The following is a 115,343-nucleotide window of genomic DNA, read 5'->3' as shown; positions in this document are numbered from 1 at the left end:
GGCCGATGCCGAGCCGGGCACACTGGGCCAGGTGCTGTCTGAGGCACTGGCTGCCCGCCAAACGCAGTTGCAAGCACTCAAGCAAGGCTGGGTCGAGCGGGCCGACGACTTGCTGGGCTGGATCGAGGCGCAACTGGAACACCACAAGTCCAGCTGGGAAGGCCGCAAGCTCACCAATAAAAAATGCGCCGAGTGGCTGGGCGTGCTCAAGGCCTGGTCGCAAGGCCCGGCCGATGCACAGGCCTTGCAAGCCGACATGAAAGCCGGCTGGGACCGCTTCACGCCCGAAGGGCTGCTCGCTTGCCGCAAGCCCGGCGAAGCACCCTTGGAATGGCCGCCCGAAAGCCAGGCCTATGCCGATTTGCAAGCTGCCTTGCTGGCCTTGCCCGACCCGGCGCAGGCCGCCCGTCTGCACGCTCGCCAGCATGTGCAGCAGCGCATGGCCGAGCTCAAACGCCGCAGCGGCTTGTTTGGTTTTGCCGACATGCTGCAGCGCCTGGATGTGGCGCTGGCCGACCCGCAAGCGGGCGAGCGCCTGGCCCAGCGCCTGCGCGAGCAGTTTCCGGTGGCCCTGATCGACGAGTTTCAGGACACCTCGCCGCTGCAGTTCCGCATCTTCGACCGCATCTACCACACGGCAGACAACCGGCAAGACATTGCGCTGCTCTTGATCGGGGACCCCAAGCAGTCGATTTATGGCTTTCGCGGCGCCGACATCCAGAGCTATCTGGCCGCACGCCGCGCCACGGCGGGCCGCCACCATGTGCTGGGCACCAATTTCCGGTCCACTGTGGCGGTGGTCGATGTGGTCAACCGCTGGTTCAACATCCCGCAAGACGCCTTCGGTTACCGCCATGGCGATGAAGACCCCTTGCCCTTCCAGAGCGTGGACGCCAAGGGCCGCGCCGAAGTGCTGACCGGCAGCACCGGTCCCATCCCGGCCATGACGGTGGTGCACGACGACACACTGCGCAGCCAGCGCGATGCGCGTGCGCATTTGTCGGCCTTGTGCGCCGAGCAGATCGTGGCCTGGCTCAGTGACCCGCAGGCATGCTTTGCCGATCCGCAAAAAGGCGACACCGCGCTCAAGCCCAAAGACATTGCGGTGCTGGTGCGCACCGGTGTGGAAGCCGCCGCCGTGCGCGATGCGCTGCGTTGGCGCGGCGTGGCTTCGGTGTATTTGTCGGACCGCGACTCGGTGTTTGCCAGCGACGAAGCGCAAGACCTTTGCCTGTGGCTGCGCGGCGTGGCCGAGCCGCAAGACATGCGCCGCGTGCGCGCTGCCTTGGGCACGCGCACTGTGGGTTTGTCTTTGGTCGAGCTGCATGACTTGGCCACCCAAGACGAGCTGCTGGACCAGCGTGCCGAGCAGATGCGCGAGCTGCGCCAGACCTGGCAAAACCAGGGCGTGCTGGCCATGCTGCGCCAGTCGCTGCATGCCTTGCAGCTGGCCGGGCGCTGGCGCGGGCAGGCCGATGGTGAACGCCGCCTGACCAATGTCTTGCACCTGGCCGAACTGCTGCAAACCGCCAGCCACCAGCTGGATGGCGAACAGGCCCTGATCCGCTGGCTGAGCCAGCAGATTGACGAAGCGCTGGACGGCAGCGCGGGCGAGAACGAAGAACAGACCGTGCGCCTGGAAAGCGATGAAGACCTGGTCAAGGTCATCACCATCCACAAGAGCAAGGGCCTGGAATACCCGGTGGTGTGCCTGCCCTTTGCGCACAGCCACCGCGTGGTCACGGCCGACAAGGCCGCCGTGCTGCAAGTCAGTGACGCGCAGGGCGAGCGCCGCTGGACGCTGGCGTTTGACAAGCAGGACGCGAAAGGCGCGGACCTGGACCGGCTGCGCGAAGACCTGCGCCTGTGGTACGTGGCCTTGACCCGTGCGCGGCACGCCCTGTGGGTGGGTTGGAGCGCGGTCAAGCGCGGCAACGGCAAGGCCTGTGTCAACCACGACAGTGCCCCCGGCCATTTGCTGGGAGCTGGTCAGCCATGGGATTCAGCGCAATGGCTACCCAAACTGCAGGTGCTGAAGACCAACGCCCTGGGCGCGGCTTTGTCGGTGCAGTTGACGCTGGCCCCAAGCGATGTGCCCTTGACCCGCTGGCAGCGGCCTGCACAGCAGTCGGCCTTGCAAGAGGCGTTGCACAGCACCGCCCGCATCGACAAGAGCTGGACGATTGCCAGCTTTTCGCGCTTGGCGCGTGACCTGTCTTCGCAACCCGTGTTGCAGGCGGCTTTGCACATGGCCACGCCGCGCCCGGCCGATGACGAACCGCCAGAGGAGGGCGGGGCGCAGGCGCTGGCAGCTTTGAGTGTCAGTCTGGCAGGCACCCCGGCGGCGGCGCCCTCCGAGTCCTTGTCTGTGTCGCCCTGGCACAGCTTTGCCCGAGGCCCCAGCGCGGGCAACTTTTTGCACGACCAGCTGGAGTGGCTGGCCGCAGACGGTTTTGCCCTGCAGCCGGGCACCCCTTTGGCCCAGCGCCTGGCCAAACGCTGCGAACGGGCGGGCTACACGGCGCAAGCTGGCGATGTGGTGCAGTGGCTGTCCCGCGTGGTGGCCCAGCCTTTGCGCGGGCCGGACGCGCCGCTCAATGCGCTTGGGACTTTGCTGCCCGAGATGGAGTTCTGGCTGCCCGCACAGCGCCTGCACGCCCAGGAAGTGGACGCCCTGTGCCGCGAACACCTGCTGCCCGGCGTGAGCCGTCCCAAACTGCCCGATGCCCAACTGCACGGCATGCTCATGGGCTTTGCCGATCTGGTGTTCGAGCACCAGGGCCGCTATTGGGTGCTGGACTACAAGTCCAACCACCTGGGGCCAGATGACGCGGCCTACAGTGCGCCAGCCTTGGACAAGGCCATGGCCCACCACCGCTACGAGGTGCAAGCCGCGCTCTACATGCTGGCCTTGCACCGTCTGCTGCGCGCGCGTTTGGGCTCGGCCTACGACCCGGCGCAGCAACTGGGCGGCGCGGTCTATCTGTTCCTGCGCGGCATCGACGGCCCCGCTGCAGGCTGCTGCACCTTGCCCGCCCCGGTCGCCCTGATGGACGGCCTGGACGCGATGCTGGGGTCAGGCCCATCGCCCGACAACGCATCCCAAATGATTGAGGTGCCGTGATGGTTGATTTTGTTTTGCAGCAGTGTGATGCGCTTGCAGCTTTGTTCTGTAGGAGCTTGCCCTGCAAGCGATGGCCTGCGGACCACCAGGGTTCTTTCGCCAGCAGGGCTGGCTCCTACAAAGATCAGACGGCGGCTGATCACACGCAATCCACTGATGCAGGGGTTTTCTGCAGGAGCTTGCCCTGCAAGCGATGGCCTGTGGATCGCCTGGGTTCTATCGCCAGCAGGGCTGGCTCCTACAAAGATCAGACGGCGGTTGATCACCCGCAATCCACGCACGCAGGGTTTTTCTGTAATCAGGCTGCGGCTGATCACCCGCAATCCACGGACACAGGGCTTTTCTGTAGGAGCTTGCCCTGCAAGCGATGGCCAGCGGACCGCCTGGGTTCTATCGCCAGCAGGGCTGGCGCCTACAAAGATCAGACGGCGGTTGATCACCCGCAATCCACGCACGCAGGGTTTTTCTGTAGGAGCTTGCCCTGCAAGCGATGGCCTGCGGACCGCTTGGGTTCTTTCGCCAGCAGGGCTGGCGCCTACAAAGACAGGGTCGCGACTTTAATGGGTCTGAAGAATGGTTCACAGGAGGCGGGCGCATGAGCTTGCGACAAAACCTGCTCAATCCGGCGCAGCAGGCGCACCAAGCGCATACCTCGGCGCAAAAAGCCGCCCAGATGGATTGGCTCAATGACCTGCCCGCAGGCGGCTTGAGCGCCGCGCAAACCCTGAACTGGCTGCATGGCTGGTCCGAGATGGGTTGGCTGCGCCGCTTGGACAGCGCCCTGGCCGCGCAACTGCTGCGGCTGCAGCCCGACGCGCCGCCCGCGCTGCTGGTGGCCGCTGCCGTGCTGGCCCAGATGGAAGGCCGGGGCCACACCTGCTTGTCGGTCAATGACTTGCTCACGCCTCCCGTGACCTTGCTGGCCTGGCCCGCTGATGCGGTGCATGGCCCGCAAGGCTTGCTGGCACTGTGGGCACATTTGCCTGCAGACCGGGCAGGCTGGCTGGCCGCCTTGCGTGCGGCACTCGCTTGCCTGCGCGATGCCAGCGCCCCCGATGCTGGCCAGCCCTTGGTGCTGGGCGGCGCTGCTGATGCGCCCTTGCTGTATTTGCGGCGCTATCGCGCTTACGAAGAGCGAGTGGGCAAAACCCTCTTGCAACGGGCCCAAAGTGCGGTGGACGTGCCTACGGCCCAGGCCCGCGAATGGCTGGACCGGTTTTTTGTGAATGTGCCCAGCACGGGGGCCTCGCCTGAGGAAGCCACCGACTGGCAAAAACTCGCCTGCGCCGTGGCCCTGCGGGCGCGGCTGTCGGTCATCACCGGTGGCCCTGGCACGGGCAAAACCTACACCGCCGCACGTTTGCTGGCACTGCTTTTGGCGCTGCATGAAGGCGTCAGCCCCTTGCGCGTGGCCCTGGCCGCGCCCACGGGCAAGGCCGCTGCGCGGCTCAAACAATCGATTGACGGCTCGCTCCAGGCGCTCAAGGCGCAGGCCAACGAGCAGGACAACGAGCAGGCCGGTGCCACGCTCGATCTGGACACCCTGATCCAGCGCATCGGCGCGGCCCGCACCCTGCATTCACTGTTGGGGGCGCGTCCCGATACGCGCCAATTCCAGTACCACGCTGCCCATCTGCTCGACGTGGACGTGCTGATCGTGGACGAAGCCTCCATGGTGCATCTGGAAATGATGGACGCCTTGCTGCAAGCGCTGCCGCCCACGGCCCGTCTGGTGCTGCTGGGCGACAAAGACCAGCTGGCCTCGGTCGAAGCCGGTGCGGTGCTGGGCGATGTCTGCCGCGACGCTGCCCAAGGCGGTTACACCGACGACACCTTGCGCTTTGCACAAGAAGTGGCCGGGCAAACGCTGGCCGCGTGCTTTCACGCATCGGCCGCCCCAGCGCTGCCCGCCTTGGCCCAGCAAACCGTGATGCTGCGCAAAAGCCGCCGCTTTGACGGCCCCATTGGCCAGTTGGCCCTGGCGGTCAACGCAGGCGATGCGGCCCAAGTACAGCAAGCCTTTGCGCTGCCCGGCAAGGCCTTGACCGCCTGGCAGCCGGAAAGCCCCCAAGCGGTGTGTGATCTGGCCACCGGGCAGGGCGCTCGGGCGATCGGCGGCGCTTCGTATGCCGACTACCTGACATGCGTCAACACCCCACCAATGGCAGGCGATTTGGCCGCGCACGAGGCCTGGGTCAAACAAGTGCTCAAAAGCTTTGACCGCTTTCGCATTCTGTGCGCGGTGCATCAGGGCGAGTGGGGCACTGCCGCACTCAACGCCGCGGTGCAAAAAGCCTTGGCCGATGCAGGCTGGCTGCAGCCCCAGGGCGAATGGTTCACCGGCCGCCCGGTCATGGTCACGCGCAACGACACGCAACTGGGCGTCTTCAACGGCGATGTGGGCGTGGTCTTGCCCAACCTGCACAAAGTGCCCAAAGCCTGGTTTCTCGACGGCGAGCAACTGCGCTCGGTCAGCGTGGCGCGTCTGGCCCACGCCGAAACGGCCTTTGTCATGACGGTGCACAAAAGTCAGGGCTCGGAGTTTGAACACACCGCCCTGGTCCTGCCGCCCGGCGCTGCCGAACTCCTGTCGCGCGAACTGGTCTACACCGGCATCACCCGCGCCCGAGAAAAATTCACCCTCATCGAAGCCCAGGAGGGTCTGCTCCACGCCGCCATCGCCCGCCCCAGCGTGCGCGTCAGCGGTTTGCGGCAGTGGTGGGGCGGGGCAGAGCGGTAGTTTGCGTGCCATCCACCGCCGGGTTCTCGCAGGTCGGCGGTCGAAGACCCCGACATTGACCCTTGAGCCAGGCCTCCCGATGTGATGTCGGCCGAGGTGCATGAGCTTGAGCCAGCAACGTCGGACTCTTCGAGTACAGACCTACGGGGGATTGGTTTTTGTAGGTCGGCGGTCGAAGACCCCGACATTGAACCTTGAGCCAGCCCGCCCGATGTGATGTCGGCCGAGGTGATTGGGCGTGCAACGTCGGACTCTTCGAGTGCCGACCTACGGGGGATTGGTTTTTGTAGGTCGGTGGTCGAAGACCCCGACATTGACCCTTGAGCCAGGCCTCCCGATGTGATGTCGGCCGAGGTGCTTGAGCTTGAGCCAGCAACGTCGGACTCTTCGAGTACAGACCTACGGGGGATTGGTTTTTGTAGGTCGGCGGTCGAAGACCCCGACATGTCTGTTGACCTCAGCGATCCACCCCACAGACCGTGTCAGTTCGCATACCCCTCACAAGCGCCCGCATTGGGCTTACCCCGGCATTCGCGCAGCAGGCGCTTGTCGCGCTCGGCTTTGTTTTCGCCATAGCCCTTGTCTTGCTTGGGCTTGGGGGCGCGGGATTTTTTGGTTTTTTTGGGGGCAGAAGAAGGTTCGGTGGCGGTGGCGGTGAAGTTGTCGCTGCTGATGGCTGCGTGGCTGGTGCTGCCCACCATCCAGGCGATCAAGCCGACCAGAATCAGGTGCTTTGTCATGCGGGTCTCCCTGTGTGTGATTTTTTGTCAACCATCATATGCATGCCTTGAACTTGTGCAAGCACGCGACAGGCCAAACTCCAGGCTTGCCTTTAGGATGCCAACATGAACACCCCCTCCACACCTTTTCTCCCACCTTTCATGCGCCAGACCGTGCTCGATCTGGAAGAGTCCCGCATCCGCGAAGTGGCCAATGCGGGCATGGGCCGCGCCGATGTGCTGGCCTTCTGGTTTGGCGAGTCCGACGAAGTCACGCCCGATGTGGTGCGTCAGGCTGCCATTGACTCCATGCAGCGCGGCGAAACTTTTTATTCCCACAACCTGGGCCTGCCCGAGCTGCGCCAAGCCGTGGCCGACTACATGACGGCCCTGCATGGCCCGATAGGTGTAGACCGGCTGGCCATCACCTCGGGTGGCGTCAACGCCCTGATGCTGGCCGCGCAGGCCCTGATCGACGCAGGCGACGAGGTGGTCGCGGTCACGCCCGTCTGGCCCAACCTTACGGCGCAGGCGCTGGTCATGGGGGCGAATTTGAAGTGCGTGTCATTGCGCCCCGTGGCTGGCCAGTGGCAGCTCGACATGGCCGCGCTCAAGGCCGCCATCACGCCCGCCACGCGAATGCTGATCGTCAATTCGCCCAACAACCCCACGGGCTGGACCTTGAGCCGCGCCGAGCAGGCCGAAATCCTGGCGCACTGCCGCAGCACCGGCACCTGGGTGCTGGCCGACGAGGTGTATGAGCGCCTGTATTTCGAAGCCGATACCCCCAACGGCTGCGCCCCCTCATTTCTGGATGTGGCCGAGCCCGACGACCGCCTGGTCGTGGTGCACAGCTTTTCAAAGAGCTTTTTGATGACCGGCTGGCGCCTGGGCTGGCTGGTCATGCCGCCCGCCATGACGCCACACATGGGCAAGCTGATCGAGTTCAACACCTCTTGCGCCTCGGTCTTCACCCAACGGGCAGGCGTGGCCGCTTTGCAAAACACCGCCGACATTACGCCCCGCGTGGTGGCGCACCTTAAAGCCTGTCGCGACACACTGGTGCCGCTCTTGCAAGCCGTGCCCGGCGTGCAAGTGGCCGCGGCCAAAGGCGGTATGTACGCGTTTTTCCGGCTTGAAGGGCATCCCGACTCGGTGGCGACTGCCAAACGCCTGGTGGCCGAAGCCGGTCTGGGCCTGGCACCCGGCGAAGCCTTTGCCCCCGAGGCGGCAGGCTGGTTGCGCTGGTGCTTTGCGTCTCAGGATCTGGTGCGGCTGGGGGAGGGCGTGAAACGGCTGCGGACTTGGTTGGCCACTAGCGCATCGCATGGTGCCTAAGCGCTGATGCTGCGGCCCTCACGCTGGCCCCGTCCAGTCGCGCTTCAATGGGTGATCGCGACCTTCAGGCGGCAGTCGGGTTCATTCAGTATTTGTCAATCGGGCGAGGCATTGATGTTGCCGATGCGCTCAAGCTTCATCTTGGCTCTGGTGTGCCGCACGCGATGCGCACTCACCGTGTGCTCTGAATGCCTTGACAATGCCTCAAACGCACGGCTGATGTGCGCATCCCACATCCGGTTGATTCGATCCTGCCTGGCAAGAGCACAGGCAAACAAAACACTTGGCCGTCTGGATGAACGTGTAGGCCCGATGGATGCCCCATCTCAGTGCGCTGATCGCGCAGTGACTGTCGCCTTCAAGCTGGCCCCAGGACAAGCCATTCACGCTTGGTTTTTGAACCCTCAGACGCCGTGAGCAGGGCACAGCGAAAGAGCAGAAGGTGCGCCCACTTGAACTCTGCGATGTGGCACCTTCGCATGCGGGTGAATGGCATCACTGAAAACACCCATCGCCAAAACTCGGTGGGTTCAACCTATTGATTCGGCCCTGTGAAGGTTTTACTGCTCAAAGATGTTGCAGGTCGGCGGTCGAAGACCCCGACGTGGGGCGTGTCCCGAAACTCGTCACGTCGGACTCTGCGAGTGCCGACCTACGGGGTCCATTTGTAGGTCGGCGGTCGAAGACCCCGACATGGGCCTGTGCCGAGGCCCGTCACGTCGGACTCTGCGAGTGCCGACCTACGGGGTCCATTTGTAGGTCGGCGGTCGAAGACCCCGACGTGGGCCTGTGCCGAGGCCCGTCACGTCGGACTCTGCGAGTACCGATCTACGAGATGACATTTCTCAGACTTTTCAAACTTCAATGTGCCGTATCCACGGGTTCAACCCGATCGCGCTGTCGGATTGTGAAACTGGCGTCATCATGGTCTCAAGACCAGTCAGTTGTTGGGACCAACGATAATCCTGGCATGTCATCCCACAAAGTGCTCTTCGGCTTCCATGCCGTGGGCGTTCGCCTCAAGATCGCCCCCCAATCCGTTGTAGAAATCCATTACGAGGTCACGCGCCGCGACGCCCGCATGCGGCAGTTCATCGACAAGGCCCGTGACTCGGGCATGCGCATGATCGAGTCGGACAACGAGCGCCTGGCCAAGCTGGCCGGTGGCCATGGACACCAAGGTGTGGTGGCCGTGGTCGCCCCCTTGCCGCAAAACAACTCTCTCGATGACCTGCTTGACACCGTGCAAGGCCCACCTTTGCTTTTGGTGCTGGACGGCGTGACCGATCCGCACAACCTGGGCGCTTGCCTGCGCGTGGCCGATGGCGCGGGCGCGCACGCGGTCATCGCCCCCAAGGACCACGCGGCAGGCATCAACGCCACCGTGGCCAAGGTAGCCAGCGGTGCGGCCGAAACCATGCCGTATTTCATGGTGACCAACCTGGCGCGTACCTTGGGCGAGCTCAAGGAGCGCAGCATCTGGGTGATCGGCACCAGTGGTGACGCGCCACGCAGCATTTACCAAGCCGACCTCAAAGTGCCCACCGCCTTGGTGCTGGGCGCCGAGGGCGACGGCATGCGCCAATTGACGCGCAAGAACTGTGACGAGCTGGTGAGCATTCCCATGCGCGGCGCGGTCGAGAGTCTCAACGTCTCGGTGGCCAGCGGCGTGTGTCTGTATGAAGCTTTGCGCCAGCGCAGTTGACGGTATCCTTATGGATTCGGCCCGATGAAGTCTGAACCGTGTGTTGCCAGTTGGGAGGATTTTGTGGGAGCTTGCAGCCAAGCGAAAAGCCTGTGGTCCACAAGCGACTGATCGCCAGCAGGGCTAGCTCCCACAAGGTGCAAGATTGAAGTCACCCTGCAGACTTCAACGGGCCGGATCAATAGGTCGGTGGCTTCAGCCCCGACATCACCCTTACAGCCATTTCACACAAGGAATTTTCCATGCTCCAAAACATCAAACACACAGCCCTGATCACCGCGGTCACCAGCGCCTGCTTGCTGGCTGCCTGCACGCAAGAGCAGCAAAACAAGATCAGCCGTGACATCCAGAACTGGACCGGTACCAACGGCGTGATGGAAGTCTATGCCGGTGACAAGGTCGTGCGCCGTTTCCTGAAAGTGGACAAGGTCAGCACGGCATTGGGCACCGATGACAAGCAGCCACGCGCCTACCGTTTTGGTTATGGCGTGCTGGATGAAAACCTCAACATGCAGGTGGACCCGGGCGAGAAGAAGGTCTATTTCGAGGTCAGCGACTATTCGAATACGGTATTTTTCGAAAGCCCGCGCTGATCTAGCATTGGCTATGAGTTTTTTTTCGAATCAGCTGTCTCACTATTTTCTTCAGTCAATCCTGTTGGCCTTGGTATTGGGCTCCTTGGTTGGCATCGAGCGTCAGTGGAATCGTCGATTGGTGGACCTCAAGACCAACGCACTGGTGGCCATGGGCGCAGCCCTGTTCATGCTGCTGTCGAAAACACCCCAAGGTTTTGTCGAGCCGATTCAAATGGCCGCACAAATTGTGGTGGGCGTGGGCTTTCTTGCGGGCGGGATCATGTTTCGAGATTCGAGGCAAGCCCAAGGCTTGAACACTGCCGCCACTTTATGGTGTTCAGCCGCCGTGGGGGCCATGTGTGGCATGAATCGCTGGTTCGATGCAAGTGTTGCGTCCATCGCCATTGTGTTGGCCAACAGCTTGTTAGGAAGGGTGGCGCAATACCTCAACAAGCAAATGGGTATCGCCGATAACCTGACCGACAGTGTGCAGTTTCAATGGGTTTGTTCGGCGAGTGATGCGCTGGTGGTGCACGAAAAAATGACAGAGATGTCGCGCAACAGCCTATGGGAAATGCAGGAGGTCAGACTGGAACGGCATGGGGTAGACAACACCTTGTTGTCCATCACTGCCCTGTTTGAACAAGGAGAGTCTGACAAAGGGGCACTGTCGATTCAACAAGCTACAGCCGGTTGGCCTGCGTTCAATTTTTCCTGGCGCAAACTTTAAGTCTGTTCAAAGAGGCCCAAAGGCCCATCAAACCCAGCCCATGCCCCCCAGCAGGGCGCCCAGGCCAATCAGCCACAGCATGTGAATCTGTGTGCGCCAAATCACCAAAGTGGTCAGCCCCGTCAGTGCATACAGCGGCCAGTCACGCGCAGGCTGGTTGTGACTCAGGGTCAAGAGCCAGGCCGTGGACAGCAGCAGTGCAATCACGATGGGCGCCATCCCCGACTTGAAGGCCCGAATGCCGATGTTGTCACGGTGCTGGTGCGCCCAGCGTGTGGCCGTGTAGGTCAGCACCGATGACGGCAGCATGATGCCCAGCATGGGCACCATCACCCCCAGGCAAGCCAGGCCCAAACGCATCCAGCTGTCGCCCAAGCCTGCACCGGCATTCATGCCCACGTTGAAACCCATCAAAGCCACAAACAAGATGTTGGGCCCCGGCGCGGCCTGGGCCAGCGCAATGGACGAGGTGAACTGCGAATCGCTGAGCCATTGCGTTTCATCCACCAGATAGCGGTGCATGTCGGGTGCCGTGGTGATGGCGCCACCCACCGCCAGCAAAGACAGCGAGGCAAAGTGGTTGAACAAACTCAGCCAGTCACTGGCCGTCAAGGCAAGCACCGGGTTCATGGCTGCGCTCCCGACGATGCGGCTTGTTTAGCCAACTGCCAATAAGCCCAGCTGCAAGCCAGCAGGCCCGTGCCCAGCAGCACAAAGGCAAGAGGCCAGCGCATCACGCCCACCCCCACAAAACTGGCCGCTGCCAGGCCCACACACACCGGCATGCCCATGGGGTTGCTTTTGAGCGCGCCGATCAGTTTGAGGCCAACCGCAGCGATCAGCCCGGCAGACACGGCCCCCATGCCGCGCAAAGCGCCTTGAGCCCAGGCCGCATCCGAGACGCCGCCAAAGGCGATGGCCAGCACAAGCACCACCACCAAGGGCGCGGCCAGCATGCCCGCCAAGCCCGCCAATGCGCCGGGCAAGCCAAAGTAACGTCCACCAATCATCAGCGACAGGTTCACCACATTCGGGCCGGGCATGATCTGGGCCACGGCCCAGTCTTCGACGAATTGCTCGCGCGTCATCCAGCGTTTTTTCTCGACCAATTCACGCTGCACCACGGCCAGCACCCCGCCAAAACCCTGCAGAGCCAGGATGGTGAAAGACACAAACAAGTCGGTTTTCGAGCGGGGATGGTTCAGCGGCGGGTGATCAGGCATGGGGCGATTATCCCTGTGCGGCTTCATCGTCCAGCCACACCAGTTGTCCCCGACCGCTTTCGCTCAGGCGGTGCATCAAGGCCGCTGCGTCAGACGCGGGCAGGGCAAAACGCAAAGTGACCACACTGCCATGCGTGACGTCCTGCAACTGCGCCTGGGCCAGCTCCACCTCGCGGCGCACCAGCCCTTCCAGCGCATAAGGCACGCTACAGGCCAGCTCGGTTTTCTTGATCAAGGGGATCTTCTCGGCCGTCAGCAGCGCCTGCGCCACCGCATCGGTGTAGGCCCGCACCAGCCCGCCCGCGCCCAACTTGACGCCACCAAAGTAACGTACCACCGAGGCCATCACGCCCTGCAAGTCCTGGTGCCGCAGCACGTCCAGCATGGGGCGCCCGGCAGTGCCGCCGGGCTCGCCATCGTCGTTGGCGGCTGACTGGCCACCGGCCAGCAGCGCCCAGCACACATGCGCCGCATCGGGGTGCTCGGACTTGAGCTGCGCCACACGAGATTGCGCCTCTTCACGGCTGGCCACAGGCTCCACGCAGGCGATGAAACGGCTTTTCTTGATGATCAGTTCGTGGTGGGCGGGGGTGGCGAGGGAGAAGGGCATGGGCGATCAGCGGGGCAGGGCGGGGTTTGGAAATGCGTACCGGGCTCAGAAGGCTTGGTATTTCAACACGAGGTCAACACGAGGGGATTTTTTCGTGGCCAAACATGAGTCATGATGTGTATAAACGAGCGTTATTTAATTCATCATCGCCAATGAAAAATCTTGAACCCAGGGACGAGTGGGTAGACGTCTTGCGTGGCTTGGTCGCGCTGCTGGTGGTGGTTCACCACACCGCCTTGATGTATGGCGCCATAGGTTCGTGGTTTTGGCATGAGAAAAGTCCAGACAACTCGTTTTCTTCGCTGCTGCTGACCGCCTTTTGCACGTTCAATCAGTCGTGGTTCATGGGTTTGTTCTTTTTGCTGGCGGGGGCTTATGTGCCACGCGCTCTGGCCCGCAAGGGGACAAGTCGTTACCTGATGGACCGGCTGGTGCGCTTGGGCCTGCCGCTGCTGGTGTTTGGTTGTTTGCTGGGGCCATTGACCATCGCTTTGGCTTTCACGAGCAAAGGCTTTTCATTCCAAGACACGCTGATGGCCCTGTGGCGTCAGGCGCGATTTGAATCCGGCCCGCTGTGGTTTGTGGCTGCTTTGTGGGTGATGACCTGCATGATTACGCCGTTTGTGCCCTGGCTGCAACGTGTGCGCCCGTTTCCCTCCATGGCCATGATGTGGGTCGCAGCCTTGTTGGTCGGTGCCTCGGCCTTTCTGATTCGCTTGGTTTGGCCCGTTGGACAAACCTGGTGGATCGGCTGGCAACTGGGCTACTTCCCAGGTTATGTTTTGCTGTTTATTGCGGGCGTTGCCGGCGCACAGTCGCGTTGGTGGTTTGACGTGCCGGCCTCATCGGCCAGCACTTGGCGACGGGTCATGCGTTGGGTGGTTTGGCTGTTTCCGTTGGTGGCCATCGCTGGCAGTCTCATCCCTTGGATGGCTGGGCCAGCTGTGGGTGGTTGGAATGTTCAGGCGTTAATCTACGCATTTTGGGAGCCCTTGGTGGCATGGGGTGTCCTGTTGGGACTGCTGCGATGGGCCCAGCATCGTTTTACCAGCCCGTCAGGATCCTACAAGGCGATTGGTCGAAGTGCTATGACTGTTTATCTCATTCATCCACCCATCGTGGTGGGCTTGGGTCTGGCTTTACAAGGATGGCATTGGCCTGAGCTGCTCAAATTTGTTGTGAGTGCAGGCATGAGCGTGTTGATTTGTCTGGCCAGCGCACAACTATTGCTGCGAACATCGGTGTGGAGGCGGTGGTTTTAACGGTGATGCGCCGAAGTGATGGTCGCACCATCCTTGATCACAATACCCACCAACCCCATGAGTCCACCCCCAAACCCCTACACTAGCGGGTTATCCCGAGTGCCCAGCCCATGAACGCCTTTGTCGACGTCTCTTTCTTCCCGCGTGATGCCAAACCCCTGACCAGTTACCGCAAGTTCTGGGCGCAGCGCTTTGGCACGGCCCCGTTTTTGCCGATGAGCCGCGAAGAAATGACCCAACTGGGCTGGGACAGCTGCGACATCATCATCGTCACGGGCGACGCCTATGTGGACCACCCCAGCTTTGGCATGTCGGTCATTGGCCGCATGCTGGAAAACCAGGGTTTTCGGGTCGGCATCATCGCCCAGCCCGACTGGACCAGCGCCGAGCCCTTCAAGGCCCTGGGCAAACCCAACCTGTTTTGGGGCGTGACCAGCGGCAACATGGATTCCATGATCAACCGCTACACGGCGGACCGCAAAATCCGCACCGACGACGCCTACACCCCGGGCGACGTGGGCGGCAAACGGCCCGACCGCGCGGCCATCGTCTACAGCCAGCGCTGCCGCGAAGCCTTCCCGGAAGTGCCCATCGTGCTCGGTGGCATTGAAGGCAGCCTGCGCCGCATCGCGCATTACGACTACTGGAGCGACAAAGTGCGCCGCTCGGTGGTGGTGGACAGCAAGTGCGACTTGCTGCTGTATGGCAACGCCGAGCGGGCGATTGTCGAGATCGCCCACCGCCTGGCCGCCCGTGAGCCGGTGCAGCAGATCACCGACGTGCGCGGCACCGCTTTTATGCGCCGTGAAACCCCTGAAGGCTGGTTCGAGATCGACTCCACCAGCGTAGACACGCCCGGGCACGTTGAGGCCCACATCAACCCGTATTTGATGATTTCGGACCAAGCGCGGGAGCAGGGCGCGACCTGTGCGCGTGAAGAAGAGGCCAAGGAAGTGGCCGAAGGCCACAATGCCAAAAACATCGAGACTGATTTGTCTGCCGCCGTGGCCCAGGCCCGCACCGTGCAAGCGGCCATCCAGCCGCTGACTTTTGTGCCCAACCCGGCCCTGCGCGGCAAAGGCACCCACAAAGTCCCGCCCCGTGACAAAAGCGTGATCCGCCTGCCCAGCTACGAGCAAGTCAAGCAAGACGCCGTGCTCTATGCCCACGCCAACCGCGTGCTGCACCTGGAAACCAACCCCGGCAACGCCCGCTGCCTGGTGCAAGCGCACGGGGAGGGTGCCACCGCCCGCGACGTTTGGATCACACCGCCGCCCATCCCACTGACCACCACAGAGATGGACCATGTGTTTGACCTGCCGTATGCCCGCAGCCCACACCCGCGCTATGCCGACGAAAACGGCAGCCACGACCACGCGACCAAAATCCCCGCCTGGGAAATGATCCGCTTCAGCGTGAACATCATGCGCGGCTGCTTTGGCGGCTGCACCTTTTGCTCCATCACCGAGCACGAAGGCCGCATCATCCAAAGCCGCTCCGAAGAATCGGTCATCCGAGAGGTGGAGGACATCCGCGACAAGGTCAAAGGCTTCACCGGTGTCATCTCCGACCTAGGCGGCCCCACCGCCAACATGTACCGCCTGGGCTGCCGCAGCCCCGAGATCGAATCGGCCTGCCGCAAACCCAGCTGCGTGTTCCCCGGCATCTGCCAGAACCTGACCACCGACCACGGCCCGTTGATCAACATGTACCGCCGGGCGCGTAACCTCAAGGGCATCAAGAAAATTTTGATCGGCTCTGGTCTGCGTTATGACCTTGCCGTGCAGTCGCCCGAGTATGTGAAAGAACTGGTGCAGCACCATGTGGGCGGCTACCTGAAAATCGCGCCCGAGCACACCGAGGGCGGCCCGCTGTCCAAGATGATGAAGCCGGGCATCGGCACCTACGACCGGTTCAAGTCAATGTTCGACAAGTACAGCGAAGAAGTGGGCAAAAAGCAGTTCCTCATCCCGTACTTCATTGCCGCCCACCCGGGCACCAGCGACGAAGACATGATGAACTTGGCCGTCTGGCTCAAAAAGAACGGTTTCAGGGCCGACCAGGTGCAAACCTTCTACCCCAGCCCCATGGCCACAGCCACAGCCATGTACCACTCCACCCGCAATCCGCTGCGCAAAATCACCCGCGACAGCGAAAAAGTGGACGTGGTCAAAGGCGACAAACGCCGCCGCCTGCACAAAGCGTTTTTGCGCTACCACGACTCGAATAACTGGCCGCTGCTGCGCGAAGCACTCAAGGCCATGGGCCGGGCGGACTTGATTGGCAATGGCAAGCACCATTTGATCCCGAACTGGCAGCCGCTGGCCGAAGAGGGCTACCAAAGCGCCCGCCGCAAAAACAGCACGGGTGCGGGGGCCAAGTCGTCGGTGTCTTTGTCGACGGCGGCCAAGCGGTTGGGGCAGCCGAAGAAGGGGCAGTTGCTGACGCAGCATACGGGGTTGCCGCCACGCAAAAAAGGCTGACTTTCAAGTTCCGTTGATTGGGCACTGATTATTCTGGGGTCTCAGGCGGTTATTTATTTGCCTCTTTTTTAGGCGCTCCTCGCCAGCCCAGTCTCCATGCGCCTTGGCGCAGTTGTCCTAGGGCTTATCCACAGGCTTGGACACGGTGGGTGTGGATGCTTCTTTTCACCGTCTCCGCCATGGTTTTTTGAGCGATGCATGGCAGTTTTAGCTTTTTTAGGGCAGAAAATGCGCCAAAAGGAGAGCCTCATGTCCGCATCGTCTTCTTCGTCCTCATCTTCGTTCTCATCCGTCAAGTTGTCTTCTGGTTTGGTCAATCAGGCCCGTGATGCGGCCTCAAGCATGCGCCGTTCGGTGGTCGGGCAGATCGAGTAATGTGCGAATTTGGGCTGGATCGCCAGGCATCGGGCTTGACGGTCTCTGAGGCGCGCGAGGCCATCGCGCTCTACGATGTCCGCCAGGCCGCCCCAGTGGCTGCCGATCCGCTGCACGCTCTGGACGCGGACTTTCTGGCCGCCGAAAGTTCGGGCCGTCTGGCGCAGGCCGTGCGCCAGACCGTGCAGAGCAACCGCCGTCAGGTGATGAAGGCCGCCTGAGTGTTGCCGCGTGAGTGTCGCTGCCTGACTGTTGCCGCCAGAGCGATTGCCATTGTTGAAACCCGTTTTCATTTTGCTCGCTGGCCCAAATGGTGCTGGCAAATCCACTTTGTACCGCACAGCGCTTGCTTCGGGCTTGTTGCCGTCCGATACTGAATTTGTGAATGCGGACCTGCACGAAGCCCATGCCCTGCAGCACATCACCGATCCCGAACTGCGTTCTGCCCAAGGCTGGGCTTGGGCCGAGAAGGTTCAGCTTGCCAAGCCGCCTACACCGTTGTTCGCGTAGCCATGGCTTGACGTAATGGGGCGAGGATGGCGCGGGCGCTGTGGTGGCCTCAAATGGCGTCTTGTGCATCCGGCGGCTGCCTTGGCACAGCGGCCAATGCGGCCTTGAACTTGTCCACGCTGGCCCGTTCAGCACGTTCTTTGAGGTAGGTTTCTGTGGCCAAAGCCGAGACTTTTTCTGCCACGGCGCTGGCGATGAACTGGTTCATGGACACATGGTCCTGGCTGGCCATGGTTTTGGCCATGCTGTGCAGCGAGTCGGGCAGGCGAATGCTGATGGTGCTCATGATGATTTCTCCAGAATTTCTAGCAGTTGTCGGGGGCTCATGACTTGAACATGGAGGCTCGCAGCTTTTTTGAAGTCAGCCACGTTCCAAGTCACGATGCTGGCTTGGGCCTTGACGGCCAGCTCCAAGATAAAGTCGTCGTTGGGGTCTTTGAGTAAGGGTCGCCAGAGGTAAAAAATCCGGTGGTGTTCACTTTGGGCGCATATGTAGTCGATGACATCGTCAATTTGGGCGTGGCTCAATGCCAGTTGCCCGCGCTTCAGGACATCTTCGTATTCTGCAATCAGTGGCGCTGACACCTGCGGCAAAAATCGCGCTTGCCCCACCATGCTCAAGAGCCGATAAGACACACCCATCTGTGAACGCAATGCGCTGTAAAGCACATTCGTGTCGATGACGATGCGGGGGTTTAAAGTCATATTGGTATTATGAGAGATACCAAAAACCAGGTCAATCAGGGTCCACTTTGTCTGTATTGAATGAGTGTGACCGGACGCTTGCAGGCTATCCAAGCTGATCTGCTCAAGTGTCTGACGCCGTGCTTGCCCCCATTTGTGCCATCACACACCGCGCCCCCAAATCTTCATGGCGCACAGTGCCGTCACCGAGGTTAATCAGCAAAATCAGGAGGCTGCTTCGATCACGCGCATTTCAATGTGCAGTCCGGCAGCGGTGGCCATGTTCACCAGCGCATCTAGGCCGAACAAGTTGATCTTGCCGCGCATCAGATCTGAGACACGTGGCTGAGTCACGCCGAACAGCTTGGCGGCCTGTGCTTGGCTCATTTCTGTGCGGGTCAAGTGGTTCTTCAGCGCCGTCATCAGAATGGAGCGCAGCTTCATGTTTTCCGCTTCTTCCGGGGTGTCCTCAATGGCATCCCAGACGCTGGCAAATCTTTGCTTGGTCATTGGCCTAGCTCCTTTAATAAGTCTCGATAACGCTTTGCAGCCAAGTCCAGATCAGCCTTGCTGGTCTTGGCAGTCTTCTTTTGGAAGCAGTGAAGCACATAGACGGCATCGGCGAACTTGGCAATGTAGATGATCCGGAATGCACCGGCAGCATCCCGAATTCGAATTTCCTTGACGCCTTGACCCACGGTGTTCATGGGCTTCCAGTCGTCCGGCGCTTGTCCGCTTTGCACCTGATCGATTTGATGGCCTGCCTCGCGCCTTGCCGTGAGGGGAAAGGAACGAAGATCATCAAGGGAACTGCCTCGAAATTCGACAGGCTTTGGATCAGACATCCATGAAATATATAAAATTTTATATAGATTGACAAGTAAGTTGTTGTTAGCGGTTTAGGGATGGTGACTAAGGCGTTTGAATCTTCCTAACTTGGAAGTCCGTGACGGTCCTGCCCATTTTTTGAGCGCATGACGCCAGCCCAGTCCCCATGCGCCTTGGCGCGGTTGTTCTAGGGTTTATCCACAGCCTTGGGCACTGGGTGTGTGGATGGTTCTTTTCACGGTCTCCGCCATGGTTTTTTGAGCGATGCATGTCCATTTTGGCTTTTTATGGCGCAAAATGCGCCCAAAAGGAGAGCCTCATGTCCGCATCGTCGTCTTCGTCCTCATCTTCGTTCTCATCCGTCAAGTTGTCTTCAGGTTTGGTTAGTCAGGCCCGTGACGCGGCCTCAAGCATGCGCCGTTCGGTGGCCGGGCAGATCGAGTATTGGGCAACTTTGGGCCGCATTGCCGAGGCATCTGGCTTGACGGTCTCTGAGGCGCGCGAGGCCATCGCGCTCTACGATGTCCGCCAGGCCGCCCCTGCGGATGCCGACCCGCTGGACGCTGTTGAAACGGATTTTCTGGCTGCAGAAAGTAACGGCCGCCTGGCCCAAGCCGTGCGGCAGACTGTTCTGAGCAACCGCCGTCAGGTGATGAAGGCCGCTTGAGCGATTGCCACGTTTGAAGCCCGTTTTCTATTTGCTGGCCGGCCCCAACGGGGCTGGCAAATCCACGCTGTACCGCTCTGCCGTCGCTTCGGGCTTGCTCCCTGCCGATGCGCCGTTCGTGAATGCAGACATTCATGAAGCCGCTTGCCTTCAACACATCACCGATCCAGAGGAGCGTTCGGCCCAAGCCCGGACATGGGCCGATGCGCGTCGCACAGCTTGTCTGGCACAGGGCCAGTCGTTTGTCAGTGAGACGGTGTTTTCGCACCCGTCCAAACTGGCCTTGATGCAAGAAGCCAGAGCCGCAGGCTTTGCGGTGGTGTTGCTGGTGGTGTGCGTCAATGACCCACGCCAGCTCTTGGGCAGGGTAGCGCAACGCGTGTCCGAAGGTGGGCACGATGTGCCGTCCGAGCGCATTTTGGCGCGGTATCCACGGACTTTGCAGCATTTGCAGGACGCCATCCCCTTGGCCGATCTGGCCTTGATGTACGACACCTCAGGGGTGGGGCGCAACGGTATTTCAGGCCCCAAACTAGTGGCTCGGTGGCGTCAAGGCGTCTGGCATTGGCAAGTGGCCCGGCCACCGGCTTGGGCCAAAAAGGTTCAGCCTTTAGTCACACATGAACCGACTCATGCATAAATCGACTCACGTGTAGCCTGTTCCGTTTGTACTGATACCGAGCCCATGCGTGGTTCGCTGAAAAACACCACTCCCCTCACACCATCTGCACCTGCGCCGTGAAGGCGTAGCCCAGTTTGTGCACGGTTTCCATGGGCAGATCGAAGCCCAGCACGTCGCGGGCTTTGTTGCGCAGGCGGCGAACCAGAATTTCCATGCGCCGGAAATCGTAGCTGTCCGGGTCGTGGCCCAGGCAGGTGACCAGCTCATTGCGCGAGACGGCCTGGCCGGGCGTTTGCGCCAGTCGGCTGAGCAGCACGCTTTCGGAATGGGTCAACTTGATCGCCAGGCCCTGGGGCGACTCCAGCGTCCATTGCAATTTGCGCAAAGTCCACAGCGCTTGTGAATTGGCCCGGATGCGGCGCACCAGGTTTTGCACCAGCGAAGACAACTCTTCAAGCTGGATGGGTTTGACCAGATAAACATCGGCGCCTGCCCGAATGCCTTCGATGCGTTGATCGCTGTCACCACGGGCCGTGGTGATGATGACGCCCTTGTCCTGCATGAGTGGGCGTTGTTTGAGCCATTCCAGCCCATCGCCATCGGGCAAACCCAGGTCGAGCACCAAAATTTCATAGGGATGGGTTCTCATCCATTCTTGCGCAGCACGAAGGCTGCTCACGCCATCCGCAATATTGCCTTCCATATTGAGGTAGGTGACCATGGCTTCTTGCAGGTCGGCTTCATCCTCCAGGACCAAAACCCGGGGTGGGGCGGCGCTCGGTGTTGTCATGTCTGTGCAGCGGTTTTGGGTTGACTGGGCAGCCAGATGCAAAAGCAGCTGCCCACCCCGATGTTACTCACCAAGTCCAGCTGCCCCTGATGCATGTCGACGATGCGACGGACAAAAGCCAGGCCCAGGCCCATGCCCCGGACACGGCCTTCGGGGGCAATGCGGAAATAGTCTTCAAAGATCGATGTCTGGTGTTCAGCCGCAATGCCGCAGCCGTGGTCCGTGACGGCAATCCCGATCATCGAGGCTTGGGAGCGCACGTCGATGTGGATTTGCGAGCCCTGCTTTGAATAGTTGCAGGCGTTGTCGATCAGGTTGATCAGCGCAATCTCCAGCAAGTTGTCGTCGCCCCAGATTTCGCCCGGGTCCGTGGCCATGTGCAATGTCAGCTGATGGTTGGCATGGTAGGACATCTGCGAATCGATCAATTCGCGCAACCAGGCTGCCAGTGGAATGGGCTGCAGCCTGAAGTCCTGCAAGGACTTGTTCAAACGGTCGCTGCGCAGCCATTTTTCAAACATGGACAGCAGCCTTTGCGTAGCGCTGGCGATCACGTCCAGCCGCTTGGTCACATTGAGCGTGCCCAAGTCGGCTTCTTTGCGCATGAGACTGATCTGGCTCTCCACAATGCCTAAGGGATTGCGGAACTCATGCGAGATCAGGGCGCCAAAGCGCACATATTGCGTCAGTGTCTGTTTTTCATTGTTCAGCGACTGCTCCAGCTCGCGGGTGCGTTGCTGCACCGCTATTTCCAGCCGTTCTTCGGACAGGCGCAAGCTCTCCAGCATGCGCTGATGGCTGGACAGGGCCATGGCTTGTGCGTTTTCGCGCTCCTGTCGCTCGGTGTGGATCAAGTCAGCCAAGGACAGCGCCAGCAGCAGCATTTCGGCGGCCGAAGATATTTGCAGACTGTAGGACGTGTAGCCGTTGGTGGGCAGCCAGCCAAAACCCCTGAGCACGGCCACAAAGGCCCCGATCCACAAAACCCCCCACGCCAGCAAGAAGAACCGGGCTGCCTTGTAGCCGTGGCGCCAGGCTCGCCAAGCCATGGTCAACACTGTCAGGCCTGCCGGGATGCACACCAGCGAAAAGATCACAACCACGGATTGCCGGTCCAGATCCAGCCACAGGGAAGCCAAAAGCCAGGCCGCAATGCCAAAGAACACAGCGGCGGCCCATTCGTTGAAGCGGGCCATCTTCGAGGTCTCGCGCCGCATCTGCAAAAAACGGTTGCTGAACAAGAGCCCAAAGCCGGTGGCCAGGCTCAAAAAGAAGCTTTGGGCAATCGGCTCGAACGCGTTCCATTCGCGCCACACAAACAGATGGCCCAGACCGTTACCCGCCAGCATGCCCATGCCGATATGGCTGACAAAGAGCGAATAAAACAAAAACCGGGCATCCCTGAGCGACACCGCCAAAAAGAGGTTGTAGATCAGCAGCGCGATGAGCCCGCCAAAATAAAGCGCTTGCAAGATGAACTGCTTTTGGCTCTGGTTGCCAAACGCATCGGGTTGCCAGACCTGCAAGGGAATGGTGGTGCTGTGACTGGTCCTCACGCGCAGCACAAAAGTCTGCTCTTCGGTGCTCAGGTCCAGCGGCATCAAATGAAAGCGGTGAAAGTAGGGCGCATTGCTCGCAGGCCGTGTGGTGCCCAAATGCAGCACCGCTTGGCCCGGCGCATAAAAGTCGATTTCATCGAGCAGTAAAAAAGGAATTTCCAAGAGCCACCGCGCAGGAGCTTGGGCAGCGCGCTTGAGTTTGATTTTCAGCCAATAAGCCGAGTTGGAATATCCGAAATTCATGTCACCTCGCTCCACGAGCCAAGGCTGAAATCGCGAGGCTATATCTGCCCGGTCAAGGTCTGAATATTGAATCTGCCCGGACGGGTCTTCCATGAACTGAACGCTGTCCATCGGCTTGATCTGTGTGGTGCCCAAGTCCAGGGTTGCCGCAGCACTGCTGTTGATGCTGCCAAACAACGCCAAGCCCAAAAATATCAAATTCGGAATCAAATTTTTCATTTGGACCACTTTTTTATTGAATACTTTGGCATAAATTATATTTCAAAATGTCAAAAATGTCGGATTTGAGAGTTTTTTTGTCGAAATCGCAACGTAGACGCTGTTCGCACCACTTCGTACCATCTTCAACAGGCAGCAGGTCAAGGGGCCTTGCCGGGGCTTGTTTCATGACCCATCACTTGAAAACGCAGCGAAATGCGAATCCAGGAATTGGGGGGTACGGGCTTTGATTATTCACCCCAAGTCGTCGGTCGGGGTGAATTGGGGGGCTGATCGGTGTGAATGCCACGCTGCTCAGGCCAGTGATTCAAATTGACTATTTTTAAAAGGACTCCATCATGTTTGAGCAAGTTGTTCCCGTGAATAAAGAGCGCCATGCCGGTAAAAAAGTCCGGATGAGCAATGATTTTGGCTTCGCCTCGAAGTTCCATGTCGCCTACGTCACCCTGCATGAATTTGCACGGGCTGCATCCATCTACCCGGTGGTGTTCCTGGAAGACCAGGCCAGCGACGAATTCCGTCCCGTTGTGCTGATGGGCCTGGACGCCGGTGAGAACCTGTTTGTCAACGCCCAAGGCGAGTGGTCGGCCTCTTACATTCCGGCCATCATCCGCCGCTACCCCTTTGCGCTGACCAAGGCGCCCGAAGCTGATCGCTTCATTGTTTGTGTGGACGAAGCCAGTGAACTGCTCAGCGACACCGACGGTGCCGCCATGTTCGACGAACAAGGCAACCCCACGCAGGTCATTGAAAACGTCAAGCGTTACCTGGGTGAATTGCAGCAAATGGATCAGATGACCCATGAGTTCAGCAAGTTCCTGGTGCAAAACAACCTCTTGACCCCCCTGAACATGCGCGTCAATGCCGCTGACCAAGTGCGCAACATCACGGGTTGCTACGTGATCAACGAAGAGCGCCTGAACAACTTCAGCGACGCCAAGTTCCTGGAAGTGCGCCAAAACGGCTACCTGCCCGCGATCTTTGCGCACCTGATTTCGCTGTCGCAGATCGAGCGCCTGGCCGGCATGAAAAAGCCCGATGCCGACGCTGCCGCGCCAGCGCCCTCGACCGAAACTTTGCAGTAAACCCGATGCACCCCACTCAGGCACACCCGGTGTGCCCGGGTGGGGCTTGCACGACAGCGCCAGCGTCTTTTGAAGCCGCTGGCTTTTGCAATCGTACTTGCGTGATTGGCATGAAACACACCTCCACAACCTCAAGCGCCAAGATCTGCGTGACCCTGACCGCTGCTGTGTGCGCACTGGCCTGCCAAAGCTTTGCGCAGTCGGCCCAAGCGACGCCGCAAAAGGATGCTCAGGCACCAGCCGCTTTGGCTGCACAAAAGCAGTCGCTTAGCCTCAAGGAGTTGGTGGAAAAACTGCGGGCATCAAACAAGACCATCCGATCCAAGCAGGCCGAAGGGCAAATCGCGGCCACCGGCATTGACCGAGCCGCCTCAGCGTTTCAGCCGCTGGCCAACATATCGGCCACCCACGGCAAAAGCATCACCAAGAACACCTTTGAAGAATCTATGATTCGTCAAGGCACTGGCCTGTATGACCGCAAGGGCAATGACTACTCGGTGGGCGTGTCGCAATTGCTGGCTTCCACCGGTGCCAAGCTGGAAGTCAAAAGCACGCTCTCCAGATTCCTGACCAATATTCCCGACTACAACCGACCTGAAGGCGCTTACGACAACCGCAGCAACCTGGGCTTTTCCATCACCCAGCCGTTGGTACGCGATGCCGGGCCTACCGTCACCAACGCCCGCCTGCAAGTGGCCAAACTGGACGCCACAGCCGCCGACCACGCCACCCGCGACACCGAAACCAGCGTCGTGGCTGAGGCCATCATGGCCTATCACGAGATGGTGTTTGCCCAGCACCGCGTGCAAGCCGCGCAGGAAAAAATCCGCAACGGCCAGCGTTTGCTGGTGGAAGCCCAGGCCATCAACCGCAAGGGCCGTTTGCCCGACTCGGATGTTTGGGAAGTTGAAAACGCCCTGAACCGCTTCATGGCCGGTTTGAGCGAAGCCCAGCAAGTCGAACGCGAAAAAATCAACCGCGTGCGCACCATGCTGCTGAGCGTGGCCGCAGACAGCCCCCAAGGTCTGCTGGCGGTGGACGCCTTGCCTGCGGTGACCGACAAAACCCTGAACGCCGACGAAAGCCTGCGCACCGCCATGTCGCGACGCGACGATTACCTGATGCGCAAAGTGCAGGCCGAGCGCGAAGGCGTGCAGTTGGCCTACACCCAAAACCAGACCCTGCCGCGTGTCGATCTGGTGGCCTCCTACGGCATGAATGGCCTGGAATACGCCGCCAGCCGGGCCTACAGCTGGTCCCGCATGTCGGACTACCCGACTTGGTCGGTCGGTTTGCAGGCCTCATTTCCTCTGGGGATCAACCTGCAGGCGCAATCCGACTTGAAGGCGGCCTTGATTCGCCGAGAAGACGCCTTGCTCGGCCTGAAGTCGGTTGAGGTGCAAATTTCCAATGACATCGACACCACCTTGTCGATGCGCAGCACGGCGGTGGAACGCTGGGATCTGTGGAAGCAAGTTCATGCCCGTGAAAAGCAGCAACTGGAGCTCGAACGCCGCAAATTCACGGCCGGGCGCAGTGACACGCGTGAAGTGCTGCTGCGCGAAGAGCGTGTGATCAATGCCCTGTTGACCGTGTACGAGCAACAAATGGCGGTGGCCCGTGCCGAAGTGCTGCTGGACGCCGCACAGGGCACCTTGCTGGACAGTTTTGCTGATCCGAAAAAGTGATTTGAAAGTGTGTATGTGCTTGTTTTCAGGTCTGAGCCGAGTCGGATACCAAGTGCGCAGCGCAATGTGGCGGGCCTGTCTGCGCGGCGGTGTGTTGGCCGCAGGGGCTGTGCTGGCCCTGTCCAGCGTGGCTCAGGTGAGCGCCCCGGGCGTGACCCAGGCACTGAAGGAAACCAAACTCAGCCTCACGGTAGCGGGCCGCATTGACGGCGTGCTGGTCAAAGAAGGGCAGCCTGTGCAAAAAGGGCAGATCCTGCTGTACCTGGACAGGACCGCCGAAGAGCTGGAAGTGCAGCGCAGACGCCTGCTTTTGCAGGATGTGGCGCGCCTGAACGAATTGCGTGAAAAAGAAAAAGTGCTGAGCGAACAGGTCAGCTCGCTCAAATCCTTGCTGGCTTCGGGCGGCGTCTCGCGCAAGCAGGCCGAAGACGAAGAATTGGCCTTGGGGGCCGTTTCGTCTGAACGCAAGGCCCTGGAAAGCAGCAAACAGCGCGAACAAGTCGAGCTGAACCTGGCCATCGAGGCCTATGAACGCAGGCATTTGCGTGCCCCCATCACCGGCATCGTGACCAAGCTGGTGCCCCGCGCGGGCGAGAGCATTGGCGCGCATGAACCCATGGTGCATGTGGTCAACGTCAGCCGGGTGCGGTTTCTGGGCAATGTGCAGTCCCAATTGAGCGCAGCCTTGAAAGTGGGCAACAAAGTCACCATCAAGCTGGGCCTGGACGCAAGCGCCCAAAGCCGTGAAGCGCGCATTGTCTTTGTCTCGCCCGTCACCGATCCCGCCAGTGGTCTGGTGGAAGTGATCGCCGAGTTTGACAACAAAGATGGTTCCGTGCGCCCCGGCATCACCGGCCGCATGGTGTTTTGAGTCGGCTGCCCATGAGCCATGATGCCGTGTTGACCCGCTCCAACGCCGCCACCCAGGCCAGTGCCCGGCTGGCTGCGCTGGCGCATTTTGACGGCCCTCTGGAGGCCTTTTGGCCCTTGTACCTGCAGGCCGTGGCGCAAGCCTTGACGGCCCGGCGCGTGCTGCTCTTGACCTCGGCCGTGGGCCGTCCCTGGCAGGCCCGTGCCCAGTGGCCGGCCCAAGGCGCAGACGCACCGGGTGACGCCGACTGGACCTTGCTCCTGGTGGAACAGGTCAAGGACGGCCTGCCCCATGCCCAATGCAACGAGGCCGATGAACTGGCGCTCGTCATGATGGCACCGTCCGATCCGGGCACCCCGGTGTTTGCCGTGGTGGCGCTCGACGTGGACACCCGCGAGTGGGAAGAAGACGGCCTGTGCGCCTGGGCGGCACTGGCTGCGCCCATTCCCGCATTGTTTGGCGTGCAAAGCCAGTCGCGTGCGCAGGCGCTGGCGGCTCAAAAGGCTTTGCAGACCGCAGCCGCCCCGGCACCCGGTTCGGCCGTTACGGCAGATTCAGTGGCCCCTGCACACAGCGAGGCCGATGTGCAAACCCGCGCAGAGCGCCTGCACGACATCTTGCGCCTGAGCATTGCGCTCAGTCAGGAGTCGCGCTTCATGCCGCTGGCCATGGCCTTGTGCAATGAACTGGCCCTGCGTTTTGACTGCACCCGCGTGTCGCTGGGCTGGGTGGATGGCCATTACGTGCGCTTGGTGGCAGTGAGCCATGTTGAAAATTTCGATGCCAAGTCCTCCGCTTCGCGTGCGCTGGAAGCGGCCATGGAAGAAGCACTCGAGCAAGACCGGGTGCTGCTGTACCCCGCGCCCAAAGACGTGGGGCAGGTCCTGCGCGCGCACCAGGCCTATGCCGACGCGCTGGCTGTGCCTTACCTGAGCACCGTGCCTTTGACCCGGGGTGAAACCGTGGACGCGGTGCTTTGCCTGGAGGGCCAAAGCGCATCGCTCAGCGAATCGCAGCTGTGGGAGCTGCGCTTGATGGGCGAGTCGGTTTCACGCTGGTTGGTCACACTGCATGCACAAGACCGCTGGTTTGGTGCGCGCTGGTGGCATGCGCTGGCCCAGCAAGCCCGCACATTTTTGCAACCCAAGCACAGCGCCCTCAAGCTCGCAGGCGTGACGGCGGTGGTGCTGCTGTGTGTGCTGTTCATGCTGCCCTGGGCTTACCGGGTCGATGCCAGCCTGGCCATTCGCAGCCAGGATTTGCTCTTCATGCCTGCGCCGTTTGACGGCTATTTGCGCAAGGTGCACGTCAACGTCGGCGATCAGGTGGCCTCGGGCGACATCTTGGTCGAGCTGGACACCCGCGACCTGAGCCTGGAGGCCGCCATGGCAGAAGCCGAGCTGGCGCGCCACGCCCGTGAATCGGAAAAAGCCATGGCCGCCCAGCAGCTGGCCGACATGCAGATTGCCGCGGCCCGCCAGCAGCAGTCGGCGGCGCGACTGGACATGATCCGTTACCAGCTGGGCAACGCGCAGGTGCGTGCGCCCTATGCCGGGGTGGTCATCGAAGGCGACCTCAAAAAGAACCTGGGCGCGCCGGTGCGCAAGGGCGATTTGCTGCTCAAACTGGCCCAGACCACACAAAGCTACGTCGAGCTGGAAATCGACCAGATTCACATCCACGAGGTGCGGGTCGGCAGCCAAGGCGAATTTGCCCTGGTTGGACGGCCGCAAGAGCGCTACGGCATCACGCTCACGCGCATTGACCCGGCTGCCACCCACCGCGATGGCCGCACCTTTTATCTGGCGCGCGCCCAGGTGGCGGGCGGGCTCAAGCCCGACTGGCGTCCCGGCATGGGCGGCACCGCCAAGTTGGAGGCCGGTGACCGCAGCCTGATCTGGGTGCTGACGCACCGCACGGTGCGCTTCTTGCGGGAGTTCTTCTGGTTATGAGTCTTGAAGAGGCCAGTGGCAAGACCTTCAGCGACGCCTGGCACCGGGTCTCGGGGGTGCGCGCGCACCTGCGCACCAGCGTGGCTTCCCATCGGCAAACTTTTGGGGGTCAGCCCTGGGTGGTGTTGCGCGACAAATTCAGCAACGAATGGTTTCGCGTCTCGCCCGATGCCTTTGCCTTTTTGTGCCGCCTGACCGATGGCCGCACCGTGGACGAAGCCTGGAACGACTGCCTGGCGCACGACGCGCACCGTGCGCTCACCCAGGAAGAAGTCGTGCAGCTGTTGGGGCAGCTCAATTTGTCGAACCTCTTGCAATACGACCGGGGCGATTCGCAGGCGAGTTTGTTTGAGCGCTTTTCCAAGCGCAAAAAACGCGAGATGTGGGCACTGATGATGGGATTCCTGTCCATCAAGCTGCCCCTGTTTGACCCGGACCGCCTGCTGGCCAGAGCCATGCCCGCGATCCGCGTGGTCTACAGCCGTTGGGGCTTTGTGGTGTATGCCGCCTTGCTGTTCATGGGTGCCAAGGCCGTGATGGAAGAGTCCGACCACCTGTTTGACCAATCGGCCGGTCTGCTGGCACCTTCGAATCTGGGGCTGCTGTATGTGGGCTTTTTATTGTCTAAGGTGCTGCATGAAATCAGCCATGCGGCGGTGTGCAAGCTGTTTGGCGGCGAGGTCCACAAGATCGGCGTGATGCTGCTGTTTTTTGCGCCCATTCCCTATGTGGACGCAACCGCCGCCTGGGGTTTTCGCAGCCGCAGGCAAAGGGTGCTGGTCGGAGCTTCGGGCGTGGTGGCCGAGTTGGCCCTGGCCGCCTGCGCCGCCATGCTGTGGGCCCACACGGCGCCCGGCACGCTCAATGCGCTGGCCTACGACATCATGTTTGTGGCCAGCGTTTCGTCTGTGTTCTTCAACCTGAACCCCTTGCTGCGCTTTGACGGCTACCACATCCTGGTCGATCTGGTGGACATGCCCAATCTGTACCAACGCTCGCGCGAGCAAATGCGCTACCTGGCCGAGCGCTACATCCTGCGCTTGACCAACGCCCAAGCGGCGGCGCGCACGAGCCGCGAGGCCATTTTTTTGCCGCTGTACGGCGTGGCCAGCATCGTGTACTGGCTGCTGCTCATGTCCACGATCATTTTTTTCATCGCGGGTGAGTACCTGGATCTGGGCGTTCTTCTGGCGGTGGTGCTGTTCTTCACCGCGGCGGTGATGCCCTTGTACAAATTCATCAAGTATTTGCACAGCAACCCGCAGCTGGGTTACCAGCGGGGCCAGGCGGTGGCGATTTCGGCCGGGCTGTCGGTGCTGGTGCTGGGCACTTTGGGGGCGGTGCCCGTGCCTGACCAGATCCGCGTGACGGGCGTGGTCGAAGCGGTCCAGTCGCGCCAGCTGCACACCGAAACCGAAGGCTTCATGACCGAACTGCTGGCCCGGCCGGGTGCCGTGGTGCAAGCGGGGCAGCCCCTGGTGCGCCTGCACCACCCCGAGCTGGCCTTTGACATTCGGGGTGCCCAAATGCAGCGCGACCAGATCCTGTCGCAGGAAATCCAGGCCATCTCCAGGCACTCGACCGATTTGAGCGCGATCGAGCGTCAATTGCACGCGGTGGAGCAAACCCTGGCCGATTTGCATTACCGGCAAGCGGCGCAGCTGATCCGTGCGCCGATCACCGGCATCTGGAGCGCCAGTGAGCTGGACGCCAGCCACGGCCAATGGATGGCCCGGGGCGCGGCCGTGGGCACCATCGTCAACGAAGACCGCTGGCGTTTTGTGGCGGTCTTGCCGCAAGTGGCCAGCCATGTCTTCGATGACCGCATTGCCCGCACCGAGGTGCGCCTGCGCGGGCAAGAGGGCATCAACATCCCGGTGGCCGCCACCTCGGTCATGCCCTTTGAACAAGGCCAGCTGCCCTCCAAGGCGCTGGGCATGGCCGGTGGGGGCGATTTGGCCGTGTCCCCTTCGGACCCCCATGGTTTGACAGCGGCAGAGCCGTTTTTCCGCATCGAGTCGAGCTTCAAGGTTGATGCCGCAGGCCGTGACGCGCCCGTCTTCGTCCATGGCCGCATTGGCACCATGCGCATCACGCTGTCCAAGCGCCCCTTGCTGGTGCAGTGGGAGCGCAAGCTGCGTCAGTTCTTCCAGAGGAAGTTCCGCGTATGAACATGGCGGCACTGCCTGGCACTTTGTTGCCCCAGTCTGCAGCCCCTTGGGCTGACCGCGCCCCGGTGCTGGCGCGGGCCAGTTCGCTCGCGCCCATGGAGAAGCTGCCCGAAGGACTGGATGCCTTTTTTCATGGCCTGCAAGGGCATTGGCTGCGCTGGCGCAGTGCCCAACTGCCCCTGGCACAACAGGCCCAGGCCGCGCTCAAGGCGTGTAACGCGCTCGACGGTGTGTCGCCGCAAGACCTGCACGCTCGCGTGCAGCAGGCAGGCGTTTGCATGCGCCTGGACCCGCAGCAGGCCAAAGGCCAGCTGATTGAGGTGCTGGCCACGCTTGGCCAGGTGGCTTGGCGTGAGTTGGGCCTGAAGCCCTATGCCGTGCAGTTCATGGGGGCCTTGGCCATACACCGGGGTTTGCTCGCCGAGATGGCCACCGGCGAGGGCAAAACACTCACGGTGGGCATGGCCGGTGTGCTGGCGGGTTTGAGCGGGCGTGCCTGCCATGTGATCACGGCCAACGATTACCTGGCCCAACGCGACGCCGAAAAACTCACGCCCCTCTACCGGGGCTGCGGCCTGACGGTGGCCTCTGTCTTTGGTGAATTGGACGCCCAGGACCGGCCCGCCCGCTATGGGGCCGATGTGGTGTACCTGACCGCCAAAGAGTTGCTGGCCGATCACCTCAAGGACCAACTGGGGCCGGGCACACCAGAGCAGCTGAGCCAGCAGGCCTTTGCGCACTGGTTGCATCCCGAGCGGCCTGCCGCTGCGGACGGCCGTTTTTTGGTGCGCGGCTTGCACACGGCCATCGTGGATGAGGCCGACAGCATCCTGATCGACGAAGCCGTCACGCCGCTGATTTTGTCGGCACCGCGCGCCAGCAGCGGTTTGTCCGAGGCGGTCTTGCTGGTGTCTGCTTTGGCCGACACGCTGCAAGAGGGCCCGGATTACAGCATCACGCTCCAAAGCCAGAGCATCACCCTTTTGCCGTCTGCCCGTGAACGCCTGGCCAGTCAGGCCGAGCCATTGGCCGATCTGTGGCGTCCAGCGCCCCGGCGTGAAGAGCTCTTGCGGCAGGCCCTGATGGTGCGCCACTTCCACAAGCCCGGTCAGCACTATGTGGTGCAAGACGGCGAGGTGGTTTTGCTCGACGAGTTCACAGGCCGCATGACGCCCGGGCGCACCCTCACGGCCGGTCTGCACCAGGCCATCGAGGCGCGTGAAGGCCTTGCCATCACCGCCCCCAACGAGTCGCTGGCGCAGATGAGTTTTCAGGCTTTTTTCCGCTGCTTTCGCAAACTGTCGGGCAGCACAGGCACCGCCTGGGAAGCGGCCAGCGAGTTGTGGCGTGTCTACGGCTTACAGGTGGTGCGCATCCCCACGCACCGCCCGCGCCAGACGATTGACCGCGCGCCTGTGCTGGTCGAGCAGTCTGCCCACAAGTGGGCCGCTGTGGTGCAGGAAGTGCTGGCCGAACGTGCCAAGGGCAGGCCGGTGCTGGTCGGGGTGCGCAGCATCACCAGCAGCCAGCTTTTGGCCGAGCATTTGCAAGCGGCCCAGTGTCCCGTCAGCGTGCTCAATGCCCTGGCCCACGCCCAGGAAGCGGACATCGTGGCCCAGGCCGGAGCGCCGGGCCGGGTCACGATTGCCACCAACATGGCCGGTCGCGGCACCGACATTGGCCTGGGCGAGGGCGTGGCAGAGGCGGGTGGCCTGCATGTCATCGTGGCCGAAAGCAACGACTCGGCGCGCATTGACCGGCAGTTGGCGGGCCGCTGCGGCCGCCAGGGCGACCCGGGCAGCGTGTCGGTGTATCTGTGCCTGGCCGACGAATTGGTGCAGCGCCTGATGTCCCAAGGCCTGCGGCGCTTGGTGCTGATGGTGTCCAGCCGCCAGGGGGCAGGGCACCAGGCGTCGGCCCGCCCGTCCCTCGGCAGCCGGGTGGCGGCCTGGGCATTTCGCCGCGTTCAAAAGCGCGCCGAGCGCCAAGCCTTTTTGCGCCGTTGGTCCGTGCTGCGCTCTGACGACTGGATGGCCTCGGCCTTGCCTTTTGGCGGTCGCCGCAAAGGAGGCCCGGCATGAGCCCCTACATGGCCTGGCCTTGGACAGCGAAATCACCCCATGCCCGCCGCTATGGCTCGGCCCTGAACTGCATGCTGCAAGAAAGCCAAGGGCTGTCGTCTTCTGGCTGGGAAGTGTCGTGCCGCATCAGCCCCTCGGGCGCACGGGCTGACCGCCTGCTGCTGGGCTTTGCGGTGCAGGGCGCGGCCCGCTCCCGCATTGCCGGGCTGTCCAGCAGCATCGGCATGCCCGGGGCCATGGCGCAGTCGTTTGACGCCTATGCCCCCGAGGCCCGGCAAATCCTTTTGGCGGCCGACATGGGGCCGCACGGCGTGGAGCGCCGCGCTTATCTGGAGTTTTCTGCGCACCAGCGCCCCCCGGCGCAAGGCATCGTGATGCGCGGCTACAAGTGGCGTGTAGGCACCGATGCCCGCAGCGCTGACGATGTCTCCACCCGCATCTCCGATTACCTTCGCATCAAGATCCAGCCCAGCGACTTGTTGTCGTTTTTGCAGACCCTGCCCGGCGTGCCCGAGGTGGCACACCCGGCCTATGCGGTGGCCGACTTTGCCGTGCGCGAGGCTTTGGCGCAGCGCCCGGACTGGAACGGTTTTGAATATTGGGCCGTGACCGAGCAAGCCTCTGACAGAGGGTCTTGCTGCGTGCGCTTGCACGACAGCGGCTTGCACATGGGCGATCTGTGGCCCGTGGTTGCTTCACTTTTAGGCACCTGGTCACTCGACCGGACGGCCCACGAATTGTTGTTTTCAAAAATGGGTCATCGGCCCCTGGGATGGATCGCAGCGGGCGTGGACGCCCGGGGCGAACCTTTCGTGACTTTTTATTGTGATGCCGGACGCGATGACGCCCGTCAAGCGCTTGCAGCAGGAGGCTTCTATGAGTCGTGACAAAACCAAAAAAATAACCAAGCCCCCATTCGCCCTGAAGAAAAACAGGGTCCAGCTCGAAAAGCTCGAAGAGAGGGTGCTGCTGTCGGCTGAGCCGCTGCTGCAACTGAACAAGACCGTCACGCCCGTCACGGCCGACAACGTGGTGCTGGACCTGCGTGCTGGCACTGCCGTAGACAGCCAGCGCGACACCCTGATGTCTGCCGATGCCCTGTCTGCCCAGATCATCGATTTGAGCAAAGACATTGACCAGAATGCCGCTTTGCTGACCTGGGAGGCCGATGGCCTGATGAAATTGGGGCAGGGCGTGAATGGCCTGATGCTGGACCTGGGCGCGGGCAGCGACACCGTGCGCGTGAGCAACCTGGAAGATGGCCGCATCAAGGTCGCCAGCGACAGCCTGTATGACCTGGTGTTCGCCAAGCCGGTGAATTTCTTCGGCATTCGGGGTGGCTCGGGTGTGGACCGGGTGATTTTTGACAACACCCACCTTGGCGGTGCCGCCTTGAGCGTGGATGCCGAAAGCATCGTGGTGTCCGAAGGCAAAACCGTGACTGCCGGGCGCGACGTGGTGTTCCTGGCCATGGCCAGCATCACCCAAACGCCCAGCACCTCGACCGACGCCAGCGTCACCAGCTTGGTGGATGTGCAAGGCGCGCTGGTGACCAAGGGCTTGGTCACCTTGTCTGCACGTTCAGCGGTGGACATGAAAAGCGTGCTGAGCGGCAGCACGGCCAATTTGTCCTTGAGCGCCACGGCCAATGCGGATGCGCGCGTGGGCAAAGAGGGCTCGGTCAGCGCCGCTGGCTTGCAGGTGATCGCTACCACCGACATGCGTCTGGTGGCCGAACTCTCGGGCGTGAGCAGTGGTTTGTTGGCCTTGAGCGCCACACAAAGCAGCCATGCCGCCTTGCTGGGCAATGCCCAGGTGGTCATCGCTGCCCGCAGCGGCGACAGCGCACCCCAGGTGCTGGTCGAAGCCAGTGGCCTGACGCAGCTGCGGGGCGTGGTGGGCATGTCCGGCAACTCGGCCGAGGACACGATAGATCCCACCCGGGTGAATGGCACGATCAAGCTGGACCGTTCGGTGCTCGCCGATGTGGGCGATGGCACGGGCTCTGTGGTGGTGCGTGCGGCCGACGGCCAAGCTGCGCCCAGCTTGAGCGTGAGCGCCTATACCGGTGACCGCGCCAGTGGCGGGGTGTATGGCCAGATGGTGGCCTCACCCTATGGCGCACAGGCCAACACGATCAAGAACCGGGTGGGCGTGTTGGTGAACACCCCCAACTCGGACCCCAACAAGAAAAATGAGATCAATCTGGACCTGTCCCGCCTTGACCTGATGGCCATGGACCGGTCCACCTACACCAGCATTGGGCGCACGGCGCTCAACACCGGTGACACCGCCACCAGCAGCTTGCTCAAATCCGCCAATGTGAAGACCTCAGGCGCTGTGACGGCGGTCGCGCTGGATGCGGCCACTTTCAGCGCCACAGGCGGTGGCTACAAAGTTGACTTCACGGGGGATGGCACTCTGGGGGTGTCGCAGGCCGGTAACCTCGTGGTCGCCCAGGTCAGCAGCCAGATCGACAGCTCGAATGTCGATGCCTCCAACGTGTGGGCCTATGCCAAAGGCGCGCAAATCCTGAACGCCAAGATCAGCGCCAGTGAACTCGGTCCGATTTCATCGGGGCAGATCAATGAATGGGTGGACGTCAAAGCCCAGCGCGCCTGGAACCAGTTCAATGGCGGGGTGCAACTCGATATCAACGCCTCGACCTTGACGCTGTCGGGCGGTTTGGCTGCAGGCGCTTCTGCGCAGGCCAAGATCAAGGCCATCGCGCCTGCCGGGGCCATGCAGGCCAGCGTCTGGACGGGCCTGGACAAACAAGAGTCCTCGTACGCCCGCAACGTGGTCGGCTGGAGCGAGGAAAGCGGCAACACCCTGTCGCTGTCCAAACTAGGTGGTGGCGAGTCCGGGGTCGGCTCCGCGTATCTGGTGCAGGCCAATTTGCGCGACAGCAACGTCACGGCCAAGGATGCCGTCTCGCTGGAGGCCCAATCCAATCTGCAACTTGATGCCCTGACCGGCGCCCTGTTGGCCGGTACTGGCTCCGAAGCCGCAGCGGCCTTGCTGCTCAAAGTGGGGGCCACCGGTCTGGTGGCGGCCAATCGGCTGCGCTCTGACACCACAGCCCGCATCAGTGACTCCAAAAATGACAAGAAGCTGCAAGCCGGTGGTGCGGTGACTGTGACGGCCAGCGACGCTGGCACGGTCAATGCCTCGGTGGGCAGCTTGAGCTATGCCCAAACGAGCGCCAGTGGCAGTCTGGTGCTCAACGACCTCACGCGCACCTTGTTGGCCAAAATCGACACCACCTCGGTGGATGTGGGTTCGCTCCAACTGCAGGCGCTGGACACCGCCACCATCACAGCCAAGAGTGCAGGCACTTTGGAGGCCGATGGCGAGCAGGTTTTCACCGTTGACTCGGCTTTGGCCCATGAGGGCTCGGTCACCACCAACTGGCTCACGGGTTCGGTGCAAGCCCTTGTGGACAGGGTTCAGCTCAAGGCCGCAAGTGATGTGTCGCTCAAGGCCAGCAGCCAGGCCAAGTTCACGGCCGACAACCAGCTCAACTACCGCGATGCCGACGGCATTGCGCTGGCCTACAACCGCATCGGCAAAGCCAGCAGCGGTGTGCTCAAAGGTTCCCTGGATGATCTGCTCAAGGCCGAACAACCCACGAGTGAGGCCTACAAGGTCTCGGCCCTGCTGCAAGACGGCACCATCGAGGTGGGCGGGGCATTGGCTTTGCTGGGCGATTTGTCCATCACGGCCAGTGCCACGAGTGGCCTGACGAAATCCGAGCTGAGCGCGATCCTGGCACAAAACGCCAGCCAGGCGCAGGCTGAGGCCCGCATCAACATGACGGACAGCAGCACCCAGCACTACGTGGGCGGGCTGCTGAGTGTGGATGCCAAAGACGCCTCCAAATTCACCAGCTCCAGCGTGCTGGCCATCCTGGGGAACGTGAGCACAGGCGATATGGGCGCGCGCAATGAGGTGCGTCACCGTGCTGACGCCAAACTCAATCAGGTCAGCATCTCGACCGGTGCGGGCGTGCGTGTGCAGGCCGAGAGTTCGCAAGCCATTGATGCCACCCTCAAAGGCAAAATCGTCGGCTCATTCGGGGCGGGTGGCGATGTCATGGCCCTCAACACCATCCTGGGTGGCACCACGGCCCTGGTGCAAGGTGGACGCATCGACACGGCCGGTGATGTCAGCATCAAGGCCAGCAACCAAAGCAGCATCCAGGCCAACAACCAGGCCTCGGTCAGTGGTGGCGGCTCCAAGACCATGGTGCTGGCCTTCAACGTCATGGGCTGGGACGGCATGGCCTTCAACAAGCCCTCACGCGGCGATTACTCCTCGCCCGATCTGGGCACCGAAAAGTCGCTCGAAACGCTGGCCGGGATCATCAACGCCCCCGTCATGGCCGCCGGTCATCTCACGGTCAAGGCCACCATGCAGGCCGCCCAATTGGCGCGGGTTGCCGCTGACAACGATGCGGGTTTCTTTGGCGGTGGCGGTTATGTGACGGCCACGCACCGCATCAGCACCCGCACCGACGCCTGGATCGGCACAGCCGCGCAGGCCACACCGGTGGACGGGCGCACCCAGGTGCTCGATCTGCGGGTGGGGGGCAACCTCACGGTGCAGGCCGATGACCGCTCCAAGATTGACGCCTCGGTGGACCTGGCCAGCACCGGCGGGCTGGCCGCCGTGGGCGGCACCGTGGTGCGCAACTTCCTGTCGCAAAACGTGAACGCCACACTCGATGACCTGGACCTGTCCACGGGCGGCAACGTCACTGTCGATGCGGCCAATGAGGCCATCGTGCGCTCGATCCTGTCAGGGTCTGCGTCCACCGCCGGCGACACCTGGCCCGGGCTGGGCGGCATTGCGGTCAACAGCCTGATTGCCACCAACGTGATCTTGGGCAAACTCAATGCCACCATCACCGACAGCGATTTGGTCAGTCAGGGCAATCTGTCCGTGCTGGCCAACAACCGCTCGGCGATTGAATCCGACAACACGGCCAGCGCCAGCGGCAGCCTGGCTTCGGTCGGCGTTTTGTCGGCCTACAACAGCATGGGCTGGAAAACGCCCAAACTGTCCGACCTCACCGTGAGCAAACTGCTGAACAACGAAGGCACGCAAGACCCGCTCAATGCCCTGGCCCGTATCCGCAACACCGCGCTGACGGTGGCCGGTGATGCCACACTGGACGCGGCCCTGGCGGCCACGCTCAAAGCCCACATTGACAACTCATCCTCGGGCACCATGACCTCCGCGTCGGTGGGGCTGGTGATGAGCTCCAACCTGGTGGCCAGCTCGGCGCAGGCCGACATGCTCGACGCCCGCTCTGCGGTGTCCGGCGTGCCGGGCAAGGCCAGTGTGGGCGGCGCCCTGAGCATCCATGCCAGCAATGCCCCGAATGTGCAGGCAGAAAGTCTGCTCAAGTCGGGCAGCGGTGACCGCAGCAGCGGCGCCAACAACTCGATCAGCGCTGACTACGGCAGTGGGGACGGCACCCAAAGCATCAAGTTTGGCAGCAAAGTGCGCGTGGCCGAGAACTACCGCGAAGGCGGCGAGGGTGGGGCGGTCTACCGTTACATGGGTGGCGACACCGTGTCCCTGGATTTGGGTGCGCAAGACTACAGCGACGAGGGCTACTGGCTCCAGGAAGACCCCTCGGCGATGACCGAAGGTGTGGCCGGTTCTTTGCTGGGCTTGGGCAAGGATGCCTTGCAGGTGGTGGACCTTTACACGCGTGCGACTTCTGACGAATCGTGGACGGACATCAAGACCAAGAGCGTGGGCTCCATGGGCAAGGCTGAGGTGCAGACCCTGACCGTGACCCCGGCCGCCACACCCGGCGGTTCATTCAGTTTGGCTGTGGGCGACGTGGAAACCGGTCCGATCCAGCTGCTCAGCCTGGGCAAGCCCCAGGCCGAAGTGCAGACCCTGACCCTGGTCAATGCCGCCGATGCCGCAGAGTCCACGCTGGAAATTTCTTTGGCGGGCCAAGATGCCCAAACCTTGATGCTCGACGACACGGCGCTGGGCAACGCCATTCAATTGCAAGCCCTGCTGGAAACTTGGCTGGGCGTGGGCAACGTGCAGGTCACGGTGCAAGACAAGCAAGTGGCCGGTTGGGGTTTTGACATCACCCTGGCAGGCACCCTGGTGGGGCAAAACATCGGCCAAATCCAGGCCAAAGTCCTCACCTCGACCGGTGCCAAACATCTGGCCGTGCAAACGGCCACGCTGCGCCAGGGCATGGCCGCGCCCACAAGGGCCGATCAGGCTTTGCTGATTCAAGCCGCATTGCGCCAGGCCTTGGCCGAAAACGCTTTGACGGTCACCGCAGGCAGTGGCACCGACCAAACCTATACCGTCAGCTATGCCCTCGAGGGCGACCGTGCGCAGCTGCGCGCCATCCATCTGTCCAAGGGCCTGAAGATCGTCAGCGATACGACACAAGCTGGACAAGCCGCGGTGGGCAACATCTATGACGTGGCCTTGAAGGACCAGCAGTCGGACCAGAAGTTTGACCTGCAGTTCAGCTACAAGGGCAAAACCTACACGGCCAAAGGCATCGTGGCAGAGGCCTCGTCAGCACAGCTGCGCGACGCGATTTTGGGTGCCCAGGACGCAGACCTCAAAGCCTTCCGTGCGACTGGTTTGTCGGTGCTCGTGCAGCAAGTGCCCGCCGCGGGAGGCGGCACGCTGTGGAAAGTCACCTTTGGCCGGGATGCACAAGACCTGACGTCCTCCGATCTGAAGTTGCGCCGCAACTACCCGTCCTTCATGGGGGACATTGCCAACATGGTCTCCAATGTGTCGCTGTTTGGCGGGGCTTCATTCGGGGGCCTGGTTTCGCGCAACGTCGTCGATGGCCAGGCCGTGGCCCTGCTTCGCAAAGTAGATCTGACAGCGGGCGCGCTGTCGGTGACTTCCACAGACGAATCGGTCATTGAAGCCTACATCGACAGTGTGGCCACCTCCACCGGCAGTTTGATGGGGGGCGGCCTGGCCGCCAATGGCGTGATCGCTTTGAACACGGTCATGGCCCAAGCGTTGGCAGACATTGAAGCCAGTCAGGTCTTGACCCTGAGCGGTGATGTGGAGGTGGTCTCCAATGAAGACGCCACCATCCATGCCATCAACAAGAGCATGACCATGTCCGAAGGCTCCTCCATTGGCCTGACCATGGCGTTCAACACCGTGGGCTGGAAAGCCGATTCGGTGTGGAATTTGGGCAAGGAAGCCTTCGTGGGCAGCCAGATCGGCACCGAAGACCCCTCACGTTCGCGTGCCTCGGTCACTGGCTCCAGCATCGAATCGGCCGGGGCCATCACCATCGATGCGCTCACCACATCGGGCATTGATGCCCTGGTCAGCAACAAAACCAGCTCGGCCGATGGCCTGGCGCAGGGTTTGTTGAACCAGAAAAAAATGGAAAAGTTCAAGGGTTTCAAGACCGCCCAGAGCTTGAGCAGCATCAAGGTGGGTCTTGGTTTTGTGCTCAGCAGCAACTTGGTCAGCAGCGAATCCACGGCTTTTGTGGAAAAGGGCTCCAGCAAATTGGCGGCCAAAGGCGGTGGGCTCAGGGTCAGTGCAGCAGATAAAGCCAGCATTGAGTCCACCGCTGAGATCGTGCCTGAAGCCAGCAACACCCTGGGCAGCAGCGTGGTCAACCTCGCGGCCGATCAGATTGGTGCGTTCAATGTGGCCTTCACCGACCGCTCGGGCACCCAGCTCGTCACCGTGAACCAGGTGGTTCAGATCGCGCAAGCGGATTACAAATCCAGCGACATGCCCGAGCTCATGAAAAAAGGTCAGCGGGTGGAGTTGCTGCGCAGTGTGGGCGGCGGCACCTATGGCAGCAGCTATGAATATCTGGGCACCGAACCCCTTTTGAATGTGGATTTTGAAGCGCAGGACTTCACCGATGCCAGCAAGTGGCGCAAGGTGCTGGGCCAAGCAGGGCAGAAGTATCTGCGGGTTTGGGGGGGCTTGAGCACACCGATTGACCTGGGCAAGGAGGACTACGAAAACTCTGCAAACTGGATCGCCTGGGATGCCCAAGGCCTAGCCAAAGCCGGGTTTGAGGTGATGGGCGAGGTGATTGACTCCTTGACCAAATCCAAACTGGGTGGGGGCGATCAAAGTGTGTCCGCCGGTTTCGGTGGACTGGTCGTGCGCAATGACCTGCGCGGGGTGGTCGATGCCTATCTGGATGGCGTGCAGGCCAGTGCCCATGGCGACATCATCGTGCGCGCCACCGAATCTTCTGAAGTCAACGCCGAAGACACCAGCAGCGTGACGGCGGGTTCTTTGGGTTTGAACGCCGTGGTGGCCACCAACACTGTGCTGGGCAGTGCCAAGGCCTGGGTCAATGGGGGCAGCTTGAGCACCACGGGTGGCGGTTCTGTGCGGATTGCCACCAGCAACGAATCGGTCATCGATGCGACAGTGACCAGTGAAGTCTCTGCCACGACCTCGGTCGGCGTGGCCCTGGCCTTCAACACCATTGGCTACCAACCCAACAGCGTCTGGGATTTCATCAAGGACGCCTTCAGCGGCGGCGACTACACCAGCCCGCAAACGCTGCTGACCCTGGCCTGGACCGATGGCACGGCGGTGGATGCCGCAGGGTCCGTCAGTGTCACGGCCATCTCTTCTGGCACCGTCAAGGCGGAAATCGCCAACTCCGCCTTGGCCATCAACGCCGAATTCGGCCCGGATGCCAACGAAGAGACCGGCAAACCGGGCGAGGCCAACGCCATCAGCATTTCGGCGGCCCCGGTGGTCGCCATGAACAAGCTCAATGCGCAAACCAAGGCCTATATGGCCAACACCCCGAGCCTCAAGGCGGCGGGCAATTTGAGCATTGAGGCCAAAGGCACCACCGGCATCAAGTCCAAGGTCAGTGCTTCTGCCATTTCTGTGGCGGTGTCCAAAGATGGCAAGGGCGTGTCCATTTCTGTGGGCTTTGCCATGTCGCGCAACGAGGTGGACAACAACGTGTTGGCCTACCTGAGTGGTTCTGCCTCAGGAACACCCAAGGCCAGCATCGGCGGCGATGTCAGCATTTCGGTGGACCGCAGCGCCTCCATCGTGAGCGAAGGCACCGCCACGGCCATTTCGGTGGCCGCCAGCCCCAAGGGCGGGCCTGCCGTCTCGGGCGGTGCAACCCTGTCGTTCAACCTGATCAATGGCCTGGCCGATGCCTACCTCAGCAACATTGAGCTGGAAACCCTGGGCGCTGCCGGGAAAAACGGCGATGTGCGCATCAAGGCGCTCAACGACGCCGAGATCATCGCCCGTGTGCTGACCATTTCTGCGGCGGTGTCGGTGGCGGGCAGTGCCCCTGCGCCTGCGGTCTCGCTGGGCGTGTCGGTGGCCAAAAACATCATGGGCGCCGACGTGGTGGACACCACCCACGACTACAAAGCTTCAGCCTACAACAAGGTCAACAAGCTGACCGAGTTGCTCAAGGGCAAGAAAGTGCTCAAGGACACCGGCGTGCTGACCCAAGAGGTCTACGAGTACCTGGGCGACACCCTGAGCAACAAGGACGGGATCGACCTGATCAACCAGAACTACAGCGATGCGGGTGTCTGGCGTGTGCTCAGCTACACCCCTAAAAAGGCATCGACCCGTGCACGCATCGATTCGGCCAGCGTGAATGCCGCCGGGCTTTTGCAGGTGGATGCCTCGGGCAGCTCTTTCATTGAGGCGAATGTGCGCACGGGCTCGGCGGCCGTGGGCGCTGCAGGTGGCAACGCCATCTCGGCCAGTGCGGCGGGGGTGTATGCGGAAAACCGCATCAACTCTGGGCTGGAAGCCTTGATCGGTGGCACCGGCACGGCCCGCAAGGTGCAGGCCGACAGTGTCAGCGTGACGGCCCGCAACCAGGGCTCCATCGACGCCATGGCCGGGGCGGCCTCGTTGTCCGCCTCCTTGTCGGGCGGCTCGGCCATTTCGGTCTCAATCGGCTTGTCGCTGGCCTTCAACAGCATCGAAGGGGATGTGCTGTCCAATGTGGGTCTGGTGGACCTGCAGGCGCGCGACGGCCAAGTCACGGTGGACGCCCGCTCGGGCGGCGTGCAACTGCTCAGCGGCCAATGGAGCGCCCTGCAAGCCAAGGGCGTCACCGCCGACATGCTCAACAGCGCCGCCAATGCGGGCGCAAAAACCAGTTACACCAGCACATCGGGTCAGTACCCATGGGACTACCTGAGCACCGAAGGGCTCACCAAGCTGAACCCCTTCGATTGCGTTCGTCTGGCGTCCGGCGAGATCTATGAGTATCTGGGTGACTTTGGCACGACGCTGGACCTGTCCAAGCAGGACTATGTCAACGGTAAGGACTGGAAGGATGTCACGGCGGACCCCCGCACCCTGCGTGCGGGCTACACCGTGCGGGTGGATGCGCTGCACACCGCAGGTGGCCAGGTGGGCAAGGTCTACCGCTTCATTGGCGGGGCCGTGAACTTTGGCACGGCCGATGGCAAGGTTCTGATCTCGCAAGATCAGCGCGTGCGGGTGGACAGCAACTACGAAGACAGCGGCTTGCTGGGCAAGATTTACAAATACATCGGCTCAGGCAATGGGCAACCGATGGATTTGCGCGATGCCGACTTCAAGGACTCCGACCTGTGGCAAGAGGACAAGACTGAAAAAGAAATCAGCCTCTGGAAAGAAAACTTTGCCAACACCGCCCGCTGGGAGTTGGCCACCGAATTCACCGATGAGGCCAGTCTGGCCCTGATCAGCAACACCTTGCTGGATCTGGGCTTGAAGCTGTCCAGCATCGAGACCATGCGCCCGGATGCCTTGTACAAGAGCACGGCGGGTCTGAAGTGGGATTACCTGAGCAGCCAGGCCACGCCTCAGAAAATCCAAGAGGACGACCAGGTGGGTGTGGCCAGTGGCGCACTGGCAGGCCATGTGTACCGCTACATCAGCACCACCGAGCGCAAGCTGGACCTGACCAAAGAGGACTTCACCAAGACGGACCGCTGGAAGCGGGTGACGGCTGACAAGACCGAGATGCGCAAGGGCTACACCGTGCAAGTGGCCGACCAGCACAAGGCCGGGGGCATCGCCGGTGTGGTGTACCGCTACATAGGCAAGAACAAGCTGGAACTGGACCTGTCCAAGACCAATTACCTGGACAGCCAAAACTGGGAAGAGGTCAAGCCGGTGCTCGACATTTCCATGATCGAAGCCGGTCAGCGCTGGATGATCCACGACGGCGCGGGCAGGGCCTATACCCTGACCCGCACCGATGATGGCCAGTTCACCATCACGCGCAATGCCATCAATGCCACCTCGGTGGCCGCTTCGGCCGCCATCAGTTTTGGCGGTGGCAATGCGGTGGCCATCTCGGGCGCGGGTGCAGTCGCCATCAACTCGGTCATGGGCTCGACCGATGCCGTGTTGCGCCAAGCCAAAGTGGTGGCCAAGGGCGATGTGGTGATCCAGGCGCACAGCGACGCCTCGATTTCTTCGCGCATTGCAGCCCTGTCTGCGGCCATTGCGGCAGGCGGTGGCGCAGCCGGTGTGGGTGCCTCGATTGGCGTGTCCGTGGCCCGCAACCTGATTGGTCAGGAAGGCTTTGGCGCCGTGGGTGACGCGGCCATTGCGACCACCCGCGCCTTGGTGATCGACTCCAGCATCACCTCGGAGGGTGACCTGAAGATGAAAGCGGCCTCCCAGCAGACCATCTCGGCGCTGGTGGTGGCCGGGTCTGCCGCTGTGGGGGTGGGCAGCTCCGCCGGGGTGGCCGCCAGTGGCTCGGGCGTGTGGGCGCAAAACCAGATCGGCATGCGCATTCAGGCCGGTGCAGACACGGAAACGGCGTCGGGCACATGCCCGAGCCGCATCGCCGTGCGCAACGTCAGCATCCTGGCCGACGACGATTCACGCGTTGACGCCCATGCGGGCGCGGCCTCCATTGCCGCCTCGTTTGGCGGCTCGGCCGGTGTGGCCGTCTCGATTGGTGTGTCTTTGGCGCGCAACATCATCGACACCGTGGTGTTGGCCAGCTTGCGCGGCGCGCAGCTTGAGGCCAAGGGCACGGTGGATGTCAAAGGCAGCTCCAGTGCCAGCATCACCGTCAAGGCCTGGGCCGCTTCGGTGGGCGCCGGTTTTGGTGGCGCTGCTGGTGTGGGCGTCAGTGGCGCAGGTGCGTCTGCCCTGAACGTGATCCTGGGCGATGTGTTCGCCAAGGTGGACGACAGCGCCATCCGCGCAGCGTCCGACGTGAGCGTGAACGCGCAGGCCACCAACCGCATCACGGCCTTGATCATTTCCGCCTCGCTGGGCGTGGGTGGGGGCGGCTCGGCCGGTGTGGGGGCCTCGATTGGCGTGGCCCTGGCGCGCAATTACATCGGTTATGACCCCGAAGGTTTTGACGGTGAGGTCACCTACACCTCGGGCACCAGCAAACCCACGCAGATCAAGAAGGGCGATTTGATTCGCCTGGCGGCCAATTCAGGGCCCCGCGCCAACGAGGTCTACGAATACATCGGCTCTGAGACCCTGAAAGCCACCACCAAGGACGGCAAGGTGCAGGAGCTGATCCTGGTCCAGGACTACGCCGACACCAAAAAGTGGAAGCAGCGCGTGGGCACCTCGGCCAACCGCATCATCGCCTCGGTCAACAACGCGTCCATCACGGCGCTGGACGATGACACGCTGACGCTGGACCTGAGCGTCAAGGCGGACACCGCGCAAACCATTGAATCGCAAATTGTCTCGGGCTCGGTGGCCCTGGCAGGCGGCGGGGCTGCAGGCGTGGCGCTGAGCGGCGCGGGCGCTGCCGCCAGCAACCAGGTGGGCTCGCAGACGCAGGCCGCCATCACCAACACCACCGGCAAAGGGGTGGATGTGGACGGCGCCATCGTGGTGGACGCGCAAGACCGCTCGACCATCAAGACCACGGTCACTGCCGTTTCGGTGGCGGCTTCTTTTGGCGCTGCAGGCGCTTCCGTGGCACTGTCCGTGTCCTTGGCCGACAACCAGATCAACAGCACCATCACCGCGCTGGTGGACAAGGCCTTGCTCAAGACGGCCGACAGCATCACGGTCAACAGCTACGACAAAGCCAAGATCGATTCGTCCTCGACCGCCGTGGCCGTAGCCGTGGCCGCCAGCATTGGCGGCTCGGTCGCTGGTGGGGGGGCGCATGCCTTCAACACCATCAACACCGTCACGCAATCGCTGATTGACCAAAGTGGCGCGGACAAGCTGAGCACCACCGAGTCGGGCAAAACCGAGATCACGGTGGGCAAGACGCTCACCGTCAAAGCCCTGGGTGAATCCATCTCCAAGGCCGAAGTCAACGCCGCCGCTGCCAGCTTTGGCCTGGTGGCCGCCGCTGCCGCAGGGACTGCGGCAGAAAACACGCTCACGCCAACAGTCAAGGCTTCGGTGCGCAACAGCGACATCAACGCCCATTTGCTCACGGGCAAGGTGGACATATCGGCCACCGCCAACCAGACGGCCGATGCGCGCAGTGCGGCGCTCAGCGTGTCTTCGGGTGCGTCCATGGGCATGTCCTCGGTCAAGGCCCGGGATGCCGGGGCCGTGATTGCCGAGCTGGGCGACGATGTGAAAGTGGTTGCGGCCGTGTTGAACCTCACGGCCAGCGCGCGTGATGAGGTGTTCCAACGCTCCAACGCCTCTTCGGGCGGTTTGTTCCTGGGGGCTGCGGGCGCGTATTCCAGCCTGGAAATTGTGGGCACCACGCGTGCGGGTATCGGGGATAAGGCCGATCTGGGCGTGGGCTTGCTCAACATCTGGTCCACCCGCACGCAAAGCTTTGATGCCACCGCCCTGAACGTGGCCGTGGGTTTGCTGGCTGGCAGTGGTGCCACCATGGACACTTTGCTCACGGGCACCTCGGATGTTGCCATTGGCAAAAACGGCAAAATCGTGGCCGGCACGATTACCATCCGGGCCGACAACCAGGCCGACAAGAACAAGTATTCGGCCAGCGGTGAATCGCTGCGATCGGGCGCAGGCGGCCTGGGCGCTTTGACCTCGCTGGGCATCACCACCGAAATCGGCAAGAGTGGCCAGAAATACGGCGCGCAAGTCTCGATCGGTGATGGCACCGAGATGACGGTGTCTGCAGCGGCAGGCAAGACCGGCAATTTCACGGTGTCCACGTACACCCAGGCCGACATCACCGACAAAGTGCGCATTGACGCCATTGGCGGGCTGAACCTGTCCAATGCCATCGTCAACCAAACCTCCGAGATGGTCTCGAACATCAAGGTGGGCACGGCCAAGCTGCGCAACTTGAGCGGTGACCTGAACCTGTCCACTCGCACCGATGCCGACCTGACCGCGGGTGCCAACGTGCTGTCGGTGTCCATGTATGCCCTGGGCACTTCGCTGTCCACCTCCACGCTCCAGTCGGACAACACCATCCAACTCAATGGCTCGGAGCTGTTGGGCAACGAGGTGCAGCTGTACGCCGGGCAAGACCGCGCGCGCGCATCGAACGTGCTGGGCACCACCGCGCAGGCAGACATGACCATGCTGGCCTGGGGTGTGGGCGTGCCCATTGCCACCTCGAAAGTCATTGAAAACAACCTGATTGATGTCACCGGCAAGGCCAAAATCCGTTCCGTGGGCAATGTGGTCATGCTGGCCGAGCCCGGCGTGGGCGAGGACAAGCGGGCCACCGCACAAGGCAAAGCACTGATTTTCCCGGTGGTTTTCCCCTTGGACTCGGTGCTCCACAAAGATGTGGACAGCAACAACACCGTGCGCCTGGGCGATCAGGTCACGGTGGAAGCCGGCATCAATTACAAAACACTGGTCCAGTTGCTGCCTTATGAAGTCAACAACGAGACCAAACTGGCTTCTGACCGTGTAGGCACAGACCTGACCGACGCTGAAAAACTGGCGCTGGGGCTCGATATCGCTCAGCAGTACCACTACGCTGCGCTGGACCTGGAAGACGTGGCCTTGTCGGTCAGCTACGGTGCCATCGTCGAGGTGGTGCCAGGGGCGTTTGGCAAAGGTGTGGCCGGCCAGGCCTACCGTTTCATCCCCGCAGGTGGCCCCACCGTGGAAGAAAACCTGGTGCTGGAAAAAGAGGATTACACCGACACCAAGCGTTGGGAAGTGATCTCACCGACCCAAACCTTGACCGGCAACGAGACCACCCTGACGGTGGCTGCAGGCCACACCGTGCGCACTTCGGATGGCCGCTGGTACCAGCGCATGGGCGCAGGCATCAGCTTTGACCCGCGCATCGCCACTTATGGCGAATCCGAAGGCTGGCGTGAGCTGGACGTCTTGAGCAGTGACAAGGGCAAAGCCTTTGCCTTGGCGCTGAGCGACGATTTCTACATCGTCAAGCCCAAAGACCTGGCCTTGCCCAAGCTGATTTACGGCAACGTGGCCAACCAGCTGTTTGAAGACCGCGCCAAGGTGCTCGGCTGGATGCAAAGCCATGCAGGCAATGCCGAAGCGATTGCCCGTTACCAGGCGCTGCTGACCACCATCAATGACCAGATGAGCAAGCTCGGCCTGAGCGAAACCGATGCGGCCACAGGCGCGGTGTCGGCACGCGACAGCTTTGACGTGCTGACCTTGCGCATGCCTTCCATCCTGGCCTCGGCCGGGCTGATCTCGATCAAGGCGGACACCGCTTCGCAAGCGGCCATCAAGACCGCCATCGACGCCAAACGCCTGGTGGCGCATGGTGAGGCCAACATCACCGTGGTCAACAAGACCCCGTTTGGTCTGGAGATCAACGACATCGGCATTCAGAAGACCGGTGGCACCGAAATGGTGGACGGCAAGCGTGTGCTGCTCAACCCGGGGGCCGTGTATTTCAACGCCAAGGCCCTGACGCCTGAAGATGCCGTGGGCGACAGCGTGATCAGCATCACGCAAGAGGCCTATCCCACAGGCTGGTACACCTCGCTCAAGGATTTCACGCTGCCCAAAGCGCCCCAAGACATCAAGGTGGTGGGGCGCATCGTCAACGAAGACGGTTTGCTCAAACTCACCAATAGGAGTGGCAGCATCAACGTGGTCGGCGAGTTGCGTGCAGGCACCATCGAGCTGGCGGCCACCGGTGACTTCAACCTTTCGAGCGACGACTGGTACCACACCGGCCGCGATCCGCGCCAGTACGTGGATTTCAATGCCGTGTTTGGACAGAGCGTGTTCAACAACGCCGGACTGCCCAAATCGCTCAGCCTGAACGCCAGCGACGCACGGCTGCAGTCCTTGATGGATTCGATCACCTCAACGGCCAAGTCCGCCAAGGTCTTTGCCATGGGCGATGTCAACATCAATGCCCGCTACCTGAACATCGACGGCCTGGTGCAAAGCGGGGTGGACAAGATCGAGCTGACCATCAGCAAAGACTTCAACCCGACCGAATCGGTGAGCTTCACCGACGCCAAGGGCAACATCCAGAAAGGGCTGAGCTTTGGTGAGGGCGGCTTGGCTTCGGTCACCGGTGCCTTTGACTACAGCAGCAAGAAAATCAGCCTGAACCCGATCAAACCGCAGGGCGGCAAGATCAACCTCACGGGCACCATCCTGAGCACCGGCAATGGTCGCTTGCGCGTGGCCAGTGGCTACACCTCGGTGGTGATCGACAACCAGACCGACTTTGCGCTGGAAGTCGACGAGATCGACGTGTCGCAAAACCGGGTGGGTGTGATCACCATCACCGACAGCAACACGCTGGAGCAAAAGAAATACACCTACCAGGACGGCCAGGTCACCCAGGAAACACGCAAGGGTGTGCTCAAGCCCGCCAACGGGGCGGGCACGGTCTCGTCCATCTCTTACACGGCTGTGGGCGACCCGGTCGTGCAGTCCGCCAGCGATGCCCTGAGCTACCAGCCTGCGCTGGGGCGTTACTACGTCTGGACCGAAGGCCAGGCCAAGACCAGCACGCGCTTGCAGATCTACAAGAAAGAAAGTTTCAACCTGTTCGGCTTTGACTGGGATGGTCTGGTGCCCGATGAAAAGGCCGACTCGACCACCACGCGCTTCACCGACGGCACGCCTTTGCTGGAGTCCGAGCTGGCCGTCAATCTCAGCCGCAACGATTACTTGTTTGTGCAGTACGAACAAAAACGCAACGCGGCTGTGGACATGGTCAAGGACAAGTCGCAAGTGCGCGATGTGTCCAACAACAAGTTGTACCTGTATGTGGGTGACAACGCCGCCGTCAATTTCCCACTGACCGATTTCAGCGACAAGAGCAAGTGGAAAGAACTCGAAACCCTCAAGGGCGGCGCCCGCATGCTCGACAGCGAAAGCGTCACGGCCAACCCCTTTGACGCGTCCAAGTGGGTCTACACCTACCAGGCCACGGCCAGCAGCCCCTGGAAAAAGGAAGACGGCACGGTCTGGCTGGCCAAGAAAGCCCTGGACCGTTTTGACAGCACCTACCAGAACGAGGACATCACCATCGACGGCCCGACCACCACGGGCGGCGGCTGGCTGCGCAAGAAGACCATCACCACCAAGGTGACCACGGTCACCGGCTTGAAGGACTTCTACACCTACAGCCTCAAGGCCGATCTGCCGGTCGCGATTGAAACGGCCCAAGGCCCCAGCGATCCTCGCATCAGCATCACCACCGTGGGCAAGATGGTGCTCAAAGGCAGCGTCAACTTTGGCGATGCCACGCCGCTGGCGCAAGCCAACGATGACCAGCCAGAACCCTTCACCCCCATCTCCTTGGCCGCCGACGCGATGGAGATGACCGGCAACGTCACCTTCGTGGGTGCCTTGCCCAGCATCAAGGCCAAAGGCAATATCACCCTCACCGTGACGGACCCACGCGGACGCCTGAACGTTCAGTCCACGGGCAACATCACGGTCCATGAGATCGCGGGCAAGAACAAGGCCGAAATCAAGATCGGCCAAGTGGTGGCCGCCACCTTCGGCTCAGACAGTCAGGTGCTGACGGCGGGCAACATCACCATCAACGCTCTCCATGGCTTGAATGGCTCGACCTTCACCTCGCGGGTTTTTGGTGCCACGGTGCAGCTCGATGGGGGCGCCGGTTCAATCGTTGCCCGCGTGGACAGTGCCGTCATGGGCAAGGGCGGGCTGGCTGCCCGTGCGCAAGGCAGCATCCGTGTGCAGGAAACGGCAGGCGACATGCGCCTGATCACGCCCGATGCCTGGAAAGACGCGAGTGTCTCGATCCTGTCGGTGGGCAATTACGACGTGCAGCTGGAGGCGCGCTATGGCGCCATTCTGGACGCCGCCTACGAGCGCGGCACCGTGGACCCTGCGGACGTGGCTGCGCAGATGGCCCAGGCCGGTTTCTCCGAAACCGAGCTGGCCAAGGCGGGCTTGCCCACACTCGACCGCATCCAGGAACTGGCCCAATACCCGGTGTCTGCCGACCTCATGGCTGCCATTTACCCGCACAAGGCCACGTCCGCAGCCGCGACCACTGGCCCTGAACGGGTGAATGTGAAAGGGAAAAACATCACGCTGATTTCGCAATCCTCGGAAGGCGGCATTGGCCGCTCCACGGACCGCATCACCGTGATCAACCCGGACCAGCTGGACAAGCAACCCGCTTACATGCTGGCCGCCATATCCAAGGCCTCTCCGCGGGACATCGTCTCGGTCCAGTACCAGCGCTATGAGTGGATGGGCGATGAGGGGACCTTGGACCTGTCCACCGAAAGCATCTTCGCCCTCGAGGGTTGGCGTCTGGTGGACGCCTCCGAAGTGGCCAAGGGCGATGTGCCCGTGCTGGCTTCGACCGATGGCGTGCGCGAAGTGCGCAAAGGTCAGTGGGTGGAAAACCGCCGTGAAGTGCTCAGCCTGGTTTTGCAGGTCTGGGACGACGTGAACATCGACGCCTCGGGCGTGGTGGCGGTCAACAGTTCGGGCGACGTGGTGCTGGCCGCTGCGGGCGATCTGCGTGTGCGCAACGACAACGACTTGCAAGTCAGCGGCATCACCTCGGGTGGCCGCATGCATTTGCAAGCCGCGGGTGCCATCACGGCCCAGGGCGGCGTGGGTGCGACCGGCCTGGCGCTCTTGCGCAGCGCGGGGGACATGTGGCTGGTGGCACAAGGCACCAAAGGTGAGTTGGGCGGCGGCATCCAGAGCACCACCGGTGCACTCACCATCAACCTGGGTGACCATGGGCAAAAACTGCCTGGCGACGATGGCTGGAACAAAGGTGTTTTGACTGTTCAGGCGGCGGGCGATGTGGTGCTGGCTGAAGTCAGTGGCGATTTGCTGCTGTCCAGTGTCCAGTCCACGCTGGGCGATGTGCAGTTGACAGCTTTGGACGGCAGCATTTTGGCGTCCGCTCGTGCGGAAGATGCGGGCCAAGTGCACCTTCGCGGCGACAAGGTCAGCCTGACGGCCGGCACCGCTGGCGATCTGGCCAACCCGCGCAGTCTGGGCACGCTGATGGCGGCCCTGCGCATGGATGCCAACACCCTGGAGGTCACGACCCACACCCGCTTGAGCTCAGCCATCGCGATCAACGATGTGGACGATCTGAGCCTGACGGCACTGAAGGTCAACAGCGATGCCCGCATTTTGCTCAAGGCCTCCGGCGATCTGACGCTGGACACGGACTTGACCTTGGCGTCGGACCCCGACAGCGTCTTGCGCATGGCGTCGACCACTGGCGATCTCCACTTCAAGCGCAGCATTCGGGTGGGCGAGGGCACCTTGCACCTGCAAGCGGCTGGCGACATCGTGCAGGACACGGCCACGAACATCGAACACCACAGTGGCAATTTGCTGGTGCAGGCCGGTGGTTCTTTCTTGCAAGCGGCCCAAGCGAGCATCGTGCTGGCCGCACGCGCCAACACCGAAAAACCCGCAGGCCATTTGCGCCTGCAGGTGCTCAAGGACATCGTGCTCGAGCGCATCGATGCGGGCGATGGCACCGTGGCCTTGCTGGCCGGTGGCAGTCTCAGCGAAGTGCAGGACGATGCGGCCGACGACGTCCTTGCAGGCCAGCTCCTGGTGGACGTGGGCGGTGGCGTGGGCCATATGGGCCGGCGTCAGGACAAGCTGGAAATCGGGGTGGATGTGCTGGCCTTGCGGGCCGGTGCGTCGGTCTCGCTGCAGGCCAGCCGGGCGCTGGCGCTTGGGGTCGTGGACGGGACGTTCAAGTCTGTGGATGACATCGAGACCACCGCAGGCGGCAATGCCGTTTTGGGTGGCACTTTGAGCACACAAACTGAAAGCCTTGCCGGCTTCACGGTGGGCAGCCAGGCCCACACGGCCAGTGCCGTGGTGCGGGTGCTGGTGGGCGGTCTCACGCTGGCCAAGGATGTCAGCATCTACGGCGGCAATGCCTTGTTGTCTGCAGAAGACACGGGTGCCATCCTGAACGTGGCCAATGGTGTATCGGTGCGTTCCTACGGCGGTGCGATGAGCCTGAGCGGTGGCGGCACCTTCACTTTGGGTGAGGGCAGCACGGTCAACAGCGGCGGAGGCGATCTGGTGTTCCAGGCGCGTACCGGCGACCTGAGCATGGCCGCTACGGCCAAGGCCTTCACCGAAGGCGGCAACATCTTGCTGCTGTCCGAGCAAGGCAAACAGGGCGTGACTTTGGGGCAGGTGGACGCCAGCCTCACAGACGGGGCCTTGAAGATTGACGGGTCCATGATCTCGGTGGTGGCGGGTGCCGGTGGCATCCAAAGCGCAGAGAACTTTGCAACCCTGGCCAGCGATGCCTGGAACCTGACGGGCTCGGCTGTCGAGTTGTCGGCCGTGACCGGCATCGGCGGCACGAGCGACGACACGGTTTTGCGCACATCGCTAGACCGCATCAGCGCGACCACCGAAAACGGTGACATTCGCCTCGTGGAAAAAGACGGTCTGGTGGTGGGGAGCTTGCCGCCTGCGGCACTGAACACCGTGAGCCAGGCAGGCCTGGTCAGCCGAGGTGTGCTGTTTGAAGGGCCGCGTTCGGGTCTGCGCAGTGGCGTGGCCGGTGCGGTGTCCATCACGGCACTGCTCGGTCAGATCGAGGTGCAGGGCAAGCCCGCCCTTCAAGGTGGCGCGGGCATTTTGGCCGGTTCGGGCGGCTTGACGCTGCGCGCCCTGGATGGCGCAACCGGCAACATTCTGATCAACGCCGACTTGCGCACCTCGGGAGCTGGGGTGATTCAGCTCTTGGCGGGCAAAGACATGGTCCAGGCGGCCAACGCCACGCTCTTCAGCGCGGGTGGGGCCGTCGAGGTCACGGCCGGTGGCCGCATCGAGATGGGCCGAATTGTGGCTGGGCCTTGGGCCAACAGCCTTGCCGAGCGCCTTGCAGGCGGCACGCCAGTGGCCGCAGGGGCGATCAGCCTCAAGGCCGATGGCGGTGCCATCACGCAGGCGGCAGGCTTGGGCCAAGCGCCGGTCATCGTGGCCGGACACCTCACGCTCAATGCCAAAACGGGCATTGACGCGCTGCTGGTGGCTGCAGATGCGCTGGACGCCAGCGCCGGTGAGGGTGACCTGAGCTTCACCGACGTGGACGGCTGGGGCCAGGCCGCAGGCCTGAGCCTGGGCACGCTGCAAGCCCTGGGCGGCGGCATCACCGTGCGTGCCGAAGGCGCATTGCGCGGCCAGGCGCAGCTGAAGGTGGCCGAAGCGAAAGCGCTGGAACTGGTGTCGGGGGATGACATCCACTTGGCCGCTGACAGCCAGCTGATTGCGCTGGCGGGCCAGGTGGGCGAGATTTCGCTGGTGGCGGGCGGTTTGATCCATGCCGTGGCGCGGGGCTTCTTGCGCAGCGGCAGCACCGACCGTGAGCGGTCGGGCGCTGTGGTGGTACCGACCGAGAATGTCACGGCCGTGGACGCGGCCCGGGTCAGCAACGCCTTTGTGTCGGGCGAATCCAGCCGGACCCTCACCATTGAAGGTGACGCGGTCTTGTCTGGGGTGACGGAAAACCTGAGCAGCCTGACTTTGAAAGTGTCGGGCTCGCTGTGGATCACTGGGCCATTGCCTGCGGGTCTGGCCTTGAATCTCGAGGTGGGCGGCCATCTGATCGTGGATGCGCGCGACGCCAACGGCGACCCTGTGGCGCTGGATTTGGGCAGCAGCGCATTTGCGGCGCGTGTGGGCGGGGACATGGACCTGCGCACCCGCGTGATCACCACGGGGGATGCCCAGATTCGGGTCGGTGGTGATTTGCGCGGCCTGGCCGCGCCACGCAGTGTTTGGCAAGGTGCTGATCTGAGCCGCGTGCAGTCGGCTGCGGCCATCACGGCCCAGAGCCTGATGCTGGATGTGGCGGGCGACATCCTCGCCAATCCGTTGGCGGGGCTGGAGGGGGTGAGCTTTGCGCCTCGCGCGGGTCTGGCGATTGCCGTGCAGACCTTGCAGGTCACGGCGGGCGCACAGGTCTGGCTGGACAACCTGAGCACCGAGGCGCTGACGGTCACTGGTCTTGTGGCCGGTGGGGAGGTGGGTGGCGATGTGGTCAATGGCGACGTGGTGCTGCGCAGCATCGGCTCTGGCCTGACCCTGGCCGGGGCCGTGACGGTGGCTGGCGCTGCCGGTCGCATCGAGCTGGACATGGCCGGGCAGGGCGGCACGCTGACGGTGCAAAACACCTTGCGTGCCCAGTCGGTGGTGATCGACGCTTCGGTGGATGTGCAGACTTCTGGCACCGGCCTGATCGAGGCCGGCGCTTTGCAATTGCAGACCTTCCTGGGTGCCCAGGTCGGCAACGGCACCGTCCAACTCCTGCTGCAGGGTTTGAGCGATGGCGCAGCCGTGCTCTCCCGTGTTTCGGGCAAGGTGTCGGGTGATTTGACGCTGAATGCGAAGTCGGGCGATCTGGGCCTGACGGGCCTGAGCACGGGCGGCAACGCCCGTCTGGAAACCCAAGCGGGCCAGATTTTGGGCCAGGCTGTGGGCGGGGCTGCCGATTTGGTGGCCAGCGATGTGCAGTTCATCACCGTGGGCGGTGGTGTGGGTGCCGAAGGCGATGCCCTGGTCTTGAACAGCGTCACAGGCACCAGCGCTGTGGGCGCCTCTGTGCTGGGCGGCTCTTTGCTCTTGTCGGCCCAATCGAGCTTGGGCTTGAAGGCCTCGGGCCTGAGCGTGGACGGCGATGGCAATGGCGATGGCGATGTGTTGCTCGCCTCAGACCGCGATGTGCTGGCCCAGCGCCAGGGCGATGCGGTGGCCACGGTCACGGCCCAAGGCGGGCGTGTCAGCCTGCTGGCCTGGCAAGGTTTTGAGACGCTGTCGGCGCAGTCCGGCGGCCTGCACCTGGACCGCGTGACGCTGGATGCGCCCTCGGTGGTCAACCCCGACGGCACCATCGAGTTGGTCAGCGGCGCGGGCTCGGTGCTGATGGGCGCTGCGGTGCGCCTGGACACTGCAGGCAACATGACCAACATGGGCGGCACCGTGCGCGTGGTGTCTGGCGACGCGATCACTGTGTCGAGCATTGCCGCTGGCAACGCCAGCGTGGCTTTGATCGCCCGAGGTGGCTCCATCATCGACGGCGACACCGTCGACTCCAGCCAAGCCGATGTCCAGGCGGGGCAGTTGCTGCTGCAAGCCGCCCAAGACATTGGCGGTGCGGTGCGCTCTGGCGGCATGGCCGTCAGCAGCGTGGCTGGGGCCATTGAAATATCTGTCAACACCCTGGCCGCCAGCAGCGCGGGCAGCATGCGCCTGAATGAGCGCAATGAGCTCACGCTGGGCAGCGTCACCCTGAGCCTGGCGCGAGCGGGCAGCGCAGCGGCTGCCTCCGAATCCACGCTCACCGGTTTGAGCAGCACCGATGGCGGCCACATTGAAGTCACCACCGGCAGCGCCGATGTGACAGGCACTTTGACCTTGGCCAATGTGGCAGATGTGGCCACGGTCAAGACCTCGGGCGCGGGCGCTGTGCGCCTGAGTGCCAGCGGCGCAGATGCGCGCATCGTGCTGCAAGGCGGCATCGTGGCGGGCCGTGGCGGCATCACGCTGGCGGCCACCGAGACGGTGGACCAAGGGGCAGCGACCGAGCTGGACGCTGCGGGTGACATCGTCATCCGTGCAGCCAACGGTCTGCGCTTGGTGGATGCAACGGGCGCTCCAGCGGCGGGCACCTTCGGTCGCAGTGGCGCAACTGGCGTGTTGCGCATAGAGGGCAACCAGCGGATTGCTGCCAACCAGCACCTGGCTTTGCGCCTGTCGGGCGCCACAGCCAGCCAGATCGACCGGCTGGAAGTCACCGGCACCTTGACGATGGACAACGGCGCCACCCTTGATGTGTCGCTCAGCAATGACTTTTTGCCCCAGCGCCTGCAGCACTTTGCGCTGGTCCAGGCGGGTGATCTGTCGGGTCAATTCACGCAAGGCACGGGTTTGTTTGGTTTTGGCGACGGCAGTGGCTTGCTGCAGCTCACGCAAGAGGGTTCGAGCCTGGTGCTCGATGCGGTGCAGCGTCCGCTGGCCGATCAGCTGAGCATCACGGCCCATGGCCAAAATGACATGGACATGCTGGGCATGTTCTTCAACGCAGACTATTTCGGCACCAGCCGCAGCTACGACGTGGGCATGACGCTGCAGGCGGCCGACTTCCTGACGGTGGATGGCCGATTCGCCCTGCGCAGTTCGCTGGAGGAGGTCACGCTGGCCAACGGCACTGCGAAAACGCAACGTTGGCTGGTGGGCGGTGCCAATCTGATGGCCTTTGTGGGGCTCAACGGCCCTTACCGTCTGGACACCGACCACGACGGCAATCTGGACGAAGAGAAAATCAACCCGTTTGCGGCCGGTTTCGAGTTGACCGGTGTGGACATCGGTCTGGCCCTGTACCAGGAAAAAACACCCACGGGCAGCGCTTCGCCGCGTGGCTGGCTGAGCCTGAACGCCACGTCGCAAAGCGCCACCGAATACGGCGTGCCGCTCATGGACTTCCAGGCACGCAACATGGCGGTGGCCATCAACGTGGGCACCGACGGCCAAAACGTGGTCGATCACAGGAACGCCCTGACCATCGAAACCGGTGTGCAGGGCAAGTCGGTCCAGATCAAGCACCTGGCCAGCCAGGGCGCGTTGGTGCGGGCCTCGGCTGATTTTGAATTCCAGATCGCGGATTTCATTTCGGCCTCGGGCTCCATGGGCCTTGAAAAGTCCACCCGCGATGTGGTGCTGGCCGACGGCACCCAGGTCAAGGCGGACATGCTGTCTTTGGGCGGTCAAAATTTGAACGCCTTTGTGGGCCTCAATGGCCCCAAAAACGGCCAATACAACGCGTCGAACCACCCCGATGCCATGGGCCTGGCCCTGAGCAATGTGGATTTTGCGCTGGCATTGTTCTCGCCGCGTGCCGGACAAACCGTGGCTGCGGGCCTGCAATGGTCGGCGCTCGAGGCCACGGCTGGTGCGGTGCAGGTGGTGGGCATCCCCGATGTCACCCTCGAAGCGCGCAACATTGCCCTTCAACTCAATCTGGTCTCCGGCGTGGCCGACACACAAGACGCGGACAAGAAGGTCATCGACTTTGCGGGCGATCGCAAGCTGGATGTGGTGGTCGGCACCGGCCGCACCCAGGCCATTGACCTGGACGGCCGACTGGGCCAATACGTGCGCGCCACCGGCGATGTGGCGCTGCGTGTGGGGGACTTCTTTGACGTCAGTGGCTCGCTGGGCTTTGAACGACGCGCCCAAGCGGTCACACTGGCCGATGGCTCCAAGGTGGACACCCAGCTGCTGAGCATTGGCGGCACCGGTTTGAACGCTTTTGTGGGCGTGGGGCCTTACCGCATCGATCTGGACGAGGACGGCGTGGTGAGCGCCGATGAGATCAACCCCGATGCACGCGGCCTGGCCGTGAGCGATGTGGCGTTTGGCCTGGCCCTGTTCAAGGCTGACCCGGTGACTTCATCCGACTACAAGGACAAGAGCTGGCTGGCCTTGACGGGCAGTGTGGGCCGCATCGACATGCCGGTGGGCTTGCCGGACAACATCGATTTGGACATCCATTCGCTGGGCATCGACATCAACATGGCCCAGGGCTTCAGCGAGGCGCAAAGCGCCTCCAAGGTGATCAACTTTGTGCGCCGCGAGGTCACGCCCGGCGTGTTCCAGGGCGATGCGGTGCAGATTGCCACGGGCACCGGCCAGTCGCTGATGCTGACGCACGACGGACAGCGGGGCACCTTGGTGCGCGCTTCCGGGGGCATGGACTTGCAGGTGGCGGGTTTCCTGTCGGCCAGCGGCACCATGGCCCTTGAAAAGTCCGAGGTTTCGCTGACCCTGGCCGATGGCAAAACAGTCAACACCCGACTGCTGACCATCGGCGGCACCGAGCTCAATGCCTTTGTGGGCGTCAACGGCCCGTACCGCAGCGACACCAACCAGGACGGCACGATCGACCTGAAAGACGACATCAACCCGCAGGCCATGGGCATGACGGTGACGAATGCCGAGTTCGGTCTGGCCCTGGCCTGGGACAAGGCCAGCGCCCGCAACTGGGTGGCTTTGCAGGCCTCGGCCGATGAAGTGGCCCTGGTGGGCGTCTCGGGCATCACGGCCACGGCGCAGCGCCTGGACGTGCGCATCAACCAGGTGTTTGGTGTGAGCGCTGTGGATGCGCCCACTCAGGTGCTGGACCTCAAGACCCAAGCCCTGACGGTGGCCACCGGCTACGACAGCTCCATCGACCTCACGCTGGATGGCAAGCTGGGTGAATCCATCCGCGCCAGCGGTGACTTTGAGCTGGCCGCTGCAGGCTTTGTGTCTGCCAGCGGTTCGCTGGGCCTGGAAAAATCCACCGGCTCGGTGGAGCTGGCCGACAAGAGCACGGTCTTGGTGGACAAGCTCACGCTGGGGGGCACGGGTCTGAACCTGTTTGCCGGTGTGGGCGGCCCCTACTGGGTGGACAGCAATCTGGACGGCAAGATCGACAGCCTGGACACGCCCAATGCGTCTGCCGTGGGCTTTGCCATGGAAGGCGGCGAGTTCGCCCTGGCCATGTTCTCGGCCCGCGCCGGTCAGCCCGCACGCTTTGGCGGCATGGGCTGGTTTGCCCTGGAAGCCAGCGCCGACACGGTGGCCTTTGTGGGCTCTTCGGCCTTGAAGGTGGAAGTCAGCAGCCTGGAGGTGCAGGCCAACCAGGTCTTTGGCGTGCCCGATGGCACCGACAGCGCCACACAGGTGCTCAACCTGAAAAAGTCACCCCTGACGGTGGTGACCGGCACCGGCACCAGCCGCGTGATCGATGTGGACAGCGACAAAGGCCCGCTGCTGCGCGCCGCAGGCGATGTGAAGCTGCAGGTGGGCGATTTCTTCTACGCGGGCGGCTCGCTGGGCTTTGAAAAGTCGGTGCGCTCGCTCAGGCTGGATGACGGCAGTGTGGTCAGCCACGATGTGTTGACCCTGGGCGGGGCCAACTTGCAGGCCTTTGCAGGCCTGAACGGCGGACCGCTGATCGACACCAACAACGACAACAAGATCGATGCCCAAGACACCCCGGGCGCAGATGCCCTGGGCTTCTCGCTGGCCGATGTGGACTTTGCGCTGATGCTGGCCGCCGAGCGCGAGATGGTGCGCGAAACCTTGTCGCGAAAGCTCGACTGGCGCGATGTGGCCGTGTCCGACACGCTGCAGGTGGCCGTGGCCAACCTGACGGCTGGCAGCACCGATGCGGCTTTGTGGCTGTCTACCGATGGTGGGCAGAACTGGAAAGCCAGCACCACCGCACCCAAGGGCGTGCGCTTCACCTCGGTGACCGTGTCTACCGATGGCCAGACGATTGTGGCCACGGTGGACGGCGGCGGCATTCTGCGCTCCAGCGATGGCGGTGCCACCTGGCGCACGGTATCGGCCTACAACGACCGTTACACCGATGCGGCCCTGGTGAAAGACGACCTGATCGTCAGCGCAGACATTCGCTCGCCTTTGCGTCAGGACGCTTTCCAGGTGATTGGCAGCTTTGTGGCGGGCGACACCCTCACCCTCACTGGGCTGGCCACAGCGGATGTGGTTTACAAGGTGGTCAGCGACGACCTGACCTCGGACGGCACCTCGACCAGCAAGGTCAAAGGCAGCGCCGCGCAGGTGCTGGCCAACGTCACGGCCAAGCTGCGCAAGGCGCTCAATGATGCGGCGGGCAGTGTGGTCACGGCCACAGGCTCGGGTGCGGTGGTGGTCCTGGAGGCCCGCTCGGACAAGCCCGATGCAGGCTGGACCAGCTTCAAAGCCAAAGTCACAGGCAAGGGCGGTGTGGACTGGGTTCATGCCGCCTCTGCATTGCAGGCCCAGCTGGACATGCTGGCCCTGAGCGGCACTTATGCCGCAGGCGATGTGATCACCCTGACGGGCGTGAGCACCCGGCCTGTCACCTACACCGTGGTGGCCAATGACCTCACAGCCAAAGGCAACGGCACCGGTGGCTTGGCCAGCAACGCCCAGATTCAGGCCAATGTGGCCAACAAGCTGCGGGCCATTTTTGCCGAACCACAAAAGTGGCAAGACCAGATCACGGCCAAGCAAACCCAGATGGACGCCTTGAATCGCCAGCTGGGCGCACTGAAATCGCTCAACCTGTTCGGCATGAACAATTCGGTGATCAAGGAGCTGAGCCAACTGATCGCCCAGCAGCAACTGGTCCTGGATCAAGTGAAGACCCAGGCTGCGCAGCTGCAGGCAGCAGGCGCTGTGGTGAATCTGGGGGGTGACGGCAACGTCATCAGCTTCACCGGCAAGGTGAAGAACAATCCCTTCCGCCTCGATGTGAGCGTGGTGGGTCAGGGTCAGGCCGAGGTCTTGCGGGCCAGCGACCGCGACCTGATGCGCGGCATGCTCAATGGCCAGAGCGCTGCGCCTGGCAGCTGGAAGGAAGCGACGATGCCCATCGATGCCCGTGACCTGCAGTGGCAGTCATTGGCGGCCTTTGATGCGGGCGGCCGTTTGCTGGCTGCGGCCAGCACCGGCATTTTCCTGGGTGAAGTCGGCGCGCAGGGCGCCACCAGCTGGGCGCGCCAAAACCAGGGTCTGCCCAGCGGCGCGAGCTGGGTGTCGGTGGATGCCAGCGAAGCGCTGGACAGTGTCCCCAACGAATTGGCCCCTGAGACTTCGGTCAAGGGTGCCGTGCTGGTGGCAGCCGCATCGGGCCAAAGACTGTATGTGGCCGATACCCGCCAGGCCGATTGGGGCTGGACGGCCGTGGCCACGCCACGCGCCTGGACGGCGGTGGCCATTTCGGACGATGGCAGCACCATCGCGGCAGCGGCCAACGGGGCCAACGGTGGCATCTGGCTGTCCAACGACCTGGGCGTCACCTGGCGTCAGATCAACAGCTCTTCAGGCATCGACTGGCGTTCGGTGGCGCTGAACCACAATGGCACGCAGCTGACGGCAGCGGCCACCGGGCGCGGCCTGTTCACCACGCCGGTGCTCACCGGGGCGCAGGCGATGCCGACCCGTCTGGCTTTGCAGGCCACGGCAGGCGCCGCCCGCTTGGTGGGCGTGCCCTCGGTCACGGCAGAGGTGACGGACGCCAGCGTGCAGATCAATCTGGGCGACACGCTAAGTGGACGTGTGCTGGACTTTGCCAGCACGCCCTTCAACGTGGTCACCGGCACGGGCAGCACCCAGGCGCTGACGCTCAAGGGCGCGGACCACGAGGTGATCCGTGTCTGGGCGAATGTGCAACTGGACATCGCCGGGTCGGTGTATGTGGATGGCGCAGCCGCCTTCGAAAAACGCACGGCCGAGGTGCAACTGGCCGATGGTGCCCAGATCGAGGTCGATCAACTGGCCGTGGGCATGAGCCAGGTCAACGCTTTCTTTGGCGTGGGCGGCCCTTACCGGGTCGACACCAACAACGACGGCAAGATCGACACGCTGGACACGCTCAACGCCGACGCGGTCGGCCTGTCCCTGACCCAGGCCGATCTGGCGCTGGGCCTGTTCAGCGCGGCCAGTGGTGCCAAGGATGCCGCAGGCAACTTGTTGGGCAACGCGCGCTGGATGGCCTTGTCGGCGCAAGCTGCTGCGGTAGAACTGGTGGGCCTGCCTGAGGTCACCCTGGCGGCCACCTCGCTGAACCTGGAACTCAACCAGGTCTACGGTCTGGCCGATGGCTTGGTTGCCGACACCCACGTCATCGACTTCAAGGCTTTGCCTGTGAGTGTGCGTGTGGGCACCGAGGCCGACAGCTTCAAGAAGCTCGACATGGATGGCGGGCAGGGCCAGCTCTTGCGCGCCAGCGGCACGGTGGAAGTGCAGGTGGGCGATGTGGCCACCTTCAGCGGCACGCTGGGTTTTGAAACCGCCCGGCGCACCGTCAGCCTGACCGGTGGCGGCACTGTGGATACCCGCGCCTTGGTGATGGGTGGCGTCGGTGTCTCTGCGCGTTTGACCACGGGTGCCGACGCGGCGGCTTTGGGCTTCAGTTTGAGCGGCCTGGACTTCGGTCTGGTGCTGGCCAAATCGAATGTGCTCAATGACCAGCGCAGCTGGCTGTCGGTCCAGGGCATGGCCGAGTCGATGGCCGTGCTGGGCACGGCGGCTTTCGGTGTGGATGTGTCCGGTCAGAACCTGCGTCTGGCCTTGAACCTGGGCATGGGCACCAACGCCTTGGGCGAAGCCAACACCAGCACGCTGGACTGGTCCGGTGACAAAGCTTTGACGATCCAATACGGCACCAAAGTGGCTGGCAAGCTGGACTTCAGCGGCGAACGCATCGAAGTCGGCGGCACCCTGTCCGTCAAGGTGGGCAATGAGCTGACGGCTTCTGGCTCTGCCGTAGTCTCGCGTCAGGAACGCGACATCGTGGTGGGCGGCAAGACGCTGCGCGCCACAGGCTTTGTGGTGGGTGCGAATGACTTGACAGCATCCGTCAGCGGCATCAGCGTCACGGGTCTGGATCTGGCCATGGCCTTGCTGCGTCCGCTCAATGCCGGTGCCGATGACACCCGCTCCTGGCTGGCGGTCAAAGCCCATGTGGACCAGATCGCGCTGAATGCAGAGGATCTGGGCTTGCAAGCACAGGATTTGGTGATGGAAGCCAACTCGCTGAGCCTGGAAGCCAATCAGGTCTTTGGCAGTCAGGCCGGCGCGGCTGCGCGTGATGTGCTGGACTTGGGCACCCCTGAGCAGAAAATCCAGGTGCTGACCGGCAAGGTCACCAACAACGTGGCCGACACGATGACACTGGACTTTGCCAGCGCAGGCGGTGCCTTCTTGGCCCTGGCCGCCGATGCCAACATCAGCATTGGCGCTTCGGTCCTCTTGCAAGGCACTTTCGGGCTGGCCCGCATGGGCCAACGCAACACCACGCTGGACGACGGCACCCAGCGCATGATGGAGGTGACCGCACTGTCCGCTAAGGGCGTGACGGCCAGCTTTGGCAGCGGCATTGGCACTGACAGCTTCGCGGGTGTAGCGCTGAGCAACGCAGACATCGGTCTGATGGTGCTGGCAGACACGGCAGGCGCGGGCGCTTTTGTGGGCTTGAAGGCAACGGCTGCAGGCGTTTCCCTGCAAGGCATGGCGGGCTTGAGCCTGAAAGGCGGCACGCTCAGCCTGGCGGTCAACACCGGCCCGGGCTCGGGCGATCTGCAAGGCCGTGTGGTGGACTTCACCCAGGGCGACCTGGACGCCGATGGCAAGCTCAATGGCTCAACAGCCATCCGCCAGCGCGGGGTCACGGTGACCACGCTGGACTTCCAGGAGGCGGAGTTCGCCGCGGCGGGCACCATTTCGGTCGAGCTGAAAAACAGCAACGACGACTTGGTGCCACCGTTGATCTCGGGCACCGGCAGTTTTGCCTTGCGCGTGCGCGATGGCTCGACGGTCATTGGCGCTTCGGGCATCAACGCGCTGGTCAACGTGGGTGATCAGAAAGCGGGCATCCGTGAGGGTGCCTTGATGCTGGTCATGCAAAACGGCGGTTTTGCCTTGGCGGTCGAAGGCAATGGCCAGGTGCCTGTGCCCGGCTTGTCGGCCACTTCGGTGTATGGCGACGTGTCGATGGCCTTCAACAACACGGGCGCGGCGATCAATCAGGAACTGAAAGTTGGCGGCAAGCCTCTGAAGGTCAATTTCTCGGCCGAAGAAGCGGGCCAGAACAAGAACCTGCATTTCTCATTGACGAATCTGGATGTGTCCCTGGGTGGCGGTCTGGGCAGCGCCTTGCTGGGTGTGGCCGGTCAGATGAGCCAGGCGCGGGCCGATCTGCAAAACGGCGAGAAGCTGCCTCTGATCGACAAGTCGCTGGACGACATCCTGAACCTGTCGCCGCTGGTCAGCATGGGCGACTATGTGCAGCAGTACATCAACGGCTACATGGACCCCACCTGGGTCTCAGACATCGAAGGTCTGCCTGCTGCCGTGTACGGCGAGCTGGGCGTGCCAACCTTGTCGGGCCTGAAGGCCTATCTGGATTCGAACTGGGCGCGCAAGGCCGGTGTCAGTGCGGGTCTGAGCTTCAGTCTGGACCAAAACGGCCTGTCTTTGGGCTTTGACGGCAGTGTCAAGCTGGGCACGGACTTGCTGCAGCTGGACCTGAGTGCAGGTTTGGCGCAGTACGGATTGCAGTTTGACGCCACGGCCGATGTGCAGGCCAAAATCAATGCCGAGGTCGACTTTGACCTGGCCATTGATTGGCAAGATGGCCTGTCGGCCCGTTTTGACCTGAACAAGCTGGCCTTCCAGGGCAGCCTGAAAGCCGACAGCCTGGTGCTGGCGGCGCGTCTGGGGCCGCTGGATGTGGGCATTGGCCGACTGGGCACCGACGAGTATGGCAATCCGTATGAGCAAGGCAGCTTTCAGTTCGATCTGGGCGGCAGTCTGGCCATGCATAACGGCAAATTCCAGCTCACGCCGGGCAAGAACGAGCTGGCCATGAGCTTGCCAATTTATGCCACCTTGGCGGGCGTGGACCTGGCAGGTCAAACAGGTGGTCCGGGCAAGGTCACGGTGACGGGCAATCCCTTGACCGGTGCTCTGGTGTTCGAGGCCACGGGCCTGGACAAACTGACGAACTTCTCGAAAGTCAAGATCGAGGATGTGCTGATGGCCATCCCCAATGTGCTGGATTACCTGCAAACCGTGGACGTGTCCCAACTGGGTCTGGGCAGCCTGCCCTTCATTGAAAAATCGCTGGACCAGCTTCTGGACATCGCGGGCGCCTTTGAAACAGGCGTGGTCGACAAGATCGACTTCAACCGGCCGATGCAGAGATGGGTGGCGGCCCCCGGGCAAAGCCAGTTGGCCACCGGCACGGCGGCCATCACCAAGGGCAGCGCGGTGCTCAGCGGTGTGGCCGGGCAGTTTGCTTCGTCCATGAAGGGCTTTTTTGTCTCTACGGGCAATCAGGTGCTGCAGGTCTTGTCGGTGTCCGTCGATGGCAGCAGCATGACGCTGTCGAGCGACTACACCTCGAGCGACGCGGCCAGCTCGTACACGGTGCACAAGCGCATTGAGCGCATCAGCACCCTGGGTGAGTTTGTGTCGGCGATCAACAAGTCCGGCGTGCTGGGCGACAAGAAAGCCAGCTACAACGCAGACACTGGCCATCTGGTGATCCCGATCAGCGCCAAAGTGAAGTTGCCGGAGTTCTCCACGGCCTTGAACCTGAACCTGGCAGCGGGCTCTGAGTTGTCGCTGAGCACCGATGCCATCGCCTCGGTCGGTGTGGATGTCGGCGTGGACTTCAACCTGGTGCTGATGACCAATGGCAACTTTGACATTGCCATCGACCATTTCGTGGCGACAGCGGGCATCACGGCCGATGTCACCGATCTGCAAGTGCTGGCCAAGCTGGGCTTTGTCACGCTGCAAGCCGGTGGTGTGGGCAGCGGCTCGCAGGTGCACCTGGGCGCCAAGCTCACGGCCACGCTGGACAGGGCGCCCAACGCCGTGGGCGGCGAGTTCTTCACGCGCCAGCAATTGCACGACACAGGCCCCAAGTGGCTGAACTTCGACGTCACGGGCGACGCCTATGCGCGCTTGAAGGGCCTGACGGTCAAGACCGGCGGTGCCAGCATCAATGTGGGCGCAGGGCTGGAGCTGGGCTTGTATGTGCAAAACCTGTTTGACTGGTCGCAGAGCCAACTGGTGACCGCCAGCCAGTTCGACATCGGCAATGAGGCGCAGCGCAGCCAATACGGCATCTCGGCCAACGATGTGGTGATCGTTCTGCCCGATGTGGCCGCCATCACCGATTTGAGCCGCCTGAGCATCCAGGACATCGTGGGCGGCTTGCGTGCCGTGGCCAATGTGGTGGATTCCGCCGTGGGCAGCCAGCCTTTCTACACGCAGGAGTTGCCGCTGATCAACCGCTCGATGAGCGACATCCTGAACTTTGGCGACCAGCTGCTGGCGCGCATTGAAAAGGCAGCGGACACCCCGGCCGCCGCACTGGACGAAGCCGAGAAGATCATCGAGGAAGCTTTGGGCGTTCCTGCCGGCTTGTTTGACCTGTCACTGGACGTCGCCAACCACCGCCTGAACGTCGACTTCACGCTGGACCTTCAGTACAGCGATGATTTCAAGATCAACCTGGACCTGGCGACGCTGGCCTCTTTGGCAGGCATCGATTTGCCCAGCGATTTTGGCAAGTTGTTTGATGCCTCGGGCAAAGCGGCGGGCGTGTTCGCCGTGGGTGCCAGCCTGGTGGCGCGTGTGGGCATTGCCCTGCCGGGCTCTGCCAGCGGTACGCCGCCCGTACAGATCATCGACTACGACGAGGCCACCAACACCGGCACGCACCTGGACTTGACGGCCAGCCTGAATGCGAAGGACCTGGTGATCAAGCTCAGCGCGGGCCAAATCCAGTTGGGTGCCTTCAACGGCAAAGTGGTGCTGGACGAAGACGGCAAGGCCGAGACCGTTGCACCGGCTTTGTTGCGCATAGCGCTGGACAAGGGGCAGCCCAAGGTGATCGCGCGTGGTGCTTTGGACATCGATTTGCCGATCAACCTGCTCGCTTTGTCGCAGCAAGTGCCGCTGGGCAGTTTGCGCATTTACACCGATCCGGCTCTGGGCAACCAGGGCTTGCCGACCCTGCTGGCCCAGCTGGCAGGCGTCGCCACCGGCGCTCCGGCCTTGAAGATGGCCTTGCCCGATTTGGCGCGTGCGGTGCCCTCCGGCACTTCGGCGCTGGATGTGCTGTACGACCCGACCTTGCTGCTCAACGGTGTGGACCTGGGTCTGGGCACGGTGCAGGACTTTTTCCAGAACAGCCTGACGGCGGACATTCCGTTCATCGGCACCCACCTGGCCGATGCCGGTCAGCTCATTGGCAATTTGCGCGGTGGCTTGCTGCAAGACCTGCGCACCAAGCTCGCTGGCCCGGGCAAGCCCGTCGAGTTGGTGCGCGAGTCGCTGTTCAACACCTTCCAGAGTCTGGGCATCTTGATGGACTATGACGGCCAGGCCGGTCTGACCCTCGATGACATTGATGTGGCGTTCTTTGACGCCAGCGGCTTGCGGGTGTCGACCTGGAAGCCGGGCATGGTCTTGCCCAAAGGCGGGGTAGACGCCATCCGTTTTGATGCCAATCTGGGCGGGCGCATTCTGGCGCTGGGGGTGGACATTCCGCTGGACCTGAACATACCGAATCTGTCGCTCAATGTGGACGGCGGTTTTGCACTCAGTGCCGATTGGCAATACGACTTCGGCTTTGGCCTGTCGGCCTCCAGTGGCTTTTACATGGTGACCAACTCCGACGCCTTGGACCCCGAGCTGAGCATGGACATTGAGGCCTATCTGGATGGCAGCCCTACCGACCCGAACGTCACCTCGACATTTGAAGGTCGAGGCAAGCTGATGTTCTTTGAAGCCAGCGTGAAGGACCTGTACAACAGCACCAACTCGCCCTATCGGGCCAGCGGTTTGAACGGCCGCCTGGGCATTGACCTCAAGGGAGACAAGGCCAACCGCCTGACGCTGGACCGCGTGTTGTCCAACCCCTTGTCTGCGGTCAAGGTGGACTTTGGCGTGGGCGCGCACCTGAACCTGGGCATGGCGCTGGGGGTCACGGGCATGCCGAGTTTGAATGCCGACTTCAGGCTCGACTGGGATTGGCGTTTGGGCGAGCGTGTGGCGTCCAAACCCGACATCTCGATCAACAACATCCGCCTGGATTTGCAGTCCACGGTGATGGATTTCCTGATGCCGATTGCCAAGCAAGTGGCCCAGGCGGTCGAGCCTTTCCGCGATGTGGTCAATGCCTTGACCACGCCGATCACGGGCCTGGATCTGGTGCTCAAGGACGATCCGACGCTGCGCGGCGTCATCGACATGGTGTGGAAGATCGCCATGCCCGACAAGCCCGCCATCAACTGGGCCTTCCTGGATGCCGTCAAGTTCGCACTCGACATGCCGACCATGCTGCAGACCCTGGTCGGTTTCAGCGCGGGCTTGCCTTTGGGCAGCATCAAGGGGCTGGGCACCAACCATGTGACGTTCGAGGCGGCCGATGCGCTGGATCTGAACCTCTCGCACACCTCGCCCATCATCACGGCCTTCAATGCCAAGATGACCCAGGTGAGCAAGGACTCTTCGGGGGGTGGTGGATCGGGTGGCCGTTCAGGCCTGCAGTTCATGTCGTACATGACAGACATCTCCAACTGGGCCAAGATTTTCAGCGGCGGCAATGCGACGCTGTTCACCTATGAGCTGCCGTACCTGGACTTCAGCCTGTACAACTTCGATGTGCTGCTGGCCAAACCCAATCTGGCTTTGCTCACGGCGGGCGTCATCCCGATCCCGATCGAGTTCCCGATTTATGCCTATGGCGGCGTGCGGGTGTTCGCAGACCTCTCGTTTGGCTATGACACTTATGGCATTCAAAGAGCCGTGGCCACGGGTAATGTGCTCAATGTGCTGGATGGTTTCTACATCAACGATTGGTCATTGCCGGTCACGGTCAATGGCGTGAGCAAGCCGGGCGCGGAAAAGCCGGAAATGGGCATCAGCATCGAGATCGGCCTCAAAGCCGGTGTGGGTGTGCCGGGTGTGGCCGTCGGCCTGGGTGCCGGTTTGCAGCTGCGTGTGGATGCAGATCTGAACGACATCAAGGTGGGTACCGTGACGCGCGATGCGGACGGCCAGTACATCTCGGTGGACTACAAGGGCGACGGCAAGGTCCGGCCTTCGGAAATGCTGGCCATGATGATGTATCCGGGCTTGGTGCCCGGCGTGCCAGGCGGGGTGTTCAACCTGTTTGACATCAAGATCACGCCTTACCTCAATGGTTATGTCTGGGCCAAGATCGGTTTCTTCAACGTCAACGTGCAGCTGTTCAGCCTGAAGCTGATGGAAATCAACATCCCGGCTGTGACGGTGAAACCGGTGTTGGGCAGTGTGCAAGAGGGTGTGCTGACCTTGAATGCGGGCATCCATGCGTCTGACCGCTTGTACCTGAGCACCTCGGATGATTCGGAAAACTTCATCCTGAGTGGCCGTGAAGGCAGTGACACCGTGGGCGTGGAGTTCCAGGGCTTCTATCAGGAGTTCAAGGGCGTCAAGCGCATCGTGGCCGATATGGGTGAGGGCAACGACACGCTGGACGCATCGCGTCTGAAATCCAATATCGTGATCGATGCCAAGGGTGGGGCGGGCGATGACACGATCTTGTTGGGCGCCGGGGGCGGAACGGCCATCGACCTGGAAGGCAACAACATCATGCGCGCGCTGGCCACTGGAACGGCCAAGGTGCTCTTGATCGGTGGACGTGGCCGCGACAAGTTGTCTGGCGGCTTGGGCGATGACATCTTGTTTGGCGGTGCTGGCAGCAACGATCTTGATGGCGGTGGTGGCAATGACACCCTGTACGCCATCCTGGGCGTGAACAAGCTGATCGGTGGTGATGGGGTGGATACCTACGTCTTCACAGGCGGCCTGGGTGTCAACACCCTGGTGGAAAACGGCAAGCAGGCGTCTCACCTGGACTTCTCGGGCAGTTTGTCCAAGGAGTTGCAGGGCATCGTCGGGCCTTTGCCGGGCGTGCCCACGGTGTCGATCCCTGCGACGTTCACGGCGGTGCGTGGCGCAACGACGGCCCTGAGCTTTGCCGGTACGCCGTTCACCGGTGATGACAGCGCACCTGCTTCAGTCAGCGTCTCAGCTGCTGCGGGCGTGATTCAAGCGGGCTCGTCTGGCGGGGTGACTGTCAGCGGTGCGGGCACCGGCCGGGCCGTCTTCACAGGCACGGTGGCCAATCTCAACAGCTTCTTCAAGGCGGCTGGCAAGATCAGCTACCGCTTTGAGGGTTCTGACGATGTCCAGACCCTGAAAGTGGTGATCCAGCAAGGTGACTTGAGCAGCATGGCGCAAGCCCAGGTGCATGCAGCCCTGACCTCGTCGGTCTCGCAAAGCTGGCGCGATTTGGCGGTGAGCAGCAGCGTGATGGTGGCGGTGGCCAACGTGAGCAGCGGTCAGCAAAGCATCTACCTGTCGCGTGACCATGGCGACACCTGGTTGCCTGCCAATGCGCCCAAGGGCCTGGACTACAACGCGGTGTCGATCTCACCCGATGGCCAGATGATCGCGGCCTTCTCGTCGGGCGGGCGCCTGGCGGTGTCGCGCGATGCGGGGCTGAGCTGGACGGTGAGCACCGCGCCTTCGGACAATTATTCCGAGGTGCTGGTGCTGGGCGATGACCGGGTGCTGACGGCAGACCGGACCGACAGCCTGCGTTATTTCTACTTCAACAACATTTTCAGCTGGGGCTGGAAGACCGATGACCTGCCGGGCGAGATGCGCACCCTGGATGCGCAAGGCACAAGCTGGGCCAAGGTGGACGGTGAGCCCAATGTCAACTGGAATGCCATGACCGCCAGCGCCGATGGCTCGCGCTTGCTGGCTGCCAGCGGCGCTTCGTCGAATCGCAGTGGGGCAGGGGCTTTGTACATGGCCAATGTGGGAGCCGACGGTCAGATCGTCTGGCAGGACATCACCCGTGGCGCCTTGAACAATGGCGATTGGGTCTCGGTGGACATGGACGCCACGGGCACCCACCTGGTGGCCGCTGCACGCGGTGGCCAGGTGTTTGTGGCCGATGCCAGTGTTTCTGGCTGGACTTGGCAAGCCACCACCATCAAGGCGGATTGGACTTCGGTCTGGATGAGCGATGACGGCAAGACACTGACGGCCACGGCCAACGGCAGCGGCGGCGGCGGTGGCGTCTGGCTCTCGCGCAACGGCGGCACGATCTGGACCCAAGTCAGTGCGCCCATGGGCTCTGGCCTGGATTGGCGCATGGCGACGTTTGACGAGGCTGCAGGCCAGGTGGTGGCAATGGCTTCGGGCCGTCCGATCTACAAGTTCCTGCCGCCAGCGGCCGGGGCTGCGACCAACATCGTGCTACCCGATCAGATCTTTGCTTTGGCCAGCAAGCCGACCGAGCTGCCCTTGGCCGACGGTACGCTGGTGGATGCCGATTCGAGCCGTTTGACGGTGACACTGTCGGCCACCAGCGGCCAGATGGTCTTGTCGGACGCAGCCCTGGCTGCCATCGCGCAAAACAGCGATCTGGGTCGGGTGTCGGTGATTGCGGTGGCGGCTTCTTCGCCCAAGAGCCCCGCCAACGAGAAGGTGTCCGGATCGATTGACAACAATACAAGCACCAAGTACCTGAACTTTGATGGTCCTGGCAGCGGTCTGATCATGACCCTGTCCACACCCGAGGCGGTGCAGCAGATGAAGCTGACATCCCGCACCAACGATCTGATTTGGCAGTGGGATCCAAAGACCTACGAGTTGTATGGCGCCAACGACGAATTGGCCTGGGGCAGTGCAGACTGGGCGCAAGTGGCCAAGGGCGATGTCAATCTGCCCGATGCCCGTGGATCGGTCAGCACGCTGAACTTTGACAATGCGACGGCGTACAAGTACTACAAAGTGGTGTTCCCCGAGGTCAAGGGCAGCAAGTTCGGCAAGCAATATGTGCACATTTCCGAAGTGGCCCTGTACGCACCGTCACTGGCGGTCAAGCAGGACGAAGGCGTGCTCACTTTGAGCGGCGACCAGAAAGCCATCAACAGCGTGCTGACTACATCGGGTTACTTGCAGTTTGTGGCAGGCGCCCATGGGGCCACGGGTGAATTCACTTTGGTGGCCGATGATGGCGTCAACCGCAGTGTCAAGGTCGTGCCGATTCTGGAGCAGGAAGCCTTTGCCATGAAGGCGTCGTACAACGCTGGCAATTTTGAAGTCTTTGCCAACACCGGCAACGGCCTGCGCGTGAGCCGCGCTGCGCTGGACAACATCACCCTGGGCAACCGTTCGGACGAGTTGTCGGTGATGAAGTTCGGCACCGAGTCGCTCACCGTGACCGCTTCGGGCGGTGCTGACCAGGTGATTGTTTACATGGGCAATACCCAGCTGAGCGCAGGCGAAACCCGCTCCATGGCTTTGAAGGAATCCACCCTTGGCAGCGATTTGCTCAACGACACCTTGACCTTGCAACTCAAACCTCTGAGTGCGAGCGCCAGTCAGAACGTGATCCGTCTGGGCTCAGGCCAGTTGGTCAGCGGCGCCGAGCAGATTTTCTGGGACGAGACGCTGGGCACGCTCAACATAGTGGGCGACACCGTGCGCATCACCGACATGGCGGACAGCCGTGGCGATGTGCGTCTGGGTGTGAACACCACGCTCAAGGTGACGGCCAATCAGCTGAGCGTTTCAGGCAAGGTGTACGCCAAAGACTATGACTTCACGGTGAAGAACCGTCTGATCATTGACGGGGGCTTGTACACCTACCAAACGGGGGGCGATAGCCGCGAAGTTCGCATTGCAGGCACGGTTTACGCTACGCCGCCTTTGCAGGCCGGGGCCTTTGATTTGTCCACGGTGCAAACGCCCGGCTTTGCCATCCAGATCACACCGAGCGATCCGAGCATGCCGATTCGTCTGGGCGGCGCAGGCGCGGGCGGCATTGTGCTCGACCCGGCAGCACTGTCGCGGATGAACTCCCAGAGCCTGGTTCTGGGCTCCGATCTGGGGTCCAATCCGGTCGAGTTGGGTGGCGGTGCGTCCGCGGTGCTGGTGCCGATTCCGCTGGTGGTGCTGGCGCAAGGCACAGGCGGCAAGGTCTACATCTACGGCGATGTGTCGGGCACACAGCTGGAGATCCATGGCCCGGGCAACACCACGGTGTTTGCCGATGGCAGCGATGTGGTGATGAGCACGGGCATGCTGATTGACGATGCGCTGAGCATTCAGGGCAAGGTCTCATTGACGGCAGGATCGAGCGCCAGCAGCGGCAATCTGGAAGTCACAGGCCGGGTCAACGGCGGTCTGGGTAACCAGGATGTGCTGAGCCTCAAAGCTCTTGGCGGTGACATCACCCTGACCGGTCGCATGGGCGATGGTGTGGGTGACTTTGCCATCAGCGCAGGCGGCAGCTTGTATGCGGACGGCGTGTATGACGCGGTCAGCTTGCTGGGCGGCAGCGGCGCAGGCGCCACGGCCAAGGTCACCGTTGCGGGTGGGCAGGTCACGAACGTGCAGCTGATCTCGCGTGGCGGTGGCTATGTGGTGGGCGACAAACTCAGCGTGGCCCGCTCCAGCCTGGGCGATCTCACGGGTCTGGCCGGTGGTTTTGAGTTGTCGGTGTCTGCTCTGGCGGACCTGGAAGGCCTGCGGGTGGACGGCGCGGTCAACGTGACCTTTGGTGAGCGCCTGTACGTGGAAGGTGATGTGTTCATCACGGCAAGCGGCACGGTGACGTTCTCTGACCGGGTGGTGCTGCGCAGCGGTGGTCGCTTGTTCATCAACGATGCAGCGCAAGTGCAGTTCCTGCAAGGCGTGCAGTCAGACAACGGCACACCGATGGTCTTCAATGGCGCGTCGGCTAAGGTGGATTTCTACAACGGCGTGGGCGTTGGGGGCAGCGATGCGGCGCACTTTGAAGGCGTCAACCATCTGGCGATCCGCTCACCGGGCGCAGGCCAGACCTTGTCCGGGTTGAAAGTGGAAGGCGACACACTGACACTGGCCCCGCTGGACGGCCGCACGGTGCTGAACCTGAACCTGTCTTCGCTGGAGATCAACGCCCGAGCACTGGTGTGGCCACTGTCTGGTGGCACCCAGGTGCACACGCAAGACCTGCAACTGTCGGTGGCGCAAGGCATTGGCAGCGAGGCTGCGCCATTAGAGGTGGATGCCCGAAACATTTCGGCCACCACACCAGGCCAAAGCATGTTCTTGCAGCTCGCTGGCGATGCGCGCCTGGTGCGTGGCGGTTTGCTCACGCAGACAGGCACGGGGCAGGTGGATCTGTCGGTGGCTGGCTCGCTGAGCATGGCCCCGTCTGCAGGCATCGTCACCGATGCAGGCGCGATCACGGTGCGCACCGGGGGCGACATGCAGATCTTGCGCATGCAAACCTACGGCGGTGACATCCACCTCGATGCAGGGCGTGCTGTGACCGTGGCAGGCAATGGCCGCCAGCCGCAGATCGTCTCCTCGGGCGATTTGTCCGTGACGGCGGCGGCCGGTATCGGCGGCTTCATGTTCGATCGCCTGTATGTGGACGTGAAGGGCTTGACCGTTGCCAACGGCAACAGCGGCGATGTGATCATCTCCGGCAAAACCGGCTTGAACATCGTGTCGGCAGACTCTCGCTCGCAAGACGGCTGGATGATCCTGATGTCGGGCTACACCGGCGAGGTGGTGGGCAACACGCCCACTGCCGAAGGCAACCGTGTGGCCCGCATCAGCGGCAAAACCATCATTGCCCGTGCTGAGCTGGGTTACCGCGACATGCACAACGCCAATTACCGTGAGATCGCCAGCCCCTTGGGCAAGGAAACCACGGCCAACGGCAGCATACTGTCTGTCTTCAATGCCCAGTTGAGCAAGCAGTGGTCCGATCAGGTCCAGCTGGTGTCGGCACGCGATCGCCTGACATCGGCTCCCACCGATTTGTCCAGCCCCATGTCTTGGCTCAAGGGTTCTGGCCAGCTTGGTGCGGCGTTCAGTGTCTCGGTCATGGACGATGATGGCGCGCAGCACACGGCCACGGCTTTGCTGGAAGCGGCTTTGAAGATCCGCTCTGAAGTGCCGGTGGAAGATGTGTTTGGCGCTGACATGCTCAGCAGCTGGGCGCAGCGTTCGTTCACCCAGCGCGAGGCCTTGTCCAAACCGGAACATCAAGACCCATCCGCAAAGAAGAAAGCGAACAAGTCCGCAACCCACAAGCTGGACCAGGCTGACAAGGCGCAGCAAAAGCCGGAGCGCAAAGTCAAGGGCAAGGGCAAGGTCAAAGTCAAGGACGCCTTGAACATGAAGACTACCCAGACCCTGACGCCAGCGCAGCAGCAAGCGGTGGCCGCTTTGGACGCTGAGCAGTCAGCGATGCAGACCCCAACGCTTTTGCCACGGAACTCGCCAGCGCTCAAGGCCCGGCCGTCAACGGAAGGTGAACTTGCTCAGCCCGCTGCAGCGGCCTCTGAGCAAGGCTTGGCCAGTGGCTCTTCGCAAGAAACGGCCAGCCTGAACGCAGCCTCTGCCCAAGGAGAGTCCGACCCGTCGTGATTGGCGCATTGAAAAATGGGGGGGCTTGCTGCCCCCATGTCGGGGTCTCCGACCACCGACCGACAACACATCCCGTAGGTCGGCGCTCGAAGAGTCCGACGTTTCACGCGCCAAGGTGTGGCCCGCATCCGGCGATGCCGCGAAACAAACATGCGTCGGGTTCTCCGACCACCGACCGACAACACATCCCGTAGGTCGGCACTCGAAGAGTCCGACGTTTCACGCGCCAAGTTGTGGCCCGCATCCGGCGCTCCCGCGAAACAAACATGCGTCGGGGTCTCCGACCACCGACCGACAACACGTCCCGTAGGTCGGCACGCGAAGAGTCCGACGTTTCACGCGCCAAGTTGTGGCCCGCATCCGGCGATGCCGCGAAACAAACATGCGTCGGGTTCTTCGACCACCGACCGACAACACATCCCCCGTAGGTCGGTAGCTTCAGCTCCGACAATGCCGGCTTTGGCACAGCCCCCATCTCGGTGTCGGCGTTTGCTGGCGGAGCGTCTCAGCTGCATTGGCCGAGAGCGGCTAAGCTTGCGTTTTTTTGCGAATTGACAACTTTTTCCAAGAGAGAGCCCAGACTTTGAACACGAACACCCGTTACGGCATCATCGGCTGCGGCATGATGGGGCAAGAGCATTTGCGCAACATCGCCTTGTTGCCTGGCGCGCAGGTCACGCGCATTTTTGAGCCCGACGCCGACATGCTGTCCAAGAGTCTGGCAGATGCGCCCGGTGCGCAAAGTGCTGCCAGCCTGGCCGAGGTGGTCACCTCACCCGATGTGGACTGCCTGCTGATCGCCAGCCCCAACTTTTGCCATGCGGACCAGTTGCGCGAGATTGCCCGCCTTCGCCCGCTGCCCGTTTTGCTGGAAAAACCCGCCTGTACCCATTTGGACGATGTGCGCAGCCTGGCCGCTTTGCAGGCCAGTTACCTGGCCCCGATCTGGGTGGCCATGGAATACCGCTACATGCCGCCCGTGGCCATGCTGGCGCAAGAGGTGCATGGTCAGCAGAACACTGGCCCGGTCAAAATGATCACCATCCGGGAGCATCGCTTTGCGTTTTTGGTCAAGGTGGGTGACTGGAACCGCTTCAACCGTTACACCGGCGGCACCTTGGTCGAAAAGTGCTGCCACTTTTTTGACCTGATGCGCCACCTGACCCAAAGCGAGCCGGTGCGTGTGTTTGCCTCCGCTGGGGTGGACCACAACCACCTGGATGAAACTTATCCCGACGGCACGCCTGATATTCTGGACAACGCCTATGTGATCGTGGATTTCGCATCCGGGCAAAGGGCACTGCTGGAACTGTGCATGTTTGCCGAGGGCGCTCGTTATCAGGAAGAAATTTCAGTGGTGGGGCCTTTGGGCAAAGCTGAATGTTTTGTACCCGGACCGGGTCGTTTTTGGTCTGCGCATTTGGGCGATGCGCCAGTGCCCAAACTGGTCATCAGCCCGCGCGATCCCAAAGGCCCGCGTGAGCAGGATGTGCCAGTGGACCCGGTGGCACTGGCCGCAGGTGACCACAACGGCTCCACCCTGTACCAGCACCAGAAGTTCAATGCCGTGGTGCGCGGTCAGGGCGCTGTCGAGGTGGGCTTGCGCGACGGCCTGGCTGCCGTGGTCATGGGCCTGGCGGCCCAAGAGTCTGCCCGAACCGGTCAGGCCATCGACCTGACAAGCGGCGAGTATGATTTGGTGAATTTGTTGAATTTCAGCGCTGCTCAACCCTGATTTTTTCCCTTTGAGGGAGAATTTACGGCCTTGAAGCGTGTTTTTTGCTGTCGGATTGGCGATAACCCCAACATCTTTGTTGATGTAAGTCATCTATGATTCATTCACGTCTTTTGTAGGGCGTTCATTGTTATTCCATTTAAAGACACATTTCCATGGCATCCGTGCAACTGCAGCAAGTCCGAAAGAGTTACGACGGCAAAAATCAGGTCATCCACGGCATCGATCTTGAGATTCAGCACGGGGAGTTCGTGGTCTTTGTCGGCCCTTCAGGCTGCGGCAAATCCACCTTGCTGCGCATGATCGCGGGACTGGAAACCATCACCGGCGGTGATGTGCTGATCGACGGCAAGCGCGTCAACGACGAGCCACCGCGCAACCGCGACATTGCCATGGTGTTTCAGGATTACGCGCTCTACCCGCACAAGAGCCTGTACGACAACATGGCCTTTGGCTTGCGCCTGCGCAAAACCCCCGAGGGCGAGATCAAGCGGCGCGTGATGGACGCCGCGCGTTTGCTGCGCATCGACCACATGCTTGAGCGCAAGCCCGCCGCCTTGTCGGGCGGTCAGCGCCAGCGCGTGGCCATTGGCCGCGCCATCGTGCGCCAGCCCAAGGTGTTTTTGTTCGACGAGCCTCTGTCCAATCTGGACGCCCAGCTGCGCAACGAGATGCGCAGCGAGATCAAAAAACTGCACCAGCGTTTGGGTGCCACCATCATTTACGTGACGCACGACCAGGTCGAGGCCATGACGCTGGCTGACCGCATCGCCGTCATGAGTGGCGGGCACAAGATGCAGCACGCCAGCCCCGATGAGATCTACAACCGCCCGGCCGCGCAGTTTGTGGCGGGCTTTACCGGCAGCCCGCCCATGAACCTGGTGAGCTGCCAGTTGCAAGCGGGTGGGGCAGACTTGGGCGGCGGCACGCTGATCGCTTTGCCGGCCGACTTGCGCGAGCGCGCTGCGGCCGCGCCTGGCCATGTGTTTGGCATCCGCCCAGAAAACCTGTCCCTGGCCCCGCGCCATGTGCCCGGCGAGGTGGTGGTGCAGGCCCGCGTGGTCATCAGCGAGCCTTTGGGCGCCGAGACCTTGGTCACCTTCCAGGTGGGGAACGCCGAGCTGATTGCACGCTGCTCTGCCAGCTTCCGGGCCCCGGCGGGCACGCCCCAAAACCTCTACCTCGATCCGGCCGCCATGCACCTGTTCAGCCAGGACAGCGGTCAGGCGATTTGATGCCATTTTTTGTCAGTCCATTTGAATTCAACCCCAAGGAGACATCCATGAAGAAGCGTTATGCATTGAAATTGGCCGTGGTGGCCCTGGCCAGCACGATGGCCGCAGGCGCTGTGTGGGCGCAGCAAACCACTTTGCGTGTGTTTGTTGGCCCGAATCAGCGCCCCGACTTGCAAGCCAAGTTGTTTGAGCAGTACAACAAAGCCAACCCCGGCGTGAAGGTCGAGATCGAAACGGGCGGTGCCACCTCCGAGCTGCAGCGCCAGTACCTTTCCACCGTGCTCAATGCCAAGGACTCGGCCATCGACTTGTTCCTGATCGACATCGTCAACCCGGCGCAATACGCCTCCAAGGGCTGGATTGAGCCTTTGGACAAATATGTCGGTGGCCCTGCAGCCCTGAAGAACGACTACTTGCCGGTGTACCAAACCGCCAACGTGATCGGCGGCAAGGTCTACGCCATGCCCAGCCAGGGCGATTCGATGTTCATGTACTACCGCAAGGACCTGCTGACCAAGCACGGCGTGGCCGAGCCCAAGACCTGGGACGAGCTCGCCGCCGCTGCCAAGAAAATCATGGCGGCAGAAAACGCCCCCAACCTGCAAGGCCTGTCCATCCAGGGCGCACCGATTGAAGGCGCGGTCTGCACCTTCTTGTTGCCCTACTGGGGCCAGGGCAAGCAATTCAACGACGCAGCGGGCAAGCTGACGCTGGACAAGGCGGCTGCCGTCAAGGGGCTGCAAAGCTGGCTGAACATGGTCGACCAAGGCGTGATCAAGAAGAACGTGGCCGAGGTCACCACGCCTGTCACGGTGAACGAATTCAAAGCAGGTCAAGCCGTGTTTGCGATCAACTGGGGCTTTGCGTTTGACCGCTTCAAGGACGACGCCGACTCCAAGGTCAAGGGCAACGTCGGCGTGATGCCACTGCCCGCCATGACCGGCGGCAAATCGGCCACCTGCATGGGCGGCTGGCAGTGGGCCATGAACGCTTACGGCAAGAACAAAGACGCCGCAGGCAATTTGATCAAGTTCCTGTCCTCCAAAGAGGCCAGCGCCTTCATCGCCCGTGAAGGCTCGATCCTGCCCGTGTTCCAAAGCGTTTATTCCGATGCGTCGGTGAACAAGGTTGTGCCTTGGTTCAAGGACGCCTTGCCCGTGGTGCTGGGCGCACAAAGCCGCCCCATGGTGGAGGACTACGGCCAGGTGTCGGACATCATCCGCACCACCACCAGCGCCGTCCTGGCCCGCACCAAGACGCCTGAAGCCGGTGTGGACGAGATCGCTGCCCGTGTGGGCCGTTTGATGCGCTGATGCCATCTTGAACCCTGTCTGACCCCGGGCCCCTGGTGGGCCCGGGGTTTTCTGTGAGCCCTGTGAACTTGACCATGCTGTCCAAACTCCGCGATCCGACCGAAAAAACGTTGGCCGTTCTGCTGCTGGCCCCCGCTTTTTTGCTGCTGCTTTTGATCGTCGTCTACCCCATCGGCAAACTGGTCTACAACAGCTTGTTCGACGTGGACAAGACCGGCCTGTTTCTGGGGCTGACCAACTACGTGGACGTGGTGCAAGACCCCTTGTTCTGGAACGCCACCAAGAACACCTTGCTGATCACCCTGATCACCGTGCCCGGGGCCTTGATCGTGGGCCTGGGCCTGGCCATGCTGGCCAATCTGCCCTTCAAGCGCAAGTGGCCTGTGCGCCTGTCCTTGCTCTTGCCCTGGGCCTTGCCCCTGTCTTTTGCCGGCCTGATCTTTGCCTGGTTTTTTCACACCGAATATGGGGTGGTGAACGATGTGCTTTCTCGCCTGGGCCTGCAAACCGAGCCCACCAGCTGGCTCTTGAAGCCCAACTGGGCCTTTGCCGCCATTTGCCTGACCATCATCTGGAAGACCTCGTCTTTCATGGCCTTGATCTTGTTGGCCGGCCTGCAAATGATCCCCAAATCCCTGTACGAAGCGGCCGAGGTGGACGGCGCCAGCCGCTGGCAGCAGTTCTGGGAAATCACCATCCCCATGCTCATGCCCAGCATCATCGTGGCGCTGATTTTTCGGACCATCACGGCGCTGCAGACCTTTGACATCCCCTACACCATGACCAAGGGCGGCCCGGGCGAAGCCACCGAAACCCTGGCCATGCTGATCCACAAATACACCATCGATTACTCCAGCATCAGCTTTGGTTCCACCTTGGCGGTGTTCATGTTTGTCATCTCGATGTTTGTCACCGGCTTTTACTTGCGCCACATCGGAAAGAACGCGTCATGAGAGAACAGTCTTTTTGGTCCGCCCCCATGCTGCGCTGGGCAGCGGCGGCTATTGTGGTGTTCAACGGCTTTTTCCCGGCCGTCTGGATCTTGTTCACCTCGCTCAAGACCGAAACCGAGTTGGTGCAAAAACCCATCACCTGGTGGCCCGAGAACCCGATGCTGGGCAACTACGTGCGCGCCTTCATCGACCAGCCCTTGCTGCACTACCTCAAAAACAGCGTCATTGTGGCGACGGGTGCCACCGTGTTGTCGTTGCTGGTGGCGGCGTTTGCGGCCTACGCCATTGCGCGATTGAACCTCAAACGGCGTGAGCTGATTTTGACCTGTATCGTGGCGTCTAGCATGTTTCCCTTGGTGACCTTGCTGGTGCCGATTTTTGAAACCATGCGAGCCTTGGGCTGGCTCAACACCTATATGGCGTTGATTTTGCCTTACGTGGTGCTCAATTTGCCGGTCTGCACGCTGGTGCTGGTGAGCTTTTTCCAGAGCATTCCGCGCGACTTGGAAAACGCCGCCATGATCGACGGCTGCACCCGTTTGGGCGCTTTGTGGCATGTGGTGGTGCCCTTGGCGGCACCCGGCGTCTTCACGGCAGGCATCTTGGCCTTTGTCAATTCATGGGACGAGTTTTTGCTGGCCTTGTCGCTCAACTCCAGCCCGGGCGCACGCACCTTGCCGGTGGGCATCGCGCTGTACCAAGGCGAGTTCACCTTCCCCTGGCCCATCATTTCTGCGGCGCTGATCGTGGCCATTGTGCCGGTGGCCATCCTGATTGCGATTTTTCAGGAGCGGGTGGTTGGCGGGTTGACCCAGGGCGGCCTCAAGGGCTGAAGAGCTGAAGGGCTGTCGCTGGATCCGGCAGTTTGTTTTTGACTATTGATCCGGCACGCTGAAGATTGAAATGTGTGAGACATGTCATCTCGTCGCCGCTCGCAGAGTCCGACGTTATGGGTTTGGGCAAAGGCTCATGTCGGGGTCTTCGACCGCCGACCTACAAAATCTTTGAGACATGTCATCTCGTTGGTCGGTACTCGCAGAGTCCGACGTTATGGGTTTAGGCACAGGCCCACGTCGGGGTCTTCGACCGCCGACCTACAGCATCTTTGAGACATGTCATCTCGTAGGTCGGTACTCGCAGAGTCCGACGTTATGGGTTTAGGCACAGGCCCACGTCGGGGTCTTCGACCGCCGACCTACAGCATCTTTGAGACATGTCATCTCGTAGGTCGGCACTCGCAGAGATCGACGTTAGGGGTTTAGGCACAGGCCCACGTCGGGGTCTTCGACCGCCGACCTACAACAGTTTTGAGACATGTCATCTCGTTGGTCGGTACTCGCAGAGTCCGACGTTATGGGTTTAGGCACAGGCCCACGTCGGGGTCTTCGACCGCCGACCTACAACAGTTTTGAGACATGTCATCTCGTAGGTCGGTACTCGCAGAGTCCGACGTTATGGGTTTAGGCACAGGCCCATGTCGGGGTCTTCGACCGCCGACCTACAGCATCTTTGATGCATGGATCTCGCAGAGTCCGACGTCATGGGTTTGGGCGCAGGCTCATGTTGCAGGCGTTGGGTGCGCCAGTGGGCCCAGGAGCTGGTCATGGAAGTGATCCCGATGCAGGTCAGCGAGGGTGCCAGCGCATGGTGCATGACCTCGGGGCCCAGCAGCGGGACGGTGTGCCAAAAAACTCAGAGCGTGGGCGCGGCGACCTGGCTGCCACCTACGCCAAACAAGCCTGCTGTGAAGCCGCCTTAGGTACCCACCAGCGCGAGCTGAACCCTCAAAGGCATCATGCCGCGAGCGACTCGAACTGACCGAATTGGCTGCGCCAGAAGGTCAGGGCATTGGCCTCGCCTTGCCAGCCGAAGTCTTGCACCTGGCCGATCACGATGTGGTGATCGCCCGCATCCACCAATTGGTGGAGTTCGCAGTCAAACCAGGCCACAGCCGCGTTCATGCGTTGGCGTTGGTTGGCTTGGCGCGTGGTCGGCACACCGGCGAAGCGTGCGGCCATGTCCCCCGTGGCGAACTGCCTGGCCACAGCTTCTTGTCCACTGGACAACACATTGACCGTGAAGCCGCCCGAGCGGGTGAAGGCATCCAGGCTGCTGGCTGCTTTGCGGATGCTCCACAGCACTAGTCGGGGCTCCAAAGAGACCGAGGAAAAGGAGTTGCAGGTCATGCCCCAATCGCTGCCTTGCCAGTGGGCGGTGACCACCGTCACCCCGGTGGCAAAGCAAGACAAGGCTTTGCGGTATTCGGCCGGGTCCGACGCGACAGGCCGCGTCGCCAAAATGGGCTGGGCAGCGGACTGAACAGCGGGCGGGGCATCGTGCAGGGTGCGCATGGCGAACTTTCAAAAACAGTGGCAGTGCCGTGGGGCAATTTCAGGGGACTTCGTGGCCGTTGGCCAACTCGTAGAGTTCGTACCAGGTCTGGCGGTCCATGGGCACGCGAGCCGCGTCGCCAAAGCGGGCGATGCGATCGAGCTGGTTGGAGCCCATGACCGGCACAACGCCTACCGGGTGGTGCATCAGCCAGGCCATGGCCACGGCGGTGGTGTCGGTGCCTGCAGCGCGGGCCAATGTCTCCAGTTTGAGGGCCAGTCGGGCGGCGGCGGTGCCGGGGGTGCCCGCTTGCGAATGCAGTCGACCGCCACCCAGCGGCGACCAGGCCATCACCGGCATGCGGTGCTGCTGGGCATGGGCCAATTGCCCATTGGTGAAGGGGGCGGTGTGCAACAGGCTCAGCTCCAGTTGGTTGGTTTGCAGCTTGTGCTTCATGCACGACTGCAGCAAATCCACATCCCATGGCATGAAGTTGGACACGCCCACACCGCGCAGCTTGCCGCTGTCGATCAGGCCATCCAGACACGCACCCAAGGCCTGCGCGTCCATCAGCGGGTCGGGGCGGTGGATCAAGAGCAGGTCGATCACGTCCACGCCGATGCGGCTGAGCGAGCACTCGACGCTGGCGGTCACATGGGCTGCGCTGGTGTCGTAGTGCTTGACGCGGGTGTTCGGCCATTTGTCCGACAACAGCATGATGTCGGTCTTGGTGACGATCTCGATCTGGTCTTTCAGGCTGGGCCGCGCCTTGATGGCGTGGCCGAACAGCTCCTCGCAGCTGTAATTGCCGTAAATGTCGGCATGGTCAAAAGTGGTGATGCCTTGCGCCAGGCAGGCGTCAATGCGCGCCAGGTTGGTGTTGACCGAATGATCGGTGGCTTCGGACAGGCGCCACACGCCATAGGCCATGCGGCTCAGGCTTCGGCCGTTGGGCAGCGTGATGCGGCCAATGTGGTTTGAACTCATTTGCGAACTCCTGTGCCCAAAGGGGTGGGCGGTGTTTGGGCCGGAACACGGCCATATTCTTGGGCGAGGGACACGGTTTTGAGCTGCGGCAGCACTTTGGTGCCGAAGATCTCGCATTCCTGCAGGTGCGGGTAGCCGGAAAAAATGAAGGCCCGGATGCCCATTTTCTGATAAGCCTCGATTTCGCTGAGCACCTGGTCGACGCTGCCCACCAAAGCCGCGCCGCAACCACTGCGGGCACGGCCCACACCGGTCCACAGGTGGGGCTCGATGTAGCCTTCGTCGTCGGCACGGTCGCGGTTGGCGCTTTGCAGCGACACGCCCAGGCTGCCGGCGTCCAAGGCCCGGCGGCGGATTTCGCGGCCTTTTTCATCGTCCAGTTGCGACACCAGCTCGGCCGCGTATTCACGCGCTTCGGCTTGTGTGTCACGCACAATCATGTGCACGCGCAAGCCATAGTCGAGCAAGCGGCCATGCTTTGCCGCCTGGGCGTGCACATCGCGCATGCGCTGGGCCAGCACATCCTTGGGCTCGGGCCACATCAGATAGGTGTCGCAATGCGCGCCGCACAGGGCCAGGGCATCGGGGCTGTAACCCCCGAAATACAGCAAGGGACCACCGTTGGTCTGGTAGGGCTTGACCGGGTCGGTGGACAGGCCTTTGAGCTGGTAAATCTCGCCGTCGTAATTGATTTCGTCCTGGGTCCAAGCCTGCTTGAGGATTTCAACCACTTCCCACGAGCGGCGGTAGCGGTAGGCGCTGTCTTCTTGTTGGCCCGGGAAATCGGAGGAGATCACGTTGAGCGTGAGACGGCCTTCCAGAATGTGGTCCAGTGTGGCCACGGTGCGCGCCAGCATGGCGGGGTGGGTTTCGCCGCAACGGATAGCGGCCAGCAGGTTCATGCGCTGGGTTTTGTGCGCCACGGCTGCGGCAAAAGTCAGCGTGTCTTGTCCCACCTGGTAGGAGGACGGGCACAATATGTTGCGAAATCCCAGTTGGTCGGCCCGTTCGACAATGCGGCTGGTGTTGGCCCAGCTGCTGCGCAAATCACCCTCGGGGACACCCAAGTGCCGAAAATCATCCGAGCACAGGGGTGCAAACCATGCGACTTCTGCGCCTTGGATGTCTTGGCCTCGGACGGGAACAATGCTCATGAAACGCTCCTCTTTGAAAGTGAATGAATGATATATGAATTGAGGGGCTTTAGCATTCGGGTTTCCCCTTGTTTTAAAGGAGCCCTTGTATGAGTTCAGCAAAAGCGGCCAAACCATTGCCCGTTTACCTGCAAATCGCCGAATTGCTGGCCCGCCAGATCAAGGCAGGGTATTGGCACAGCGGGGAACGCCTGCCCACCGAAGCAGAGTTGGCCCAGACCTTGTCGGTGGCCGTGGGCACTTTGCGCAAATCCCTCGCGCTGCTCGAAGAGCAAGGGGTGCTGGAGCGCATTCAGGGCTCGGGCACCTACGTGCGGCAAACCCAGGGCACGCAACAAATCTATGAGCTGTTTCGGCTGGAACTGGCCGATGGCCCGGGTTTGCCCACGGCGCAGATTCTGGACTTGTCCTTGCAAGAGCACCCCCAGCGCTTGCGTGAAGGCGGCGAAACATGGGCCCCTATGGGGAACCACTGTTGGCGGGTGCGGCGTTTGCGCTTTCTGAGCCAGGTGCCGGTGGCGCTTGAAGAAATTTGGTTTTCAGCGGCGGCCTGCCCGGATTTGACACTCCAGGAGGTGGGCGACTCGATGTATTTGTTCTACCAGCAACGCCTGAGCGTGTGGATTGCCCGTGTAGAGGACCAGATCAGCGCCGCGCCTGCGCCGGTCTGGGCCGTTCAGCCCTTGGGCCGCTTGCCGGGGGAGTGCTGCGGCTACATCGAGCGGGTTTCTTGGACCTCAAGTAACCAGGTGGCCGAGTTTTCCAAAACCTGGTTCGATCCGGCGGTGTGCCGTTATTCGTCGCGCATGAGCCAGTAAGGCGCGCCCCCGATCAAACGGGCTGCAAGACCTTGAGCAACTCGGTCTCGATCTCGATTTGTGCTTTGCTGTGCTGCAATTCAGCACCGCTGATCAGGAAGGTGTCTTCCACGCGTTCGCCCAGCGTGCTGATTTTGGCCAGCTGCAGGTCAATGCCGTGTTTGGCCAGCACGGTGGCAATGCTGTAGAGCAGGCCGATGCGGTCACTGGCCGAGATGCTGAGCAGCCAGCTTTGGGCCTTGTCGTCGGGCTTGAGGGTGACGCGTGGTGTGACCGGGAAACTCTTGACCCGACGAGACAGGCGACCTCGTGTGGGGGGGGGCAGGGGACCTTGTTTTTCCAGGGTTTGAGTCAGGCCCGATTCCACCATCGTCATCAGTTCGCGGAAATGATCAGGCGGCAAAGGTGGAACGATCTGGAAGGTGTCCAGCGCCCAGCCGGTGCGGGTGGTGTGAATCTTGGCGTCCAGAATGCTGAAGTACGACTGGTCAAAGTGACCGCAGATGCGGGCAAACAAATCGGGCTGGTCGGGTGTGTAGACCAGCACTTGCATGCCTTCACCCACGGGCGAGATGCGTGCCCGCACAATGGGCCGGGGTGCCCCCTTGGCAGGCCGGGCCACATGGCGCGAGAGATGGCGGGCGTGCCAGGCAATGTCAGACGCGTCATGGCGCATGAAGTAGCCCACATCGAGCGTGTCCCACAGCGCTTTTTGGCCTTCGTGCGGTTCGCTGTGTCGGGCCAGCTCGATCAGGGCCTCGCGCTTGCGAGCCTCGACTTCGGCGTTGGCGTCGGGGGCGCGGCCGCCCAGCACACGCAGGGTGGACTTGTACAGGTCTTCCAGCAGCTTGCCTTTCCAGGCGTTCCAGACCTTGGGGCTGGTGCCCCGGATGTCTGCCACGGTGAGCAAATACAAGGCTGTCAGGCGTCTTTCGTCGCCCACGCGCCGAGCGAAACGGCCAATGACTTCGGGGTCGCTCAGGTCTTCTTTTTGGGCGACATGGCTCATGGTCAGGTGCTCACCGACCAGAAATTCGATCAATTGGGTGTCGACCTTGTCGACCCCATGCTGGCGGCAGAAGGTGCGCACTTCACTGATGCCCAGTTTGGAGTGGTCGCCGCCCCGGCCTTTGGCGATGTCGTGAAAGAGCGCTGCGGTGTACAAAATCCAGGGCTTGTCCCAACCGCCGGCCAGTTGCGAGCAAAACGGGTATTCGTGCGCATGCTCGGCCATGAAAAAGCGCCGCACATTGCGCAGCACCATCAGGATGTGTTGGTCTACCGTGTAGGCATGAAACAGGTCGTGCTGCATCTGGCCCACGATGCGCCTAAATACCCACAAATAGCGCCCCAGCACCGAGGTTTCGTTCATCAAACGCATGGCGTGTGTGATGCCCTGGGGCTGCTGCAAGATCTTTAAAAACGTCTGCCGGTTGACTGGATCGGACCGAAAGCGCCCGTTCATGATGGCCCGCACGTTGTACAGCGCCCTCAGCGTGCGAGCCGATAAGCCCTTCAAGCCCGGTGTGACTTGGTACATCAAAAAGGTCTCAAGGATGGCGTGGGGGTGCTTTTGGTAAAGGTCGTCGCTGGAGACTTCAATCAGCCCGGCTTTTTCATAAAAACGCTCGTTCAGCGGCCGCAGCCCTGTCACCGATTCGCCCAGTTGTGCATGGAGTCGGTCTTCGATGTTGAGCAGCAAAATCTGGTTGAGCTGGGTCACCGCCTTGGCGGCCCAATAGTATTGGCGCATCAGCTTTTCGCTGGCTCGCAAGGCCAGTTTTCCCTCGGGCGTGACGTCCGACGTGTAGCCAAATGACTCGGCCACATTGGTCTGCAGGTCAAACACCAATCGGTCTTCGCGTCGTTTGGCTTGCAGGTGCAAGCGGGCGCGGATCAGGCCCAGCAGGGCTTCGTTGCGTTTGATTTGCCTTGCCTCCAACGGCGTAGCCAGTCCTTTGCGCGCCAGCTCGTCCCAGCTGTAGGCCAAACCTGTCGCGCGCGCCACCCACAAAATCACCTGTAAGTCCCGCAGCCCGCCGGGCGATTCTTTGCAGTTGGGCTCCAGCGCGTAGGGCGTGTCTTCAAACTTGGTGTGTCTCTGGCGCATCTCCAGCGTCTTGGCCACGAGGAAAGCCTGTGGGTCCATGGCCGCTTCGAACTGCTTTTGAAACTCGTTGAACAAGCGGGTGTTGCCCGTCACTCGGCGCGATTCCAGCAAGGAGGTCTGCACGGTGATGTCTTTGGTCGATTCGGCCAGGCATTCGCTCAGAGTGCGCACGCTGGCGCCAATTTCCAATCCGGTGTCCCAGCAGCTGCCAATGAAGCATTCGAGCTGCGCCTGCAATTGGGGCGAGGCTTCGGGCGACTGGCCATCGGGCAAAAGCACCAAGACATCCACGTCAGAGTAAGGAAACAGCTCGGCCCGCCCAAAACCACCCACGGCCACCAGGCACACATTGGCTGCAAAACCCGCGTTTTGCCACAGTTCAATCAGCAGGCCGTCGGCCAGGATGGACAGCTGCCGCAGCGTTTGCTTGAGTCCGCGCGTAAGGGCACCACTTTGCGCCAAGCTGCGTAAAACGGTGGCTTTGTCGTGTTTGTAGGTCTCGCGCAGCTGAGCCAAGTCGGCCTTGGCCGCATGGTTGGCCTGATCTGCGGAGAATGCCTGAGCACTCATCTCAGGCGATGGCTTGGTCAGTGATGACGGGCTGGATGAACGTCGGGATGGCGGGGCTGCCTGCCGACAAGGTCAAGACCTCGTAGCCGGTTTCTGTCACCACCACCGTGTGCTCCCATTGGGCCGAAAGAGAATGGTCTTTGGTCACGATGGTCCAGCCATCGCCCATTTCCTTGATGTCGCGTTTGCCCGCGTTGATCATGGGCTCGATGGTGAAGACCATGCCGGGCACCAACTCGACCAAGGTGCCAGGCTTGCCGTAGTGCAGCACTTGTGGTTCTTCGTGAAAGCCACGCCCAATGCCGTGGCCGCAAAACTCGCGCACCACCGAAAAGCCGTGGCCTTCGGCAAACTTTTGAATGGCGTGGCCAATGTCGCCCAAATGCGCACCGGGCTTGACTTGCTCGATGCCTTTCCACATGGCTTCATAGGTGACCTTGGCCAGGCGTTTGGCTGCGATCGAGGCTTCACCCACATGGAACATGCGGCTGGTGTCGCCGTGCCAGCCGTCCTTGATGGTGGTGATGTCGATGTTGACCGAGTCGCCTTTTTTGAGCGGCTTGTCGTTGGGAATGCCATGGCAGACCTGGTGGTTGATCGAGGTGCAGATCGATTTGGGGTAGGGCTTGTAGCCACCGGGCGCGTAGTTCAGCGGGGCGGGAATGCAGCCTTGCACATCGACCATGTAGTCGTGGCAGAGCTTGTCGATTTCGTTGGTGGTGATGCCCGGCTTGATGAAGGGCTCGATGAAGTCGAGGACTTCGGAGGCCAGGCGGCAAGCCACGCGCATGCCTTCGATGTCTTGGGCGGTTTTGAGGGTGATGGTCATGGGGTGGGATTATCCCATTGAGGCCTTTGGCGGGTTGCTCTTTGCAATCAACAACCCTGTAAGGGGCTATACAGATGCGGCTTTGTGAAGTTGTCAGGGCTCCTTGTTTGCAGGCGCGACGCCCACGTCGCCATCAACAGGCGCCCCCCATCGCCCCGAGCGCGTGGCTCAAACAGGGGAGGGCTTCATTGCTGGGTGCCGGGTAAATACCCATTCATGGCGGTTTTGAATGTTTGTATTCTGTATACAGACATGAAACATCCCCCGCTTCAACTGACCACAGCCCCCGATCTGGTGGAACAAATTTATGCTCGTTTGCTCGACGCCATCAGCGAGGGCACTTTGGCCCCGGGTGAGCGATTGACGCAAGACGACTTGGCGCAGCGCTTTGCCGTATCGCGCCAACCCGTTTTGCAAGCCCTGCGTTTGCTCAAAAAAGACGGCTTTGTCGAAGACGCCCCCGGCCGAGGCGTGCAAGTCACGCAACTCGATGTGAACTGGATTGCCCAGGTGTATCAAGTGCGTGGCAGCCTGGATGCCCTGGCTGTGCGTTTGGCCGCCGAGCGGGGGGCAAAGATCGACCCAGAGGTCATGCGCCAAGGCCGAGAGGTGCACCAAACGCGTGATGTGCAGGCCATGATCCAGGCCGACCTGGCCTTTCACCGCGCGATTTACCAAGCCTCTGGCAACCCCCTTATTGCCCAAAGCATTGACCTGCACTGGCACCACCTCAAACGTGTCATGGGCGCGGTGCTGCAGTCTTCCCACCAGCGGCAAAACGTGTGGGACGAACACGAAGCCATTGCGAAGGCCATTGCCGCAGGGGACGCCGATTTGGCCGTGAAACTGGTGAAAGAACACGCCCACGAGGCCAGCGTGCAACTGACAGCAAGACTTTCCGAGCAAATTCAACACCGCATCACAGGAGCACGAGCATGAAACTGACCCCCGAACAACTCGAGCAATTCGACCGAGAGGGTTATTTGTTTTTCCCCGGCCTGTTCACGCCCGAAGAAACCAAAAACCTCAACGATGCCGTGCCCGAGTTGTACAGCCGCCGCGAGGCCTACAACGTGCGCGAAAAAGGCAGCGACGCCGTGCGCACCAACTTTGCCGCCCACATGTACAGCGAGCCCTTTGCCAAGCTGGCGCGCCACCCCCGCATGATTGGGCCGGTGCAAGACCTGTTTGGCGAAGAGCTGTACATGCACCAGTTCAAGATCAACGGCAAGATGGCGTTTGAGGGCGACGTGTGGCAGTGGCACCAGGACTACGGCACCTGGCTCAACGATGACCTGATGCCCACCGAGAGGGCCATGAACGTGGCCATTTTTCTGGACGATGTGAACCCCTTCAACGGCCCACTCATGTTCATCCCCGGCAGCCATAAAAAAGGCGTGGTGGAGGCCAAACACGACCTGTCCACCACCAGCTACCCCTTGTGGACGGTAGACAACGACTTGATCGCCCAGTTGGTCGAGCGCGCTGGCGGCAAAGAAGGCGGCATCGTCAGCCCCACCGGGCCTGCAGGCTCAATGATCCTGTTCCACAGCTGCCTGGTGCATGCCTCGGCCAGCAATTTGTCGCCTTGGAACCGGGTGAGCGTGTACCTGAGCCTGTGCGCCGTGTCCAACCACATCCGCCGCCACAAGCGCCCCGAATACATCGCGCACCGAGATTTCACGCCCATCAGCTGCTTGCCTGACGATTGCCTGGTGAACAGCTATCCGGTGGACTTGCCCTGGAAGGGCGGCATGCCCGAAAGCGCCTTGAAAACCTCGCTCGATGTCTTGAAAGAAGCCGCATGAACCTGCACGCCAAACTTCTTCAACGCGCCGCCGAAAACCGCCCCATCCGCATCGGCCTGATCGGCGCGGGCAAATTCGGCTCCATGTACCTGGCGCAGATTCCCCGCACACCCGGCGTGCACCTGGTGGGCATTGCCGACCTGTCGCCCGACAACGCCCGCACCAATCTGGCCCGCGTGGGCTGGGAAGCCGAACGCCTCACGGCCAGCAACTTGGACGATGCCGTCAAACACGGCACCACCCATGTGGGCGACGACTGGCAAAGCCTGGTGCGCCACCCGGCGGTGGACGTGATCGTCGAGTGCACCGGCTCGCCCCTGCACGCGGTGGACCACATTCTGGAAGCCTTTGCCCACCGCAAGCATGTGGTCAACGTCACGGTAGAGGCCGACGCGTTTTGCGGCCCCTTGCTCGCCACCCGCGCTCAGACCGCAGGCGTGGTCTATTCGCTGGCCTTTGGCGACCAGCCTGCTTTGATTTGTGACTTGGTCGATTGGGCCCGCACCTGTGGCTTTCCGGTGGTGGCCGCAGGCCGTGGCCACAAGTGGCTGCCGCACTTTTGCGAATCCACGCCCGAGACGGTGTGGGGCTATTACGGCCTGACGCCCGAGCAGGCCGAGCGCGGCGGGCTCAACCCCAAAATGTTCAACAGCTTTTTGGACGGTTCCAAGCCCTCGATCGAGAGCACGGCGGTGTCGAACGCCACCGGTTTGGGCGTGCCCAGCAACGGCTTGCTCTACCCGCCGGCCAGCGTGGAAGACATTCCCTACGTCACCCGCCCGATCTCGGAAGGCGGCGTGCTGGAGCGCAAGGGCATGGTGGAGGTGATCTCCAGTTTGGAAACCGATGGCCGAAAAATCCCTTACGACATCCGAATGGGCGTGTGGGTCACGGTGGAGGCCGAGACCGACTACATCAAGAACTGCTTTGAAGAGTACAACGCCCACACCGACCCGTCCGGCCGCTACTTCACCCTCTACAAACGCTGGCATTTGATTGGCCTGGAAGTGGGCGTGAGCGTGGCCAGCGTTGCCCTGCGCAACGAGCCTACAGGTGTGGCCATCGGCTGGAACGCCGACGTGGTGGCCACCGCGAAGCGCGACTTGAAACCCGGCGACATGATGGACGGCGAGGGCGGCTACACCGTCTGGGGCAAGCTGCTGCCCGCAGCCACCTCCAAGCGCATGGGTGGCGTGCCGCTGGGCTTGGCTCACGGCGTGAAAGTCATTCGCCCAGTAGCCAAAGGCCAGAGCCTGACTTGGGACGACGTGGCCATGGACACCAGCACCCATGCCTACAAAATCCGGCGCGAGATGGAGGAGACTTCGGTGCTGGGTTGAGGATGAACGCTGCCATTCCCAGTTTTGGCAGGTCTTGCTTCAGGGCTGGAAAAGGCGACGCATCAACAGGGTTTGAAAATCCTGTTGAGAAAAAATGGGGTCAGATCCCATTTATTGATCCGGCACGCTGAAGTTTGAAATGTGTGAGAAAGGACATCTTGTAGGTCGGTACTCGCAGAGTCCGACGTTATTGGTTTGGGCAAAGGCCCATGTCGGAGTCTTCGACCGCCGACCTACAAGATCTTTGATGCATTCAAAACTTCACCGGGCCGAATCAATAATTTGATTTATAGATTCGGCCTGATGAAGTCTGAATTGTGTGTTTCAAGCTGGGAGGAATTTGTGGGAGCTTGCCTTGCAAGCGAAAAGCCTGTGGTCCACAAGCGTCTGATCGCCAGCAGGGCTAGCTCCCACAGGGTGGAATATTGAAGTCACCCTGCGGACTTCAAAGGGCCGGATCAATCTTTCAGCGTTCGCACTGGCCAGGTGTACCCGCCGCAGAACTCACTCATATTTGCAGTTCAGAGGTGCCCCACTTTCATTCGTGTTACTTTTCTTCGCAATTGCGTCGTGTCAACAGCGATTGATCGATGTCATCGACGTTAGATTCTGCTGCGGTGTGCCCAGCGCCAACCGAGAACGCATAGTCGTCACCAGAATGCGCCATTTGGAACATCGAGCCCATGCGTGTCCAAACAAGTTTCATCCATTCAAAAAAGGAAAATTCAAATGCACCGTCGTCAGTTTCATGTGACCAGCTTGTTGGCTGCTGCATCGCTCTTGGCCCATTACCGTGTTGCGCAGGCCTTTTCGGTGGCCGATTTGAGTGGGGCTGATGCGTCTTCGGGTCTGAAGTTGGCGCTTGAAAAGGGTGCTACAGCCGCCATCGGCTTGCTCGGTTCGCAAGACGGCTTCATGGGCAATGACAAAGTGCGGATTGCCTTGCCGGGCTATCTGAATGAGGCGGCCAAATGGCTCAAGATGATGGGGCAGGGCCAGCGTGTTGACGAATTGGTGCTCAGCATGAACCGCGCTGCCGAAACCGCTATGCCCATGGCCAAAGACATGTTGGTCGGGGCCGTCAAAAGCATGAGCGTGAGCGATGCCAAAACCATCTTGCAGGGCGGCAATACCGCTGCGACGGAGTACTTCAACCGCAAAACGCGTGAGCCCCTGGGTGTGAAGTTTCTGCCCGTCATCACCCAGGCCACCGCCCAAGTGGGTTTGGCGGACAAATACAACGCCATTGCAGGCAAGGCCTCAAGCCTCGGATTGTTGAAGCCCCAGGAAGCCAGCCTGGAAAGCTATGTCACTGGCAAGGCGCTCGATGGCCTGTACCTGATGATTGGCGAAGAAGAAAAGAAAATTCGCCAGGACCCGATGGGCACCGGCAGTGCGCTGCTTGGGAAAGTATTTGGGGCGCTGAAGTGATTAAGGGGTGGTCTATCGATTGAAAGCGCAGCGGATATTTCGAGTCCAAACCATGAGCAAGGCCATGAATCGACCCACAAAAATCAACGCTGGAACAAGCGTCTGAGCAGCAAAGTCTGAAAATCCTGCTGATGGCCCGCGACGGCGTACACGTAGGTGGTGCTGTCGATTTGTCGATACAAAAAGCGGTGGTGTGAGGTGACCAGCGTTCTGTAATCGCGTATGCCGATGGCGGCCAGTTCTGACACTGGGGCGCCGCTGAGCAAGCCTGAATCAATATCTGCCAATTTGGCAAAGATTTCGTCTTCTGCTTTGAGCCATAACTCGGGCGTCCAGCGCTCCAGCATGTAGTCTTGCAGTGTCAGCAGGTCATGCTGTGCATCTGGCAGGATGACAATGCTCATGCGCTGTGCTGCGTTCTTGCCTGCGCCAGAAGGGCTCGGGATTCTTCAACAGAGTGACCTTGTCCGGCCATTCGGTCTTTCTCGCCCAAGGCAATCAGTTTGAGCAAGGTGATCAGGTTTTCTTTTTCCTGGTACTGCTGGACGCTCTCAATCACCATGCTGGCTTCGCCGTTTTGGGTGATGATGAAAGGCGTGGTGTTCTTTTCCAGCTCTTGTGCAATTTGTGCAGCATGGCTCTTGAGGTAAGAGATGGATTTGATGTGCTGTGTGGCTTGCATGTGCGCTCCGCTGTGTTGGGTCTGAATTTATGACTGAATTTGGATCTGGTCAAGGCTTTTGACGGACATGCCAGGTGATGGGTCTTGGCGTCTTCAAGTCCATGAAGAACTCATTGTTTGAACTTCCCCAAGCCCCTCAAAATCAAGGTTTCCCCCGCTAAAATACCGCTTTTGCCGGTCAGCCCCAGTCAGCGGCCCCGGTACAACGGTTTTCCGTATCTTTACAAGGCCACCCCGTGTCCCTGCACATCACGACTTTTGAAGGCGCCAACGCCCTCAGCGACTTTCGCATTGCCCAAGTTTTGCCACGTCTGGCAGCCATTTCGCCGCAAATTGTGGGCATTTCCGCCCGTTTTGTGCACCTGGTGGCCACGGCCGCCCCTTTGGCCGATGCCCAAAAACAGACCTTGTCAGCCCTACTGACCTACGGCGAGCCTTACGTCGGTCACACAGATGGCCCCGTGATCGTGGTCACCCCCCGCATCGGTACGGTGTCGCCTTGGGCCTCCAAAGCCACCGACATCGCGCACAACTGCGGTTTTGAGCTGCGCCGCCTGGAGCGCCTGACGGAATACCGTTTGACGATGAAGTCGGGCCTGCTGGGCACAGCCAAGCTGAGTGCTGAGCAACTGGGCCAGGTAGCCGCCGCGTTGCACGACCGCATGACCGAATCGGCCATGCCCAGCCGCGATGAGGCCGCAGCCTTGTTCACGGCCCTTGAGCCCGCGCCTATGGCGCATGTGGACGTGTTGGGCGGAGGTCGCTCGGCGCTGGTGGACGCCAACAAGGATTGGGGTCTCGCGCTGGCCGAAGACGAAATCGATTATTTGGTCACGGCGTTCACGGGCCTCAAACGCAACCCCACCGATGTGGAGTTGATGATGTTCGCGCAGGCCAACAGCGAGCACTGTCGCCACAAGATTTTCAACGCCGAGTTCACCATCGACGGCGTGGCCCAGCCCAAGAGCCTGTTCGGCATGATCCGCAACACGCACCAACTGAACCCTCAACACACGGTGGTGGCTTATTCAGACAACGCTTCGGTGATGGAAGGCCACACGGTGGAGCGTTTTGTCGCCAGAACTTCAGGGCAGGGCGCGGCTTACCAGAGTGAACAAGCCTTGCACCATGTGCTCATGAAGGTCGAAACCCACAACCACCCGACTGCGATTTCGCCTTTCCCCGGCGCATCGACCGGCGCGGGCGGCGAGATCCGCGACGAGGGCGCGACGGGTCGCGGCTCCAAGCCCAAGGCGGGTTTGAGCGGTTTCACCGTGTCCAAACTCTGGGGCGGCATGTCGGACCAAGCGGGCGGCAAACCCGAGCACATCGCCAGCCCCTTGCAAATCATGACCGAAGGCCCGCTGGGTGGCGCGGCTTTCAACAACGAGTTTGGCCGGCCCAATTTGCTGGGCTATTTCCGCGAATACGAACAGACGGTGGACGGCGTGGTGCGCGGTTACCACAAGCCCATCATGATCGCGGGCGGTCTGGGGCAGATCGACGCCGAGCAAACCCAAAAGATTGAATTTCCGGCGGGCAGTTTGCTCATTCAATTGGGCGGCCCCGGCATGCGCATCGGCATGGGCGGCAGCGCGGCCAGTTCCATGGCCACCGGCACCAACGCCGCGAATCTGGACTTTGACTCGGTGCAGCGCGGCAACCCCGAGATTGAGCGCCGGGCGCAAGAGGTCATCAACCACTGCTGGGCGCAGGGCAAGGATGGAGGCCCCTTCGGTAGCGGTAACCCGATCCTGGCGATCCACGACGTGGGCGCAGGCGGTTTGTCCAACGCCTTTCCTGAGCTGACCAACGACGCGGGTCGCGGCGCACGCTTTGATTTGCGCGCCGTCAAGCTCGAAGAATCCGGCCTGTCGCCCAAAGAAATCTGGTCCAACGAAAGCCAGGAACGCTATGTGATGGCGATCGCACCCGAATCTTTGGCGCAGTTCACGGCCTTTTGCGAACGCGAGCGCTGCCCGTTTGCAGTGATTGGTGTGGCCACCGAAGAGCGCCAGTTGGTGCTTGAAGACGGCGTACAGCGTTCAGCCATTGAAGTTCAGAGTTCGGCGTTGAGCGTTGAGCGTGGGGATGGCGTTCTGCGTTCATCTTCCAGTGTTGAGCGGGAAGACCAAGGCGCTCAAAGCTCAAGGGCCAACGCTCAACGCTCAACGCCCGACGCTCAACGGCCAGTCGACATGCCCATGGACGTGCTGCTGGGCAAGCCGCCCAAGATGCACCGCGACGTGACCACCGTGGTGCGCCAGTCACCCGCGATGGACCTGACCGGTGTGTCCTTGCAAAAAGCCGTGATCGACGTGCTGAGTCACCCCACGGTGGCGTCCAAGCGCTTCCTCATCACCATCGGCGACCGCACCGTGGGCGGCCTCACGCACCGCGACCAGATGGTGGGCCCTTGGCAGGTGCCGGTGGCCGATGTGGCCGTGACCCTGGCCGACTACCAAGGCTTTGCCGGTGAAGCCATGAGCATGGGCGAGCGCACGCCGCTGGCTTCGCTCAACGCCGCAGCATCCGGCCGCATGGCCGTGGCCGAGGCCATCACCAATTTGCTGGCCGCGCCCATCGAGTTGCCCCGCGTCAAGATGTCCGCCAACTGGATGGCCGCGTGCGGCGAGCCGGGCGAAGACGCCGCTTTGTACGAAACCGTCAAGGCGGTAGGCATGGAACTGTGCCCGGCGCTCGACATCTCGATCCCGGTGGGCAAAGACAGCTTGTCGATGCGCACGCAGTGGACCGACAAAGGTGAGACACACAAAGTCACCTCACCGGTCAGTCTGATCATCACCGCCTTCTCCAGCCTGAGCGACGTGCGCGGCACGTTCACACCGCAGCTGGACGCAAAAACCGATGACACCAGCCTGCTCTTGATTGACCTCGGTCAAGGCCGCAACCGCATGGGCGGCAGCGTGCTGGGCCAGGTGCTGGGCCAGTTCGGCGACAGCGTGCCCGATCTGGAAGACCCGCAAGCGCTTGTGAATTTGGTCAAAGCCATCAACAGCTTGCGTAGTCAGGGCCAGATCCTGGCCTACCACGACCGCAGTGACGGCGGCTTGCTGGCCGCTGTGGCCGAAATGGCTTTTGCAGGCCATGTGGGCGTGGCCCTCAATGTGGACATGCTGGTCACCGAAGGCGATGGCATCACCGACAGCCGAGCCGACCATGGCGACGCCAAGAACTGGGCGGGGCAGGTCAGTGCCCGCCGCGACGAACTCACCCTCAAAGCCCTGTTCAACGAAGAGCTGGGCGTGGTGCTGCAAGTGCGCACCGCAGACCGCAATCAAGTCCTGCAAACCCTGCGCGAACACGGCCTGTCCAAACACACGCATGTGATCGGCAAGACCCGTCCCGTGCAATCGACCATCCAAAAAGGCGTGGGCGAACTCAGCATTTGGCGCGACACCAAAGAGGTGTTTGCCGCCAAGCTGGAAGACCTGCACCAGGTTTGGGACAGCGTGAGCTGGAAAATTTGCCAGCAGCGCGACAACCCCGCTTGCGCCGATGCCGAGCACGCCGCTGCTGGCCGCGTCGACGACCCCGGCATGCATGTGGCGCTGAGCTTTGATCCGGCCGTGAACGTGGCTGCGCCCTTCCTGAATTTGTCTCGCCCCAAGGTGGCGATCCTGCGCGAGCAGGGTGTCAACTCGCATGTGGAAATGGCCTACGCCTTCCACAAAGCCGGTTTTGAGTCGCACGACGTGCACATGACAGACTTGCAATCGGGCCGCGCCAACTTGGCCGATTTCAAAGGTTTGGTCGCATGCGGCGGCTTCAGCTACGGCGACACTTTGGGCGCGGGCATCGGCTGGGCACGCAGCATCACTTTCAACACCGCCTTGGCAGAGCAGTTCAAGGCCTTTTTTGGCCGAAACGACAGCTTCGGTTTGGGCGTATGCAACGGCTGCCAGATGTTTGCCGAACTGGCCGACATCATCCCCGGTGCACAAGACTGGCCGCGCTTTACCACCAACCAGAGCGAGCGCTTTGAAGCGCGTCTGTCCATGGTCGAGGTGCTCGAATCGCCCAGCTTGTTCTTGCAAGGCATGGCGGGCAGCCGCTTGCCGATTGCCGTGGCGCACGGCGAAGGCTTTGCCAACTTCAAGCACCGGGGCAACGCAGCGCAGGCCATTGCAGCCATGCGCTTTGTGGACAACCATGGCCAGGCCACCGAGCAGTACCCCTTCAACCCCAACGGCAGCGCAGGCGGCTTGACGGCCGTGACCACCGCCGATGGACGCTTTACGGCCATGATGCCGCACCCTGAGCGCGTGTTCCGCAATGTGCAGATGAGCTGGACGAGTGGCGACATCGCCTCCACTAGCCCTTGGCTGCGCGTGTGGCAAAACGCGCGCAAGTGGGTCGCTTAACCGTCTGAATGCATGAAATCAGTGGTTTCTGAAAAGTGGTTTCCGCCCTCGCAGCTGGCGTTTTACTTTGACTCCAACTCGTGGGCCAAAGGCACGGCGCTGTACCTGCAAAACGAGGTGGTCTCTGCCCAGATGACGCCCGATGGCGGTGAATGGCGGCTGATTGCCAAGGTGCAAGGCCGCGAAACATCGCCCTATATCGTGACGGCCCAGTTGCGCGTCTCCGAGGGGGGCAATCTGCAAGCCTGGCGCTGCACCTGCACCTGCCCGGTAGGGCGCATGTGCAAACACGGTGCGGCCTTGGGCATCCACGCCTCGATGCAGGGTTTTTCGATGCTCAACGGGCACGGCGATGGCCCCGCCACCGGCGAATCGGCCGAGCTGCAATCGCAGCAGCGTGCAGAACGGGCCTTGCAACAGGCCGAGTACCAAGTGCGCGACTGGCTGGGCCGCCTTGAAAGCGCCAACGTCTCGCAAACCTTCAGCCTGCCTGGCAGCAGCCAGGAACATTTTTTGTATGTGCTGTCACAAAACACGACGGGACAAAGGCCGGTTTTTCACCTGTGCATCACACGCGCCACTCGCAAGCGCGACGGGCAGTGGAGCAAGCCCAAAAAAGTGACCAGTGAACCGGTGCCCCATGACCCGATCTGGCGCAACAGCTTGCCCACTGAACAAGGCATCTTCGATCTGTTCAAAGCTTGCCCCCCCTTGAACAGTTTCAGCATGTATGGTTTTTATGGCGCGATCAAACTCCAGGGTTTGGCCGCCAAGTTGTTGCTGCAAATGTGCAGCCAAACCGAGCGTTTGATGTGGGAAGGCGTGCCTCTTCGACCTTTGCAATGGCGTGATGAGCCCATCACCTTTGTGGGCTGTTGGCAGGAAGTCTCCGCCCAGGACAATCAACCCCCAGGCTGGAAGCTGCACATGCAAGCAGCACGCCCGGGCGTGTTGCATGGGCTCAATGACCCCCCTTTGTATGTGGACCCGGTGCAGGGCCTGTGCGGTCCGCTGGACACCCAGGGCATGAGCGCAGACCAGGTCTTGTTGCTGACGCAGTCGCCGGTGGTGCCCGAACGCGTGGCGCTCAAACTCCAGCAACAGTTGATGGATCGCCTGGGCACGCTGCCTTTGCCTCCCGTGATCGAAAAAATCCCTGAAATACGGGGAGTTGCACCTGTGGGTGTGCTCAAACTGACGGCGATCGCGCCGCACTTGCGCGAGCAGCAAGGCTTGTTTCATGCGCAACTCGATTTTGATTACCAAGGACATGTGGGCCACTGGGCGCATCAGCAAACCCGTGTGGTCGTAGGGCAGGGCGCGCAATCGCGCATGCTGGTGCGGGACTTGGTCGCTGAATTGGCGGTCTGGGCCCTTCTGGACGATCTGGGTTTTCAACTCTGGCAAAACAATGTGCTGGGCATACCGGGCGCAGAAGGCACAGCCCTCTGGCTTGACTGGGTGGAGTCTGACTTTGCCCCCTTGCGCGATGCCGGTTTGGTGGTGCACACCGATACCGATCTGAACCACTGGCTGCGCTTGGCCGATGACGTGCATGTGAACCTGGCAGGCGCAGGCGCGGAAGATGACACCTCACCGTGGTTCGACCTGTCGCTGGGCATGGACATTGACGGGCAGCGGGTCAACATCCTGCCTTGGGTGCCTGACATCCTGAAAGCGCTGGCCAGCAGCGCTCGCCAGACTTTGGACACCGACGATGGCCTGCCTGAGCTGCCCGCCTATTTGTTTTTGCCCGATTTGCAAGGCCCCGGTTTTGTGAAGTTGCCCACGACCAAGATCAAACCCTGGTTGACCACCTTGATGGAACTGCACGGTGAGCGCAGTCACGACTGGGATGGCGACTCGCTGCGCCTGTCGCGTCTGGATGCCCTGCGCACCGCTGCATCGTTGGGCGAGGGCGCTGTCTGGCAAGGTGCCAAACACTTGCAGACCCTGATCAGCCAAATGCGTGGCGAGACCGCATTGACCGAGGTGCCGACGCCAGCTGGTTTGCAAGCCACGCTGCGGCCCTACCAGCAGCAAGGCCTCAACTGGCTGCAATTTTTGCGCGAACACCGATTGGCGGGCATCCTGGCCGATGACATGGGCCTGGGTAAAACGCTGCAAACGCTGGCCCACATCCTGACTGAAAAGCAGGCCGGTCGACTGACCCACCCCGCATTGATCGTGGCACCCGTGAGCCTGCTGGGCAACTGGCAACGCGAAGCTGCGCGGTTTTGTCCTGAACTCAAAACCCATGTACACCACGGTCTGTCACGTCATGAAACCGTGGCCGATCTGGCCGGGTTTGATGTGGTCATCACCGCCTATTCCTTGCTCTCGCGCGACCGGGATCTGTGGAAGGATGCGCCCTGGCATCTGTTGGTGCTGGATGAGGCGCAAAACATCAAAAATGCCAACACCCACGCCGCCCAAGTGGTCCCCGAAATCCCGGTCAGCCACCGCCTGTGCCTGTCCGGCACACCGATCGAAAACCACTTGGGCGAGTTGTGGAGCCAGTTCCACTTCCTGATGCCCGGGTTTTTGGGCAGTCAAAAACGCTTCACCGAGCTGTTTCGCAACCCGATCGAGCGTGAGGGCAGTGCCGAAAAAATGGCCCAGTTGCGTGCGCGCATCACCCCCTTCATGCTGCGGCGAACCAAAGACCTGGTGGCCAGCGAATTACCGCCCAAGATCGAAACCCTGATGCAGGTCCCGCTGGAGGCGAAACAGGCCGATCTGTATGAATCCATTCGCTTGGGCATGGAAAAAACCGTGCGCGAAGCGCTGCATACCCAGGGCCTGGGCCGCTCGCAAATCACCATCCTTGATGCGCTGCTCAAGCTGCGCCAGGTCTGCTGCGACCCCCGACTGCTCAAGCTCAGCAGTGCCAGCAAGGTCCAGCAGTCGGCCAAATTGGCCCAATTGCTCGACATGCTTCCAGAAATGGTGGCCGAAGGCCGCAAGATTTTGCTGTTCTCGCAGTTCACCGAGATGCTGGGCTTGATCGAAAAAGAGCTGCCTGCGCTGGGCATCCCCTGGGTCAAACTCACCGGCCAAAGCAAAAACCGCGACGCGATCATCGACAAGTTCACCAGTGGCCAAGTGCCGCTTTTTCTCATCAGCCTCAAGGCCGGTGGCGTGGGCCTGAACCTGCCGCAGGCCGACACCGTGATCCACTACGACCCGTGGTGGAACCCCGCCGTGGAAAACCAGGCCACCGATCGCGCCCACCGCATTGGCCAAACCAAAAACGTGTGGGTGGTCAAGCTGGTGGCCCAGGGCACCATTGAAGAACGCATGCTGGCCCTGCAAGAGCGCAAGGCCCAGTTGGCGCAAGACATGTATTCAGGGGCTGTTCAGCGCAAAGAGCCTTTGTTTGGCGAGTCGGATTTGAACGAACTGCTCAAGCCGCTGGGCTGAGCGCTCATGCGGATTGACAGTTCATCCAGTCCGGGTAATAATAAATTTATTACCCGGAGTCCCCATGACCACTACCGTCAAATTGCCCGACAAGCTTGAAAACGCCTTGCGCATGCGCTGCGCACAGGAAGGCCGAAGCCTGAGTGAAGTCATGCGCGATGCCCTGACTGCGTATTTGTCACAGCCCCCTGTCACCGCATCCGCATGGGCGCTGGGCGAGGGCGTTTTTGGCCGATTCGCAGGCTCGGCCAATTTGGCTGAAAACCGCAAAAACGAATGGGCGGATGCAGTGCAAGCCAAGCAGGCACGTCGCTCATGAGCACCGCTGCGTTGTCAGCCCAGGAGCCCAGTCCAGGCTGGCGGGCCCAACCACCGGTGCTGCAAGCCATGATCGACAGCGGCCCTTTGCTGGCCTTGTTCAACAGTGCCGACAAATGGCATCGGCCAACGCTGGCGTGGCTGCAAGCCCACCCCGATGTCGCCTTGCACACCACTTGGCCTGTGTTGACCGAAGTCTGTGCCTTGCTGGCCAGGCGCATCCACAACCAGGCGGCACTTGATTTTTTGCAGTGGGTGCAACGCGGCGCGCTCAAGCTGGACGCACCTGCCGACTGGAGCCTGACCAGTGTGCTCAGCATCTGCCAGCGTTTTGCCAGCTTGCCCCTGGACTTGGCCGACGCCTCCATCGCCGAAGCCGCCGAACGCCTGGACATTCGCCATGTGGTGTCCATCGACAAAGACTTTGATGTGTATCGTGACGCGAGAAGACAGGCTCTGCACAATTTGTTGCGCTAAGCTTAACTCTCGACTTCATCCTTAACTTTCGAAAGACACCGAATGGCCGCATCCAGTTTGCTGACCCTGATCGACGACATTGCCACTTTGCTGGATGACGTGGCCACCATGACCAAGGTGGCAGCCCGGCAAAGCGCAGCCGCTGCGGACGATGTGGCCACCATGACGCAAATCGCCGCCAAAAAAACCGCCGGGGTGCTGGGCGATGACCTGGCATTGAACGCTCAGCAAGTGATAGGCGTGAAAGCCGACCGTGAACTGCCGGTGGTGTGGGCGGTGGCCAAGGGGTCTTTGCTCAACAAAGCCATCCTGGTGCCCGCTGCACTGCTCATCAGTGCGGTTGCGCCCTGGATGATCACGCCCCTCTTGATGCTGGGGGGGCTGTTTTTGTGCTTTGAAGGCGCCGAAAAACTGCTGCATGCTTGGCTGCACAGCCGTGAAGAAACCGATGCCCACCATGCCGAACTGGTGCAAGCTGTTGCCGATCCGCATATGGATTTGTTGGCCTTTGAAAAAGACAAGATCAAGGGGGCGGTGCGCACCGATTTCATCTTGTCTGCTGAAATCATTGTCATCAGCTTGGGCACCGTGGCCACGGCCAGCTTTGCGCAACAAGTGGGGGTGCTGGTGGGCATCTCGCTTGTCATGACCATTGGTGTGTATGGCCTGGTGGGCGGCATCGTCAAACTCGATGACGCCGGTATTTACCTCACCCAAAAAACAAGCGCGTTTCAGCAGATGCTGGGCCGTGGCCTGCTGGCTTTCGCCCCGTGGCTCATGAAGGCCCTGTCGGTGCTGGGCACGGCGGCCATGTTTTTGGTGGGCGGTGGCATCTTGCTGCATGGCGTGCCCGCACTCGGCCATGCCGTAGAGCATTGGGCTCAAGGACTGACCTTTGGGGGTGCACTGATGAGCAATCTGGCAGGCGGCGCGACCGGTTTTGTGGCCGGTGTGGTGCTGGTAGGCGTCATGCAAGGGGTCAACCGGCTCAGGGCTCGGGTGAGCGCTGCTTGATGCACGGCGACTTTGATCTCATGCGCAGCTCAGGCCAAGGTATGTAAATCCGCGCCGGTTTGACCGGCTCGGCGTTGAACCACGTTTTTTTTCTTGACCCCATGCACGTGACAGGCCTGGGCATTTTTCATATTGAACCATCCCGCTTCAAGCAGGCACAGCGTCATGACCAGCCGATGATGTCCAGGCCTTTTTCGCTGGCGCAGCGCTGGACAAACTGACGATAAATGGTGTTGGGGCGTTGCGGGCTCAGAGCGCCGCGTGTGCCACCAGCAACAGCGCCGACCACCGCGCTTTGCGCGCCATATTTGACGGCATCGTTCAAATTGCCTCGACCAAACACCAGACCACTGACAGCACCCGTGACGCCTGCAATGGCTGCGCCCGACTTGGCACCCGAGGCCAATGCATGGTGGTCTTCGTAAGGGTTCAGGCCATTCGATTGTGCAGACGCCATGCATTGGCTCAGGTGTTGTTTGGCGGCCGATTCACCCATGCTTTTGTAGGCAGCGTTGGGGTAGAGCACGGGCATGCCGCTCGGCTTGTCTCCAGTGCTTGCGCAGCCGGCAAGCAGCACGGCCGCCAGAAGTGTTGATCCAGTGATCAAGCGCTGAGAGTTGAAGTGCAGACGGGCAATGTTCACGATGGACTCGGCTCAGAAAATGGGAGGTTCATTTTGGCAGCTGGCATGCGCACACAAAACGCGGGTTGGAAACGGGGCAAGCTTGGGCAAGCGTGCGATCTTTAGTGCAAGCCCACCACAGGTCGTGTTTTGTAAAACTGCACCGGGCTTTCCGGCACGGCGTTGAGCACCGACTTTTTGATCTTGCCCACCACATGCATTTCGCAGGGTTTGCAGTCAAAGCGCAGGGTGAGTTTTTCCTTGCCGTTGATCAGCTGCATGGGTTCGGCTTTCACCGTGCCTTGCACGCCCGTCACGCCTTTGGCTTGTTTGGGGCACAGGCTCAAGCTGAAACGCACGCAGTGCTTGGTGATCATCAGGCTGACTTCGCCCAGCTCTTCTTGCGCCTCGTAAGCCGCAGCGATCACCTTCACGCCGTGCTTGGCATAAAAGTCGCGAGCCTTTTGGTTGAACACATTGGCCAGGTAAGTCAGCGTGTCTTCCGGGTAGGGCACAGGCGGCTCCAAGGGCACCGCACGCGGCAGGCGGGGCAGGCCCTCAGCGCGGGCAGTTTCGAGGGCTTGCACGGCGTCTCGGCGCAAGGCGTTGAGCTGCGAAGGCGGCACAAACCAGGGGCGGTGCAGTGCGAGCTGCACGTCCAGCGGCTCGAACAGGGTATCGCCCAGTTTGCCCAAAGCGCTTTTGAGCTTGTCCTCGGCCAAGGCTGAGTCTTTGGGAGCTTGCCAGGCGATGGCCATTTGCGCCGTGGCGCTGTGGCCGACCTCGTCTGTCAGGGTCAGCTGCAGACCCTCGTTGTTTTCAGCCAGCTGCATCCACACGCCCATACGGCGTTCCGCGGATTTTTTGTCCAGTGTGCGCACCCAACTCATGTCGCGGTTGCGGTTGACCTGAACGCCTTGTCGCAGGTCCTTGAAGCCGTCCATGGGGTCTTTGGGGAACAAGCGCCAAACGCCTTTGGCTTTAGCCGCTTCGGCTCGGTTGATCTGCAGGCCCACCAATTCTTTTTGCAGGTCGTAATAGCAAAGCCCATCGCCGTTGTGCAGCTCGGTGGCCGGGTCGTCGGTGGTGATCTCAATGTGCTCAGCCGTGACCTTGCTGACCCAGCCAATCGGCTGGCCGGGGTTTTTGGGCGTGTCGAACGCGCCAATGTCTTCCTTGCGGCCTTGCACAAAGTAATCGGTGAACTCGCGGTTGAAGTTCTGGTTGGGGTCTGGCTCAAAGCTGAAAGTGCTGCGGCCGTGCGAGGACGGGGCCAGCTCGGGCCGCTCGGCCAGCACTTCGTCGAAGAGCTTGCGGTAATGCGCGGTGATGTTTTTCACATAGGCCATGTCCTTGTAGCGGCCTTCGATCTTGAAACTGCGGATGCCCGCATCCACCAAGTCGCGAAGGTTCTCGCTCTGGTTGTTGTCCTTCATGCTCAACACATGCTTGTCGTGCGCCACGATGCGGCCTTGTGCGTCTTTGACCTCGTAGGGCAAGCGGCAAGCCTGCGAGCAGTCGCCCCGGTTGGCGCTGCGGCCGGTGTGCGCATGGCTGATGAAGCACTGGCCGCTGTAGGCCACGCACAATGCGCCGTGTACAAAAAACTCGATCACCGTGCGCTCGGTGTCAACGGCGTCCCGGATGGCGCCGATTTGCGGCAAGGTCAACTCGCGGGCCAGCACGATTTGGCTCAACCCTGCGTCTTGCAAGAACTTGGCTTTTTCGGGCGTGCGGATGTCGGTCTGGGTGCTGGCGTGCAGCTGGATCGGCGGCATGTCGATCTCCAGCAAACCCATGTCTTGCACGATCAGCGCGTCCACACCCGCGTCATACAACTGCCAAGCCAGTTTGCGCGCCCCTTCGAGTTCGTCGTCACGCAAGATGGTGTTGAGCGTGACAAAGATGCGGCTGTGAAAGCGGTGCGCGTATTGCACCAGCCGGGCGATGTCTTGCACCGAGTTGTCGGCCGTAGAACGCGCCCCAAACGACGGGCCGCCAATGTAGACCGCGTCCGCTCCGTGGTTGATGGCTTCGATGCCGATATCGAAGGTACGGGCAGGGGCTAAGAGTTCGAGGTGGTGGGGCTGCATGGGCTGGGATTATCCCAGCTTACTGGTGCCGGTTTGGGGAGCCCTGAAGCGGCGGGCACTGAGCCCCTGGTCGCGCGCAGACCTTTTGACCCCAGCGCATCTTCAGCCCAAAAGCAAAAAACGCGACCGAAGTCGCGTTTTTCAGGTGAGCAAAGACCAGATCACTGGATTTTGGCTTTGGCGCGCAGGTCTTCCTGGAACTTGGCCAGTTTTTGCTGCTGCAGCTGCTGTGAAATCTGGGGTTTGACTTCTTCCAGCTTGGGCAGCTGTGCATCGCGCACGTCGTCCACACGGATGATGTGGAAGCCAAACTGGCTCTTCACGGGGGTTTCGGTCATCTGGCCTTTTTCCAGCTTGGTCATGGCACCGGAAAACTCGGGCACGTAGCTGCCTGCTGCGGCCCAATCCAAGTCGCCGCCGTTGGCGCCGGAGCCTGGGTCTTTGGAGGCTTTTTTGGCCAGGTCTTCAAACTTGGCACCTTTTTTGATCTCGGCAATCAGCGCTTTGGCTTCGTCTTCTTTTTCCACCAGGATGTGGCGTGCACGGTATTCTTTGCCGCCATTGGCTGCGGCAAATTTGTCGTATTCGGCCTTGATGTCGGCATCAGTGACTGGGTTGTTCTTTTGGAAATCGGCAAACAGCTGTCGGATCAGGATGGTCTGACGGGCCAGTTCCAACTGGTTTTTGTAGTCATCGCTGGCGTCCAGGCCGCGTTTGCGGGCTTCTTGCATGAAGATTTCGCGGGCGATCAGTTCTTGCTTGATTTGGTCCAGCACATCAGGGGTGACGGGGCGGCCCGAAGCCTCGACTTGTTGTTGCAGGGCTTTGACGCGCGAAGAAGGCACAGGCTTGCCGTTGACCACAGCCAGGTTTTGCGCCAGAACAGGGGACGCCAGCAAGGCCACCAAGGCGGCACTGAGCATTTGCTTTTTCATCGTGTTTTCCTAAGAGACGGAGTGTCAGATATGGGTCAAGGGTTCAAAAAAAGGGGCTGTCACCAAAGGGTGACGGCCCGGGTTCAGATCAGCTCAATCGCCAGGGCGTGCAAGCCCTGATCAATGAAATCTTGCAGCGCATCATACACAAGGCGATGACGCTGAACGCGGCTGATGCCGACAAATAAAGGTGATGCAATGCACACCCGCATGTGCGTGCCCACGCCGCTGTCGTTGGCACCCATGTGGCCCGCGTGCTGGGCGCTTTCGTCGATCACGCGCAGCGCGGTGGGTTGCAGGCGCTCGGTCAGGCGGGTGTGGATTTGCGCGCTCAAGGGCAGGGTGTCGGTGCTCATTTTTGGTCACCTTCGTCTTTGGGCAAATAGCGCGAGATGTAAATGCCTTGGCTGACAATAAAAACCAATGGGAAGGCATACCCCCAGAGCTTGAAGTTGACCCAAGCTTCGGTGCTGAAGTAGTGGGCCACATAGGCGTTGATGGCGGCCATGAAAACGCAGTACAGCATCCACGACAGGTTCAAGCGGTTCCACACGGCGTGGGGCAGTTGCAATTGCGTGCCCAGCAGCATGTGCAAAAAGTTTTTCTTCAACAACCAGTGCGCCACGGCCAGGGCAATCGCCAGGCCCGAGTAGAGCAAGGTGGGTTTCCACTTGATGAAGCGCTCGTCGTGCAAGCCCAGTGTCAAGGCACCAAAGCCCAGCACCAACACCAGCGTGATCTTGTGCATGGTCTGCAGCTTGCCGTCCATCTTGTAGATGATGGCTGTTTGCAGCACGGTCGCGCCCATGAGCACCGCCGTGGCGGTGTAGATGTCGGCCATCTTGTAGGCACCAAAGAACAGCAAGATGGGAAAAAAGTCGAGGATGAATTTCATGGAATGGGTGAGTTGGCTGCGCCAATGAGGCGCAGCCGGGTTCGGTCAGGAAGGCTCGAAGTCTAACGAAGCAGAGTTCATGCAGTAGCGCAAACCCGTGGGGGCAGGGCCGTCTTCGAACACATGGCCCAGGTGCGCGCCGCATTGGGCGCACACGGTTTCGACCCGGCGCATGCCGTGGCTGGTGTCCACGCGCTCTTCGATGGCGCTTTCGCTGGCGGCTTGCGAAAAGCTGGGCCAGCCGCAGCCGGCGTCGAATTTGGTGTCTGAGCTGAACAATGGCGCGTCGCAGCACATGCAGCTGTAAGTGCCTTTGGACCAGTGGCCCTCGTACTTGCCGGTGAAGGGGCGTTCGGTCGCGGCCTGGCGCGTGACCGCAAAGGCCACAGGTTCGGCACCCTTGGCGGCCAGCAACTCGCGCCACTCTTGTGCGGATTTTTCAATTTTGGTCATGATGAACAGCTGATTTCCAGTTGGCTCGCCCAGTCGGGCGGCAGTTCGGCATAGGCTTGCATGCCCGGATGCTCGTCGAAGGGGGACTTTAACAAGTTGTAAAGGGTCTCGATTTCCGAGAAGTCACCCGCCTGGGCTTGGCGGATGGCCACTTCGGCCAAGTGATTGCGCAGCACAAACTTGGGGTTGGTGCGCAGCATCTGATCGCCCATCACCGAAAAATGGCCTTGACCCGACCGAGCGGTGTACCGCGCCAACCACGCCAGCAGGCGAGGGCGGTCCAGCACCAAGTCGGTCACAGCGCTCCAGCCCGCATCGGTCAAGGTGCTGGCCTGCGACTGCTGCACCACCGCCTGGCTCAGTTGCCGCCAAAACAAGGTGAAGTCCACTTTTTCAGCCGCCATGAGCTGCATCACGTCTTCGACCAAAGTCCAGTCGGCTTCGCGTTCGGACTCGGGGGCCAGTGCACCTGTGAGGCCCAGCTTGGCCCGCATCGCATCCCCCAAAAACCGCGGAAACAGGCCCTTGTAGCCTTCCAGCACCTGCAGCGTCATGTCGTGGTCATCGATCAAGGGCGCCAGCGCTTGCGCCAGGCAATACAAATTCCAATAGGCCACATTCGGTTGGCGTCCATAGGCGTAACGTCCCTGGTGGTCCGAGTGGTTGCAGATGTGGCCGGCGTCAAAGCCGTCCATGAACTGGAAGGGGCCGTAGTCGATGGTCAGGCCCAAGAGGCTCATGTTGTCGGTGTTCATCACGCCGTGGCAAAAGCCCACCGCCTGCCACTGCGCCAACAGCTTTGCGGTGCGCTCTTGCACCTCATCCAGCAAGGCCGCGTACACATTGCCTTGCCACAGCGCAGCGCGCTCTTGGCATTCAGGCATGTGATGGGCCATGGCGTGGTCGGCCAGCTTGCGCAGACTGTCCGTGTCGCCTTGGGCCGAAAAGTGTTCAAAGTGACCAAAGCGCAAAAAGCTGGGTGCCACGCGGGAAACCACAGCAGCACTTTCCACCGTCTCGCGCCGCACCGGCTCGGGCGAGGCCACCAGGCTCAGGGCCCGGGTGGTCGGGATACCCAGACCGTGCATGGCCTCGCTGCACAAATACTCGCGGATGCTGGAGCGCAGCACGGCCCGGCCGTCGCCACCGCGCGAATAGGGCGTGCGGCCTGCGCCCTTGAGCTGGATTTCTTGTGGGCCCTGGGCCGATGCGGCTTCACCCAGCCAGATGGCGCGGCCGTCGCCCAGCTGGCCCGCCCATTGGCCAAATTGGTGTCCGCTGTAGACCGTGGCCAGCGGCTGAGAGCCGACCATGAGCGCATTGCCTGCCAAGGCTTGCAGGTGTTCGTCGTCAAACAGCTGTTCGGGCCAGCCCAACTCGACGCGCAACGCTTCGTTGCGGGCGGCCCAGCGCGGCGCGGCCAGCGGCGTGGGCTGCAGGAGGGTGAAAAAACGGGTGCCCAGCTGGGTCAGGCGGTGCGTCCAGTCCAGCACGGGCAAGTCGTGTTGATCAGTGATGAGAGGGGCCAAAGAGGAAGGTGACATGGGGTCTGATTGTCACGCCCTTGACAAGCACCCGCTGTTTGGCGGGGTTTAACCCCGGCTTGCGTCGAACTCGGGTGCACAATGAAATGATTGAGCCCCCCACCCAACTGACAGGAGACACCCCCATGCTGGGACTGATGCAACAGCAATCGCTGCTGATTTCTTCGTTGATTGAATTTTCCGATCAACACCACGGTGATGGTGAAGTCGTTTCGCGCCGGGTGGAGGGCGACATCCACCGCTACACCTGGTCCGATGTGGCCCGCCGTTCACGCCAGGTGGCCAACGCACTGGATGCGCAAAAGTTGCCTGAAGGCACCCGCATCGCCACGCTGGCCTGGAACGGTTACCGCCACCTGGAGCTGTACTTTGGTGTGAGCGGCTCGGGCCGCGTGCTGCACACCATGAACCCGCGTTTGCACCCTGAGCAGCTGGCCTGGATCGCCAACCATGCCGAAGACCAGGTGCTGTGCTTTGACATGACGTTTTTGCCTCTGGTGCAAGCGGTGCACAGCCATTGCAAAACCATCACCCAATTTGTGGCTTTGTGCGACGCCGACAAGCTGCCCGAGGGCACCGGCATCCCGAACCTGGTGAGCTATGAGGCCTGGATGGGCCAGCAGCCCAGCACCTACGACTGGCCGCAGCTCGACGAAAACACCGCCTGCAGCTTGTGCTACACCAGCGGCACCACGGGCAACCCCAAGGGCGCTTTGTACAGCCACCGCTCCACCGTGCTGCACGCCTACGCGGCTGCCTTGCCGGACTCGATGTGCATCTCGGCGCGTGATTCGATCTTGCCCGTGGTGCCCATGTTCCACGTCAACGCCTGGGGCATCCCTTACAGCGCGGCCATGGCGGGAGCCAAACTGGTGTTCCCAGGCCCGGCGCTGGATGGCAAGTCGGTGTACGAACTGATCGAGGCCGAGGGCGTGACCTTTGCCGCTGGCGTGCCCACCGTGTGGCAAATGCTGCTGGGCCACATGGCCCCAGCTGGCCTGAAGTTCAGCACGCTCAATCGCACAGTCATTGGCGGCTCGGCCTGCCCACCGGCCATGATCGACGCCTTCCGTCAGAACTACAACGTGGACGTGCTGCACGCCTGGGGCATGACCGAACTCAGCCCGCTGGGCACGGTCTGCACCCTGAAGAACAAGCACCTGAGCCTGCCAGCCGAGCAGCAAATGAAGCTGCGCATGAAACAAGGCCGATGCATCTTCGGCATTGACATGAAGATCGTGGACGCTGAGGGTCAGGCCTTGCCGCACGACGGCAAATCAGCCGGTGACTTGCTGGTCAAAGGCCCTTGGGTGATTGCCTCTTATTACAAGCAAGAAGGCGGCAACCCCTTGGTGGACGGCTGGTTCCCCACAGGCGATGTGGCCACCATCGACACCGATGGCTTCATGCAAATCACTGACCGCAGCAAAGACGTGATCAAGTCGGGCGGCGAATGGATCAGCTCAATCGATGTGGAGAACATCGCCATGGCCCACCCGGCTGTGGCCATGGCCGCTTGCATCGGCATGCGCCACCCCAAGTGGGACGAGCGGCCGATTGTGTGCGTGGTCAAAAAGCCCGGCGCAGACGTCACGCGTGAAGCGCTGCTGGCCTTCTACGAAGGCAAGACCGCCAAATGGCAGATCCCGGACGATGTGGTCTTTGTCGACGCCATTCCACTGGGCGGCACCGGCAAGATGCTCAAAACCCGCTTGCGCGAGCAACTGGCCGATTACGTGTTGCCGGGCCTTTGATGCCTGTTGTGCCTGTGCGCCGATCACGTCGCTCGGGTCATTCGCTATTGATTCGGCTCTGTGAAGTTTTCAATGCCAAAAGATGCTCTAGGTCGCCCGTCGAAGATAACGACATGGGCCTGTGTCAAAACCCATCATGTCGGACTCTGCGAGTACCGACGAGATGGCATTTCTCACGCATTTCAAACTTCAGCGTGCCGGATCAACAGGTTAAGTCGCTTGGGTGATAAGCCTTAGGGGCAAACCCCGAGCCCGTTCGTGAGTTCAGCGGTTACGCTGACATTGTTTTGATTTACAACGCAGGAGACCTTGAATGAAAACCACCACCCGCCTGATCGCTGCCGCTGCTTTGGCTGCATGTTCCATCGGTGCTCACGCGCAAAAGGGCGAAACCGTCAAAATTGCCTGGATCGATCCGCTGTCCGGCTTGATGGCCCCCGTGGGCAGCAACCAGCTGAAAAGCTTCCAGTTTTTCGCCGAAAAATTCAGCAAGACCAACCCCGCGGGCGTCAAGTTTGAGGTGATTGGCATCGACAACAAATTGAGCCCCGCTGAAAGCCTGAACGCGCTCAAAGCCGCCATGGACCAAGGCGTGCGTTACATCACGCAGGGCAATGGCTCTTCGGTGGCTGGTGCCTTGATTGAGGCCGTGAACAAGCACAACGAGCGCAACCCCGGCAAGGAAATCCTTTTCCTCAACCACTCCGCTGTGGACCCGGACTTCACCAACAGCAAGTGCAGCTACTGGCACTTCCGCTTTGACGCCGACACGTCGATGAAGATCGAGGCCATGACCACCTTCATGAAGGACGACAAGGACATCAAGAAGGTTTACCTGTTCAACCAGAACTACTCGCACGGCCACCAGGTCGTCAAGTTCGCCAAGGAAAACATCGCACGCAAGATGCCGGGTGTGCAAATCGTGGGTGAAGACCTTCACCCCCTGGCCCAGGTGCGCGATTTCTCGCCCTACATCGCAAAAATCAAGGCATCGGGTGCAGACACCGTGATCACGGGCAACTGGGGCTCTGACCTGGCTTTGCTGGTCAAGGCGGCCAACGAAGGCGGCTACAACGGCAAGTTCTACACCTACTACACCGGCGTCACGGGCACGCCCACGGCCTTGGGTCAGGGCGGTGCAGGACGGGTGTACCAGATCGCTTATGGTCACTACAACATGGGCGGCCAGATGGACAAGTGGTCCGCTGAATTCAAGCAAAAGTTCAACGATGACTTCTACACCCACTCCGTGGTGCGGATTTACCAGGCCCTGGGTGATGCCATGGCCAAAGCCAAGTCCACCGACCCGGTCAAAGTGGCAGCGGCGTTGTCTGGTCTGAAATTCGCGACCCACAATGGCGACGTCGAAATCCGCAAAGCAGACCACCAGTTGCAGCAACCGCTGTACATGACCGTGTGGCAAAAGGCGGACAAGAAGTTCCCCTACAGCCCCGAGAACACCGGCATGACTTTGGCTCCCGTCAAGGAATTCCCGTCTTACGTCTCCAGCACGCCTACCAGCTGCCAGATGAAACGCCCTGGCTAAGGGTGCCGCTTGGCGGCCAGTCTTGCGCAGCGCAGCGCCCACGGTTCTGTGCTGTGCAAGTCGATAGGGTTCAGGCCCGATCAACGTGATGTTCATCGGGCTTTTTCATGGGCCTGTGGCCTTGGATATGGTTGGGGTTTGAGTGTTCAAACCCACTTTCGGTAACGCAGTTAGACCCCAGAGGGTCTGGAAAGTTTTTATGGAGTTTTTCATCATCTCCATGCTCAACGGTCTCAGTTACGGACTGTTGCTCTTCATGCTCAGCTCCGGGCTGACGCTGATTTTCAG

The 115,343-nt window shown here is 61.5% G+C and carries 64 protein-coding genes (2 of these 64 cut by a window edge); 40 read left to right on the top strand and 24 right to left on the bottom strand.

Annotated features, from left to right (window positions below):
* Together recB and recD are read left to right on the top strand one after the other, a co-directional pair.
* On the top strand, nt 1-3,124 hold the 3' portion of the coding sequence (gene recB / locus H663_RS22525) for an exodeoxyribonuclease V subunit beta (protein ID WP_053176029.1). It extends 656 nt beyond the left edge of the window; the window shows 3,124 of its 3,780 coding nt (coding positions 657-3,780); its start codon lies off the left edge, out of view; its stop codon occupies nt 3,122-3,124.
* A 673-nt stretch (nt 3,125-3,797) separates the two neighbouring features.
* Nucleotides 3,798-5,864, top strand: coding sequence for an exodeoxyribonuclease V subunit alpha (recD, locus tag H663_RS22515; RefSeq protein ID WP_420844031.1), 2,067 nt, complete (start codon nt 3,798-3,800; stop codon nt 5,862-5,864).
* 482 nt (nt 5,865-6,346) lie between these two features.
* Here the strand turns inward: recD and H663_RS22510 are convergent, their stop codons facing one another.
* Nucleotides 6,347-6,604, bottom strand: a complete 258-nt coding sequence (locus tag H663_RS22510; RefSeq protein WP_053176034.1) for a hypothetical protein — start codon at nt 6,602-6,604, stop codon at nt 6,347-6,349.
* 141 nt (nt 6,605-6,745) lie between these two features.
* Here H663_RS22510 and H663_RS22505 point away from each other — a divergent pair, with 141 nt between their 5' ends.
* The 4 genes from H663_RS22505 to H663_RS22490 all read left to right on the top strand — a co-directional run bounded on the left by H663_RS22505 (nt 6,746) and on the right by H663_RS22490 (nt 10,931).
* The gene (locus H663_RS22505; protein WP_053176958.1) at nt 6,746-7,921 is read left to right on the top strand and encodes a pyridoxal phosphate-dependent aminotransferase; all 1,176 of its coding nucleotides are present in this window, start codon (nt 6,746-6,748) and stop codon (nt 7,919-7,921) included.
* A 970-nt stretch (nt 7,922-8,891) separates the two neighbouring features.
* Nucleotides 8,892-9,626, top strand: a complete 735-nt coding sequence (gene rlmB / locus H663_RS22500) for a 23S rRNA (guanosine(2251)-2'-O)-methyltransferase RlmB (RefSeq protein WP_053176036.1) — start codon at nt 8,892-8,894, stop codon at nt 9,624-9,626.
* A 242-nt stretch (nt 9,627-9,868) separates the two neighbouring features.
* Nucleotides 9,869-10,219: a hypothetical protein gene (locus H663_RS22495; RefSeq protein ID WP_053176038.1), complete on the top strand. Its 351-nt coding sequence runs from the start codon at nt 9,869-9,871 to the stop codon at nt 10,217-10,219.
* Nucleotides 10,122-10,931: an MgtC/SapB family protein gene (locus H663_RS22490; RefSeq protein ID WP_165803845.1), complete on the top strand. Its 810-nt coding sequence runs from the start codon at nt 10,122-10,124 to the stop codon at nt 10,929-10,931. Before H663_RS22495 ends, H663_RS22490 begins: the two co-directional genes overlap by 98 nt.
* Before the next feature lie 27 nt (nt 10,932-10,958).
* Here the strand turns inward: H663_RS22490 and H663_RS22485 are convergent, their stop codons facing one another.
* The 3 genes from H663_RS22485 to H663_RS22475 are packed head-to-tail and all read right to left on the bottom strand — an operon-like array spanning nt 10,959 to nt 12,764.
* Entirely contained in the window at nt 10,959-11,561 is a 603-nt protein-coding gene (locus H663_RS22485) for a chromate transporter (RefSeq protein ID WP_053176042.1), read from the bottom strand.
* The gene (locus tag H663_RS22480) at nt 11,558-12,154 is read right to left on the bottom strand and encodes a chromate transporter (protein ID WP_053176044.1); all 597 of its coding nucleotides are present in this window, start codon (nt 12,152-12,154) and stop codon (nt 11,558-11,560) included. Before H663_RS22480 ends, H663_RS22485 begins: the two co-directional genes overlap by 4 nt.
* A 7-nt stretch (nt 12,155-12,161) precedes the next feature.
* Nucleotides 12,162-12,764, bottom strand: coding sequence for an IMPACT family protein (locus H663_RS22475; RefSeq protein WP_053176046.1), 603 nt, complete (start codon nt 12,762-12,764; stop codon nt 12,162-12,164).
* A 152-nt stretch (nt 12,765-12,916) separates the two neighbouring features.
* On the opposite strand from H663_RS22475, the gene H663_RS22470 reads away from it, so the two are divergent.
* From H663_RS22470 to H663_RS22455, 5 genes are all read left to right on the top strand, one after another.
* A complete protein-coding gene (locus H663_RS22470) occupies nt 12,917-14,026 on the top strand; it encodes an acyltransferase family protein (protein WP_053176048.1) in 1,110 nt (369 codons plus the stop codon).
* A gap of 110 nt (nt 14,027-14,136) precedes the next feature.
* Nucleotides 14,137-16,509, top strand: a complete 2,373-nt coding sequence (locus H663_RS22465; protein ID WP_053176049.1) for a YgiQ family radical SAM protein — start codon at nt 14,137-14,139, stop codon at nt 16,507-16,509.
* 249 nt (nt 16,510-16,758) lie between these two features.
* A complete protein-coding gene (locus tag H663_RS42360) occupies nt 16,759-16,884 on the top strand; it encodes a TA system antitoxin ParD family protein (RefSeq protein ID WP_276309808.1) in 126 nt (41 codons plus the stop codon).
* Nucleotides 16,884-17,105, top strand: a complete 222-nt coding sequence (locus H663_RS42130; RefSeq protein WP_053176051.1) for a hypothetical protein — start codon at nt 16,884-16,886, stop codon at nt 17,103-17,105. The genes H663_RS42360 and H663_RS42130 overlap by 1 nt, the downstream gene beginning before the upstream one ends.
* Nucleotides 17,106-17,157: 52 nt before the next feature.
* Entirely contained in the window at nt 17,158-17,394 is a 237-nt protein-coding gene (locus H663_RS22455; RefSeq protein ID WP_053176052.1) for a hypothetical protein, read from the top strand.
* A 49-nt stretch (nt 17,395-17,443) separates the two neighbouring features.
* Here the strand turns inward: H663_RS22455 and H663_RS22450 are convergent, their stop codons facing one another.
* From H663_RS22450 to H663_RS22435, 4 genes are all read right to left on the bottom strand, one after another.
* Entirely contained in the window at nt 17,444-17,680 is a 237-nt protein-coding gene (locus H663_RS22450) for a toxin-antitoxin system HicB family antitoxin (protein ID WP_053176055.1), read from the bottom strand.
* Nucleotides 17,677-18,099, bottom strand: a complete 423-nt coding sequence (locus H663_RS22445; protein ID WP_053176057.1) for a putative toxin-antitoxin system toxin component, PIN family — start codon at nt 18,097-18,099, stop codon at nt 17,677-17,679. Before H663_RS22445 ends, H663_RS22450 begins: the two co-directional genes overlap by 4 nt.
* A gap of 204 nt (nt 18,100-18,303) precedes the next feature.
* Entirely contained in the window at nt 18,304-18,588 is a 285-nt protein-coding gene (locus tag H663_RS22440; RefSeq protein WP_053176059.1) for a helix-turn-helix domain-containing protein, read from the bottom strand.
* Nucleotides 18,585-18,923: a type II toxin-antitoxin system RelE/ParE family toxin gene (locus H663_RS22435; protein ID WP_053176061.1), complete on the bottom strand. Its 339-nt coding sequence runs from the start codon at nt 18,921-18,923 to the stop codon at nt 18,585-18,587. The genes H663_RS22440 and H663_RS22435 overlap by 4 nt, the downstream gene beginning before the upstream one ends.
* A 302-nt stretch (nt 18,924-19,225) precedes the next feature.
* On the opposite strand from H663_RS22435, the gene H663_RS22430 reads away from it, so the two are divergent.
* Both H663_RS22430 and H663_RS22425 read left to right on the top strand, forming a co-directional pair.
* Nucleotides 19,226-19,573: a TA system antitoxin ParD family protein gene (locus H663_RS22430; RefSeq protein WP_053176960.1), complete on the top strand. Its 348-nt coding sequence runs from the start codon at nt 19,226-19,228 to the stop codon at nt 19,571-19,573.
* Between the two features lie 13 nt (nt 19,574-19,586).
* A complete protein-coding gene (locus tag H663_RS22425; RefSeq protein WP_083451326.1) occupies nt 19,587-20,213 on the top strand; it encodes an ATPase in 627 nt (208 codons plus the stop codon).
* 76 nt (nt 20,214-20,289) lie between these two features.
* Here H663_RS22425 and H663_RS22420 read toward each other — a convergent pair whose 3' ends face one another.
* Both H663_RS22420 and H663_RS22415 read right to left on the bottom strand, forming a co-directional pair.
* Nucleotides 20,290-20,985 carry a response regulator transcription factor gene (locus H663_RS22420; RefSeq protein WP_083451327.1) on the bottom strand — a complete coding sequence of 232 codons (696 nt, stop codon included), beginning with the start codon at nt 20,983-20,985 and terminating at the stop codon, nt 20,290-20,292.
* Nucleotides 20,982-23,006, bottom strand: coding sequence for a sensor histidine kinase (locus tag H663_RS22415; RefSeq protein ID WP_053176066.1), 2,025 nt, complete (start codon nt 23,004-23,006; stop codon nt 20,982-20,984). The genes H663_RS22420 and H663_RS22415 overlap by 4 nt, the downstream gene beginning before the upstream one ends.
* 338 nt (nt 23,007-23,344) lie before the next feature.
* Here H663_RS22415 and H663_RS22410 point away from each other — a divergent pair, with 338 nt between their 5' ends.
* The 13 genes from H663_RS22410 to H663_RS22350 all read left to right on the top strand — a co-directional run bounded on the left by H663_RS22410 (nt 23,345) and on the right by H663_RS22350 (nt 82,369).
* Nucleotides 23,345-24,091 (top strand): SapC family protein, encoded by a 747-nt coding sequence (locus H663_RS22410; protein ID WP_053176069.1) that lies wholly within the window; start codon nt 23,345-23,347, stop codon nt 24,089-24,091.
* Between the two features lie 110 nt (nt 24,092-24,201).
* Nucleotides 24,202-25,779 carry a TolC family protein gene (locus H663_RS22405; protein ID WP_053176071.1) on the top strand — a complete coding sequence of 526 codons (1,578 nt, stop codon included), beginning with the start codon at nt 24,202-24,204 and terminating at the stop codon, nt 25,777-25,779.
* A gap of 52 nt (nt 25,780-25,831) precedes the next feature.
* Nucleotides 25,832-26,650, top strand: a complete 819-nt coding sequence (locus H663_RS22400; RefSeq protein ID WP_165803844.1) for an efflux RND transporter periplasmic adaptor subunit — start codon at nt 25,832-25,834, stop codon at nt 26,648-26,650.
* 11 nt (nt 26,651-26,661) lie between these two features.
* Nucleotides 26,662-28,602, top strand: a complete 1,941-nt coding sequence (locus tag H663_RS22395; protein WP_053176075.1) for an efflux RND transporter periplasmic adaptor subunit — start codon at nt 26,662-26,664, stop codon at nt 28,600-28,602.
* On the top strand, nt 28,599-30,773 hold the full coding sequence (locus H663_RS22390) for a hypothetical protein (protein WP_053176077.1): 2,175 nt from the start codon (nt 28,599-28,601) through the stop codon (nt 30,771-30,773). The genes H663_RS22395 and H663_RS22390 overlap by 4 nt, the downstream gene beginning before the upstream one ends.
* Nucleotides 30,770-32,854: a preprotein translocase subunit SecA gene (locus H663_RS22385; protein ID WP_053176078.1), complete on the top strand. Its 2,085-nt coding sequence runs from the start codon at nt 30,770-30,772 to the stop codon at nt 32,852-32,854. Before H663_RS22390 ends, H663_RS22385 begins: the two co-directional genes overlap by 4 nt.
* Nucleotides 32,851-33,741, top strand: a complete 891-nt coding sequence (locus H663_RS22380; protein ID WP_053176079.1) for a hypothetical protein — start codon at nt 32,851-32,853, stop codon at nt 33,739-33,741. Before H663_RS22385 ends, H663_RS22380 begins: the two co-directional genes overlap by 4 nt.
* A complete protein-coding gene (locus H663_RS22375; RefSeq protein WP_053176080.1) occupies nt 33,731-76,300 on the top strand; it encodes an LEPR-XLL domain-containing protein in 42,570 nt (14,189 codons plus the stop codon). The genes H663_RS22380 and H663_RS22375 overlap by 11 nt, the downstream gene beginning before the upstream one ends.
* A 583-nt stretch (nt 76,301-76,883) precedes the next feature.
* A complete protein-coding gene (locus H663_RS22370) occupies nt 76,884-78,035 on the top strand; it encodes a Gfo/Idh/MocA family protein (RefSeq protein WP_083451330.1) in 1,152 nt (383 codons plus the stop codon).
* Nucleotides 78,036-78,190: 155 nt separating this feature from the next.
* A complete protein-coding gene (locus H663_RS22365) occupies nt 78,191-79,270 on the top strand; it encodes an ABC transporter ATP-binding protein (protein WP_053176083.1) in 1,080 nt (359 codons plus the stop codon).
* 47 nt (nt 79,271-79,317) lie between these two features.
* On the top strand, nt 79,318-80,583 hold the full coding sequence (locus H663_RS22360) for an ABC transporter substrate-binding protein (RefSeq protein WP_053176085.1): 1,266 nt from the start codon (nt 79,318-79,320) through the stop codon (nt 80,581-80,583).
* A 74-nt stretch (nt 80,584-80,657) separates the two neighbouring features.
* On the top strand, nt 80,658-81,536 hold the full coding sequence (locus H663_RS22355) for a carbohydrate ABC transporter permease (RefSeq protein WP_053176964.1): 879 nt from the start codon (nt 80,658-80,660) through the stop codon (nt 81,534-81,536).
* On the top strand, nt 81,533-82,369 hold the full coding sequence (locus H663_RS22350; protein ID WP_053176087.1) for a carbohydrate ABC transporter permease: 837 nt from the start codon (nt 81,533-81,535) through the stop codon (nt 82,367-82,369). Before H663_RS22355 ends, H663_RS22350 begins: the two co-directional genes overlap by 4 nt.
* A 960-nt stretch (nt 82,370-83,329) precedes the next feature.
* Here H663_RS22350 and H663_RS22340 read toward each other — a convergent pair.
* From H663_RS22340 to H663_RS22330, 3 genes are read right to left on the bottom strand one after another with little or no spacing between them, the layout of a single operon-like run.
* Nucleotides 83,330-83,887: a flavin reductase family protein gene (locus H663_RS22340; protein WP_053176091.1), complete on the bottom strand. Its 558-nt coding sequence runs from the start codon at nt 83,885-83,887 to the stop codon at nt 83,330-83,332.
* Between the two features lie 40 nt (nt 83,888-83,927).
* Nucleotides 83,928-84,854 (bottom strand): aldo/keto reductase, encoded by a 927-nt coding sequence (locus H663_RS22335; protein WP_116695789.1) that lies wholly within the window; start codon nt 84,852-84,854, stop codon nt 83,928-83,930.
* Nucleotides 84,851-86,008, bottom strand: a complete 1,158-nt coding sequence (locus H663_RS22330; RefSeq protein WP_053176094.1) for an LLM class flavin-dependent oxidoreductase — start codon at nt 86,006-86,008, stop codon at nt 84,851-84,853. Before H663_RS22330 ends, H663_RS22335 begins: the two co-directional genes overlap by 4 nt.
* An 89-nt stretch (nt 86,009-86,097) precedes the next feature.
* Here H663_RS22330 and H663_RS22325 point away from each other — a divergent pair, with 89 nt between their 5' ends.
* The gene (locus H663_RS22325; protein ID WP_053176096.1) at nt 86,098-86,826 is read left to right on the top strand and encodes a GntR family transcriptional regulator; all 729 of its coding nucleotides are present in this window, start codon (nt 86,098-86,100) and stop codon (nt 86,824-86,826) included.
* A gap of 13 nt (nt 86,827-86,839) precedes the next feature.
* Here H663_RS22325 and H663_RS22320 read toward each other — a convergent pair whose 3' ends face one another.
* Together H663_RS22320 and map are read right to left on the bottom strand one after the other, a co-directional pair.
* The gene (locus tag H663_RS22320; protein ID WP_053176097.1) at nt 86,840-89,506 is read right to left on the bottom strand and encodes a [protein-PII] uridylyltransferase; all 2,667 of its coding nucleotides are present in this window, start codon (nt 89,504-89,506) and stop codon (nt 86,840-86,842) included.
* Between the two features lies 1 nt (nt 89,507).
* Entirely contained in the window at nt 89,508-90,335 is an 828-nt protein-coding gene (gene map, locus H663_RS22315; protein WP_053176099.1) for a type I methionyl aminopeptidase, read from the bottom strand.
* Between the two features lie 252 nt (nt 90,336-90,587).
* Here map and H663_RS22310 point away from each other — a divergent pair, with 252 nt between their 5' ends.
* The 5 genes from H663_RS22310 to H663_RS22295 all read left to right on the top strand — a co-directional run bounded on the left by H663_RS22310 (nt 90,588) and on the right by H663_RS22295 (nt 94,914).
* Nucleotides 90,588-91,274, top strand: a complete 687-nt coding sequence (locus tag H663_RS22310; RefSeq protein ID WP_053176101.1) for a GntR family transcriptional regulator — start codon at nt 90,588-90,590, stop codon at nt 91,272-91,274.
* A complete protein-coding gene (locus tag H663_RS22305; RefSeq protein WP_053176102.1) occupies nt 91,271-92,143 on the top strand; it encodes a phytanoyl-CoA dioxygenase family protein in 873 nt (290 codons plus the stop codon). Before H663_RS22310 ends, H663_RS22305 begins: the two co-directional genes overlap by 4 nt.
* Nucleotides 92,140-93,483, top strand: a complete 1,344-nt coding sequence (locus H663_RS22300) for an NAD(P)H-dependent oxidoreductase (RefSeq protein WP_053176104.1) — start codon at nt 92,140-92,142, stop codon at nt 93,481-93,483. Before H663_RS22305 ends, H663_RS22300 begins: the two co-directional genes overlap by 4 nt.
* A gap of 2 nt (nt 93,484-93,485) precedes the next feature.
* The gene (locus tag H663_RS42355; RefSeq protein WP_276309807.1) at nt 93,486-93,614 is read left to right on the top strand and encodes a hypothetical protein; all 129 of its coding nucleotides are present in this window, start codon (nt 93,486-93,488) and stop codon (nt 93,612-93,614) included.
* Between the two features lie 598 nt (nt 93,615-94,212).
* Complete coding sequence (locus H663_RS22295) at nt 94,213-94,914, top strand: DUF4197 domain-containing protein (RefSeq protein ID WP_053176106.1); 702 nt, start codon at nt 94,213-94,215, stop codon at nt 94,912-94,914.
* An 83-nt stretch (nt 94,915-94,997) separates the two neighbouring features.
* Here the strand turns inward: H663_RS22295 and H663_RS22290 are convergent, their stop codons facing one another.
* Together H663_RS22290 and H663_RS22285 are read right to left on the bottom strand one after the other, a co-directional pair.
* Entirely contained in the window at nt 94,998-95,318 is a 321-nt protein-coding gene (locus tag H663_RS22290) for a type II toxin-antitoxin system RelE/ParE family toxin (protein WP_053176107.1), read from the bottom strand.
* The gene (locus H663_RS22285; protein WP_053176108.1) at nt 95,315-95,596 is read right to left on the bottom strand and encodes a type II toxin-antitoxin system Phd/YefM family antitoxin; all 282 of its coding nucleotides are present in this window, start codon (nt 95,594-95,596) and stop codon (nt 95,315-95,317) included. Before H663_RS22285 ends, H663_RS22290 begins: the two co-directional genes overlap by 4 nt.
* 236 nt (nt 95,597-95,832) lie before the next feature.
* Between H663_RS22285 and purL the strand changes: the two genes are divergently transcribed.
* From purL to H663_RS22260, 5 genes are all read left to right on the top strand, one after another.
* Nucleotides 95,833-99,981, top strand: a complete 4,149-nt coding sequence (gene purL / locus H663_RS22280) for a phosphoribosylformylglycinamidine synthase (protein ID WP_053176110.1) — start codon at nt 95,833-95,835, stop codon at nt 99,979-99,981.
* A gap of 12 nt (nt 99,982-99,993) precedes the next feature.
* Nucleotides 99,994-103,404: a DEAD/DEAH box helicase gene (locus tag H663_RS22275; RefSeq protein ID WP_053176112.1), complete on the top strand. Its 3,411-nt coding sequence runs from the start codon at nt 99,994-99,996 to the stop codon at nt 103,402-103,404.
* Nucleotides 103,405-103,468: 64 nt separating this feature from the next.
* Nucleotides 103,469-103,723: a ribbon-helix-helix domain-containing protein gene (locus tag H663_RS22270; RefSeq protein ID WP_053176114.1), complete on the top strand. Its 255-nt coding sequence runs from the start codon at nt 103,469-103,471 to the stop codon at nt 103,721-103,723.
* Entirely contained in the window at nt 103,720-104,199 is a 480-nt protein-coding gene (locus H663_RS22265) for a type II toxin-antitoxin system VapC family toxin (protein ID WP_053176116.1), read from the top strand. Before H663_RS22270 ends, H663_RS22265 begins: the two co-directional genes overlap by 4 nt.
* A gap of 42 nt (nt 104,200-104,241) precedes the next feature.
* Nucleotides 104,242-105,213 (top strand): DUF808 domain-containing protein, encoded by a 972-nt coding sequence (locus H663_RS22260; protein ID WP_053176118.1) that lies wholly within the window; start codon nt 104,242-104,244, stop codon nt 105,211-105,213.
* Between the two features lie 163 nt (nt 105,214-105,376).
* On the opposite strand, the gene H663_RS22255 is transcribed toward H663_RS22260, so the two are convergent.
* From H663_RS22255 to H663_RS22225, 7 genes are all read right to left on the bottom strand, one after another.
* Complete coding sequence (locus H663_RS22255) at nt 105,377-105,856, bottom strand: glycine zipper family protein (protein ID WP_053176120.1); 480 nt, start codon at nt 105,854-105,856, stop codon at nt 105,377-105,379.
* Between the two features lie 101 nt (nt 105,857-105,957).
* Nucleotides 105,958-107,928 carry a peptidase U32 family protein gene (locus tag H663_RS22250; RefSeq protein ID WP_053176122.1) on the bottom strand — a complete coding sequence of 657 codons (1,971 nt, stop codon included), beginning with the start codon at nt 107,926-107,928 and terminating at the stop codon, nt 105,958-105,960.
* Between the two features lie 161 nt (nt 107,929-108,089).
* Entirely contained in the window at nt 108,090-108,863 is a 774-nt protein-coding gene (locus H663_RS22245; RefSeq protein ID WP_053176124.1) for a peptidylprolyl isomerase, read from the bottom strand.
* An 83-nt stretch (nt 108,864-108,946) separates the two neighbouring features.
* The gene (locus H663_RS22240; RefSeq protein ID WP_053176126.1) at nt 108,947-109,219 is read right to left on the bottom strand and encodes a BolA family protein; all 273 of its coding nucleotides are present in this window, start codon (nt 109,217-109,219) and stop codon (nt 108,947-108,949) included.
* A complete protein-coding gene (locus tag H663_RS22235; RefSeq protein ID WP_053176128.1) occupies nt 109,216-109,758 on the bottom strand; it encodes a septation protein A in 543 nt (180 codons plus the stop codon). The genes H663_RS22240 and H663_RS22235 overlap by 4 nt, the downstream gene beginning before the upstream one ends.
* 45 nt (nt 109,759-109,803) lie before the next feature.
* Complete coding sequence (gene msrB, locus H663_RS22230; RefSeq protein WP_053176130.1) at nt 109,804-110,211, bottom strand: peptide-methionine (R)-S-oxide reductase MsrB; 408 nt, start codon at nt 110,209-110,211, stop codon at nt 109,804-109,806.
* On the bottom strand, nt 110,208-111,755 hold the full coding sequence (locus H663_RS22225) for a protein adenylyltransferase SelO (RefSeq protein WP_053176131.1): 1,548 nt from the start codon (nt 111,753-111,755) through the stop codon (nt 110,208-110,210). The genes msrB and H663_RS22225 overlap by 4 nt, the downstream gene beginning before the upstream one ends.
* Before the next feature lie 125 nt (nt 111,756-111,880).
* Between H663_RS22225 and H663_RS22220 the strand changes: the two genes are divergently transcribed.
* The 3 genes from H663_RS22220 to H663_RS22210 form a co-directional block, all read left to right on the top strand.
* Complete coding sequence (locus H663_RS22220) at nt 111,881-113,509, top strand: 3-(methylthio)propionyl-CoA ligase (protein WP_053176968.1); 1,629 nt, start codon at nt 111,881-111,883, stop codon at nt 113,507-113,509.
* A 313-nt stretch (nt 113,510-113,822) separates the two neighbouring features.
* The gene (locus tag H663_RS22215; RefSeq protein WP_053176133.1) at nt 113,823-115,055 is read left to right on the top strand and encodes a branched-chain amino acid ABC transporter substrate-binding protein; all 1,233 of its coding nucleotides are present in this window, start codon (nt 113,823-113,825) and stop codon (nt 115,053-115,055) included.
* A gap of 199 nt (nt 115,056-115,254) precedes the next feature.
* Nucleotides 115,255-115,343: the beginning of a branched-chain amino acid ABC transporter permease gene (locus tag H663_RS22210; RefSeq protein WP_053176134.1), read on the top strand. 946 nt of this gene lie beyond the right edge of the window; 89 of the gene's 1,035 nt are visible here — the first part of the coding sequence; the start codon lies at nt 115,255-115,257; its stop codon lies off the right edge, out of view.

This window comes from Limnohabitans planktonicus II-D5 (assembly GCF_001270065.2).
GTDB classification, from domain to species: domain Bacteria; phylum Pseudomonadota; class Gammaproteobacteria; order Burkholderiales; family Burkholderiaceae_C; genus Limnohabitans_A; species Limnohabitans_A planktonicus.
This window is presented reverse-complemented; position numbering and strand designations above follow the sequence as displayed.

Excerpts from the sequence above, each read along its gene's own strand:
- recD (WP_420844031.1), top strand. The coding sequence starts at position 3,798 with ATGGATTGGCTCAATGACCTGCCCGCAGGCGGCTTGAGCGCCGCGCAA.
- H663_RS22510 (WP_053176034.1), bottom strand. The coding sequence starts at position 6,604 with ATGACAAAGCACCTGATTCTGGTCGGCTTGATCGCCTGGATGGTGGGC.
- H663_RS22505 (WP_053176958.1), top strand. The coding sequence starts at position 6,746 with ATGCGCCAGACCGTGCTCGATCTGGAAGAGTCCCGCATCCGCGAAGTG.
- rlmB (WP_053176036.1), top strand. The coding sequence starts at position 8,892 with ATGTCATCCCACAAAGTGCTCTTCGGCTTCCATGCCGTGGGCGTTCGC.
- H663_RS22495 (WP_053176038.1), top strand. The coding sequence starts at position 9,869 with ATGCTCCAAAACATCAAACACACAGCCCTGATCACCGCGGTCACCAGC.
- H663_RS22490 (WP_165803845.1), top strand. The coding sequence starts at position 10,122 with ATGAAAACCTCAACATGCAGGTGGACCCGGGCGAGAAGAAGGTCTATT.
- H663_RS22485 (WP_053176042.1), bottom strand. The coding sequence starts at position 11,561 with ATGAACCCGGTGCTTGCCTTGACGGCCAGTGACTGGCTGAGTTTGTTC.
- H663_RS22480 (WP_053176044.1), bottom strand. The coding sequence starts at position 12,154 with ATGCCTGATCACCCGCCGCTGAACCATCCCCGCTCGAAAACCGACTTG.
- H663_RS22475 (WP_053176046.1), bottom strand. The coding sequence starts at position 12,764 with ATGCCCTTCTCCCTCGCCACCCCCGCCCACCACGAACTGATCATCAAG.
- H663_RS22470 (WP_053176048.1), top strand. The coding sequence starts at position 12,917 with ATGAAAAATCTTGAACCCAGGGACGAGTGGGTAGACGTCTTGCGTGGC.
- H663_RS22465 (WP_053176049.1), top strand. The coding sequence starts at position 14,137 with ATGAACGCCTTTGTCGACGTCTCTTTCTTCCCGCGTGATGCCAAACCC.
- H663_RS42360 (WP_276309808.1), top strand. The coding sequence starts at position 16,759 with ATGTCCGCATCGTCTTCTTCGTCCTCATCTTCGTTCTCATCCGTCAAG.
- H663_RS42130 (WP_053176051.1), top strand. The coding sequence starts at position 16,884 with ATGTGCGAATTTGGGCTGGATCGCCAGGCATCGGGCTTGACGGTCTCT.
- H663_RS22450 (WP_053176055.1), bottom strand. The coding sequence starts at position 17,680 with ATGAGCACCATCAGCATTCGCCTGCCCGACTCGCTGCACAGCATGGCC.
- H663_RS22445 (WP_053176057.1), bottom strand. The coding sequence starts at position 18,099 with ATGACTTTAAACCCCCGCATCGTCATCGACACGAATGTGCTTTACAGC.
- H663_RS22440 (WP_053176059.1), bottom strand. The coding sequence starts at position 18,588 with ATGACCAAGCAAAGATTTGCCAGCGTCTGGGATGCCATTGAGGACACC.
- H663_RS22435 (WP_053176061.1), bottom strand. The coding sequence starts at position 18,923 with ATGTCTGATCCAAAGCCTGTCGAATTTCGAGGCAGTTCCCTTGATGAT.
- H663_RS22430 (WP_053176960.1), top strand. The coding sequence starts at position 19,226 with ATGTCCGCATCGTCGTCTTCGTCCTCATCTTCGTTCTCATCCGTCAAG.
- H663_RS22420 (WP_083451327.1), bottom strand. The coding sequence starts at position 20,985 with ATGACAACACCGAGCGCCGCCCCACCCCGGGTTTTGGTCCTGGAGGAT.
- H663_RS22415 (WP_053176066.1), bottom strand. The coding sequence starts at position 23,006 with ATGAAAAATTTGATTCCGAATTTGATATTTTTGGGCTTGGCGTTGTTT.
- H663_RS22410 (WP_053176069.1), top strand. The coding sequence starts at position 23,345 with ATGTTTGAGCAAGTTGTTCCCGTGAATAAAGAGCGCCATGCCGGTAAA.
- H663_RS22405 (WP_053176071.1), top strand. The coding sequence starts at position 24,202 with ATGAAACACACCTCCACAACCTCAAGCGCCAAGATCTGCGTGACCCTG.
- H663_RS22395 (WP_053176075.1), top strand. The coding sequence starts at position 26,662 with ATGAGCCATGATGCCGTGTTGACCCGCTCCAACGCCGCCACCCAGGCC.
- H663_RS22390 (WP_053176077.1), top strand. The coding sequence starts at position 28,599 with ATGAGTCTTGAAGAGGCCAGTGGCAAGACCTTCAGCGACGCCTGGCAC.
- H663_RS22385 (WP_053176078.1), top strand. The coding sequence starts at position 30,770 with ATGAACATGGCGGCACTGCCTGGCACTTTGTTGCCCCAGTCTGCAGCC.
- H663_RS22380 (WP_053176079.1), top strand. The coding sequence starts at position 32,851 with ATGAGCCCCTACATGGCCTGGCCTTGGACAGCGAAATCACCCCATGCC.
- H663_RS22375 (WP_053176080.1), top strand. The coding sequence starts at position 33,731 with ATGAGTCGTGACAAAACCAAAAAAATAACCAAGCCCCCATTCGCCCTG.
- H663_RS22365 (WP_053176083.1), top strand. The coding sequence starts at position 78,191 with ATGGCATCCGTGCAACTGCAGCAAGTCCGAAAGAGTTACGACGGCAAA.
- H663_RS22360 (WP_053176085.1), top strand. The coding sequence starts at position 79,318 with ATGAAGAAGCGTTATGCATTGAAATTGGCCGTGGTGGCCCTGGCCAGC.
- H663_RS22355 (WP_053176964.1), top strand. The coding sequence starts at position 80,658 with ATGCTGTCCAAACTCCGCGATCCGACCGAAAAAACGTTGGCCGTTCTG.
- H663_RS22350 (WP_053176087.1), top strand. The coding sequence starts at position 81,533 with ATGAGAGAACAGTCTTTTTGGTCCGCCCCCATGCTGCGCTGGGCAGCG.
- H663_RS22340 (WP_053176091.1), bottom strand. The coding sequence starts at position 83,887 with ATGCGCACCCTGCACGATGCCCCGCCCGCTGTTCAGTCCGCTGCCCAG.
- H663_RS22335 (WP_116695789.1), bottom strand. The coding sequence starts at position 84,854 with ATGAGTTCAAACCACATTGGCCGCATCACGCTGCCCAACGGCCGAAGC.
- H663_RS22330 (WP_053176094.1), bottom strand. The coding sequence starts at position 86,008 with ATGAGCATTGTTCCCGTCCGAGGCCAAGACATCCAAGGCGCAGAAGTC.
- H663_RS22325 (WP_053176096.1), top strand. The coding sequence starts at position 86,098 with ATGAGTTCAGCAAAAGCGGCCAAACCATTGCCCGTTTACCTGCAAATC.
- H663_RS22320 (WP_053176097.1), bottom strand. The coding sequence starts at position 89,506 with ATGAGTGCTCAGGCATTCTCCGCAGATCAGGCCAACCATGCGGCCAAG.
- map (WP_053176099.1), bottom strand. The coding sequence starts at position 90,335 with ATGACCATCACCCTCAAAACCGCCCAAGACATCGAAGGCATGCGCGTG.
- H663_RS22310 (WP_053176101.1), top strand. The coding sequence starts at position 90,588 with ATGAAACATCCCCCGCTTCAACTGACCACAGCCCCCGATCTGGTGGAA.
- H663_RS22305 (WP_053176102.1), top strand. The coding sequence starts at position 91,271 with ATGAAACTGACCCCCGAACAACTCGAGCAATTCGACCGAGAGGGTTAT.
- H663_RS22300 (WP_053176104.1), top strand. The coding sequence starts at position 92,140 with ATGAACCTGCACGCCAAACTTCTTCAACGCGCCGCCGAAAACCGCCCC.
- H663_RS42355 (WP_276309807.1), top strand. The coding sequence starts at position 93,486 with ATGAACGCTGCCATTCCCAGTTTTGGCAGGTCTTGCTTCAGGGCTGGA.
- H663_RS22295 (WP_053176106.1), top strand. The coding sequence starts at position 94,213 with ATGCACCGTCGTCAGTTTCATGTGACCAGCTTGTTGGCTGCTGCATCG.
- H663_RS22290 (WP_053176107.1), bottom strand. The coding sequence starts at position 95,318 with ATGAGCATTGTCATCCTGCCAGATGCACAGCATGACCTGCTGACACTG.
- H663_RS22285 (WP_053176108.1), bottom strand. The coding sequence starts at position 95,596 with ATGCAAGCCACACAGCACATCAAATCCATCTCTTACCTCAAGAGCCAT.
- H663_RS22275 (WP_053176112.1), top strand. The coding sequence starts at position 99,994 with ATGAAATCAGTGGTTTCTGAAAAGTGGTTTCCGCCCTCGCAGCTGGCG.
- H663_RS22270 (WP_053176114.1), top strand. The coding sequence starts at position 103,469 with ATGACCACTACCGTCAAATTGCCCGACAAGCTTGAAAACGCCTTGCGC.
- H663_RS22265 (WP_053176116.1), top strand. The coding sequence starts at position 103,720 with ATGAGCACCGCTGCGTTGTCAGCCCAGGAGCCCAGTCCAGGCTGGCGG.
- H663_RS22260 (WP_053176118.1), top strand. The coding sequence starts at position 104,242 with ATGGCCGCATCCAGTTTGCTGACCCTGATCGACGACATTGCCACTTTG.
- H663_RS22250 (WP_053176122.1), bottom strand. The coding sequence starts at position 107,928 with ATGCAGCCCCACCACCTCGAACTCTTAGCCCCTGCCCGTACCTTCGAT.
- H663_RS22245 (WP_053176124.1), bottom strand. The coding sequence starts at position 108,863 with ATGAAAAAGCAAATGCTCAGTGCCGCCTTGGTGGCCTTGCTGGCGTCC.
- H663_RS22240 (WP_053176126.1), bottom strand. The coding sequence starts at position 109,219 with ATGAGCACCGACACCCTGCCCTTGAGCGCGCAAATCCACACCCGCCTG.
- H663_RS22235 (WP_053176128.1), bottom strand. The coding sequence starts at position 109,758 with ATGAAATTCATCCTCGACTTTTTTCCCATCTTGCTGTTCTTTGGTGCC.
- msrB (WP_053176130.1), bottom strand. The coding sequence starts at position 110,211 with ATGACCAAAATTGAAAAATCCGCACAAGAGTGGCGCGAGTTGCTGGCC.
- H663_RS22225 (WP_053176131.1), bottom strand. The coding sequence starts at position 111,755 with ATGTCACCTTCCTCTTTGGCCCCTCTCATCACTGATCAACACGACTTG.
- H663_RS22220 (WP_053176968.1), top strand. The coding sequence starts at position 111,881 with ATGCTGGGACTGATGCAACAGCAATCGCTGCTGATTTCTTCGTTGATT.
- H663_RS22215 (WP_053176133.1), top strand. The coding sequence starts at position 113,823 with ATGAAAACCACCACCCGCCTGATCGCTGCCGCTGCTTTGGCTGCATGT.